Annotated in this window: 90 protein-coding genes, 6 tRNA genes, 1 rRNA gene and 1 pseudogene; 24 read left to right on the forward strand and 74 right to left on the reverse strand. The window is 53.0% G+C overall.

All coding sequences use genetic code 11. From position 1 onward, the window contains the following. Positions 1-295 precede the first annotated feature (295 nt). Genes hemG through pepQ form a run of 4 tightly spaced genes read right to left on the reverse strand, consistent with a single transcriptional unit; the run spans position 296 to position 4288 of the window. Complete coding sequence (gene hemG, locus ABVN44_RS21500; RefSeq protein ID WP_000853982.1) at positions 296-841, reverse strand: menaquinone-dependent protoporphyrinogen IX dehydrogenase; 546 nt, start codon at positions 839-841, stop codon at positions 296-298. Positions 842-852: 11 nt separating this feature from the next. After that, positions 853-2304, reverse strand: a complete 1452-nt coding sequence (gene trkH / locus ABVN44_RS21505; RefSeq protein ID WP_000545688.1) for a Trk system potassium transporter TrkH — start codon at positions 2302-2304, stop codon at positions 853-855. A gap of 38 nt (positions 2305-2342) precedes the next feature. Further along, positions 2343-2957, reverse strand: a complete 615-nt coding sequence (locus ABVN44_RS21510) for an IMPACT family protein (RefSeq protein WP_000378894.1) — start codon at positions 2955-2957, stop codon at positions 2343-2345. After that, positions 2957-4288, reverse strand: a complete 1332-nt coding sequence (gene pepQ, locus ABVN44_RS21515) for a Xaa-Pro dipeptidase (RefSeq protein ID WP_000444529.1) — start codon at positions 4286-4288, stop codon at positions 2957-2959. The genes ABVN44_RS21510 and pepQ overlap by 1 nt, the downstream gene beginning before the upstream one ends. Before the next feature lie 189 nt (positions 4289-4477). Between pepQ and fadB the strand changes: the two genes are divergently transcribed. Continuing rightward, positions 4478-6667, forward strand: coding sequence for a fatty acid oxidation complex subunit alpha FadB (gene fadB, locus ABVN44_RS21520; RefSeq protein WP_000966001.1), 2190 nt, complete (start codon positions 4478-4480; stop codon positions 6665-6667). A 9-nt stretch (positions 6668-6676) separates the two neighbouring features. Beyond that, a complete protein-coding gene (gene fadA, locus ABVN44_RS21525; RefSeq protein ID WP_023232416.1) occupies positions 6677-7840 on the forward strand; it encodes an acetyl-CoA C-acyltransferase FadA in 1164 nt (387 codons plus the stop codon). A 196-nt stretch (positions 7841-8036) separates the two neighbouring features. Here fadA and ABVN44_RS21530 read toward each other — a convergent pair whose 3' ends face one another. From ABVN44_RS21530 to ubiD, 3 genes are all read right to left on the reverse strand, one after another. Continuing rightward, positions 8037-9860 carry an aryl-sulfate sulfotransferase gene (locus tag ABVN44_RS21530; protein ID WP_023232417.1) on the reverse strand — a complete coding sequence of 608 codons (1824 nt, stop codon included), beginning with the start codon at positions 9858-9860 and terminating at the stop codon, positions 8037-8039. A 253-nt stretch (positions 9861-10113) separates the two neighbouring features. Further along, the gene (fre, locus tag ABVN44_RS21535) at positions 10114-10815 is read right to left on the reverse strand and encodes an NAD(P)H-flavin reductase (protein WP_000209831.1); all 702 of its coding nucleotides are present in this window, start codon (positions 10813-10815) and stop codon (positions 10114-10116) included. A gap of 85 nt (positions 10816-10900) precedes the next feature. Then, entirely contained in the window at positions 10901-12379 is a 1479-nt protein-coding gene (gene ubiD, locus ABVN44_RS21540; RefSeq protein ID WP_000339760.1) for a 4-hydroxy-3-polyprenylbenzoate decarboxylase, read from the reverse strand. A 185-nt stretch (positions 12380-12564) separates the two neighbouring features. Between ubiD and rfaH the strand changes: the two genes are divergently transcribed. Beyond that, positions 12565-13053 (forward strand): transcription/translation regulatory transformer protein RfaH, encoded by a 489-nt coding sequence (rfaH, locus tag ABVN44_RS21545; RefSeq protein WP_023232418.1) that lies wholly within the window; start codon positions 12565-12567, stop codon positions 13051-13053. 7 nt (positions 13054-13060) lie between these two features. Here rfaH and tatD read toward each other — a convergent pair whose 3' ends face one another. The 9 genes from tatD to udp all read right to left on the reverse strand — a co-directional run bounded on the left by tatD (position 13061) and on the right by udp (position 21113). Then, positions 13061-13843 carry a 3'-5' ssDNA/RNA exonuclease TatD gene (tatD, locus tag ABVN44_RS21550; RefSeq protein WP_000459642.1) on the reverse strand — a complete coding sequence of 261 codons (783 nt, stop codon included), beginning with the start codon at positions 13841-13843 and terminating at the stop codon, positions 13061-13063. A 41-nt stretch (positions 13844-13884) separates the two neighbouring features. Beyond that, the gene (gene tatC, locus ABVN44_RS21555) at positions 13885-14664 is read right to left on the reverse strand and encodes a Sec-independent protein translocase subunit TatC (RefSeq protein WP_000257554.1); all 780 of its coding nucleotides are present in this window, start codon (positions 14662-14664) and stop codon (positions 13885-13887) included. Positions 14665-14666: 2 nt separating this feature from the next. After that, the gene (gene tatB, locus ABVN44_RS21560; RefSeq protein ID WP_017442067.1) at positions 14667-15215 is read right to left on the reverse strand and encodes a Sec-independent protein translocase protein TatB; all 549 of its coding nucleotides are present in this window, start codon (positions 15213-15215) and stop codon (positions 14667-14669) included. A 3-nt stretch (positions 15216-15218) separates the two neighbouring features. Beyond that, a complete protein-coding gene (gene tatA / locus ABVN44_RS21565; RefSeq protein WP_000508972.1) occupies positions 15219-15473 on the reverse strand; it encodes a Sec-independent protein translocase subunit TatA in 255 nt (84 codons plus the stop codon). A 205-nt stretch (positions 15474-15678) separates the two neighbouring features. Further along, positions 15679-17319: a ubiquinone biosynthesis regulatory protein kinase UbiB gene (ubiB, locus tag ABVN44_RS21570; RefSeq protein WP_000187559.1), complete on the reverse strand. Its 1641-nt coding sequence runs from the start codon at positions 17317-17319 to the stop codon at positions 15679-15681. Further along, complete coding sequence (gene ubiJ / locus ABVN44_RS21575) at positions 17316-17921, reverse strand: ubiquinone biosynthesis protein UbiJ (protein ID WP_001116092.1); 606 nt, start codon at positions 17919-17921, stop codon at positions 17316-17318. Before ubiJ ends, ubiB begins: the two co-directional genes overlap by 4 nt. A gap of 9 nt (positions 17922-17930) precedes the next feature. After that, entirely contained in the window at positions 17931-18686 is a 756-nt protein-coding gene (gene ubiE, locus ABVN44_RS21580; protein ID WP_000229009.1) for a bifunctional demethylmenaquinone methyltransferase/2-methoxy-6-polyprenyl-1,4-benzoquinol methylase UbiE, read from the reverse strand. Positions 18687-18781: 95 nt separating this feature from the next. Beyond that, complete coding sequence (gene rmuC, locus ABVN44_RS21585; RefSeq protein ID WP_000355562.1) at positions 18782-20212, reverse strand: DNA recombination protein RmuC; 1431 nt, start codon at positions 20210-20212, stop codon at positions 18782-18784. Positions 20213-20351: 139 nt separating this feature from the next. Continuing rightward, on the reverse strand, positions 20352-21113 hold the full coding sequence (udp, locus tag ABVN44_RS21590) for a uridine phosphorylase (RefSeq protein WP_000045169.1): 762 nt from the start codon (positions 21111-21113) through the stop codon (positions 20352-20354). A 258-nt stretch (positions 21114-21371) separates the two neighbouring features. Here udp and ABVN44_RS21595 point away from each other — a divergent pair, with 258 nt between their 5' ends. After that, a complete protein-coding gene (locus tag ABVN44_RS21595) occupies positions 21372-22184 on the forward strand; it encodes a dienelactone hydrolase family protein (RefSeq protein WP_000213959.1) in 813 nt (270 codons plus the stop codon). A 79-nt stretch (positions 22185-22263) separates the two neighbouring features. Here ABVN44_RS21595 and ABVN44_RS21600 read toward each other — a convergent pair whose 3' ends face one another. Then, positions 22264-23607, reverse strand: a complete 1344-nt coding sequence (locus ABVN44_RS21600; protein ID WP_021294455.1) for an anaerobic sulfatase maturase — start codon at positions 23605-23607, stop codon at positions 22264-22266. Positions 23608-23941: 334 nt separating this feature from the next. Next, entirely contained in the window at positions 23942-26206 is a 2265-nt protein-coding gene (metE, locus tag ABVN44_RS21605; RefSeq protein WP_000154178.1) for a 5-methyltetrahydropteroyltriglutamate--homocysteine S-methyltransferase, read from the reverse strand. A gap of 248 nt (positions 26207-26454) precedes the next feature. Between metE and metR the strand changes: the two genes are divergently transcribed. Further along, positions 26455-27408 (forward strand): HTH-type transcriptional regulator MetR, encoded by a 954-nt coding sequence (metR, locus tag ABVN44_RS21610; RefSeq protein WP_000569786.1) that lies wholly within the window; start codon positions 26455-26457, stop codon positions 27406-27408. Here metR and ABVN44_RS21615 read toward each other — a convergent pair. The 3 genes from ABVN44_RS21615 to pldB form a co-directional block, all read right to left on the reverse strand. Beyond that, positions 27296-28195, reverse strand: a complete 900-nt coding sequence (locus ABVN44_RS21615) for a carboxylate/amino acid/amine transporter (RefSeq protein WP_023232419.1) — start codon at positions 28193-28195, stop codon at positions 27296-27298. The genes metR and ABVN44_RS21615 overlap by 113 nt on opposite strands. 80 nt (positions 28196-28275) lie before the next feature. Next, positions 28276-29076: a sugar/pyridoxal phosphate phosphatase YigL gene (yigL, locus tag ABVN44_RS21620; RefSeq protein WP_023232420.1), complete on the reverse strand. Its 801-nt coding sequence runs from the start codon at positions 29074-29076 to the stop codon at positions 28276-28278. A gap of 15 nt (positions 29077-29091) precedes the next feature. After that, a complete protein-coding gene (gene pldB, locus ABVN44_RS21625; protein ID WP_000487685.1) occupies positions 29092-30108 on the reverse strand; it encodes a lysophospholipase L2 in 1017 nt (338 codons plus the stop codon). Between the two features lie 110 nt (positions 30109-30218). Here pldB and rhtB point away from each other — a divergent pair, with 110 nt between their 5' ends. Then, positions 30219-30839: a homoserine/homoserine lactone efflux protein gene (rhtB, locus tag ABVN44_RS21630; protein ID WP_000142524.1), complete on the forward strand. Its 621-nt coding sequence runs from the start codon at positions 30219-30221 to the stop codon at positions 30837-30839. A 39-nt stretch (positions 30840-30878) separates the two neighbouring features. On the opposite strand, the gene rhtC is transcribed toward rhtB, so the two are convergent. The 3 genes from rhtC to pldA all read right to left on the reverse strand — a co-directional run bounded on the left by rhtC (position 30879) and on the right by pldA (position 34345). Then, a complete protein-coding gene (rhtC, locus tag ABVN44_RS21635) occupies positions 30879-31499 on the reverse strand; it encodes a threonine export protein RhtC (protein ID WP_000980080.1) in 621 nt (206 codons plus the stop codon). Positions 31500-31562: 63 nt separating this feature from the next. Next, positions 31563-33392, reverse strand: a complete 1830-nt coding sequence (recQ, locus tag ABVN44_RS21640; RefSeq protein WP_001533487.1) for an ATP-dependent DNA helicase RecQ — start codon at positions 33390-33392, stop codon at positions 31563-31565. A gap of 83 nt (positions 33393-33475) precedes the next feature. After that, the gene (gene pldA / locus ABVN44_RS21645; protein WP_001201692.1) at positions 33476-34345 is read right to left on the reverse strand and encodes a phospholipase A; all 870 of its coding nucleotides are present in this window, start codon (positions 34343-34345) and stop codon (positions 33476-33478) included. A 164-nt stretch (positions 34346-34509) separates the two neighbouring features. On the opposite strand from pldA, the gene yigI reads away from it, so the two are divergent. The 4 genes from yigI to ABVN44_RS21665 are packed head-to-tail and all read left to right on the forward strand — an operon-like array spanning position 34510 to position 36794. Beyond that, positions 34510-34977, forward strand: coding sequence for an acyl-CoA thioesterase YigI (yigI, locus tag ABVN44_RS21650; protein ID WP_023232421.1), 468 nt, complete (start codon positions 34510-34512; stop codon positions 34975-34977). Positions 34978-35020: 43 nt separating this feature from the next. Next, positions 35021-35905 (forward strand): EamA family transporter RarD, encoded by an 885-nt coding sequence (rarD, locus tag ABVN44_RS21655; RefSeq protein ID WP_000339080.1) that lies wholly within the window; start codon positions 35021-35023, stop codon positions 35903-35905. 34 nt (positions 35906-35939) lie between these two features. Beyond that, complete coding sequence (locus tag ABVN44_RS21660) at positions 35940-36398, forward strand: hypothetical protein (RefSeq protein WP_023138668.1); 459 nt, start codon at positions 35940-35942, stop codon at positions 36396-36398. A 15-nt stretch (positions 36399-36413) separates the two neighbouring features. Further along, entirely contained in the window at positions 36414-36794 is a 381-nt protein-coding gene (locus ABVN44_RS21665; RefSeq protein WP_000356594.1) for a DUF2628 domain-containing protein, read from the forward strand. Positions 36795-36842: 48 nt separating this feature from the next. Here ABVN44_RS21665 and corA read toward each other — a convergent pair whose 3' ends face one another. The 8 genes from corA to ABVN44_RS21705 form a co-directional block, all read right to left on the reverse strand. Further along, positions 36843-37793 carry a magnesium/cobalt transporter CorA gene (gene corA, locus ABVN44_RS21670; RefSeq protein WP_000947139.1) on the reverse strand — a complete coding sequence of 317 codons (951 nt, stop codon included), beginning with the start codon at positions 37791-37793 and terminating at the stop codon, positions 36843-36845. Positions 37794-37948: 155 nt separating this feature from the next. Further along, positions 37949-38005 carry a YsgD/CorL family protein gene (gene ysgD / locus ABVN44_RS21675; protein WP_212723238.1) on the reverse strand — a complete coding sequence of 19 codons (57 nt, stop codon included), beginning with the start codon at positions 38003-38005 and terminating at the stop codon, positions 37949-37951. A gap of 259 nt (positions 38006-38264) precedes the next feature. After that, positions 38265-40427 carry a DNA helicase II gene (gene uvrD, locus ABVN44_RS21680; protein ID WP_000383436.1) on the reverse strand — a complete coding sequence of 721 codons (2163 nt, stop codon included), beginning with the start codon at positions 40425-40427 and terminating at the stop codon, positions 38265-38267. A 135-nt stretch (positions 40428-40562) separates the two neighbouring features. Continuing rightward, positions 40563-41279: a 5-amino-6-(5-phospho-D-ribitylamino)uracil phosphatase YigB gene (gene yigB, locus ABVN44_RS21685; RefSeq protein ID WP_001213560.1), complete on the reverse strand. Its 717-nt coding sequence runs from the start codon at positions 41277-41279 to the stop codon at positions 40563-40565. Then, positions 41279-42181, reverse strand: a complete 903-nt coding sequence (gene xerC, locus ABVN44_RS21690; RefSeq protein ID WP_023232422.1) for a tyrosine recombinase XerC — start codon at positions 42179-42181, stop codon at positions 41279-41281. Before xerC ends, yigB begins: the two co-directional genes overlap by 1 nt. After that, a complete protein-coding gene (locus tag ABVN44_RS21695; protein WP_000812768.1) occupies positions 42178-42885 on the reverse strand; it encodes a DUF484 domain-containing protein in 708 nt (235 codons plus the stop codon). The genes xerC and ABVN44_RS21695 overlap by 4 nt, the downstream gene beginning before the upstream one ends. Beyond that, positions 42882-43706, reverse strand: coding sequence for a diaminopimelate epimerase (gene dapF / locus ABVN44_RS21700; protein WP_198870413.1), 825 nt, complete (start codon positions 43704-43706; stop codon positions 42882-42884). The genes ABVN44_RS21695 and dapF overlap by 4 nt, the downstream gene beginning before the upstream one ends. Positions 43707-43742: 36 nt before the next feature. Continuing rightward, positions 43743-43946, reverse strand: a complete 204-nt coding sequence (locus tag ABVN44_RS21705) for a lipoprotein (RefSeq protein WP_000799903.1) — start codon at positions 43944-43946, stop codon at positions 43743-43745. A gap of 185 nt (positions 43947-44131) precedes the next feature. Between ABVN44_RS21705 and ABVN44_RS21710 the strand changes: the two genes are divergently transcribed. The 4 genes and pseudogenes from ABVN44_RS21710 (at position 44132) to cyaY (ending at position 45419) form a co-directional block, all read left to right on the forward strand. Then, complete coding sequence (locus ABVN44_RS21710; protein WP_023888879.1) at positions 44132-44383, forward strand: hypothetical protein; 252 nt, start codon at positions 44132-44134, stop codon at positions 44381-44383. Continuing rightward, a pseudogene (locus ABVN44_RS21715) lies at positions 44353-44652 on the forward strand (hypothetical protein); the annotation flags it as partial. The gene ABVN44_RS21710 and the pseudogene ABVN44_RS21715, both read left to right, overlap by 31 nt. Then, entirely contained in the window at positions 44640-45029 is a 390-nt protein-coding gene (locus ABVN44_RS21720; protein ID WP_001125561.1) for a DUF3021 family protein, read from the forward strand. The pseudogene ABVN44_RS21715 and the gene ABVN44_RS21720, both read left to right, overlap by 13 nt. A 69-nt stretch (positions 45030-45098) precedes the next feature. After that, positions 45099-45419 (forward strand): iron donor protein CyaY, encoded by a 321-nt coding sequence (cyaY, locus tag ABVN44_RS21725; RefSeq protein ID WP_000999925.1) that lies wholly within the window; start codon positions 45099-45101, stop codon positions 45417-45419. 70 nt (positions 45420-45489) lie between these two features. On the opposite strand, the gene ABVN44_RS21730 is transcribed toward cyaY, so the two are convergent. The 4 genes from ABVN44_RS21730 to cyaA all read right to left on the reverse strand — a co-directional run bounded on the left by ABVN44_RS21730 (position 45490) and on the right by cyaA (position 49602). Continuing rightward, the gene (locus ABVN44_RS21730; RefSeq protein ID WP_010989084.1) at positions 45490-45852 is read right to left on the reverse strand and encodes a hypothetical protein; all 363 of its coding nucleotides are present in this window, start codon (positions 45850-45852) and stop codon (positions 45490-45492) included. Positions 45853-45863: 11 nt separating this feature from the next. Beyond that, a complete protein-coding gene (locus tag ABVN44_RS21735) occupies positions 45864-46406 on the reverse strand; it encodes an STM3941 family protein (RefSeq protein ID WP_001747560.1) in 543 nt (180 codons plus the stop codon). Between the two features lie 185 nt (positions 46407-46591). Then, on the reverse strand, positions 46592-46948 hold the full coding sequence (locus ABVN44_RS21740; protein ID WP_000752580.1) for a hypothetical protein: 357 nt from the start codon (positions 46946-46948) through the stop codon (positions 46592-46594). A gap of 107 nt (positions 46949-47055) precedes the next feature. Further along, entirely contained in the window at positions 47056-49602 is a 2547-nt protein-coding gene (gene cyaA / locus ABVN44_RS21745) for a class I adenylate cyclase (RefSeq protein ID WP_000281718.1), read from the reverse strand. 376 nt (positions 49603-49978) lie between these two features. Between cyaA and hemC the strand changes: the two genes are divergently transcribed. The 4 genes from hemC to hemY are packed head-to-tail and all read left to right on the forward strand — an operon-like array spanning position 49979 to position 54047. Beyond that, a complete protein-coding gene (gene hemC / locus ABVN44_RS21750; RefSeq protein ID WP_023232424.1) occupies positions 49979-50920 on the forward strand; it encodes a hydroxymethylbilane synthase in 942 nt (313 codons plus the stop codon). Continuing rightward, positions 50917-51657 (forward strand): uroporphyrinogen-III synthase, encoded by a 741-nt coding sequence (gene hemD / locus ABVN44_RS21755; protein WP_000025494.1) that lies wholly within the window; start codon positions 50917-50919, stop codon positions 51655-51657. The genes hemC and hemD overlap by 4 nt, the downstream gene beginning before the upstream one ends. 21 nt (positions 51658-51678) lie before the next feature. Continuing rightward, a complete protein-coding gene (hemX, locus tag ABVN44_RS21760; RefSeq protein WP_000138967.1) occupies positions 51679-52848 on the forward strand; it encodes a uroporphyrinogen-III C-methyltransferase in 1170 nt (389 codons plus the stop codon). A gap of 2 nt (positions 52849-52850) precedes the next feature. Then, entirely contained in the window at positions 52851-54047 is a 1197-nt protein-coding gene (hemY, locus tag ABVN44_RS21765; RefSeq protein WP_023602562.1) for a protoheme IX biogenesis protein HemY, read from the forward strand. A 580-nt stretch (positions 54048-54627) separates the two neighbouring features. On the opposite strand, the gene ABVN44_RS21770 is transcribed toward hemY, so the two are convergent. From ABVN44_RS21770 to trxA, 20 genes are all read right to left on the reverse strand, one after another. Then, positions 54628-54704, reverse strand: a tRNA-Pro gene (locus ABVN44_RS21770). Positions 54705-54746: 42 nt separating this feature from the next. After that, positions 54747-54833 (reverse strand) — tRNA-Leu (locus ABVN44_RS21775). A gap of 20 nt (positions 54834-54853) precedes the next feature. Beyond that, positions 54854-54929: transfer RNA gene (locus ABVN44_RS21780), tRNA-His, on the reverse strand. Positions 54930-54983: 54 nt separating this feature from the next. Beyond that, positions 54984-55060: transfer RNA gene (locus ABVN44_RS21785), tRNA-Arg, on the reverse strand. 102 nt (positions 55061-55162) lie between these two features. Then, positions 55163-56548: an amino acid permease gene (locus tag ABVN44_RS21790; protein ID WP_023232425.1), complete on the reverse strand. Its 1386-nt coding sequence runs from the start codon at positions 56546-56548 to the stop codon at positions 55163-55165. 206 nt (positions 56549-56754) lie between these two features. Further along, positions 56755-57495: a lipopolysaccharide N-acetylmannosaminouronosyltransferase gene (gene wecG, locus ABVN44_RS21795; RefSeq protein WP_000183621.1), complete on the reverse strand. Its 741-nt coding sequence runs from the start codon at positions 57493-57495 to the stop codon at positions 56755-56757. Then, entirely contained in the window at positions 57492-58850 is a 1359-nt protein-coding gene (gene wzyE / locus ABVN44_RS21800) for an ECA oligosaccharide polymerase (protein WP_000055611.1), read from the reverse strand. The genes wecG and wzyE overlap by 4 nt, the downstream gene beginning before the upstream one ends. Further along, on the reverse strand, positions 58847-59926 hold the full coding sequence (locus ABVN44_RS21805) for a TDP-N-acetylfucosamine:lipid II N-acetylfucosaminyltransferase (RefSeq protein ID WP_023232426.1): 1080 nt from the start codon (positions 59924-59926) through the stop codon (positions 58847-58849). Before ABVN44_RS21805 ends, wzyE begins: the two co-directional genes overlap by 4 nt. Beyond that, positions 59923-61173, reverse strand: a complete 1251-nt coding sequence (wzxE, locus tag ABVN44_RS21810; protein WP_023232427.1) for a lipid III flippase WzxE — start codon at positions 61171-61173, stop codon at positions 59923-59925. Before wzxE ends, ABVN44_RS21805 begins: the two co-directional genes overlap by 4 nt. Position 61174: 1 nt before the next feature. Beyond that, positions 61175-62305 (reverse strand): dTDP-4-amino-4,6-dideoxygalactose transaminase, encoded by a 1131-nt coding sequence (rffA, locus tag ABVN44_RS21815; protein ID WP_000612080.1) that lies wholly within the window; start codon positions 62303-62305, stop codon positions 61175-61177. Between the two features lie 4 nt (positions 62306-62309). Beyond that, on the reverse strand, positions 62310-62987 hold the full coding sequence (gene rffC / locus ABVN44_RS21820; protein ID WP_001145154.1) for a dTDP-4-amino-4,6-dideoxy-D-galactose acyltransferase: 678 nt from the start codon (positions 62985-62987) through the stop codon (positions 62310-62312). Further along, complete coding sequence (locus ABVN44_RS21825) at positions 62965-63279, reverse strand: sugar phosphate nucleotidyltransferase (protein WP_223156439.1); 315 nt, start codon at positions 63277-63279, stop codon at positions 62965-62967. The genes rffC and ABVN44_RS21825 overlap by 23 nt, the downstream gene beginning before the upstream one ends. Continuing rightward, positions 63222-64289 carry a dTDP-glucose 4,6-dehydratase gene (gene rffG, locus ABVN44_RS21830; protein WP_023232428.1) on the reverse strand — a complete coding sequence of 356 codons (1068 nt, stop codon included), beginning with the start codon at positions 64287-64289 and terminating at the stop codon, positions 63222-63224. Before rffG ends, ABVN44_RS21825 begins: the two co-directional genes overlap by 58 nt. Continuing rightward, positions 64289-65551: a UDP-N-acetyl-D-mannosamine dehydrogenase gene (gene wecC, locus ABVN44_RS21835; protein WP_000011236.1), complete on the reverse strand. Its 1263-nt coding sequence runs from the start codon at positions 65549-65551 to the stop codon at positions 64289-64291. Before wecC ends, rffG begins: the two co-directional genes overlap by 1 nt. Continuing rightward, the gene (wecB, locus tag ABVN44_RS21840) at positions 65548-66678 is read right to left on the reverse strand and encodes a non-hydrolyzing UDP-N-acetylglucosamine 2-epimerase (RefSeq protein ID WP_000866676.1); all 1131 of its coding nucleotides are present in this window, start codon (positions 66676-66678) and stop codon (positions 65548-65550) included. The genes wecC and wecB overlap by 4 nt, the downstream gene beginning before the upstream one ends. A 55-nt stretch (positions 66679-66733) precedes the next feature. Continuing rightward, complete coding sequence (gene wzzE / locus ABVN44_RS21845) at positions 66734-67780, reverse strand: ECA polysaccharide chain length modulation protein (RefSeq protein ID WP_000193413.1); 1047 nt, start codon at positions 67778-67780, stop codon at positions 66734-66736. Positions 67781-67791: 11 nt separating this feature from the next. Further along, positions 67792-68895 (reverse strand): UDP-N-acetylglucosamine--undecaprenyl-phosphate N-acetylglucosaminephosphotransferase, encoded by a 1104-nt coding sequence (gene wecA / locus ABVN44_RS21850; protein ID WP_000771937.1) that lies wholly within the window; start codon positions 68893-68895, stop codon positions 67792-67794. A 229-nt stretch (positions 68896-69124) separates the two neighbouring features. Then, a complete protein-coding gene (gene rho, locus ABVN44_RS21855) occupies positions 69125-70384 on the reverse strand; it encodes a transcription termination factor Rho (RefSeq protein WP_001054532.1) in 1260 nt (419 codons plus the stop codon). Between the two features lie 87 nt (positions 70385-70471). Next, a complete protein-coding gene (locus ABVN44_RS21860; protein WP_134820045.1) occupies positions 70472-70555 on the reverse strand; it encodes a rho operon leader peptide in 84 nt (27 codons plus the stop codon). A gap of 247 nt (positions 70556-70802) precedes the next feature. Beyond that, positions 70803-71132, reverse strand: coding sequence for a thioredoxin TrxA (gene trxA, locus ABVN44_RS21865; RefSeq protein ID WP_001280776.1), 330 nt, complete (start codon positions 71130-71132; stop codon positions 70803-70805). Between the two features lie 143 nt (positions 71133-71275). On the opposite strand from trxA, the gene rhlB reads away from it, so the two are divergent. After that, the gene (rhlB, locus tag ABVN44_RS21870; protein ID WP_000047525.1) at positions 71276-72541 is read left to right on the forward strand and encodes an ATP-dependent RNA helicase RhlB; all 1266 of its coding nucleotides are present in this window, start codon (positions 71276-71278) and stop codon (positions 72539-72541) included. Between the two features lie 118 nt (positions 72542-72659). After that, the gene (gene gppA / locus ABVN44_RS21875) at positions 72660-74141 is read left to right on the forward strand and encodes a guanosine-5'-triphosphate,3'-diphosphate diphosphatase (protein WP_001089447.1); all 1482 of its coding nucleotides are present in this window, start codon (positions 72660-72662) and stop codon (positions 74139-74141) included. A 39-nt stretch (positions 74142-74180) separates the two neighbouring features. Here the strand turns inward: gppA and rep are convergent, their stop codons facing one another. From rep to ABVN44_RS21895, 4 genes are all read right to left on the reverse strand, one after another. Further along, entirely contained in the window at positions 74181-76205 is a 2025-nt protein-coding gene (gene rep / locus ABVN44_RS21880) for a DNA helicase Rep (protein WP_023232429.1), read from the reverse strand. A 99-nt stretch (positions 76206-76304) separates the two neighbouring features. Then, positions 76305-77033, reverse strand: coding sequence for a nicotinamide riboside transporter PnuC (gene pnuC / locus ABVN44_RS21885; RefSeq protein WP_023232430.1), 729 nt, complete (start codon positions 77031-77033; stop codon positions 76305-76307). Further along, entirely contained in the window at positions 77033-77776 is a 744-nt protein-coding gene (locus tag ABVN44_RS21890) for a nucleoside phosphorylase (RefSeq protein WP_001182428.1), read from the reverse strand. The genes pnuC and ABVN44_RS21890 overlap by 1 nt, the downstream gene beginning before the upstream one ends. A gap of 28 nt (positions 77777-77804) precedes the next feature. After that, positions 77805-78506 carry a Crp/Fnr family transcriptional regulator gene (locus ABVN44_RS21895; protein ID WP_001024340.1) on the reverse strand — a complete coding sequence of 234 codons (702 nt, stop codon included), beginning with the start codon at positions 78504-78506 and terminating at the stop codon, positions 77805-77807. Positions 78507-78699: 193 nt separating this feature from the next. Here ABVN44_RS21895 and ppiC point away from each other — a divergent pair, with 193 nt between their 5' ends. After that, the gene (gene ppiC / locus ABVN44_RS21900; RefSeq protein ID WP_001096806.1) at positions 78700-78981 is read left to right on the forward strand and encodes a peptidylprolyl isomerase PpiC; all 282 of its coding nucleotides are present in this window, start codon (positions 78700-78702) and stop codon (positions 78979-78981) included. A gap of 91 nt (positions 78982-79072) precedes the next feature. Here ppiC and ilvC read toward each other — a convergent pair whose 3' ends face one another. Continuing rightward, positions 79073-80548, reverse strand: a complete 1476-nt coding sequence (ilvC, locus tag ABVN44_RS21905) for a ketol-acid reductoisomerase (RefSeq protein ID WP_000024943.1) — start codon at positions 80546-80548, stop codon at positions 79073-79075. A 164-nt stretch (positions 80549-80712) separates the two neighbouring features. Between ilvC and ilvY the strand changes: the two genes are divergently transcribed. Continuing rightward, on the forward strand, positions 80713-81600 hold the full coding sequence (gene ilvY / locus ABVN44_RS21910; protein WP_000365798.1) for an HTH-type transcriptional activator IlvY: 888 nt from the start codon (positions 80713-80715) through the stop codon (positions 81598-81600). A gap of 2 nt (positions 81601-81602) precedes the next feature. On the opposite strand, the gene ABVN44_RS21915 is transcribed toward ilvY, so the two are convergent. The 9 genes from ABVN44_RS21915 to ilvL all read right to left on the reverse strand — a co-directional run bounded on the left by ABVN44_RS21915 (position 81603) and on the right by ilvL (position 89190). Next, the gene (locus tag ABVN44_RS21915) at positions 81603-81944 is read right to left on the reverse strand and encodes a helix-turn-helix domain-containing protein (protein WP_023232431.1); all 342 of its coding nucleotides are present in this window, start codon (positions 81942-81944) and stop codon (positions 81603-81605) included. Beyond that, positions 81941-82258 (reverse strand): type II toxin-antitoxin system RelE/ParE family toxin, encoded by a 318-nt coding sequence (locus tag ABVN44_RS21920; RefSeq protein ID WP_000535852.1) that lies wholly within the window; start codon positions 82256-82258, stop codon positions 81941-81943. Before ABVN44_RS21920 ends, ABVN44_RS21915 begins: the two co-directional genes overlap by 4 nt. A 282-nt stretch (positions 82259-82540) precedes the next feature. After that, entirely contained in the window at positions 82541-84085 is a 1545-nt protein-coding gene (gene ilvA / locus ABVN44_RS21925) for a threonine ammonia-lyase, biosynthetic (protein ID WP_023232432.1), read from the reverse strand. Positions 84086-84087: 2 nt separating this feature from the next. Beyond that, positions 84088-85938 carry a dihydroxy-acid dehydratase gene (ilvD, locus tag ABVN44_RS21930; RefSeq protein ID WP_001127428.1) on the reverse strand — a complete coding sequence of 617 codons (1851 nt, stop codon included), beginning with the start codon at positions 85936-85938 and terminating at the stop codon, positions 84088-84090. Positions 85939-86098: 160 nt separating this feature from the next. Next, positions 86099-87028: a branched-chain-amino-acid transaminase gene (ilvE, locus tag ABVN44_RS21935; RefSeq protein ID WP_000208532.1), complete on the reverse strand. Its 930-nt coding sequence runs from the start codon at positions 87026-87028 to the stop codon at positions 86099-86101. A gap of 17 nt (positions 87029-87045) precedes the next feature. Further along, positions 87046-87309, reverse strand: coding sequence for an acetolactate synthase 2 small subunit (ilvM, locus tag ABVN44_RS21940; RefSeq protein ID WP_000983260.1), 264 nt, complete (start codon positions 87307-87309; stop codon positions 87046-87048). Next, positions 87306-88952 carry an acetolactate synthase 2 catalytic subunit gene (gene ilvG, locus ABVN44_RS21945; RefSeq protein ID WP_063054197.1) on the reverse strand — a complete coding sequence of 549 codons (1647 nt, stop codon included), beginning with the start codon at positions 88950-88952 and terminating at the stop codon, positions 87306-87308. Before ilvG ends, ilvM begins: the two co-directional genes overlap by 4 nt. Positions 88953-88954: 2 nt before the next feature. After that, positions 88955-89005, reverse strand: coding sequence for a peptide IlvX (gene ilvX / locus ABVN44_RS21950; RefSeq protein WP_192930503.1), 51 nt, complete (start codon positions 89003-89005; stop codon positions 88955-88957). A gap of 86 nt (positions 89006-89091) precedes the next feature. Next, complete coding sequence (gene ilvL, locus ABVN44_RS21955) at positions 89092-89190, reverse strand: ilv operon leader peptide (protein WP_001311244.1); 99 nt, start codon at positions 89188-89190, stop codon at positions 89092-89094. Positions 89191-89541: 351 nt separating this feature from the next. Between ilvL and ABVN44_RS21960 the strand changes: the two genes are divergently transcribed. Then, positions 89542-91062, forward strand: a complete 1521-nt coding sequence (locus ABVN44_RS21960; protein ID WP_023232435.1) for a YifB family Mg chelatase-like AAA ATPase — start codon at positions 89542-89544, stop codon at positions 91060-91062. Positions 91063-91086: 24 nt separating this feature from the next. Here ABVN44_RS21960 and maoP read toward each other — a convergent pair whose 3' ends face one another. Continuing rightward, positions 91087-91425 (reverse strand): macrodomain Ori organization protein MaoP, encoded by a 339-nt coding sequence (gene maoP / locus ABVN44_RS21965; protein WP_000840996.1) that lies wholly within the window; start codon positions 91423-91425, stop codon positions 91087-91089. Positions 91426-91531: 106 nt separating this feature from the next. Between maoP and hdfR the strand changes: the two genes are divergently transcribed. Next, positions 91532-92380, forward strand: a complete 849-nt coding sequence (hdfR, locus tag ABVN44_RS21970; protein ID WP_086010515.1) for an HTH-type transcriptional regulator HdfR — start codon at positions 91532-91534, stop codon at positions 92378-92380. A 100-nt stretch (positions 92381-92480) separates the two neighbouring features. On the opposite strand, the gene ABVN44_RS21975 is transcribed toward hdfR, so the two are convergent. The 3 genes from ABVN44_RS21975 to rrf form a co-directional block, all read right to left on the reverse strand. Next, positions 92481-92556, reverse strand: a tRNA-Trp gene (locus ABVN44_RS21975). A gap of 8 nt (positions 92557-92564) precedes the next feature. Next, positions 92565-92641 (reverse strand) — tRNA-Asp (locus ABVN44_RS21980). A gap of 54 nt (positions 92642-92695) precedes the next feature. Next, positions 92696-92811, reverse strand: a 5S ribosomal RNA gene (rrf, locus tag ABVN44_RS21985). Positions 92812-92818 lie beyond the last annotated feature (7 nt).

Raw genomic sequence — 92818 nt, forward strand, 5'->3', positions numbered from 1 at the left:
GACGTTAAGAATCCGTATCTTCGAGTGCCCACACAGATTGTCTGATAAATTGTTAAAGAGCAGTGCCGCTTCGCTTTTTCTCAGCGGCGCGGGGTGTGCATATTACGCTTTCCCGCTTCAGAGTCAAGCGTTTATTTTCGCTTTTCTCCGTGAGGTTCTGGTCTGAACCCCGCTGACCCGGCGGCCTGTGTGCCGTTGTTCCGTGTCAGTGGTGGCGCATTATAGGGAGTTATTTCTGCCTGACAAGAGGAAATTTAAAATAATTTTCTGAGTGCGCACTTTTTATTCTTTGCGTTTATTTTGCCGACGATTTGTTGGTTAAATGGGCTATTTCACGGGCAAAGTGCGCAACCTGCTCCCAGTCGGTGTACACCACTTCTTTACTGGTATCCGTTTCGCCGCCCGACATCTTCATAATAAGCTTGATCATCAGACGGTCATACCAGCGATAGCGGGGATAGCGAAGCGCGCCTGCAATGACGGCACAGTAGTCAGGTCGCCACGGAGAGCTCATTAAAAACTTACGCGCATAGCTGTTAGTCTGCGGCGTCCGTTTTTCAGCTTTACGCGCCACCAGGTTAACGGAATAAAAGGCGCTCGGCATTCCGTTCAACCGCGTGGCGTATTTCTTAACGAACTCCTGAAAGGCGCTGTGGTAATGGCCATAACGAATAGACGCGCCAATCACTACGCGATCATAGCTATCCCAGTCCGGTTCTTCTGCGCGATGCAGATTAACGACATCGGCCCAGATCCCCATCTCTTTGAGTTCAGAAGCCAGATAAGAGGCAATTTCGCGCGTTTGTCCGTCCCGGGTAGAGAAAAGAATCAATGTTTTCACGTGTTACTCCATTATTCACGCCAGAAAGTCGGGGTAAAAAGTACCAGCAAAGTGAATACTTCCAGACGACCAAATAGCATGTTGGCGATGAGTATCCATTTCGCAACCGGATTCATACTGGCGAAGTTATCAGCAACCACCCCCAGCCCCGGTCCCAGGTTATTAAGCGTAGCCACTACCGAGGCGAAAGCCGAGAAATCATCTACGCCTGTAGCGATAATGGCCAGCATACTGACGATAAATACCAGCGCGTAGGCAGAAAAGAATCCCCAGACGGCTTCCAGAATACGTTCTGGCAGCGCCCGGTTCCCCAGCTTAATACTGTAAACGGCATTCGGATGCACCAGACGTTTGAGTTCGCGGTTCCCCTGTTTAAACAACAACAGAATACGGATGACCTTTAACCCCCCGCCCGTTGACCCGGCGCAACCGCCAATAAACGCGGAACATAGCAGCAAGACGGGCAAAAACAGCGGCCAGCGCGCAATGCTGTCCGTGGTAAACCCTGCCGTTGTCGCCATCGACACAACCTGGAAGAATGCCTGATTTAGCGTTGTCAGCGCCGAGTCGTAGATATTATGGAACCACAGTACCAGCGTGCAGATTACCACCAGCGTCAACTGTACGCCGATGAACATGCGGAATTCCGGATCGCGCCAGTATACTTTCAGGCTACGCCCGCTTAATAAAGAGAAATGCAGGCCATAGTTACAACCGGAGATCAGCAGGAAAATAGCGATGATGGTATTAATAGTGGGACTATCAAAATAGCCTACGCTGGCGTCATGCGTTGAGAAGCCGCCGATAGCGATAGTGGAGAAGCTGTGTCCGATAGCGTCAAACGCGGGCATCCCTGCAAACCATAGCGCCAGCGCGCAGGCTACCGTTAGCAAGACATAGATAAGCCACAGCGTTTTCGCCGTCTCGGCAATACGCGGGCGCATTTTGTTATCTTTGAGCGGCCCCGGCATTTCCGCCCGATAGAGCTGCATCCCCCCGACGCCGAGGATAGGGAGAATCGCCACCGCCAGCACAATGATCCCCATACCGCCAAACCATTGCAGCATCTGACGATAAAAGAGAATGGCGTGCGGTAATGAATCCAGCCCCACCAGAGTAGTGGCGCCCGTGGTGGTTAACCCGGAAAACGATTCAAAAAAAGCATCGGTAATGGTGAGGTTTGGGCTTTCCGAGAAAATAAACGGCAGCGCACCCACGCTGCCCAGCACGGTCCAGAACAGCACCACGATAAGAAATCCTTCGCGGGATTTCAGCTCGCCCTTTTCCCTACGGTTCGGCCACCACAGTATGGAACCGATCGCCAGCGCGACAAAAAAGGTCTGCGTGAACGCTCTTCCTGCGCCATCACGATATATTAGCGCTACCAGTCCCGGGAGAATCATTGTCCCCGAAAATAAGATAACCAGTAGTCCAACGATTCGGGTAATGGCGCGAAAATGCATCTCTGCCGCTTCCTTTATTCTTAAAAATGAGGTGGGGATTATTCTTCAATCGCTAACAATTGCAATGAACCACGGCTAAAATCCGCCAGTTTTGTGGAAAATACATTCACATGAGCAAAAGGAAGCGCCACCCTGAGCCGAACAGACGCCTGATAATCGCTGGAAACGATCTTCCCGGCAAACTGTCCTAATAATGCTTCGATTCCGGCCAACTGACCGTACTCACACTGCAAAGTATATTCGGTTAATGGCGTCTTGCGTTGTGTGGCAAGCTGACGTAATGCCTGATTCACACCGCCGCCATAGGCTTTTACCAGCCCGCCCGTACCCAGCAGAATACCACCATAGTAGCGCACGACGACGGCAGTAATCTCTCCGACGCCGCTGCCCATCAATTGCGCAAGCATCGGCTTGCCTGCCGTTCCCGCCGGTTCGCCGTCGTCTGAAAAGCCCAGTTGCTGTGAGTCGTCCGGCGCACCCGCCACCCACGCCACACAATGGTGGCGCGCATCAGGGTGCTCAGCTCTGACTAACTCAACAAACGCTTTCGCCGCGTCTACGCCATCGGTATGCGCCAATAGCGTAATAAAGCGGCTTTTTTTGATCTCTTCAACAACGGTGACCGGCGCTGCAGGGATTAACCAACTGTCCATTACGCCAGTTTTAAATCCCGCGTCATGTTTTCCACGCCGTTTTCGTGGATGACCACGTTATCTTCAATGCGAATACCGCCGAAAGGCTTGAGCGCTTCAATTTTCTGCCAGTTGAAGTGCTTGCTGAACGGGCCTTCGCGCCACGGCGCTAACAGCGATTCGATGAAGTAAATCCCCGGTTCGATGGTCAACACCATTCGCGGCTGTAACACACGCGTGCAGCGCAGATACGGGTATTTGGACGGCGCGGCGAGATGCGTACCGGAATCATCCTGCATAAACCCGGCCACATCGTGTACCTGCAGACCCAACGGATGACCAATACCGTGCGGCATAAACGGCCCGGTGAGATCATTTTCCACCATCGCCTCTTCACTCATGTCGGTAATGATTTGATGCTTACGCAGCAGCTTCGCGATGCGCTGATGGAACTGAATATGATAATCCACATAGCTGACGCCCGCCTTCATGGTAGCGATCAGCGCCAACTGTTCGTCGTTAACATCTTTCACCAGGTGGGCGTAGTCGTTATCGCTTTTCGCCGACCAGGTTCGCGTCAGATCCGCCGCGTAGCCGTTGTATTCCGCGCCCGCATCCAGCAGGAAACTGCGCATTTCAGACGGTGCCTGATGATCCAGTTTCGTGTAATGCAGCACGGCGGCATGTTCGTTCAGCGCCACAATGTTGCTGTATGGAACATCAGTATCGCGATGTCCCGTGGCGGTCAGGTATGCCAGGTTGATGTCGAACTCACTCATGCCGGAACGGAAGGCCTCTTCCGCCGCACGATGACCGCTCACCGCCATTTTCTGCGCTTCGCGCATACAGGCCAGTTCATAATCCGTTTTATAGGCGCGGTAGTAATGCAGATAGTCGATAACACCTTTCGGGTTGATGTTGCTGGCGGCGATATCCAATTGTAGCGCGCGCTCAGGAACCGGGCCGATATAGCCGATATTGCCACGCGCGGCAGGCAGCTGGCTGCCGATGCCATCCGCTTTCGGTAAGGCGACGACCTCGACTTCTTCCGTCCAGAAGGATGTTGGCAGCGGTTCAACGTTATGCCAGTAATCGACCGGCAGATAAAACCACAATTTGGGTTTGTTGACGCCATCGACCAGCAGCCAGCAATTTGGAACCTGAGTTACCGGCACCCACGCTTTAAACTGCGGATTGACCTTAAACGGATAAGGGTGATCGTCGAGAAAGACGTTGAAAAGCTCGCCGGAATGAATAAGTAACGCATCCAGCTTAAAGCGCGCCAGAACATCGCGCGTCCGTTCTTGTAAGGTAACAATATGATTTTTATAGAGCGCGGCCAGTGATTCCATTTTTTACCCTTCTGTTTTTTTGACCTCAAGTTCCCGCATCTTAGCACATCGCCCCACGAGAGCGTGATCTCTGCCGAGCGTGATCACATCGGCATTTCTTTAATCATTTATTTGCATTTTATTAACACAAAATACACACTTCGCTTCATCTGGTACGACCAGATCACCTTGTGGATTCAGGAGACTGACATGCTTTATAAAGGCGACACCCTGTACCTCGACTGGCTGGAAGATGGCATCGCCGAACTGGTGTTCGATGCTCCAGGCTCGGTCAATAAACTCGACACCGCAACCGTCGCCAGCCTCGGCCAGGCGCTTGAGGTGCTGGAAAAGCAACACGATTTAAAAGGGCTGCTGCTGCGCTCGAATAAAGCGGCCTTTATTGTCGGCGCGGACATCACCGAATTTCTTTCACTGTTCCTCGTCCCCGAAGAGCAGTTAAGCCAATGGCTGCATTTCGCTAATAGCGTCTTTAACCGTCTGGAAGATTTACCCGTACCGACCCTTGCCGCCGTAAACGGCTATGCGCTGGGCGGCGGGTGCGAATGCGTGCTGGCCACCGATTACCGTCTGGCGACGCCAGACCTCCGTATCGGTCTGCCGGAAACTAAACTGGGCATCATGCCGGGTTTCGGCGGCTCCGTTCGTCTGCCGCGTATGCTGGGCGCAGACAGCGCGCTAGAGATTATCGCGGCAGGTAAAGATGTCGGTGCTGAGCACGCGCTGAAAATCGGCCTTGTGGACGGCGTGGTCAAACAAGAGAAGCTAATTGAAGGCGCGATAGCGGTGTTACGCCAGGCCATTACCGGCGATCTCGACTGGAGAGCTAAACGCCAGCCGAAACTGGAACCGTTGAAACTCAGCAAAATTGAAGCAGCGATGAGCTTTACCATCGCTAAAGGCATGGTCGCACAAACGGCGGGTAAACATTATCCGGCGCCGATGACCGCAGTGAAAACCATTGAAGCCGCCGCGCGTTTTGGTCGTGAAGAAGCGCTGAATCTGGAAAATAAAAGCTTTGTTCCGCTGGCGCATACCAATGAGGCTCGTGCGCTGGTCGGTATCTTCCTCAACGATCAATATGTAAAAGGTAAAGCCAAAAAGCTGACCAAAGATATTGAGACGCCGAAACAGGCAGCCGTACTGGGCGCGGGCATTATGGGCGGCGGTATCGCTTACCAGTCGGCCTGGAAAGGCGTACCGGTCATCATGAAAGATATCAACGATAAATCGTTGAACCTCGGCATGACCGAAGCGGCCAAGCTGCTGAACAAACAGCTGGAGCGCGGCAAGATCGACGGTCTGAAGCTGGCGGGCGTCATTTCGACCATCCACCCGACTCTCGATTATGCCGGTTTCGATCGCGTAGATGTTGTTGTCGAAGCGGTAGTCGAAAATCCGAAAGTCAAAAAAGCGGTACTGGCGGAAACCGAGCAGAAAGTGCGCCCGGAAACCGTGCTGGCCTCAAATACCTCCACCATCCCAATTGGCGAACTGGCAAGCGCCCTGGAACGTCCGGAAAACTTTTGCGGAATGCACTTCTTCAACCCGGTACACCGGATGCCGCTGGTTGAAATCATTCGCGGCGAGAAGAGTTCAGACGAAACCATTGCCAAAGTCGTCGCCTGGGCCAGCAAAATGGGCAAGACACCGATTGTAGTCAACGACTGCCCCGGCTTCTTTGTTAACCGCGTGCTGTTCCCCTATTTCGCCGGTTTCAGTCAACTGCTGCGCGACGGCGCGGATTTCCGCAAAGTCGATAAAGTGATGGAAAAACAGTTCGGCTGGCCGATGGGCCCGGCCTATCTGCTCGACGTGGTGGGTATTGATACCGCGCATCACGCGCAGGCGGTAATGGCGGCAGGCTTCCCACAGCGTATGCAGAAAGAGTATCGCGACGCGATCGACGCATTGTTTGACGCCAGCCGTTTTGGGCAAAAAAACGGTCTGGGCTTCTGGCGCTATAAAGAAGACAGCAAGGGTAAGCCGAAGAAAGAAGAAGATGCCGCGGTGGATGACCTGCTGGCAAGCGTCAGCCAGCCGAAACGCGACTTCAGCGACGACGAGATAATCGCCCGTATGATGATCCCGATGATTAACGAAGTGGTTCGCTGTCTGGAAGAAGGCATTATCGCAAGCCCGGCGGAAGCCGATATGGCGCTGGTCTACGGCCTGGGCTTCCCTCCGTTCCACGGCGGCGCATTCCGCTGGCTGGATACACAGGGCAGCGCGAAATATCTTGATATGGCGCAGCAGTATCAACACCTCGGCCCGCTGTATGAAGTGCCGGAAGGGCTGCGTAATAAAGCGCGCCATAACGAACCGTATTATCCCCCGGTTGAACCAGCCCGTCCGGTTGGTTCTCTGAAAACGGCTTAAGGAGTCACAATGGAACAGGTTGTCATTGTCGATGCTATTCGCACCCCGATGGGCCGTTCGAAGGGCGGCGCGTTTCGCAACGTGCGGGCAGAAGATCTCTCCGCCCACTTAATGCGTAGCCTGCTGGCGCGTAATCCGTCGCTTACAGCGGCGACCCTCGATGATATTTACTGGGGCTGCGTACAACAAACGCTGGAGCAAGGCTTCAACATTGCCCGTAACGCCGCGCTGCTGGCAGAAATTCCCCATTCGGTACCGGCGGTCACCGTCAACCGTCTGTGTGGTTCCTCGATGCAGGCGTTACACGATGCAGCGCGAATGATCATGACCGGCGATGCGCAGGTTTGTCTGGTTGGCGGCGTGGAGCATATGGGGCACGTGCCGATGAGCCACGGCGTGGATTTTCACCCGGGTCTGAGTCGCAACGTCGCCAAAGCGGCAGGGATGATGGGGCTAACGGCGGAAATGCTCTCCCGCCTGCACGGCATTAGCCGGGAAATGCAGGACCAGTTCGCCGCCCGCTCTCACGCTCGCGCCTGGGCCGCTACCCAGTCTGGCGCATTCAAAACGGAGATTATCCCGACTGGCGGTCATGATGCAGACGGCGTGTTGAAGCAGTTTAACTACGATGAAGTGATCCGCCCGGAAACCACGGTCGAAGCGCTATCAACGCTGCGTCCGGCATTTGATCCGGTTAGTGGCACGGTCACGGCGGGCACCTCATCCGCGCTTTCCGATGGCGCAGCCGCCATGCTGGTAATGAGCGAAAGTCGTGCCCGTGAGCTGGGCCTGAAACCTCGCGCCCGTATTCGCGCAATGGCAGTGGTGGGTTGTGATCCGTCAACTATGGGTTACGGGCCGGTTCCGGCATCAAAACTGGCGTTGAAAAAAGCGGGACTGTCGGCCAGCGATATCGATGTGTTTGAGATGAACGAAGCGTTTGCCGCACAGATCCTGCCATGCATTAAGGATCTGGGATTGATGGAGCAGATAGACGAGAAGATCAACCTCAACGGCGGCGCGATCGCGCTTGGTCATCCGCTCGGCTGCTCCGGAGCACGTATCAGCACCACGCTTATCAACCTGATGGAGCGCAAAGACGCTCAGTTTGGTCTGGCGACGATGTGTATTGGTCTGGGTCAGGGCATCGCCACGGTGTTTGAGCGGGTTTAATCAAAGATAATATCCCCTAAATAACTCGCATTGCAGCGCAGCGGCAACTGAGCGAATCCCCGGGCACATAGATAACTATGTGCCCGGGGTGAGCAAAGGCAGCCAACAAAGAGGCTGCGCGAATTATGACGGGAAACAGTTTAGTTGCCGTTTTTCCCGCCCGTCAGGGGCGGGTTTTTTCACCGTATGGCCCGTTCTACTCAGTAAGCGCTTTGGTCAGGCTAAATGGCATAGCCTGATATCCACGCGCACCATGTATTTGCATTTCGACCGCAGGCTCTTTTTCTCCCCATTTGAACTCTTCCAGATACGGATTAGGTAAGCTGGTAAATGCGCCTACCGACAAATCAAACGCACCACCTGCTGTTGCGGAATACACGAACACAGAATTCTTGTCAGTCTGGTACTCGGTGATAGAGGTTACCGGGCTAAACCACTCGTTCCCGCGCTCTTTACCGTATTGCCAGATCTGTTGGACTGTCTTGTTTTTCTGGTCGATTTTGTAAATCACGGAGCGGCTGTATTTCATACTCTGCATAGCAGGCTGTTCTAAGCCGCGGCCATCGCCATTGTCGAAAGCGGAAAGGTATAAGATATCGCCTTTACTCTTACTATCAATTTTAAAGGCCGTATGTTGCGTCCATGTCCAGTCGAAGTCACCCTCGCAGCCACTGTCCTGGCAGGCGATTTTTTGGCCTTTGCTATCCACTGGCGTCAGAATTGCGGCATTAAATGGCGCTTTCCAGCCAGCAGGCGTACCCAGTATCCACTTCACTTTCTTATCGCGGCCGATTTTGATAATCGCACTCTGGTGGCGGGAGCTGATGATGATGGAATCATCTTCACTGTCATAGTCGACGCTGTTGACATGCGCCCAGTTGCGGCCAGCCCCACTACCCACGATATCCCCGAATTTGTCGGAGGAGTCCAGCGCCGCCAGATCTTCTTCGCTCAACGTATGGCCGGACTGGCTGGCGTCGATATTCAGGCACACAGCGCCCTGATCGAGGGTTTTCATTATCACATCACGATAAGGATCGAGGATATCAAACAGACGCCATTCATCCACTACCACGCCGTTCTGATCAACTTCGGCAATCACATCACGCACGGTACGAACATTTTTCCCATCAGGACGTTTATAGTTAGAGCTGGCTACACGCAGGAAGTAGTGACCGTTGGCCGCGTTATCCATTGAGTGTGAAAAATCGTTATAATTATCCGGCAGGCGGCGGTTAAAGATTTCACGCCCCATGATATCGTATTTCACATAACGCTGACCGTAGCCCCACGATAGTGCGCCATCCTGGTTTTGTTTAAAGCCCATCATAACGCCAGCACGATAAATTGACTTTAAATCATAAATTGAACTTGGATTCATAAACCAACGAATATCACCGGAGGTGTCGATAATAGCGTTAGCTGTAGTGAAGTTCCATTCTAATGCACCCCCAGTAGGGTTGTTCCAGACAGTACGCGTTCCATTCCCAGACTTATCTTTCGTATTATTCAAAAGATACAAGCGATCTTTAAATTCTGGGGAAACCTTTTTAACATCGATAGTAAAGAGTGCTGATTGTTCTTCTTTTGTACCCGCTGATTCAATATAGGTAGGCGGTGCATACATTTTATAGCTTTCTTTTATATTTTCGGTTTTACTACCCTGGATTCTTGTATATTCAACTTCAACGGTATTGACATAATCTGGGTAAAGACCAAAGACGGGAATACCGCCATACGTTAAAAGGTATTTATTATTAACTTTATACGCGATCTCCTGGCCATTTTCTTTGGGGACAATCCGTACATGCACGTCACGTAACTGGTAACCGCCATTACGAATAACGGCGGTTAGCGGCGCGATATCATAGGGGTTCATAACAACTTCGCCAATTTTTCCCTGGACCTGATAGTCCACTTTAGCGCCGCTGGCGCCGCCGATGGCGAAAGCAGTAGAAGGTACTGATGACAAAATTGCAACAGATAATGCGAGAGAAGTTAAAGCATATTTAAATTTCATAACACTCTCCATCTTATAAATAAATAACTAACTTTCCATTTTATGTTTCTTTTATAAAAATAAATGAAGCATATATAATTAACTATTTTTATTGATAGCCTCAGGACATAATATTACTTAATTTATTACACGCAATACAAAGCCTGTAGATATTCAATATCATAAGGTTTTATAGTTGACGATTAATTAATATTTAAGAGGACTTTTAGGTAGGCTAACGTAAAAAGGGACGCTACTGCGTCCCATAAAATAGTTAAATAAATGCGAACGCATCGCCAAACAGACGATCTTCCCGCGCGTTACGCTCATGACAGAACAGATCGCGGGCGATTTTCGCCATCTCAAAACGTCCGGCAATATAAATATCGTGCCCCGCCAGCGTACCATAATCCTGCAATACCGCCGTAAGTACCGTTCCTGTACGTCCACGCCAGCCTTCTTCCGGCTGCTCGACAACAGGTTCAATACGCAAATTCGGATGGTTAACAGAGAGTGCTTCCAGCTCAGAGAGATCATAGAGGTGCTTTTCTTCGCGACCGCCCCAGTAAATGGTAACATCGCGGGCCGGGTTGCGCGCTAACGCCGTCAACAGGATGGAGCGCACATAAGAAAAGCCCGTACCGCCCGCGATCAGAATCAACGGACGCTCTTCATCGTCACGTAGCCAGGCGTCGCCATGCGGAATATCGACGACGATTTCCCGGTCTTTCAGAATTCGATCCATGACCGCCATCGCATACAGATTGAGCTCGGAAGCGCCAATGTGTAATTCAATAAACCCTTTCTCGTCCGGCGTTGAGGCCATCGAAAACGGGCGTTTGTCACGCTCGTCCATTACGACCATCAAATACTGACCAGCGCGGAATGAAAACGCCGCGTCCGGCACTAAACGAACCCGATATACGGTATCGGTGATAGCTTCTACCGAGGTCACTTTACAGCTTAAGGTTGTCATGCGCTCCCTCTGTCGGGTGTCGGGTCAATACCGACATTTTTCAAGCCGAGTCGCCGCAGCCTGAAATGTCGATGTCCGCTTTCAGTTATTTAAAGATAGCCAGCTCATCCCAAATCGCATCAATACGCGCGGTAACTTCAGGATCTTTAACAATAGGACGACCCCACTCGCGTTGGGTTTCGCCCGGCCATTTGTTTGTGGCATCCAGCCCCATTTTTGAACCCAGCCCGGAGACCGGCGAGGCAAAATCCAGGTAATCAATCGGCGTATTTTCAACCAGCACCGTATCCCGCGCAGGGTCCATACGGGTGGTAATCGCCCAGATCACATCATTCCAGTCGCGTGCGTTAACGTCATCATCGCAAACGATAACAAATTTCGTATACATAAACTGGCGCAAAAACGACCAGACGCCCATCATGACGCGTTTCGCATGACCAGCGTACTGCTTTTTCATCGTCACTACCGCCAGGCGGTAAGAACACCCTTCCGGCGGCAGATAAAAGTCGACGATTTCCGGAAACTGTTTTTGCAGAATAGGCACGAAGACTTCATTGAGCGCCACCCCTAATACCGCAGGCTCATCGGGCGGACGCCCGGTATAGGTGGAGTGATAGATGGCATCCTCACGCTGCGTAATATGCGTGACGGTAAAGACCGGAAAGTTATCCACTTCATTATAATAGCCCGTATGATCGCCATACGGTCCTTCCGGCGCCATCTCTCCCGGCTCAATGTAACCTTCAAGGATAATCTCGGCGCTGGCAGGCACTTCCAGATCGTTAGAAAGGCATTTAACCACTTCAGTTTTCGTGCCGCGCAGCAGGCCCGCAAAGGCATACTCCGACAGAGTATCGGGAACAGGAGTCACGGCGCCAAGAATCGTCGCCGGATCGGCGCCCAATGCGACGGAGACCGGGAAACGTTCACCCGGACGCGCGGCTAACCACTCCTGAAAATCCAGCGCGCCGCCGCGGTGAGACAGCCAGCGCATAATCAGCTTATTTTTACCTATCAACTGCTGACGATAAATGCCCAGGTTTTGCCGTTCTTTGTGCGGGCCACGCGTTACCGTCAGTCCCCAGGTAATCAGCGGCGCGGCGTCGTCCGGCCAACAGGTCATGACTGGAAGACGCGTTAAATCGACATCATCGCCAGACGCGATTTTCTGCTGGCAAGGCGCGCCGCGTAACCGTTTCGTCGGCATATTCAGCACTTGCTTAAACTGCGGCAGCTTGTCAAACAGATCGCGAAAGCCTTTCGGCGGCTCAGGTTCTTTCAGAAACGCTAATAATTTACCCACTTCCCGTAAGGCGGAAACATCATCCTGCCCCATGCCCATCGCCACGCGTTTTGGCGTGCCAAAAAGGTTGCACAGCACCGGCATGGCGTAACCTTTAGGATTTTCAAACAGCAACGCCGGTCCACCCGCACGCAGCGTGCGGTCAGCGATTTCCGTGATTTCCAGATGAGGATCCACAGGTAGCGTGATGCGTTTTAGTTCCCCCTGCTGCTCAAGTAGCGTCAGGAAGTCGCGTAAATCGTGATATTTCATGGCGTCCATTGTAGCCTCTTGGTAAGCGCATCATTATACGGCGTTCATCATCGGGATGCTGTATTTTTGTTAAATTAGCGTGAACTCTGGCAACCAACGCTAATCCAGATACGGCTTAAAGGATGAAGTGTATAATTAACTTCGCGCATGGCTTTTGCTATGCTTGCGCCCCGAACAAGCGGATAAGAGTCATTATGCAATCCTGGTATTTACTGTACTGCAAACGCGGGCAACTTCAGCGTGCTCAGGAACACCTCGAAAGACAAGCGGTAAGTTGCCTGACACCGATGATCACCCTGGAAAAAATGGTACGCGGAAAACGTACCTCCGTCAGCGAACCGCTCTTTCCTAATTATCTGTTCGTTGAATTTGATCCGGAAGTGATACATACCACTACAATCAACGCCACGCGCGGCGTCAGCCATTTTGTGCGCTTTGGCGCGCATCCTGCGATCGTGCCTTCCAGCGTTATTCATCAGCTTTCTATCTACAAGCCCGAAGGCATTGTCGATCCTGAAACCCCCTATCCCGGCGATAGCGTCATCATCACGGAAGGCGCATTTGAAGGGCTGAAAGCGATTTTTACCGAACCGGATGGCGAAACGCGTTCGATGTTACTGCTTAATTTACTCAATAAAGAAGTGAAGCAGAGCGTAAAAAACACCGGTTTTCGCAAGATTTAGCGATCGTTCAGAATACAACCTCAAATAAGGTTCTGGCGTTGGCATCTGTCATCGCCGCTAACCATTGCGGATCTTCACCACGCCATAGCGCAATGCGCTCCAGGATGTGAGGCAGATACGCGGGCTCGTTGCGTCGTGACGTTGGTTTCGGCGTAAGATCGCGAGGCAACAGATACGGCGCGTCGGTTTCTATCAGTAGCTTTTCCGCTGGAATAAACGGTAAGAGTTCACGTAGCTCAAGCCCGCGTCGTTCGTCGCAAACCCACCCGGTAATACCGATATAGAGCCCTCTGTCCACACAGGCCTGCATTTGCTGGCGTGAACCGGTAAAGCAGTGCAGTATTGCACCAGGAAGACTATCCAGCCAGGGATCAAGCAATGCCAGAAATCGCTCATGCGCGTCCCGGCAGTGCATAAAGATTGGCATCTGCAATTCGGCGGCAATTTGTAGCTGCGCCTGAAAGGCACGCTCCTGCTCCTGCGGCGTGGAAAAATTGCGATTGAAATCCAGCCCGCACTCACCGATAGCGACGACTTCCGGCTGGTTCGCCAGCGCAATAATGGCGTCTTCAGACGCGGATGACCACTGACTGCTGTCATGGGGATGGACGCCAGCCGTCGACCAACAATGGGGGTAGCGCCGCGCCAATTTTAACGCCTGCTGACTTTCATGGATGTTCGTTCCGGTCAGTAGCATACCTTTTACTCCCGCCGCAAACGCACGGGCGACCACATCATCACGATCTTTTGCAAACTGGCTACTGGTTAAATTAACGCCAATATCAAACATGCTTGCCCCCATATGACAACCGCCCTGGCGGGCGGTTGTGTTTAGTCTTCAGTGTGCTCGGCCTTTTCGGTTTCGGCCTCGTTATCTTCGTCGCGCGTCCGTCGCTTACCGACATAAAAGCGTGAGCAGAAAACGCCAATTTCAAACAGGCAGTACATCGGTATCGCCAGCAACGTTTGCGAGAAAACATCTGGCGGCGTAAGCAGCATTCCCACAATGAATGCCCCGACCAGGATATAAGGCCGTTTTTTACGCAAATCTTCTGGCGTGGTGATGCCCATCCAGCACAGCAACACAATCGCCACCGGCACTTCAAAGGCTACGCCAAAGGCCATAAAAAGCGCCATGACAAAGCTAAGATAGCTGGCGATATCTGTCGAAACCTGTACCCCTTCCGGCGCCGTATGCGTCAGGAAACCAAAGGCCAAAGGGAATACGACAAAATAGGCGAAGGCCATACCAATGTAGAAAAGCAGCGAGCTGGATACCAGCAGCGGTACGACCAGACGACGCTCATGCTTATACAGCGCCGGGGCGATAAAGGCCCAAACCTGGTACAAAATGACAGGCGCGGATAAGATCAAAGACACCATGAAGGTGAGTTTGATAGGCGTAAAAAACGGCGACGCCACATCCGTCGCAATCATTGTCGCCCCTTGCGGCATCTGTTTAATCAGCGGTGCGGCGACTAAATGATAAATATCATTGGCGAAATAAATTAACGCCAGAAAAATCAGAAGTACTGCGACGATGCAGTTTAGCAGGCGCTTACGCAACTCGATCAGATGCGTGATAAGCGGTTGAGTATCTTCTACAGCCATGTTTACGGTTTATCACTCGACGAGGGGGAAGATTCGACAACAGGCGCAGCGGATTTCTTCTCGGCGTCTATCGTGGCTACGGAAGCGGTTTCCGTTAACTCAGGCACGTTAGCTTTAACGGGCTCCGGCTTTTGTTCCGGCGCGCTCGCCTGTGTTTCAGCGGCGGCAGGGGTGACGCCCTCATGCTGCGTTTCGTTCCCTTTTACCACCGGATTATGGATGGTATGCGCTTCATCGCTCGCTTGTTCGGGATCGTTAGCGCTGTAGGTGCGTTTCATCGACTCCGCCGCCTGACGCAGTTCATCCATAGATGCTTTCAGTTCGGGAGTCAGATTTTCCAGGCTCGCCTTTTCGACTTTTTTCAGACTGTCCTGGAACTCCTGAAGTTTCAGTTCCTGAGTCAGTTCATTCTGAACCGTTGTCGCAAGGGACCGCAACGCGCGAATCCAGCCCGCTACCGTTTTTACCGCTACTGGCAATCGTTGCGGCCCCAACACAATGAGGCCGATAACGAACACTAACAGCAGTTCGCTAAAACCGATATCAAACACGGATTATACCTGCTCTTTATCTTGGCTTTTAGCGTCTTCCTTTTTCGCTTCGCCTTGCTTATCCGCGATAGATTTAGCGGTAAAATCAGCGTCCTGACTGGTTTTATCCTGTTTGGCATCATCATCGCTCATGGCCTTTTTAAAGCCTTTGATAGACGCGCCAAGATCGGAACCGATGGAACCGAGTTTTTTGGTGCCGAACAGCAGTACGACGATAACGGCAACAATCAACAACTGCCAAATACTGATACCACCCATACATGTTCCTCTGTGATAGATGATGAATTAATAGGGCCGCATTATACACATTATCCTTCGCGCTGCCTCTTTGTTAGCCGCTTTCGCCCGCCCTATTCACATACTTTTACATACGACCGGGACGACATTGACTTGCGGCCTGAGTACTGCCTCGAGTGATAATATGTACCTGCGTGACACAACCGGCGTTGAGCGATAAAAAATCTCAACGAGTTTTACGCCAGCCAACCAGCCAGACAACTACGCCGCCGACCATGAGCCAGCCAGGCATCAATCCCCATTCAGGGCGGTTGACGAGTAAGAATGACCCGCTCAGTAACAGCGTTGCGCCAATTCCCAATAAATAACGAGACTGACTTTGGCGCACATGGTTTACCTGTAACTCGCGCGCAATCTTATCAACACTGTGCTGTAAATATTTGCCCTGGCGCAAACTGTCGTACACCAGTTCAGGTATTTCTGGCATTTTTTCGACCCAGAACGGCGCTTTTTCTTTAAGAGCCCGCGTGAGAGCCGGAATACCCACCTGATCTTTGATCCAGGACTCAAGAAACGGCTTCGCCGTTTTCCACAAATCAAGCTGAGGATAAAGTTGCCGCCCAACCCCTTCAACATACAATAATGTTTTCTGCAACAACACCAGTTGCGGCTGGACTTCCATGTTAAATCGACGCGCTGTATTGAAAAGGTTTAACAACACATGACCAAACGAGATTTCCGCGAGCGGCTTTTCAAAGATAGGTTCACAGACGGTGCGGATGGCAAACTCAAAATCTTCAACGTTGGTATCTGGCGGAACCCAGCCTGAATCGACATGCAGTTCTGCCACCTTTCGGTAATCGCGGTTAAAAAACGCGATAAAGTTTTCTGCCAGATAGCGCTTATCTTCTTTGTTTAGCGACCCGACGATACCGCAGTCAATGCCGATATATTGCGGATTTTCAGGGTGTTCATGGCTGACAAAAATATTTCCCGGATGCATGTCCGCATGGAAAAAGCTGTCGCGGAAAACCTGGGTGAAGAAAACTTTAACCCCGCGTTCCGCCAGCAGTTTCATGTTGGTGCCGTTCTTTTCCAGCGCCGCCACATCCGAAACCGGAATGCCGTATATCCGCTCCATCACCATCATGTTCTGGCTACAGTAATCGGAGTACACCTCCGGGATATACAGCATGGGACTATTTTCAAAATTGCGGCGTAACTGAATCGCGTTGGCCGATTCCCGCAGCAGATTCAGCTCATCGATCAGCGTTTTCTCATACTCACGCACCACTTCCGTCGGGCGCAGACGACGCCCATCCGGCAACAGGCGTGGTACCCAGCGAGCAAGGCGATAAATCAGTTTCAGGTCTGCCTGAATTACCGGCAAAATATCCGGGCGAATGACCTTAATAACCACTTCTTTACCGTTTGATTTCAATCGCGCGGTATGTACCTGGGCGATTGACGCCGACGCTAAAGGCTGGATATCAAAGTCGTCAAACCAGGCTTCGACAGGTAGCCCCCCCATCGCCTCTTCAATCTGGGCTTTCGCCAGCCGACCATCGAATGGCGCGACTTTATCCTGGAGCAAAGCGAGCTGATCGGCGATTTGCGGCGGGAACAGGTCACGGCGCGTGGAGAGCATCTGACCAAATTTGATCCAGACCGGTCCCAGCTCTTGCAACGCCAGTCTTAATCGTTCACCCAGCAATTTATCTTTATGCCGGTTTGGCATCCAGAACAGCGAATAGCGCCATAATCGGAGTGGCAGTGTAAGACGCATTCGGGGGATGAGTTCATCAAGGCCGTAGCTTAAAAACGTGCGGATGATGAAATATAGGCGCCGTACTTCACCTGGCGTCATTTGGCCTCCAGTTTTTCCAGCCGTGTGGTCAGAGCATCTACGGCGCGCTCAACAGCCGCGGTTTCTTCGGCAAACCATGCGACTTCCAGCGGGCCAGGCGCCATACGCCACTCTTCAGTGATCGCTTCAGCGGCATAACGCTGCTGGCGTTGAAACCCGTGGCGCAGGAATTTAGCCCCGCCACGCACGACCTTACCGATACTTTCCGCCGCAATATCACCCGTGTATGGCGCCAACAGCTCCGCAGGATCGAATTCGGCGAGATCGGCGAGCGCCACAAAATTTTGCACGACCTGAATATCGCCCTGCACTTCCAGTTCGCCGCTGCGAATAAGCGCGGCCAACTGCTGACGATCGCGTAGTTTTGGCAAAACGCTAGCTTGAGTGATTACCGTACAGTCCGCTTCGCCTTCCCATGCCCCCAGCACATCAACCTGGCGTTCACTGAATACCAGGACTAATGGCGTCGAAAATCCCTTTAGTTTCACACACAGTACTTTTCCCTGTAAGCGCGTTCTGGCTGATTTCAGCGCTGGCGAACGATACAGAAACGTATTGAGGAGACCTTCAATTCCTGCGGTCACTAAGGGTTTAAAAGGCATTCCACCCTCCTAGAATTTATAACCACGGTGCAATGCCACAACGCCCGCCGTCAGATTGTAATAATCCACGCTCTCAAATCCGGCGTCCTGCATCATGGCTTTTAAGGTATCCTGATCGGGATGCATACGGATGGATTCCGCGAGATACCGATAGCTATCCGCATCGTTTGCGACCATCGAGCCAATACGCGGTAAAATATGGAAAGAATAGGCGTCATACGCTTTACTCAGCGGCTCAATGATAGGCTTGGAAAATTCAAGCACCAGTAAACGTCCGCCGGGTTTCAACACACGGAACATTGACCGCAGCGCTTTTTCTTTTTCCGTTACATTGCGCAAACCAAACGAAATGGTAATGCAATCAAACGTATTATCAGGGAAAGGCAGAGCTTCGGCATTCGCCTGCACATACTCTACGTTGCCGATCACGCCGATATTACGCAGCTTCTCACGCCCCATTTTGAGCATAGAATCATTAATATCCGCCAGGATAACTTTGCCAGTTTCCCCGACCATACGTGAAAATTTCGCGGTAAGATCGCCCGTACCACCCGCTAAATCGAGAACGGTTTGTCCACGACGCACGCCACTGCAATCAATGGTGAAGCGCTTCCACAAACGATGAATGCCAAATGACATTAAGTCATTCATCACATCGTACTTTGACGCCACAGAATGAAAAACGTGGGCCACCATGTCAGCTTTCTGCTCTTTAGCGACGGTCTGAAAGCCAAAGTGCGTCGTTTCTTGTGAATCTTCCACCATCTCAGTGCCTGCTTATCGATAAAAATGTTCAAGAAGTGTAACAGATTGGGCCAATTTGCCCTACTCTGCGCCAGGACTAAACTACTCCGTATGGGTTAACTTAACTGCTGCTTCACCCGTTCATCATTGGGATAATGTTCATCCTGCCGCCCTTCAGGGATCGATCGTAAACGATATTCTTCATCTTGCGTAACGGCCTGTTCCGCTAAATCCGGATTAATCTCGCGTTTGATTTCCACGCCTAGCCCCCGGAAGGCCTCCGCCTGCGCCAAAACGTTGCCACGCCCCGACGCAAGTTTTTTCATCGCCTGGCGGTAGTTATCCTGCGCTTTATCCAGACTCTGACCGATCGCTGACATATCATCAACGAACAACCGCATTTTATCGTAGAGCTTACTGGCTCTGTCTGCGATGTGCTGCGCATTGCGGCTCTGGTGTTCATAGCGCCACAGGTTGGCGATTGTCCGTAACGCCACCAGCAGCGTCGTGGGGCTTACCAGCATAATGTTATTTTTCAGCGCCTCGGTTATCAGTTCGGGCTGTTTATCTAACGCCAGCAGGAAAGCGGGTTCTACGGGGATAAACATCAGAACATAGTCCAGCGAGCGGAGGCCGGGAAGCTGCTGGTAGTCTTTACGCCCCAGTAAGCGAATATGATTGCGCACCGAGGCGATGTGCTCTTGTAAAGCGGCCTCGCGCGTATAGTCATCTTCAGCGTTAAAGTAACGCTCGTAGGCGACCAACGTCATTTTAGCGTCGATGACCACATCTTTGCCCTGCGGCAAGCGGACGATGACATCCGGCTGCATCCGCGAGCGCGCATCGTTCTCAATACTAACCTGGGTTTCGTATTCGTAGCCTTCACGCAGTCCGGATGCCTCCAGCACCCGCGCCAGCACAACTTCGCCCCAGTTTCCTTGCGCCTTATTGTCCCCTTTCAGGGCGCGCGTCAGGTTGATCGCTTCCTGCGCCATTTGCGCGTTAAGCTGCTGCAAATTACGAATTTCGTGCGCCAGCGTATGCCGCTCCTGCGCTTCTTTGCCAAAACTCTCCTGAACCTGGCGGCGAAAACCGTCCAGTTGCTCACGCAGCGGCGTCAGCAGGCTATTCAGGCTTTGTCGGTTTTGTTCGTCTACGCGACGATTACTGTGTTCAAAAATACGGTTCGCCAGATTTTCAAACTGCTCGCTTAAACGCTGTTCGCTGTTGATCATCTGACGGATTTTGTCTTCCGCGTGTTGCTGAGTCGCTTCCAGACGGGTCGTGACTTCACGCAGATCGGCTTCCAGAGAGGTATTGATACTGTGCAGGCTACGCAGTTCGTTATTAAGTAACTCGCATTCACTGCGCCAGTGCGCTTCTTGCGCTAATTGCTGCCGGGCCGCGCTAAGTTCGATATCCAGCTCACGCCGTTCTTCGATAAGATCGGCGCGGATTTGATCGGCGTGCGCTTTCGTCGCCAGCCAGCCAATCACCGCCCCAGCCGCCAGCGCCACGACGGCGCTTATCATAAGAGTAATATCCACAACACCTCTCCTGGAACCACACTGTCCTGCACAAAATAGAATTGTGCTGTATAAACGTCCAGTTTAAAAGGGATTTCCTGCGAGGCGCCACGCAAAAAGAAAAGGCCGAACGCGTCGGCCTTTGCAAAAGAGAGGAGAATTACAGCAGACGACGGGCCGCTTCCACGACGATTTTCACCGCGTGGCTTTCAGTTTGTTTCATCGTTTCCGCATTCGGAATCTCTTGTTGGGTACGGTTGACGATAACGCCCGCCACCATACCTGCGCGTAACCCCTGGCTTGCGCACATGGTTAACAGCGTAGCGGATTCCATTTCGTAGTTCATTACGCCCATCGCCTGCCACTCTTCCATAGAGCCTTTGAAGCGACGCACAACGCGGCCAGAATAGGTGTCGTAACGTTCCTGACCCGGATAGAAAGTGTCGGAAGAGGCGGTTACGCCAACGTGAGTCGTGGCGCCAATCGATTTCGCGGCTTCAACCAGCGCAGTGGTGCAGGCAAAGTCGGCAACCGCCGGGAATTCCATCGGCGCAAAATGCAGGCTCGCCCCATCCAGACGAACGGATGCGGTCGTTACCAGAACGTCGCCGACGTTAATGTGCGGCTGAATAGCCCCCGTGGTGCCGATACGCAAGAAGGTACGAATACCCAGTTGCGCCAGTTCTTCCACGGCAATAGAGGTAGACGGGCCGCCGATACCGGTAGAGCAAACGATAACTGCTTTGCCATCCAGCTCAGCGCGCCAGGAGGTGAATTCGCGGTGAGATGCCAGCTTAACCGGCTTATCCATCAGCGCGGCGATCTTTTCCACACGCTCAGGATCGCCAGGGACGATGGCGAGCTGGGCCCCTTGTAAATCGTTTTTGGTGAGGCCGAGATGAAAAACATCAGACTTGGACATATAAAACTCCTCTGTGAATCGGGTTTGTCAGAAGAAGCAAAAAGACACTTTACCTAAGGCATAAAGATATTTTCGTGACAGCCATCACTATGGCGTAAAACAATTGCACTCGATTACCATTAAAAAGTGATGCACATCACAATAAATAATCAATATCGCCAGGCATTGCACAAAAGATAGCCGCTTTAAGGCAATGTGGTTTGTTACACACTGTCTATAGTTAAGATTGCGCTATTTTTTAAGGGTACGGAGAATACCATGACAACGACACATCCATCCGGCTTTGCACCTGCAGCCTCCCCACTTGCCCCTACGATGATTCATACGCCTGATGGGGCCATTAGCGCGGGGATAACGTCGATCCCCTCTCAGGGCGACGATATGCCCGCCTATTACGCCAGACCAAAAGCGAGCGACGGCGCATTGCCTGTGGTCATTGTGGTACAGGAAATTTTTGGCGTACATGAACACATTCGCGATATTTGCCGACGACTGGCGCTGGAAGGCTATCTCGCTATCGCGCCGGAGCTCTATTTCCGCGAAGGCGACCCCAATGATTTCGCCGATATACCCACATTATTGAGCGGGCTGGTGGCTAAAGTACCGGATTCGCAAGTCCTTGCCGACCTGGATCACGTCGCCAGTTGGGCTTCGCGCAACGGCGGGGACGCGCATCGGCTGATGATCACCGGTTTTTGTTGGGGAGGCCGAATTACCTGGCTGTACGCCGCGCACAACCCACAGTTAAAAGCGGCGGTAGCATGGTACGGCAAGCTGGTGGGCGACACGTCACTCAATTCGCCGAAGCATCCCGTTGATATCGCCACCGATCTTAACGCGCCGGTACTGGGTTTATACGGCGGGCAGGATACCAGTATTCCACAGGAGAGCGTGGAAACCATGCGTCAGGCGCTACGCGCCGCTAATGCGAAGGCGGAAATCGTGGTCTATCCCGATGCAGGGCACGCGTTTAATGCCGATTATCGTCCGGGCTACCACGAAGCCTCGGCGAAAGACGGCTGGCAAAGAATGCTGGAATGGTTCGCGCAGTACGGCGGGAAAAAAGGCTAACCACAGCGCATTACGATGTTTGTTGGGCCTACGAGACCGGAGTCGGTATAGGCTCAACAAAGCGTCATCGCCACGTTAGCTATGCTTTACCACAGCATTTTTTATATTTTTTACCGCTGCCGCAGGGACAGAGATGGTTACGACTGACGGCTCCTGTGTCTTTACGCGCGTCCTGCGCCAGCCAGCGCATGATCGATGCCATCGGATAGCCTTGCGCCAGCAGCTCCCGCCAGACATTCATATACGGCGTAACGTGCTGGAAAAAATGCTTATAGCCCGCACACAAGTAATTATGCGCAGGATGACCGGACGGCGAGACGGCAAAGCGATGCTTCGGACAGCCGCCATGACACGCAAAGCGGTAGTCACAGCGACGACAATCGGCGGTCAGGGTCTCCCGCTTGGCCTCACCAAAGGCAATAGCCCGCTCGCTATTATTTAAGGTTTTGATGCTGTGCTGGTGGATATTCCCCAGCAGATGCTCCGGGTAGACAAAGTGGTCGCAGTTGTAGAGATCGCCGTTCGACTCCAACGCGAAGGCATGTCCACAAGTCTCGGAATGTACACACAGTACCGGCTGCTGCGCCGTCCAGGCGGCTAACGCCACGTCAAACATCTGCACATAGACGCGGTCTACGTCGCGACGAACCCAGATATCAAAGATCTGGTTGAGAAATTCGCCATATTGCCACGACGGTACCGTCCATGGCGCCAGCGTCGCCGCGCTTTCGCCGGGCATCACCAGATTAAGTACCGATGAGTTATCGGTGCTCATTCGCTCTACCAGCGGGATAAACTGAATAAAACGCGATCCCGCCGCCAGAAGAAATTCGTAGACGTCTGCTGCATGACCGACGTTATGTTTTCCCACGACGGTTAAGGTATTAAAGTCGACATGGTGCGCTTTAAGCCGCGCCATTGCTGCGACGACCTGTTCATGAGTTCCTTTTCCAGCGCGATTAAGCCGATAGTGGTTGTGTAACGACGCCGGGCCGTCGATAGAGAGACCGATGAGAAAATGCTGTTCAGCGAAAAAGCGCGCCCACTCGTCATTCACCAGGATGCCGTTCGTCTGCAACGCATGAGTGATTTTTCGCCCATCGCCGTACTTTTCACATAATGCGACAACCCGGCGGAAAAACGGTAGCCCCATCATGGTCGGTTCGCCGCCCTGCCAGGCAAAGTCAATGCGGTCGCCACTCTGCGCGGCAATATGCTGGCGTATAAACTGTTCCAGCGTCTCGTCCGACATTCGCCAGTTTTTATTGCGTTCCGGGTACAGCGCCTCTTTTTCAAGATAGAAGCAATATGTGCAATCAATATTGCAGATCGCGCCGCCGGGTTTGGCCATTACGTGACAACCTGCTACCGCCATGTCAGACATCTCCGTTAAAAAATAAGGTTCACCAGCGCCATGAGACAATGCGACGTTTATCGTCGCCAGGGAACATAACAGAATGGAAAACCTCGTTTTGTGCTATGAGAGCGCTGGGCGATCATGACAGGAAAAACGATCTGCGAGGCAATAAAATCCGCCGCGCTGCTTCCAGGGACGCTATCCGCCTGGTTGTCATTCATACGGAGAACCTTTTTATTATCAAGATCGCCAAATAGCCAGATCCTGAAAAAGACAGCGCGGAAAATAAGAAAAAGGGAAATGAGGAGAAAGAGGCGCTGTTAATCAGGTCAGACACGGGCGCTACCCGTCAAAGGGTAGCGCCGCATTGCTGCCGGATAAACGCAGCGGCCAGGATGGGTTATTTCGCCTGACGCAGATTGTGCGCCGCTTTGACCATGTTCGCTAACGCCGCGCGGGTTTCCGGCCAACCGCGAGTTTTCAGACCGCAGTCCGGATTCACCCACAGGCGTTGTGCCGGAATACGCTGTGCCGCCTTCTTCAGCAGGGCTTCAATCCACTCGACGCTCGGCACGTTCGGCGAGTGAATATCGTACACGCCCGGCCCGATTTCGTTCGGGTAGTCGAATGCTTCGAACGACTCCAGCAACTCCATATCCGAGCGGGAGGTCTCAATGGTGATCACATCCGCATCCAGCGCGGCGATCGAATCCATAATGTCGTTGAACTCGCAGTAACACATGTGGGTGTGGATCTGGGTTTCATCCTTCGCCACCGCCGCGTTGATGCGGAAGGCTTCCACACCCCATTCCAGATAGGCGTCCCAGTCGCTGCGACGCAGCGGTAGACCTTCGCGCAGCGCCGGTTCGTCGATCTGAATAATCCCAATCCCCGCCGCCTCCAGATCCGCGACTTCATCACGCAGCGCCAGCGCAATCTGTTTCGCAATCGTTTCGCGGGTCACGTCTTCGCGGGGGAATGACCAGCAAAGAATAGTCACCGGGCCGGTCAACATCCCTTTTACCGGCTTGTCGGTCAGCGACTGGGCATATTTCGCCCACTCCACGGTAATCGGTGCCGGACGGCTGATATCGCCAATCACTACCGGCGGTTTCACACAGCGGGAGCCATAGCTTTGCACCCAACCATTCTGGGTAAAGACGAAGCCGTCCAGATGCTCGCCGAAGTATTCCACCATGTCGTTTCGCTCGGCTTCGCCGTGTACCAGCACATCCAGCCCTAAACGCTCCTGCTCGATGATAGCCTGTTTGATATGTTCGGCGATGCCGGTGCGGTAGTGGTTCGCGTCGAGGTTGCCCTTTTTGAAGTCCAGACGCAGGCCGCGAATTTCCGTGGTTTGCGGGAACGAACCGATAGTCGTCGTCGGCCAGGCGGGAAGTTTAAAGCGGGCGCGTTGCGCTTCAGCGCGCACCTCATACGGATTCTCACGCTGGCTGTCCTGCGCGGTGATCGCCGCCAGGCGTTTTTCTACCGCGGCATTATGTACGCGGCGGGAGTGACGACGAGCCTGAATCGGTGCGCTCCATTCCTCAAGCGCCGCCGTTTCGCCGCTGTTCAGCGCATCGCGCAGCAACGCCAGTTCACCGCATTTTTGCAGCGCAAAGGCAAACCAGCTTTTAACTTCCGTATCCAGACGCGTTTCGACGCTGAGATCGATCGGGCTGTGCAGCAAAGAGCAGGAGGATGCTACCCACAGCGCGCGTTTGCCCACAATGGCGTTAATCTGCGCGTATTTTTCGGTCAAATCGGCGCGCCAGACATTACGCCCGTTAATCAAGCCTGCGGAGAGCAGCCAGTCGACCGGCAGACGTTGATGCAGTTCCGCTACATCATCTTTGCCATGAATGAGGTCAACATGTAGCCCCTGTACCGGTAGCGCGATAATAGTGTCCAGGTTTGGCGTCACGCCTTCAAAATAGGTCGTCAGCAACAGCTTCACCTGGCCGGCGAGCGCGTCGTAAGCCGGTTTGAAGGCATCCAGCCACGCCTGCGGCAGTTCCAGCACCAGTGCTGGCTCATCAATTTGGACCCACTCAATACCACGTTTTGCCAGTTCAGCCAGTACGTGCTGATACACCGGCAAAATGTCTTTCAGCAACGTCAGGCGGTCAAACGGCTCGCCTTTCACTTTACCCAGCCACAGATACGTGACAGGCCCCAGCAGTACGGGTTTGATCTTATGCCCCAGCGCCAGCGCTTCGTCCACTTCCTCCAGCAACTGTGTCCAGGTGAGTCTGAACTGCTGGCCTTTGCTGAACTCCGGTACTATGTAGTGATAGTTAGTATTAAACCATTTGGTCATTTCCGCTGCCGCCGCCGGTTCGCCGGTTGGCGCGCGACCGCGGCCAATGCGGAACAGAGTGTCGATGTCCACGGAACCGTCGTTGTTCTGATGACGAGCCGGCACATTGCCTAACAGCAGGCTGGTGGTCAGAACATGGTCGTACCAGGCAAAGTCGCCTACCGGTAACAGGTCAATACCCGCTTGTTTCTGCTGCTCCCAGTGACGCGCGCGCAGTTCGCGGCCCACCGCCAGTAACGCTTCACGCGTTGAGTTCCCCGCCCAGTAGCTCTCTTGCGCTTTTTTCAACTCGCGACGCAGGCCAACGCGAGGAAAACCGAGGGTATGAGTCAATATTGTCATTTTACTTCCTCTCTTATTTTATTGAATCTGAAAGTAAAACTCTAAATAGTTCGGCTTGCAGGAAGGCGGCGACACAGCGCATCCCCAGGAGCTTACTGAAGTAAGTGACTGGGGTAAGCAAGGAAGCCAACGCATCTGCAAGTCGAAATATGACGAGTTTTAGACGTCTGGATGTTTACACATCCATAATGTAAAGGTACTGTATATTCCTCAAGCGCAATTTGTTCATGGCGAAGTGAAGGACTTTCATGATCGAAATTAAACATCTGAAAACACTCCAGGCATTGCGGAATAGTGGATCGCTGGCTGCTGCTGCTGCGGTGCTGCACCAGACCCAATCCGCTCTGTCTCATCAGTTCAGCGATCTGGAACAACGCCTTGGCTTCCGCCTGTTCGTGCGTAAAAGCCAGCCGCTGCGCTTTACGCCGCAGGGGGAAGTTCTGCTGCAACTGGCAAACCAGGTGCTGCCGCAAATCAGCCGTGCGCTGCAGGCGTGCAACGAACCGCAGCAAACTCGTCTGCGCATCGCTATTGAATGTCATAGCTGTATTCAGTGGCTGACCCCGGCGCTGGAAAACTTCCGTGCAAGCTGGCCGCAGGTAGAAATGGATTTCACATCCGGCGTCACTTTTGATCCGCAACCGGCCTTGCAACAAGGCGAGCTGGATTTGGTGATGACGTCGGATATTTTGCCGCGCAGCGGGCTGCATTATTCGCCGATGTTTGATTTTGAAGTCCGACTGGTGCTGGCGCCCGACCATCCGCTGGCCAGCAAAACGCAGATTACGCCGGAAGATTTAGCCAGCGAAACGCTGTTGATTTACCCGGTGCAGCGCAGCCGACTGGATGTCTGGCGACATTTCCTGCAACCGGCGGGTATCAGTCCGCTGCTGAAAAGCGTGGATAATACGCTACTGCTGATTCAGATGGTGGCGGCCAGAATGGGTATTGCCGCCCTGCCGCACTGGGTGGTGGAAAGCGTTGAGCGCCAGGGTCTGGTGGTGACCAAAACCCTGGGTGATGGTCTGTGGAGCCGCCTGTATGCCGCCGTGCGCGACGGCGACCAGCGTCAGGCGGTGACCGAGGCGTTTATTCGCTCGACGCGGGATCACGCCTGCGATCATCTGCCGTTTGTGCGGAGCGCGGAGCGACCCATTTTCGATGCACCCACAGCGAAGCCAGGATCACAGCCGCGCCTGTAATAAAGCTTGGCCAGTGGGGCTGCTGATGCCAGATGGCAAGATTAACCAGCAGTCCTGCGGGAACATGCATATTATTCATGATACCCAGCGTCCCGGCGTCTACCTGGGTAGCGCCATAGTTCCACATAAAGTAGCCAATGCCGGACGCCACCACGCCGAGAAACACCAGAATGCTCCATTGCAGCGTGGTTTCCGGCAGCTTTTGCGCGTTCCCCAACAGCGACCACGCCACCGCCGCCACCAAAAACGCTCCCAGATAGAACCACGCAAAGGCGTTGTGCTGCGGCATGGGACGGATCTCCATCAGACGTTTATACCCCACCATTCCGATAGCGAAACTGATATTAGAAAGCTGCACCAGGAGCAAACCGACCCAAAAATGGTCGGTCACGCGATCGTAGCGAATAATCCCGGCGCCAATCACCGCCAGCAACGCGCTAAATGCATAGCCCCAGCGCAAACGACGCTGACTCATCACATCGTAAATCAGCGTGATATAGAGCGGCGTCAGAACGGTAAACAGCAGCAGTTCGGATACGGTCAGGTAGAGGTAAGCATGGAAGCTCAACATATACATGATGCCAAGCTGCATCGCCCCCACCAGCATATACAGGCTGATGGTTTTTAGGTTGTGCCCGCGAGAACGCAAAAACGGCAGAAAAACGAGCGCCGCCAGCCCAACGCGTATCAGCACCGCGAAATAGCTATCGACATGCCCGGCAAGATACTCGCCAAATAGACTAAAGGAGAAAGCCCACAGGATAGTGGTAATGATGAGTAGCGCCACAATGGATGTCTCTTAAAACAGGGAACACCCATTGTAGCGGAGAGTGAAGTTGACAACTGGTCAACTAACAAACAATCACATCAGCGTAAGAAAAGATCGCGCAGGTAATGCGGCACGGCGTTATCCGCGTTGATGCCGATCACCTCAAGTTCGGGATACAGGTCTTTCAGACGCTGGTGCGCATTGCCCATGATGCAGCCTTTGCCCGCCATCGTGAGCATTTCAGCGTCGTTCATTCCGTCGCCAAAGGCGATACACTCTTTCAGGCTGTACCCCATCGCCTGAGCGACCGCTTCCAGCGCATGACCTTTCGACACTCCGCCCGCCATCACTTCCAGACAGGTTAGCGTAGAGAAGCTCACGTTTACCCGATCGCCCCAGCGCGCGTTAATCGCCTGCTCCAGCGGCAACAACTTTTCATGAGTGTCGCTGGTGAAAAACACTTTGCTGACGCCCTCCGGCTCCAGCAGCGCAGGCTCAAACAACGAGTAGTTAAATACCGCCTCTTTGAAAAAACGCATTTCATCGGGGCGATGACGATTCATAAACCATTCGTCGTCGCGATAAACGTTAGTCACGATGTCCTGGTTCGCATTCACCACGCCGAACAGGTCGCTGGCAATGTCGCTGTCCAGATTATGCGTAAAAACCAAATTCCCGTCGGTATCGTGCACTCGCGCGCCGTTGGAGGTGATCATGTAAGACTTGATTTCAAGATTATCGCGGATTTGCCCTACATCGACATGATGACGACCAGTGGCAAAGACAAAATGGATGCCGCGTGCGGTCAACAGCTTCAGAGTCTCTTTGGCATAAGGGGACAACGTATGGTCGGGGGAGAGCAGCGTGCCATCTAAATCAGACGCAACAACCTGATACATAATAAAATTTAACCTCTAAGCAAAGCGATTTCCGCTGGATAAATTAGGCTTGTTGAAAAATTCAACAATGGCGTTAAGCGCGACTGAGCGCATGGCGTCCTTTTCAAAAAGGATCTCATGGTACGCGCCTTTGATAACCAGCGGTTTTCCCCCTTCACAAGGGTATCCCGCCGCGGCGCGAATTTCACAAAAACGATCGTGGGTGCGGTTATCCACTACCCGCTCTTCTTCCGCCTGAATCAGTAGCGTAGGCGTCGTGTCATCGCTCGCCCCAGCCAGTACCTGCTCACCCGCCAGAATGCCTTCGCGTACCCAATGCCAGGTGGGGCCGCCAACGCGCAGCTGCGGCTCGTCGGCATAAAATCGTAAGTTGCGCTGATAACGCTGGCGGCTGTGGGTCAGCGCATTCATCCCAAACGGCAACGCCCGCCACTGACCGGTACCAATAGCGTAATCTTCACGGATACGCTGGTGCCCCTCGGCCCAGTCGAGAATATGGCGCACCATAAAGGAAGGCAAGCGTATCACAATACCAAACATCGGCGCGGTGAGCGCAATAGCGTCGCACCGCACACGATGGCGTTGCAGGAACAGGGTGGCTATCGCGCCCCCCATTGAGTGCGCCAGGATATAACGCTTACGCCACGGCCCCGGCTCAATTTCCTGCTGCCAGAACGCCGCTAAGTCCTCAACATAATCGTTAAAATGATCAACATGACCCCGATGCGGGTCCGATAACATCCGCCCGGAGCGCCCTTGACCACGGTGGTCGATGATGAAGATATCAAAACCGAGATGAAAAAGGTCATACGCCAGTTCAGCGTATTTTACATAACTCTCAATGCGGCCAGGACAAATGACGATCGTCCGATCGTTGGAATCATTTCGAAAACGGACAAAGCGCACCGGAATGTTACCCACGCCGATAAACTCCGCCTCTTCCCGCTGACGCCAGAAATCGGTCAGCGGCCCCATAGCAAAAGCGGCAAACGCATTTTCTCTTGTTTCCCAGTCATTTTGCTGCTGAAACATCGGGTTTTCGGCCTCGTTTACCAGGTAAAATCGTTTTTTGCGTCGTGCCTGACACAACACAGCGGCAGTAGCGTATTGTGGCACAAAAACAGACAACCAGGGAGTTTCGCATGACCTTTGAATGGTGGTTCGCCTATCTACTGACCTCAACTCTGCTGAGTCTTTCTCCGGGTTCAGGCGCCATCAATACCATGACGACGTCTATCAACCATGGATATCGTGGCGCAGCGGCTTCTATCGCCGGACTCCAGACCGGACTGGGGATACATATCGTACTGGTGGGCGTCGGACTGGGTACGCTCTTTTCGCGCTCGCTCCTCGCTTTTGAAATCCTGAAATGGGCTGGCGCGGCTTATCTTATCTGGCTGGGTATCCAGCAATGGCGCGCCGCAGGCGCTATCGATCTGCATACTCTTGCCCAGACGCAATCGCGGGGTCGGCTGTTCAAACGCGCGGTCTTTGTCAATCTAACCAATCCCAAAAGCATTGTCTTTCTTGCCGCACTGTTTCCGCAATTCATCATGCCGCAGCAACCGCAACTGGCGCAGTACCTCATTCTCGGCGTCACTACGATTGTGGTGGATATGATTGTGATGACCGGTTACGCCACGCTGGCGCAGCGCATTGCCGCCTGGATTAAAGGACCAAAGCAGATGAAGGCGCTGAATAAAGCGTTTGGTTCGTTGTTTATGCTGGTAGGCGCGCTCCTGGCGTCGGCAAGACACGCGTGATAGTCGTGCCGGATGATGTTTATCCGGCCCGGAGGTAAATTAGCGCGAAATAATCAGGTGAATACCAAAGCCCGCAAACAGAGCGCCGGCAAAACCATCAATCCATTTCGCCAGACGCTGATAGCCGCGGCGCATTTTCGGCAGCGCGAACAGGCTGGCGACTACGGTAAACCAGGCCAACGTTTCCAGGGTAATTAACGCGAAAATACCCCAGCGCGCCGCAGCGCCGACGTTATCGCCGACAAACAGTGAAAAAACGGAACCAAAATAGATAATCGCTTTCGGATTCGACAGATTGGTCAGCAGCCCTTTGAGAAAGCTGCGCCCGCTCTGCGCCAGTTCAATGTGCGGAGAAGACGCCGCCGCATCCTGTTTTTTCAGCGCGCCGCGCAGCATCTGATAGCCCATCCAGCACAGGTACAGGCCGCCGCCTACCATAATGATCGTATGCAGCCAGGCCATTTTTTCGATGATGAGATGCAGGCCAAGCAGCGCCACGCCCGCCCATACCATCACGCCGCAGGTGATGCCCAGTACGCCCATCATCGCTTCTTTACGCGAACGGCTGACAGCAGTTTGAGACACGAAGAAAAAGTCGGGGCCGGGGCTCATTAGCGCAACGATGTGCACCATTGCCACGGTGAAAAATAGCATCATCATAAAAATGGCTCGCGGGGAAATAGTTCAGTGAGTCACCATCCTGGCACTTTTTTGCCGGGCTGACTACTCTTCGTCATCACCATCGACATGCGCGCGGATGAGCGCCATGAATTCTTTCCCGAAGCGCTCCAGTTTGCGCATCCCAACCCCGTTAACGCTTAACATCTCGCTGGCGGAAACCGGCATCTGTTCCGCCATTTCTATCAGCGTGGCGTCGTTAAAGACCACATACGGCGGGATATTCTCTTCATCAGCGATAGCTTTACGCAGCTTGCGCAACTTAGCGAACAATTTGCGATCGTAATTACCGCCGAACGATTTCTGCATCACGCGGGGTTTGAGGGCGACGATGCGCGGCACCGCAAGCTTTAGCGGAACGTCTCCACGGAGTACCGGACGCGCGGCATCCGTCAGCTGTAATGCGGAGTGCTGCGCAATATTTTGCATTACCAGCCCCAGATGAATGAGCTGGCGAATCACGCTCACCCAGTGCTCATGGCTCTTTTCGCGTCCCATGCCATAAACCTTGAGTTTGTCATGACCGAAATCGCGGATGCGTTGGTTATTCGCGCCGCGGATCACCTCGACAACGTAGCCCATGCCAAAACGCTGGTTAACCCGACCAATGGTAGAAAGCGCAATCTGGGCATCGTTTAAGCCATCATATTGTTTGGGCGGATCGAGACAGATATCGCAGTTGCCGCACGGTTCTTGTCGGCCTTCGCCAAAGTAATTAAGCAATACCAGGCGGCGGCAGGTTTGCGCTTCGGCAAAAGCGCCCATCGCATTCAGTTTATGCCGTTCAATATCCTGAAGCTGTCCGGCTGGTTTCTCTTCCAGACAACGGCGTAGCCAGGCCATGTCAGCCGGATCGTAAAATAGCATGGCTTCCGCAGGCAGTCCGTCGCGCCCGGCGCGGCCCGTTTCCTGATAGTAGGATTCAATATTGCGCGGGATATCGAAATGCACGACGAAACGTACGTTAGGTTTGTTTATGCCCATTCCAAAAGCGACGGTCGCCACCACGATTTGCAGATCGTCGCGCTGAAATTTTTCCTGCACATCGGCGCGAATAGCGTTTTCCAGCCCCGCATGATAGGCCGCCGCGCTAATGCCGCGACTCTGCAAGCGCGCAGCGGTATCTTCCACTTTCGCCCGACTGTTGCAGTAGATAATACCCGATTTGCCGCGTTGCTCCTGAACATAGCGCATTAGCTGGTCGAGCGGCTTAAACTTCTCCATCAGCATGTAGCGGATATTCGGTCGGTCAAAGCTACTGATCTGGATTAACGGATCGTTAAGCCCAAGCAGACGAATAATATCCTGGCGCGTGGTGTCGTCGGCGGTGGCGGTCAATGCCATAAACGGCAAAGCGGGAAAACGCTGGCGAAGCTGACCGAGAGCCGCATATTCCGGACGGAAATCATGACCCCACTGCGAGATACAGTGCGCTTCATCCACCGCCAGCAATACCGGATTCCAGTGCGCCAGATGATCAAGAAAGTTGTCCAGCATCAGGCGTTCCGGCGCAATATACAGCAGACGAATCTGTCCGGTACGGCACCCCGCCATCACCTCAAGCTGCTGCTCGCGGCTTTGAGTGGAGTTCAGGCACGCCGCCGCCACACCGTTCGCCAGTAGCTGATCGACCTGGTCTTTCATCAACGAGATCAGGGGCGAAACGACGACGGTCAATCCGTCCAGCAACAACGCGGGGATTTGATAGCACAGAGATTTGCCGCCGCCGGTGGGCATGACGACCAGACAGTCGCGACCGGAGAGCGCAGTATCAATAATCGCTTCCTGACCCGGGCGAAACTGTTGGTAGCCAAAGGTTTCCTGCAAAACCTGTTTGGCCCCTGATTCCAGATTCAACACTTCCGCCTGCGCCACATTAACCCCGTTCACCATAAATCAAAACAGGCGCTATTTTCAGCGCCTGCGAGAGAAACTGCAATGTTTAAAACACAATCCAATCAGAAGATATCGTTAAGCATCACGCCGACGCCGACACGTGTCTGATTAAAATTATAGTCGATCAGCGATTCGCCATAGCCGCTGTACACCTGGGTATAAAGCCGGACATGTTTAGTGACCGGATAGCTTAATCCAACTTCCGCGCCGCCGTAGCCTGTATTCCAGTTGTACTGGCCTTTGGCGCTTAATACCGCCTCGCCCAGGTGATAACCGATTTTAAGCTGGTAATAACCCATATATTTGGTGATGTCCGGATTATCATCGGTACTGCCAATCACGTACCACGGTTTGACCTCTACCAGCCAGTTACCGTTTTCGGCCATCAGACGGGTATACAGACGGTTCCAGCTACGCGAGGTGGGGTCCGAACGTCCGTTAGAGTCATGGTTGTAGCCCATCTCTACGTCGCGCAGCGTCCAGCCGGCAAAGCGATAATCGGTAGCAAAACCAAGAAAAAGCTGCGGTTCGTAGTTGGTTTCGCGAAACGGCGAAGACTCTTTACTGTTGGAAAGCTGCCACCAGGATTTCTGCGTATAGGAAGCGCCCAGTACCGAGTTCGGCCCCAGTATTCCGCGCCACAGCGGAAACGCCAGGCTCAACTGAAATTTCACTTCATCTTTACGTGCGTTTTCAGACCAGTTGTAGGTACTTATGGCCTCTTTGTTCAGATCGCTGGTGTTCGTGTAGATCAAGTAGTTCGTGTCATAAGGGTAAAGCGTAAAAGGGTTATCATGCTCCTGTAGCATGTTAGCGATGATACTTCCCCGTACTGCAGGCGCATCATGAACCTCTTTTATCGTAGCTTCTTGTGCATATGCCGCTAATGGCAGTAGCGTGGCTGGCAACAACCCTCTCAAAATCGCCCGCATTCTTGACGTTCTCCTGACGAAGTATTTTCAGCTTGAATCATTCTCTGCCAACCATTTTTACATATTTACACACATAGCCGTTAGTTATCCCTTCTTAAAGTAGAAAACAACAATTAAGAAGCATAATATCAACATTTCATTAACCAATGGAGTGTCAGGAATCTATGTCCGCTGTACTTACCGCTGAACAAGCTCTGAAATTAGTGGGTGAAATGTTTGTCTACTACATGCCGTTTAATCGGGCGTTAGGGCTGGAGCTGGAACGCTATGAAAAAGCGTTCGCCCAACTGGCCTTCAACAACCAGCCGATGATGGTCGGCAACTGGGCGCAAAGCATTTTACACGGCGGCGTGATCGCCTCTGCGCTGGATGTCGCCGCCGGACTGGTATGCGTCGGCAGCACGCTAACTCGCCACGAAACCATCAGCGAAGATGAACTACGCCAGCGCCTGTCGCGGATGGGAACGATTGACCTGCGCGTCGATTACCTGCGTCCGGGCAGAGGCAACCGCTTTACGGCCACCAGTAGCCTGCTGCGCGCAGGGAATAAAGTGGCCGTCGCCCGCGTGGAATTACACAATGAAGATCAGCTGTACATCGCCAGCGCCACCGCTACTTATATGGTGGGATAAAAGCAGGTAAACTGTTGTTACACTTCAGATACGAGTTTTCCGGATGGACGCAAAACAAACACGGCAGGGCGTATTACTCGCTCTTGCCGCCTATTTTATTTGGGGGATCGCCCCCGCGTATTTCAAGCTGATCTATTACGTTCCCGCAGATGAGATCCTGACGCACCGCGTGATTTGGTCATTTTTCTTTATGGTGGCGCTGCTTAGCGTCAGCCGGCAGTGGCGACAGGTTAAGCGCTTACTGAAAACGCCAAAGAAGATTTTCCTGCTGGCCCTGTCCGCCGTACTGGTCGGCGGTAACTGGCTATTATTCATTTGGGCGGTAAATAATCACCATATGCTGGAGGCCAGCCTGGGTTATTTCATTAATCCACTGGTTAACATCTTGCTGGGGATGATTTTTCTTGGCGAACGCTTCCGTCGAATGCAGTGGCTGGCGGTGATTCTGGCGGTGTGCGGCGTGCTGGTGCAACTCTGGACCTTTGGTTCACTGCCGATTATCGCGCTGGGGCTGGCGTTTAGTTTTGCGTTTTACGGCCTGGTGCGTAAGAAGATCGCCGTTGAAGCGCAGACGGGTATGCTGGTCGAAACGCTATGGCTGTTGCCGGTCGCCGCGATTTATCTGTTTGGCATCGCCGATAGCCCTACCAGCCATATGGGGCAAAACGCACTATCGTTGAACTTGCTGTTAATGGCGGCGGGTGTGGTCACTACGATTCCGCTGCTGTGCTTCACCGGAGCGGCTACGCGTCTGCGTCTTTCTACACTGGGCTTTTTCCAGTATATCGGCCCAACGCTGATGTTTTTACTGGCGGTGACGTTTTATGGCGAAGTGCCGGGCGCGGATAAGATGGTGACATTTGCGTTTATCTGGGTCGCGCTGGCGATTTTCGTGATGGATGCGATTTATACGCAGCGTAAAAAATAACGCGACTATTATTCTAAATATAATCTGAAAAAATATGCCTCCCCTTGTAAGGGGGGTAGCATATTGTCATGCTAACGACGTAACCCAACATATGGATGTGAAATTAATGTTAAGTGTTTTTATTCCTTCATCTGAGAGATGTGTTTCCAGATGTCGTTATTTATTATCATTCGTACTAATAAATATAATATTTTCCATTTTGGTTGGGGTTTTATTATATTTAAGCTTTGTGATACTGGCAATTTTATTCACAATTTTACTACATTATCTCGTCATTAATTTAAACTGTCAGCGATTCAGAGACAGTGGCTTTGAATATATAAAATTCTATGTATGGGGTACGCTTGTAATCTATATTGCCTCCTTCGTGATAATGGTTGCTGAAGATTTCGCTTGCGATGGCTTTGGTATGCCTCTTTTTCTAATCTGGTATTTTGCAACATTTTCTCTGCTACTTCTGGCCCCCCCGGATTCGAATTCACTCAACAAGTAATTTAATGGAGTTTACATGGACAAGGATTATATTAATGATGGTTCGCTATCTGAAAAATGGAAATACCGTTTTTCATTTTACGATCAACATGGTTTCCCTGGATTTTGGAAAGTAAGCCCAGAATATAAACAGGCATTTAAAGCATTAAAGCCCCGACAACGGTTGACTATTCAAATAAACTTTATTGCCTTTTTCTTCTCATGGATTTATTTGTTTGTATTGGGTCTGTGGAAAAAAGCAATTATAGTTATTTTATTAGGGATCGTTGCAATATTTATTGGAGCATTAATCGGCGTTAACATACTTGGACTTGTTGTCGCAGCTTATGTCGGCGTCAATACAAATAAGTGGTTCTATGAGAAAGAGGTTAAAGGTATCAATACCTGGAGCCTGTAACTTTTCAGGGTGGTTCAGCCGCAGCTGAATCACCCTGGCCTTAATGTCTTACAGCCAGTTCTTGCGCTTAAAGTACAGATACGGCGCAAGCCCCGCCAGAATCATAAAGATAATCGCGCCTGGATAACCAAAGCTCCACTTCAGTTCCGGCATAAACTCGAAGTTCATCCCATAGCTGGAAGCGACCAGCGTCGGCGGCAGGAACACCACGGAAACCACCGAGAAGATTTTGATAATGCGGTTCTGCTCAATGTTGATGAAACCCATCGCCGCCTGCATCAGGAAGTTCACCTTCTGGAACAGCGATTCATTGTGCGGCAGCAGAGATTCGATATCGCGCAGGATCTCACGCGCCTGCTCCAGCTGTCCGCCCGGTAAGCGCGCCTTGCGCACCAGGAAGTTCAGCGCGCGTTGGGTATCCATCAGACACAGGCGTACCTTCCAGCCGATATCTTCCAGTTCCGCCAGCGTGGAGAGCGCTTCGTCGTATTCATCGCCCTGATGCCCTTCCATAATGACGCGGCTCAGTTTTTCCAGATCGCTGTAGATGTTTTCGATTTCATCCGCCAACTGTTCAATTTTGGTTTCGAACAGATCGAGCAGTAGTTCATAAGCATTACCGTCGACCATCGCCTGGCTGCGGGCGCGCATACGATACAAACGGAAGGCGGGCAGTTCGCGTTCACGCAGCGTAAACAGACGGCCATCGCGAATAGTGAATGCCACCGTAGAGTTACCGGCATGATCTTCCGCATCTTCGAAGAAGAAGAAGGAGTGGATATGCAGTCCGTCTTCGTCTTCAAAGAAGCGCGCGGATGCTTCGATATCTTCCAGTTCAGGACGCGTCGCCAGACTCTGGCCCAGCTCAGATTGTACGCGCAATCGCTCGTCGTCGTCCGGTTCGACCAAATCGACCCATACGGCATCAATCAGGCTTTGTGACTCCTCGACTTCCAGCCGGGTCAGTCGGTTTTTTTCCAGTTGAAATGCGCTCAGCATGACCGGGACTCCCAATGCGTAAAAATATCGGACAGTTCAGATGGGCACACAGAAACAAATTGGGTTTCAGACCATTAAACAGCCTGACTCAACGCGACGGGAAAAAATGAAAGGTCGCTGACAACCGCTAAGGCTATCAGCAAAAAGGGATAGCCTTAGGAGTTGATCCTGGATGACAGGATAATGAGCCAGTATCTACTGGGTGTGTCCAAGGCGAATGTCCTCTTAGCGTAATCGTGGGCGCATGTTACGCCAGCAAAAATTTGCCGTCAACACGCAACGAAACGCGAAAAAGCAATAATTTCCCCTTATGCAGAAAGGTTAGCAGAGTGAGAGTATTTATCTATGATTTCAGAATATTAACATCAATATATCGCCGGATGGCGGCTTCGCCTTATCCGGCCTACAAATCAAAATGTTAGCCAGCGCGTAGGCCGGATAAGAGGTGCCACCCGGCACTATGAGAGTCGGTCAAACCGTTTCCAGCTTCGCATACGCGGCAACCAGCCATTTGATCCCTTGCCCCTGAAAAGCCACCTGCAACCGGCTATGCTCGCCGCTGCCCTCCAGGTTGACAATAGTTCCCTCGCCGAACTTCGCATGGCGCACGCGTTGGCCGAGTTTGTAGCCTGTGTCGTTTTCCGCCAGCGGCGTTCCCATTCGTTGATGGCTCACCGGACGACTGACGGTGGCGCGCAGACGGACCTCTTCCACGCACTCCTCCGGCAGTTCGCCGATAAAACGCGACGGGCGATGGTAGACCTCTTTACCGTACAGACGACGCGTTTCGGCATAGGTTAGCGTCAGTTTCTGCATGGCACGGGTAACGCCGACGTAGGCCAGACGACGCTCCTCTTCCAAACGCCCGCCCTCATCCAGCGACATCTGGCTGGGGAACATGCCCTCTTCCATGCCGACAATAAACACCTGCGGAAACTCCAGGCCTTTGGCCGAGTGCAGCGTCATCAGCTGTACCGCATCCTGCCAGGTATCCGCCTGCCCCTCGCCCGCTTCCAGCGCCGCGTGAGAGAGGAAGGCCTGCAACGGCATCAAATCTTCATCTTCGTCGTTGTAGCTGAACTGCCGCGTCGCCGTCACCAGTTCCTCTAAGTTTTCGATGCGCGTCTGGCCTTTCTCGCCTTTTTCTTGCTCATACATGGTGCGCAGGCCGGAATCTTTGATCACCCGGTCAGTCTGCACATGCAGCGGCATGTCGGCGGTTTCCTGCGCCAGAGCGTCAATCAGTTCCATAAAGCGTTGTAGCGCGCTGGCCGCACGCCCGGCCAGGGCTTTTTCCTGTAACAATTCACGGCACGCCTGCCACAATGTTAGCTGGCGATCGCGCGAGGTCTGGCGCACCACGTCCAGCGTGCGGTCGCCGATACCGCGCGTTGGGGTATTCACCACGCGTTCAAAGGCGGCATCATCGTTGCGATTGGCAATCAAACGCAGATAAGAGAGCGCATCTTTGATCTCCTGGCGTTCGAAGAAGCGCATCCCGCCGTAAATGCGGTACGGCATACTGGCCTGTAATAACGCTTCTTCCAGCACGCGCGACTGGGCGTTGCTGCGATAAAGGATGGCGCATTGCGCAAGCGCGCCGCCGTTGTCCTGCCAGGTTTTGATACGATTAACCACAAAGCGCGCTTCATCCAGTTCGTTGAAAGCGCAGTACAGCGATATCGGTTCGCCATCAACGCCGTCAGTCCACAGCTTTTTACCCAAACGCCCGTTGTTGTTTTCAATCAGGGCGTTCGCCGCGCTAAGGATGTTGCTGGTCGAGCGGTAATTCTGCTCCAGACGAATGGTCTGCGCGCCGGGGAAATCATTGAGGAAGCGCTGGATGTTCTCTACCTGGGCCCCGCGCCAGCCGTAAATCGACTGGTCATCGTCGCCGACAATCATCACTTTACCGGTATCGCCCGCCAGCAGACGAACCCAGGCGTACTGAATGTTGTTGGTATCCTGGAATTCGTCCACCAGGATGTTAGTAAACCGCTCGCGATAGTGTTGCAGGATGTGCGGCTTGTTCAGCCATAGTTCATGAGCGCGCAGCAGTAGCTCGGCAAAATCCACCAGACCAGCGCGATCGCACGCTTCCTGATAGGCCTGATACACCTTCTGCCAGGTCTGCTCCACCGGATTGCCATAGCTTTGGATATGGTGCGGGCGTAGCCCTTCGTCTTTCTGGCTATTGATGTACCACATCGCCTGACGCGGCGGCCACTGCTTCTCATCAAGATTCATCGCCTTAATCAGGCGTTTAAGCAAACGCATCTGATCTTCGCTGTCGAGAATCTGGAAATCCTGCGGCAAATTAGCGTCCATATGATGCGCGCGCAGCAGGCGGTGCGCCAGACCGTGGAACGTCCCTACCCACATTCCGCCCTGGCTGGTCCCCATCAACTGGCCAATACGATGGCGCATTTCCGCCGCCGCTTTATTGGTAAAGGTCACCGCCATGATGGAGTATGGCGAATTGTTTTCTACGCTCAGTAACCAGGCGATACGGTGCACCAGCACGCGGGTTTTCCCGCTTCCCGCGCCCGCCAGCACCAGCATGTTGCTACGTGGCGCGGCCACCGCTTCGCGCTGTTTATCATTAAGGCTGTCGAGCAGGTAAGAAACGTCCATTGGCACCGCCGCGTAAAAACATGAAAACTAAAAACGCCCGGTGGCGCTTCGCTTACCGGGGCTACTTATCGTAGGGCGGATAAGCATAGCGCCATCCGCCAGAATAACTGGGAATTTATACAGAACTACTGGTGATTATATCAGCGAGGTGAGAGATGCCAACCGCGAAATTTCGATATGCGGCAGTAAACGGCTGTCCTGCGTCCGCATCAGGTCGGCATTTTCAGGTTTAATCCAGCAGGCCTGCATCCCACAGCGAATAGCGCCAGCCACATCGGTAGTCAGATCGTCGCCGACATGCAGGATCTCGCCGATCGGCACATGCAGTTTTTCCGCCGCCAGGAAATACATGTCGCTAAACGGCTTGGAACGTCCATCCGGGCCAGCGCGCAGTACAAACTTAAAGTAATCGCCGAGGCCAAACAGTTCTGGCTGGGCATTGCCGTTAGTGATCGCCACCAGCGGCCATTTTTTCGCAAGCTGCTGTAACGTCTCATGGGTAGCCTGCGGAACCTCAATCTGGCTGCGCCATTTGGCAAAATGCATCATCGCCGCATTCGCGCCGGCAATGGCCTCCTGCGCCGATAATCCCGCATCCCGCATGGCCTGCTCTATCGCGCGATGGCGCCAGCGGGTAACGTCATGATAGATTTCCGGCTCCGCTTCACGCACCGCCTGCCGTATCCGCTGTAAATCGACGTTTTGAAACGAACGTAGCGACGGGTGATAATTTTGCATAAAAGCGAGCGCTTCCTGCTCAGTACGCAAAATCACCGGACGGTTATCATAAAGGGTATCATCCAGGTCAAAGGTGAGCGCGGCAATACGCCCCAAAGGCCGGTAAAAACGCATTATTTCCCCCGTTTAGCGCGCGGATGCGCCGCGTCGTACACTGAAGCAAGGTGTTGAAAATCAAGATGAGTATAAATTTGGGTGGTGGAAAGGTTGGCATGACCCAGCAGCTCTTGCACGCCGCGCAGATCGCCGCTCGATTCCAGCATATGGGTCGCGAACGAATGGCGCAGCTTATGTGGATGCACGTGGCTGTTTAGCCCCTGCTTTATGCCCCATTCGGCGAACCGTTTTTGGACATTGCGCGCGGAGATACGCTTGCCGAGCTTCGACAGGAATAACGCATCTTCGTCGCTGGCGAACAGGCCGCGCAGATCCAGCCAGTGCTCAATCCACGTCACCGCGTTACGGCCAATCGGCAGGCGTCGCTCTTTGCTGCCTTTACCCATTACCCACACTTCGCCGGTATCAAGATCGAGGTGCTTTATATCCAGGCCAACCAGTTCGGATAAACGCAGTCCCGCGCCGTACATGACCTCCAGCATCGCCCGGTCACGTACGGCGAGCGGATCGTTAAGATCGATGTCCAGCAGGCGGTTAACGTCGTCGACATCAATATTTTTCGGCAGATGACGCGGCGCTTTCGGTGCGGAGACGCCCTTCGCCGGGTTAGCTTTCAATTCGCCCTGACTGACTAACCAGTCAAAAAAGCTTCGCAATGCCGAGAGACGTAGCGCCAGACTGGCAGGGCCAAGCCCTTTGCGCCGACTGCGCACCGCAAAACTGCGCACAATCGCAGCGTCACATTGTTGCCAGCTTTTCAGCCCGGTTTCTCCGGCTAAAGCGATAATGGCATCAAGCTGACGCTGGTAGTTCAGCAGGGTAATAGGGCTAAGCTGGCGCTCCACGCCTAAATAGCGCAGGAACCGCGAGACGTCCTGAGAAAGCGCGACATCCGTCATACGCGTTTAATCCAGCGTTCCAGCAGTTCCGGCAGCATCAGCGCGATCTCCTGTAAAAGCTGCGTCCCCTGTCCCGGCTGATAGTGGTGCGGGTCACGGCTGCTGAAGAGAATCACCCCGAGGTCGCCATCGCTGCCCATCATCGACATGGCTACCGAGCCTACAGCCTTCGCCTCCGGCAAGACCACCAGCAGTTCCGGGCCGTTTAGCGGGCCAAGATAATGCTGCGACTGTCCCAGTCGTTGAATACGCAGCGGCTCGAAGGCCTGACGGTTTAAAGCCAGATGCGTATAGCGCGATGGCGCGCCAAGACGCCACCGATCCGGGAACAAACGCAGCGTCGCGCCGGCAAGCCCCAAATCACGCGCCCAGCGGTGAAACCGCACCAGCATCTCATCCAGACTATCCGCGGCGACCAGACGGCTTTGCAGATTCAGCAAGCGATAAAACAGGCTTTCATTGGCATGAGCCTGTTCCATCAGCAGCGTCATATTTTCTTCAAGCACATTGATGTGATTACGCGCGCGGGCCATATGCCACTCAACGAGCGAAACCGTTCCCCGCACGGGATGTGGAACACGCATCGCTTCCACGGCATGGGCGTTACGGATAAAAAACTCAGGGTGATGGCGCAGGTAATCGACGACCGCTCGATCGTCCAGTTCCGTGAGCGTTTCCTGTAGTTCTTCCTCTGGTTGCTTCATAAATGGATAAATCCGTCGTAGATATGTGCCGCCGGACCAGTCATGTATAACGTATGACCCGGACCTTTCCAGGCGATATCCAGCCGACCGCCCGGTAATTCCACGCGTACTTCTTCAGCCAGCAGCCCCTGCTGAATCCCCACGGCAACGGCAGCGCACGCGCCGCTGCCGCACGCGCGGGTCTCCCCTGCGCCGCGTTCATAGACTCGCAGCCGGATATGCTCACGTCTTACAACCTGCATAAAACCAATGTTGGCGCGTTCCGGAAAACGCTCATGGCTTTCCAGAACCGGCCCCAGTGTTTCAACGGCCGCCGTGTCGACGTTATCAACCTGAATGACACAGTGCGGATTACCCATTGAAACCACGCCGCACAATATGGTCTGTTCCGCCGCTCGCATAATATACGTCTTTTCCGCTTTGTTGGCGCGAAAAGGCACCTGCGCGGGTTCAAAGTTTGGCTCGCCCATATTGACGCGTACCAGTTCATCTTCCGTGACGCTCAGTACCATCCGGCCATTCGCGGTACTGACCCGAATGTCGCGTTTATTGGTTAGCCCTTTCAGGCGAACAAATCGCGCGAAACAGCGCGCGCCATTGCCGCACTGCGAGACTTCACTGCCGTCGGCGTTGAAGATGCGGTAATGAAAGTCCAACTCAGGATCATAGGGCGGCTCAACCACCAGCAGCTGATCGAACCCTACGCCCAGGTGTCTGTCGGATAGCCGACGAATCAGTTCCGGCGAAAAAAAGACATTCTGCGTTACCGCGTCGACGACCATAAAATCGTTGCCAAGGCCATGCATTTTAGAGAATTGCATCATTCACTCCGTTCACGCGGGGACAGAAAACTATCCTCAGTAATTGACCTGGGACGGGCCATCTCCCGTTGCGCGATCGTTCTTATCGGGCATCGTGGACTGCGTTTGCGAATCGACTTTTTTCGTCGGCGGCGGCGCATTTTTATCGGCTGGCGGGAAATAAAGCGGCCCTTTCAAACCGCAGCCCGTCAGGCTGAACAGAGTCAGAAGTACAGCGAGTGTCTTAAACACGTTTTTCATTATGGATTGCCTGTAAGTTCATGCTTTCTATTTTCTATCATCGCAGGAGAAGGCGTAAAAGCAAGCGTTTAGGGGCTCTTTATAAAATCTGAAAAGCGGCGCGTTGCCATGATTATTGCGCATTTACATCAGGAAACATGCTTTGCTAATCACTTCAGGTTTACGTACCACGCCCGGATGACCTTATGCAATATCGTAATTTGTTTTGCCTTTTCTCGCTTTCACTTCTGCTACCTCCCGCCTGGGGATGCCGGCTGAGTGAACCTCCGCACAATGTTTATCAACGGCAAGGCAGCGGCGTGGTTTATCTCCAGCCAGAAGAGGAGAACAATCTTTTGTTGCCGGAGGTGAATTTCAAACGCCTGCGTCGGTTACCCAATTCATTGATTAACCCGGCAACTCAGGGCTGGAACTGGATAGCACAGCCCCCTTCCTGAACCGGGAAATTAACGCCGGAAAAGAGCACGGCTACTTTATGCATAATAGCCAGCAGGCTCAGGATATTCAGGTCCTTAGCATCAATGGGCCGCTAAAAGTCACCGAACGTTTTGCGTATGATAACCGCTACGTTTATACGTGGATTGGCAGCCAGCTTTACCGAACAGCATCCCCCTGTCCGGATAAGACGCTCAATTTGAATCAGAGTATGTACTCCGACAATAAAGACATCATCATCATAACGCAGGCTCAGGAATGCCAAAAATGACGCCGCTAAACCGTTTTGCGCGTTTGAATAAACATCTGAAAAACGCCCTTCGGGGCGTGGGGATCGGTTCATGCATTTACGTCATTATTGAAAGCATTATGCACGGCACGATAAACGGTGTTGAAGCTGCCGGAGTCCTGACGATAAGCGCGGTACTCGGTCTGCTTAGCGCTCTTTTGGATATCAAAGCAAAGCCGCGCGCCCCCTTAATCCTGTTGCATTTTCTCCTCTGCGGCGGCTGCGTCGCACTGATGGTGGCAATGCTGTCGGCTCTGAACCATTTCCCGGTTAACGCGTCCGTCATACTTATCACCGGTGCGCTATTTATCGTCATTTACCTACCGCTGAGTTTTATCCTTTACCGCTCACAACGGTAATTCGTATCGGTTCCAGAAGCTGACGCTTCCCCTTATACTGGCGATATCACTCAATAGCGGGATAAAACAATGAACGACAGTGAATTTCATCGCCTGGCTGACGCCCTGTGGCTCACCATTGAAGAACGCCTCGATAACTGGGACGGCGACAGCGATATCGACTGCGAAATCAACGGCGGCGTGCTGACACTCAGCTTTGAGAACGGCAGTAAGATCATTATTAACCGTCAGGAGCCGTTGCACCAGGTGTGGCTGGCGACCAAACAGGGCGGCTATCATTTCGATCTGAAAGGCGACGAGTGGGTTTGCGATCGCAGCGGCGAAACCTTCTGGGATCTGCTGGAGCAGGCGGCAACGCAGCAGGCGGGTGAAAAGGTGAGTTTTCGCTAAGTTTTAATTCCGCAGGAGAGCCAGAAGAATAGCGCTTTCCTGCGTATATTTAACGAGATATGCGGTCGTATTACCAACCCCGAAATGTGAAATACAGCCAGGTTGCCAGAAACAGCGCGGGCCATACACTCAACCAACCAACCCAAAAACCGTAGCGTTGCCAAAAGGTTAGGTTAAATAGTGGCTTCTGCTCGGTAAAAAGTTGACGTAACGCTGGTGACCAACGTTTTTCCTTGATTTCATTGCTGCAATGATTGCATATCGCTAAACCAAACTTATCTCTTTTTCTCGCTTGAGACAGACCACATGTACGGGTCCTTTTTTGGCGAATAATCAACCATACATCCTGATTATTACAATAAGGGCATGTTTCATGTGTGGGTAGGGTTGCCAGAGGCAGCACATCAATATGGTGAGTAATAACAAAAAACATATATCTCTACCCTATTGTTCCAGGTTTCTGGCAACAGCCATTTTAAAAATATCCTGTAACTCATCTGAATCATAATCGAGATCGTTTAGAGAGATATTCATCACGCGATTACTTCCATGCTTATTTAATAATGACAGAAAATTATTACGCATTTTCTCATTAGTAATTCGCTGACAATAAAGCTCAACATCTTTGACAAAAACGGCCAGCACAGGCGTATTATCGCTAACACGCTCACCAACATAGTCGATTTCATGCCAGTAAACTATTGGTAGCCTGGTTGTGTGTAATGTTACTCCCTCCTGGTTCAACGTTAGCTGTGGCTTTCCTGAAAAGGCGGAGTACCAGTAAGCACTTGCGCCTGCTATCATGAGGAGTATTAAAAAAACACACACCATCTTTAGCATAATACTATAATTTAGAAAGAGGCTCATCATAAGAGCTATAGCTACCACTGAATAAAACAGAGCTAATTTTATTTGTCGTTTCTTATTCACGTAAATAAGAATAGGGTTGTTTATTGACATATAATATCCTTTTATAAAAACATCCATAAGAAACCATTAAAGAGCTTTTGTTTCTAATATGGTTTTTCAAAACATATTTACGAAAACAATGAAAGACGCGATAGCGTTTTGAACGGTCTGGATATTACTACATAAATTGTATAAGAAAAAATATTGTCTAAACCTTGTTCCGCTCAATGAGCATTCTTCGAATGTGGGCTGGATAAGGCGTGTTAGCGCCGCCATCCGGCACAGTATCGTTCTAAAGCCATAATCATATTGATAAGAATAATGGCCGCACATGTGAGCATTAACGCGGTAAAGAACAAAAAGGCGATACCGTACAATTCCCATCCCAAGTCATAGAGAAAATGGTAATTGTCGCAGGAGATGATCACATCCTCCAGACCGGGACATACTTTTCCCCATCGCCCCCAGTAAGACGCATCCCAGAGTTGAAAACTGGCCATGCTGGCGCATAGCGAGAGCAGGCACCCAGCGGATATAAAACAGAATAACTTATTTATAAGAATGAAGCCGAGGCTGACCATCGCCATGACTATCCCTAACAAAATGAACGCATCTGCCACCTCAAACCTCCTCCTGTAAACCAAATGCGGAGGTCACGGTAACGAAGTTGGGTGAAGTTAATGTGAAGCGGTGAACGCCGGCCGGGCAGCTTTGCCCGGCGCAGCACTTACGAAAAATACTGCTGCAATAGCGGTGCGTCATGATCCTGGTTTGCTGGCGGCACGGTGTTGATAGGCTGCGTACGGAATGGGATCACCTGCGCGCGGCCATCGGTTTTCACTATCTGGTAGAACTGCGGCAGGTTAAAGTTGATAAAACTGGAGCCATACGTGAAGCGATCGTGCGATGACGAATAGAAGCGACTGACGTCGCGCACCAGTTCTTCCTTGCTACCCTCGCAGTGGTGATACACTTCCGCCCGGTTACTTTCATCCAGAATATAAATATTAAAGCCTTTCTCATCGCCCGTTTCTTCAAAGAAGAACTGAATGATCCCTTCGCTGGCGAAGCCATCCACCACTGACGGCAATTTCACCTGGTTGGTTTCCACCTGTACCGACAGCCCGTGCAGCTTGTTATGCGAAATCGCGCCGTAGAATTCGATAGCGTTCTCCAGCTTCTGCACCGAGACATTCAAGCGTTCGAAGAATAGTCCCCACGTCTGCCCGGAAACCCGCAGCGCCTTGAAGCGACCGGTCTCCTGACGGGTGCTGGAAAGACGTAGCTCGATACATTCGGAGACCAGTTGCTGCACGCGGGTGCGAATCAGACCGCGAAGATGCTGACTGTAGCAGAACACCTCCACGCTATCCGGCGGCGCGGCATCCTGGTGCATTTTCCCCAGAATCGTTTTCAGCGCTTCGATCATCGCCTGCTCGCCGTTAAAGTGCAGAGTACGCACTTCGTTCCACGAGTTGCGATATAACAAGTCGATACTGCCTATCAGACAGTTTTGCTCTTCGCCAAAGCTGAAAACGTCCAGCTTACGGAAGTCAAAATGGACCACTTTATTGCGAAACGCCGCCGTCGGGTCATATTCGAGGTTAACGATAATCGCCAGATGGCGAATTTCACAGGGGCTGTAGAGCGCTTTCGGCGTCGGAGCAGGCAAGCGCAGCGGGAAATGGTGCGAAACATCGGCGACCATCTCCTGCAACTTAGGCAGGTCGACAATACCGTTGCCCTTAATAAACAGATGCGTTCGCGACGTCAGCAGGCCGTTGAACCACGCCCACGCGACCAGCTTATTAAGATAACGGTTATATTCCAGCGGCTGATGGCTGATGATGGAATCCATGTTCGGCGCGCGGTTGTAGAGATACCAGCCTGAACGGTTGGCGCGTCCCGGCGGCACATGGATAAAGGTTAAATTCGGCTCGGACAGATCCGGCGATATCTGCGGGTTCACCAGCGTGACTTTACCCGGCAACGCTTCAAAAGCGGCGTACAGCTTACGCGTCAGTACGCCGATATCCTGCGGGCTGGCACTCACGCTGAGGTTGTTGCGCCGCGCAAAGCGAATCAGATTACGATAGCTCTGCATCATGGCGTCGAGCAATTCGTTGTGGGCTTCGCGCACCTGATCGATTTTCCAGTTTGCGCGATTATCGAGCATGGTCAGACGCGCGTCGTCCCATCCCCACTCGCTGACTAACTGGCTTAATACTTCCCGACGCCAGCCTACGCAGGCACGCTCGCGACTTAATTTCTCGCACACTTTCAGGTAAAAGCAGCGGCGGACTAAATCCAGCCGCGTCGGATCTTCAATCGCCGTCAGGTATTCAGTGACCCGTTCCAGCATCATGCAATAGGGATCGAGTCCAAACGATACGATTTCACCGTCATGCAGACGTTGTTTAATATCTTTCGCCAGCAGACGTGGGTTGGGATATTCCCATGAGTAGGCTTCCAGCAGCAGCGTTTTCAGCACCGCTTTGTACGGCGAGTCAATGCTCTTGTATAGCTGCCACAGGCTGGCGCCAAAGTACTCTTCGGCGGAGAGCGAGCTTAAGCCCCCCAGATCCAGCCATTCGTTTGGCGTTAATACGCCCTGCGCGTAGAGCGTCATGACATAGTCGTCGTAATGCTCTTCTTCGTCGCACGGCACCATACTCCACAGGATACGCTTCCCGGCCAGGCGCACAGCGGTACGATAAAACTCATCAAGCAACAGGATATGCTGCGTAGAACCACAGTCTTCCCCGCCCAGACTGCCGCTTTCGTTATGGCGGAAACGGTTCTCGTCGATCAGGAAGAAGCTCACCTCAACGCCAAGCGAGGCGGCCCAGCTTTCCAGCAGGCTACACTTACGTTGCAGCAACTGACGCTCTTCGCCGTCGAGCCAGGACTGATGGCACACCCAGATATCCAGGTCGGACGAGCAGCTCTGCCCGACCGAAGAGGTGCTGCCCATGGTGTAAACGCCAGTAATCGGCAGCTCGCCCTTCGGCGGGTCCTGCGGCGTCATACCGCGGTACAGCTCAAGTTCGTTCAGATAGTGGCGTTGGGTTTCATCAGGCGTGTAGAAGCAAATACCGCTGGGAACGTTACCATCAAGGTAACCCGGCATCAGTGGATGGTGATAGTGCAATAATGTCGGCAGAAGACTGTAAACCTGCTGAAAAGCGGGTCCCATGGCAGCAAGCGCGCGATCCACACGCAGTTGATTTATGGCATCCAGTCTCTGTTTCAGAGTCTCAATATAGAGGTACAAGACGTATCGCCTGATGTTGCTACCCGTCATGGTGCAGGTCAGTACTTGACCGTCGCCATTCGGGATAAACCGTATGTCAAAAATAACCGTTACCCTTTCTCGCCTGCATATTTTTATCTAATACCGACGAAAAAATGGTCTAAAACGTGATCAATTTAACACCTTGCTCATTGACCGTAAAGAAAGATGCGCTACATACAAGTGTAGCACCGTTCGCTGCGTGTAAATTCTTAAATACGGGCTGGCGGTTTCTCGTCATTATTCACTGTCATTGACGACACTGCGCCTTATCCTCTCACTCACGGTGACCGGAAAACTAACATACTCTCTATAAGGATGTTAGGATGGTCAATGATTGATAATGACGGTAACAAGCATGTTAGACAATGTTTTAAGAATTGCCACACGCCAAAGTCCCCTTGCGCTTTGGCAGGCACATTATGTCAAAGACGCATTGATGGCAACCCATCCGGGACTGACAGTAGAACTGGTGCCGATGGTCACACGCGGCGACGTGATTCTCGATACTCCCCTGGCGAAAGTGGGCGGTAAGGGACTGTTTGTTAAAGAGCTTGAAATCGCGCTGCTGGAAAAGCGCGCTGATATCGCCGTGCACTCTATGAAAGACGTTCCGGTGGCCTTCCCGGACGGTCTCGGTCTGGTGACCATTTGCGAGCGCGAAGATCCGCGCGACGCGTTTGTCTCGAATAAATATCACAGTCTGGACGATCTGCCCGCGGGTAGTATCGTCGGGACGTCCAGTTTGCGTCGTCAGTGTCAACTGGCGGAACGCCGTCCGGACCTCATTATCCGTTCGTTGCGCGGCAACGTCGGCACACGTCTCGGCAAGCTGGACAACGGCGACTATGACGCCATTATCCTGGCCGTGGCCGGTCTGAAACGCTTAGGTCTGGAGTCGCGCATTCGCACAGCCTTGCCGCCCGACGTTTCGCTTCCTGCCGTAGGCCAGGGCGCCGTCGGGATTGAGTGTCGTCTTGACGACGCGCGAACGCAGGCGCTGCTCGCACCGTTGAATCACTCGCAAACCGCGCTGCGCGTAACGGCGGAACGCGCTATGAACACCCGCCTGGAAGGCGGTTGTCAGGTGCCGATTGGCAGCTATGCAGAAATCATCAACGGTGAAATTTGGCTACGCGCGCTGGTTGGCGCGCCGGACGGTTCGGTGATGGTGCGCGGCGAACGTCGTGGTTCTCCCGGGCAGGCGGAGCAAATGGGCATCTCGCTTGCAGAGGAACTGCTGGAAAACGGCGCACGCGCGATTCTGACGGAAGTTTATAACGGCGAGACGCCCGCATGAGTATTCTGATCACCCGCCCCTCTCCCGCAGGGGAAGCGTTAGTGAGCCGTCTGCGCGCACTGGGGCAGGTGGCCTGGAGTTTTCCACTGATTGAATTTGTCGCCGGCCGGGAGCTACCCACCCTGGCCGACCGCCTGGCGACACTGACGGAAAACGATCTGGTTTTTGCCCTTTCACAGCACGCCGTCGCCTTTGCTCACGCCCAGCTCCAGCGGGATGGCCGAAACTGGCCTGCGTCGCCGCGCTATTTCGCGATTGGCCGCACCACGGCGCTCGCCCTTCATACCGTTAGCGGGTTCGATATTCGTTATCCATTGGATCGGGAAATCAGCGAAGCCTTGCTACAATTACCTGAATTACAAAATATTGCGGGCAAACGCGCGCTGATTTTGCGTGGCAATGGCGGCCGCGAACTGCTGGGCGAAACCCTGACAGCTCGCGGAGCCGAAGTCAGTTTTTGTGAATGTTATCAACGATGTGCGAAACATTACGATGGCGCGGAAGAAGCGATGCGCTGGCATACTCGCGGCGTAACAACGCTTGTTGTTACCAGCGGCGAGATGTTGCAACGGCTCTGGTCGCTGACTCCCGAGTGGTATCGTGAGCACTGGTTACTACGCTGTCGGCTATTGGTCGTCAGTGAACGTCTGGCGCACCTCGCCCGGGAGCTGGGCTGGCAAGATATTAAGGTCGCTGATAACGCCGACAACGATGCGCTGTTGCGCGCATTACAATAACTCTCATAATGGGATGCCATAATGACGGAACAAGAAAAATCCTCCGCCGTGGTTGATGAGACCAGGGAGAGCGTGGAAACCACGCCACAGCCAGTTAATACCGAGAAAAAAAGTAAGAACGGCGCCGCGCTGGTATTAAGCGCGGTGGCGATTGCGATTGCCCTGGCGGCAGGTATTGGGCTTTATGGCTGGGGGAAACAGCAAGCAACCGCGCAAACGGAAACCAGCGATGCGCTGGCGACGCAACTGACCGCCTTGCAAAAGGCGCAGGAGAGCCAAAAAGCGGAGCTGGAAGGGATTATCAAAAAACAAGCGGCGCAGTTAGAAGACGCGAATCGCCAACAGGCGGCGCTGGCGAAACAGCTTGATGAAGTACAACAAAAAGTCGCCACTATTTCCGGCAGCGATGCTAAAACCTGGCTGCTGGCGCAGGCTGATTTCCTGGTGAAACTCGCCGGACGCAAGCTATGGAGCGATCAGGACGTCACTACCGCCGCTGCGCTGCTCAAAAGCGCTGACGCCAGTCTGGCGGACATGAATGACCCCAGCCTGATTACCGCACGACGCGCGATTACTGACGATATCGCCAGCCTGTCATCCGTTGCGCAGATCGACTACGACGGCATTATTCTCAAACTCAATCAGCTCTCTAACCAAATCGATAACCTGCGTCTGGCGGATAACGATACCGATGGTTCGCCGATGGATTCAGACAGCAGCGAGCTGTCCAGCTCGCTAAGCGAATGGCGCGTTAACCTGCAAAAAAGCTGGCAGAACTTTATGGACAGCTTTATTACCATTCGTCGCCGCGATGATACCGCCGTACCGCTGTTGGCACCCAACCAGGACGTCTATTTACGCGAAAATATTCGCTCCCGCCTGTTAGTCGCCGCGCAGGCCGTGCCACGCCATCAGGAAGAAACATACCGTCAGGCGCTGGATAACGTTTCGACCTGGGTTCGCGCTTATTACGATACTGACGACGCCGCGACAAAAGCCTTCCTGGAGGAGGTCGATAAATTAAGCCAGCAAAATATCACGATGGATCTGCCGGAAACTCTGGGAAGCCAGGCGATTCTTGAAAAACTGATGCAAACCCGCGTGCGTAATCTGCTGGCGCAACCGACAGTCTCTACGGCAGCGCCTGCCACGCAGACAGACGCTCCGGCAGCCGCGCCGCAAGGAGAATAATGATGCTAAAAGTATTATTGCTCTTTGTGTTGTTGCTCGCGGGTATCGTGGTCGGCCCGATGATAGCCGGTCACCAGGGCTATGTGTTAATCCAGACCGATACCTACAACATTGAAACCAGCGTCACCGGACTGGCGATCATTCTCATCGTCGCTATGGTGGTGCTATTCGCCATTGAGTGGTTACTACGCCGTCTGTTTCGTACCGGCGCGCACACCCGCGGTTGGTTTGCCGGCCGTAAACGCCGTCGCGCCCGCAAGCAGACCGAACAGGCGCTGCTGAAGCTGGCGGAGGGCGACTATCAGCAGGTGGAAAAGCTGATGTCAAAAAACGCCGACCATGCTGAACAACCGGTGGTAAATTATCTGCTGGCGGCAGAAGCGGCGCAGCAGCGCGGCGATGAAGCACGCGCTAATCAGCACCTTGAACGTGCGGCAGAGCTGGCGGGGAACGACACCATCCCGGTCGAGATCACGCGCGTGCGCTTACAGCTGGCGCGCAATGAAAATCACGCAGCGCGTCACGGCGTGGACAAACTGCTGGAGGTCACGCCGCGTCACCCGGAAGTTCTGCGTCTGGCGGAGCAGGCCTATATTCGCACCAGCGCATGGAGTTCGTTACTGGATATCATCCCATCCATGGCGAAAGCGCACGTCGGCGATGAAGCGCATCGCGCCATGCTCGAACAACAGGCGTGGATAGGACTCATGGATCAGGCGCGTGCCGAGCAGGGCAGTGAAGGATTACGCACCTGGTGGAAAAACCAAAGCCGTAAAACCCGCCATCAGGTGGCGCTGCAGGTCGCAATGGCCGAGCATCTGATCGAGTGTGACGATCATGATATGGCGCAGCAGATTATCATCGACGGTCTGAAACGCCAGTATGACGATCGGCTGGTGCTGCCCATTCCTCGCCTCAGAACCAATAATCCGGAACAACTGGAGAAAGTGCTGCGCCAGCAAATCAAGACGGTAGGCGATCGCCCGCTGTTATGGAGCACGCTCGGCCAGTCGCTAATGAAACACGGTGAATGGCAGGAGGCGACTCTGGCTTTCCGCGCCGCGCTGAAACAACGCCCGGACGCGTATGATTATGCCTGGCTTGCCGATGCGCTTGATCGACTGCATCAACCGGAAGAGGCTGCCGCCATGCGGCGCGACGGCTTGATGCTGACATTACAGAACAATCCCCCGCAGTAATTCCCTCTTGCCCGGTGGCGCTTCGCTTACCGGGCTTACCGCCTACACAAAATCATTCGGGATGCATAAAAAAACGCCTGCCCGGTTAAGGGGCAGGCGTCAAAAAAGGTCTGTATGACAACATAAAGGGGTGCTTCACTCAACGTTGTGTCCAGGGTGTTTGATGAGGCGTAAGCGACATCTGTCAGTGGACGATAAGCACCGTAAACGGCTCTGCATCATTCCTGAGTTTATGAGGCCAGAAGGCGAACATAAGAGATGGAATGAGCATCTACCCGTACATTATTGCACATAACGTGCCATCTTTGCACCGCTAAAAAACAGGCGCAGGCATTAAAAAAACGTAGAGAATTCACGCGATTGTCATCCCCCCGCCGCTGGCGAGGTTTTAGCGTGTCGCCCGGCGGAGACAGAACAGGATGCTTTTATAAAGTGATTATAAATCAATAGATTATTCGTCACCGAATAGCGACAAATGAAGCCTGGGATATCGCCAATAAACCATAATGGCAACACGTGCGGGATAAGGGGTTGAAAATGAACAGAAAACAAAAAACCCCGCCGAAGCGGGGTTCAAAATTGGTCGGCGAGAGAGGATTCGAACCTCCGACCCACTGGTCCCAAACCAGTTGCGCTACCAAGCTGCGCTACTCGCCGATATACTGCTTTTTTGAATTTTTAGTTCAATTCATTGAGTCGTGGTGCGAGGGGGGGGACTTGAACCCCCACGTCCGTAAGGACACTAACACCTGAAGCTAGCGCGTCTACCAATTCCGCCACCTTCGCGTTTCACAACTCTATATTAATGGGGTGGCTAATGGGATTCGAACCCACGACAACTGGAATCACAATCCAGGGCTCTACCAACTGAGCTATAGCCACCACTGAAACTTTTTACGCGGTATTAAACCACCGCAGCTCAAGCACCTAAATAAATGGTACGCCCGACAGGATTCGAACCTGAGACCTCTGCCTCCGGAGGGCAGCGCTCTATCCAGCTGAGCTACGGGCGCTTAGCGCCGTTGCGGGGGTGGATAATACGGACTTCACACCCCGCTGTCCAGTGCCTTTTTAAATAAAATGCGCGTTTGGTTATGCTTTGCGCATTTTGGCGCTTATTCCCCCACCTTGTGGGCGGTTCCGTGACGATTCAGACCGAAAACTTTGTAGACCAGCGTGACGGCCAGCAGGAAGATGACGCCGACAAACAGCGACATGCGCGTATCTTCATTAAAGTACATGCCGATTAAAACGCAAACCAGAAACGCCATCGTCAAATAGTTCGCCCACGGAAACATAATGGAACGAAAAGGATGATCCGCAATCGCTTCTTTATGCGCCCGACGAAAGCGCAGTTGGCTAATCAGAATGACAAACCACGGCACCATCCCCGGCAGTACGCTGGCGCTATAAACGTAAACAAAGACGCGCTGCGGATTGGGGATGATGTAGTTCAGGCAAGAGCCTACCAGCAAAATCAAAATAGAGAGCGCCACGCCCGCGACCGGCACGCCGTGGCGAGAGACTTTCGCGACTGCCGCCGGCAGTTGACGGTTTTTCGCCAGCGCGTAAAGCATACGCCCACAGCTATACATTCCGCTGTTACAGCCGGAGAGCGCCGCCGTCAGCACGACAAAGTTGATAATGCCTGCCGCGGCGGTGATGCCGATTTTCGCGAAGGTGAGCACAAAGGGGCTGCCGGTGCTGCCAATCTCATTCCACGGGAAAATGGTGACGATCACGAAAATCGCGCCAACATAAAAAATCAGGATACGCCACAGCACTTTACCCACCGCGCTACGCAACGTCACCTGCGGATTCTTCGCTTCACCGGCGGTAATACCGATCAACTCAACCCCTTGATAAGAGGCCACCACGATACATAATGCGGTCAGAAAGCCTTTCCAGCCGCCGGCAAAAAAGCCGCCATGCTCGGTCAGATTACCAAAGCCAATCGCCTGGCCGCCGTTACCAAAGCCGAAGAAAATCACCCCCAGACCGATGATGATCATCACAATAATCGTGGTGACTTTGATCATCGCAAACCAGAATTCGATTTCACCATACAGGCGCACCGCAGCCAAATTCGCCAACGCAACCAGTCCGACGGCAATCAGCGCCGGTATCCACTGCGCCATCTCCGGAAACCAGAACTGGACGTAGACCCCAATGGCGGTAATTTCCGAGATCCCGACCGCCATCCACATAAACCAGTATGACCAGGCGGTAAGATAGCCAAAAAAAGGACTCATATACCGGTGGGCGTACACGGCAAAGGAGCCGGTAACAGGTTCCAGAAAGAGCATCTCCCCCATCGAACGCATGATGAAAAAGACGAACAATCCGGCGATGATATACGCCAGCAGCACTGACGGGCCCGCCCATTTAAGCGTACTGGCGGCGCCCATAAAGAGTCCGACGCCGATGGTGCCCCCGAGGGCAATCAATTCAATATGACGAGCTTCCAGCCCACGCTGTAGCTCCGGTTTTTTCTCTGCCATAAATCCTCATGTCGTGTTTGCAACGGTTCCGGTAGTACCGGTTATTGTTATGGGTACATCGATTGTTGCGAATATTTTCTTAAATTTGGACAAATGGCAAATGGAGCATTAAAAAAATGCACTTATTGTGTAAGAAATCATCGATTATGTTGTAAATGAGCAGCACCATAAGCACAATCCGCTGCTCAAGTCATCAGAAGGGAGAATTAGAGATCGCCAGTATAGTGCCAGCGAAGATAGCGCAGCAGGCGCATCTGGCGGGTAATACGCCTCGGTTGAGAAAGCAGACGATACAACCACTCCAGTCCCAGGTTCTGCCATATTTTTGGAGCGCGTTTGACGTGACCAGTAAACACATCATAGGTCCCGCCCACCCCCATATATAACGCATGGGGATGCACTTCCCGACAATCGCGCATTAGCAATTCCTGTTTTGGCGATCCCATCGCGACGGTGACAATTTTCGCGCCGCTGGCATGGATACGCGCAAATAGCGCCTGACGCTGCTCCGGCGTAAAGTAACCGTCCTGGCTACCCACAATATTGACGTTCCACTGCGTCCGCAGTTTTGCTTCCGTCTGCGCCAGCACCTCAGGCTTGCCGCCGACAAGAAATACCGGCGTGCCTTCTTTCCCCGCGCGCGCCATTAACGCTTCCCAAAGGTCGGCGCCAGCCACACGAGAAACCTGCGCCTGCGGAAATTTTTTACGTATTGAACGCACCACGCTGATGCCATCGGCATATTTAAATTCCGCCGCTGCTATCAACGCGCGGACTTCCGGATTATCTTCCGCCGTCAGCAGCTTTTCGGCGTTGATCGCCACCAACGTGCCTTGCTTCAGTTGACCATCGGCAAACAGATAATTCAGCGCATGTGACATGTCGCGCCAGCCAATCAGAGGTAACCCGCGCAGCGAGTAAAGGGGCGCAGCGGCATTATTGGTCATAGTTTTCCTTCCACCTGTGCCTGAGGGAGCGAAGTTGTACGTTTATGAATCAGTCCGGCGCTATCAAATAACCAGAACAGAAGCTTAGCGACCAGCAGGCTGGCGCCAAAAACCACCAGGAAGAAAACCACGCGCGAAACAAACGAATCCAGCCCTTCTCGCGCCAGCACAATCATATTAAAGATGGCACCAAAGCAGAAACTGTGCAGAATCGCCGCCTTATAGCGATTGGGCTCCCGGTTACCCAGTTCATACAGCCAGTCGAACCATTTGATAATCAGCCCGACGACGATCGCGCCGAGCGGAATAAACAGCGCCCCGCCCATGACCACCAGCGATCCGATAAGCGTTGGCGATATCGCCAGGCCAGAATGGTTGTTCAGGACTTCCCAGGTGAAGTAATTCGCAGAATTCAGCACGATACTGGGTCGTCCCGGCCATAACCAGGTGGGAATAAAGACGTAGAAATCACGCACGATAGGGGCCAGCCCCTGAAAATCGATATTGTGGTAATTTTGCAACAGCAGCGCCAGATTCTCCCACGGCGAAAAGGTATCGCGCGTCAGATAAAGAAACGTATAGAACGCCTCATCGCCGCTCACATTTAATCCGTAGCGTTTGAGCGCCAGCCAGAACATACCGACAATCCCCAGCACGCCCGCCGCCACCAGCATCCACAGGCTGATCCAGCCCCGAATAATGCCGATAAACAGGAAGATAGCAAACGCAATAATGATGTTGGCGCGCGTGCCGCCGACAATCATGTAGGTCAACAGGCCAAACGCGACGGTGCTCACCAGAAAGAACAGCCACGCTTTGCTGTCCTGGCGCAGGAAATAGACCACCAGCATCGCCGGAATGAAGAAATAGAAGAACCGTTTTAACGCCACGCCGGAGACTTCGCTGGAAAAGATCTGGCTGTAGGAGTGCAGCCGGAACAGCAAAAAGCCGTTATGCATAAAGAAAATCGCCACGCTCACCAGCGCGATGCCCATCAGGATCACCCAGGTAAGGTGGGTTTCCACCCGGTTCATGGTAAATAGCGGCTTGCGTGGTACATCCACAACGCGTTTGCGTAAACGCGTTTTATAGGTCACGTAATACACGCCGTAGAAACAGGCGGCGGATAATAGAGCCTGCAATAAGATTTCCGGCGGCGCGACGCCAACGTCGAAACGAAATACCAGCACGCTGGTTAGCGGAAAACCAAAAAAGAAGGTCAACAAAAACAGCAACGAAAAGAAAACGTTGAAGTTAAAACGCACGCGGCGGAATTCAAACCAGGTCAGCGTGGCGATAAACAGCGTAGAGAGCAGCCAGACCACCAGCAGCCCGCTGAATTGCATTAAACTCATTCGGCTTCTCCTGCGGCGATTCTCAACGCATTATGCCACGGTTGCAGGTAGTTGGGGCTAAAGAAGGTGATGCCGCTTTTATCTACCGATGCGAGCTGACGCTGCGCCTCGCGCACGACCTGCTCATTAAGATCGTCCGTGGTAAACAGGACGGGCAGATGCTGTTCCGCCATATCCTGCCAGAAAGGATTGTCGCGATTCAGTACGCACGGGATATCGGCCTGAATTAGCAGACATAACGTCCCGATCCCCTGTTGGCGGGCAAAAATAAAATAACCGAGGTCGCACTGGCGCAACAGCGCAAGATAGGCATCAAATTCCATTTTTTCGCTAAGAATTTGTAAATTTTCGGCGCTAAATAGCGCCAGACCGGCCTGACGAACCTCATCAATATAGTCCTGGTTATTGGCCGGATAGCCCATCGGCACCACCACGTTTACCGTGTCGCCAAACTGCTGATACACCGCCCGTAACGCCGCAATATGTTGGTTACTGCGATCGCCGGAGTTCCCTACCAAAATGGTCAATTTCCCCGCACGTTGGCGCTCTTTTGCCATAGCATTCAGGGAAGGATCCATGCGCGTCGGGAAATAGAGCAACTCGCCGCGTACGTTCGGATGCTGACGCGCAAAATAGCTGAGATCGCCTCGCGTCGCGAATACGCATCCTACTCGCCCCTGCGCGATACGACGAAGCGGGTAGAAAAGGCGGAATTTCAGCCCGTGGGACACTTCGTAGAGATCCGCGCCCCAGATATGCCAGTAAAACTGAGCTGGCTTAATACCGCCGCTTAACAGCGCCAGCCACAGGCTGGTGTTGAACTGACCGTGAAAGAAGAATCTCTGTCGACGATTTGCTTTCGCTTTGGCGATGACCGCCTGCGCCAACGCTTTCTTACTGCCATAAAAACGAAGCGAGAGCGCCGGACAGCTTTCCGTGAAACCGTTATCTTCGCCGGCAACCATAAATTCGCGCGCGTGCTCGCTTGTGGCGGCCAGCGTATCATTGAAAAACCGCAGCACGGTGTGGTTATGGTGAGGGATATCCGATCCCAGGACGTGAATCAGTACAGTCATGCTCGCCTACGCCAGAGTAAAAATACGCCGCAACAAAGTGAAAAATAGACAATATAGGTGGCCATATAAGCCTGTGCCGCACCCAGCGCGCCGTGAGCGGGAATCAGCCAGTGAGCGAACGCCGTTAACAGAATGAACTGGCTAATTTCAGCCAGAATGTAAAATCGCAACGACGCTTTGGCAATCACCAGATAACCGAAAACATAGGCGCCGACTTTCAGCACGTCGCCCACTAACTGCCAGGCGAACAGATCGCGCATCGCGGTGAATTTGGCGGAAAAAAGCAGCCAGATAGCAAAATCGCGCAGTAGCCAGACGGTAAAACTCGCCGCCGCAACCGCCGGTAAAACAAATTTCAGCGCTTTTACCACTTCACGCGTAATGTCCTGTTTTTCCGTCAGGCGTGAGAGCGTGGGTAACAGGTAAACGCTGAAGGAGGCGGTGATAAATTGCAGATAGGCGTCAGAAATACTGCTTACGCCCTGCCAGATCCCGACATCGCTCCAGCTATAGTGCGCGGCCAGTTGGTTTCGCATCATCACATAGGCGACCGGCATCGTAACGGAGGTAATCAGCGCCATCAGGGTAAATTTACTGAGCTGCCCTGCCAGACCGTTGTCCCAAGAGGGCTTGAGATAGCGTAGCGGGACGGTGCCGCGCTTAATCAGTATTATACCGGCTGGCACTACCACCAGCGCCGGCACCAGCGCCAGGCCAAGCAGAGCGCCTTCATAGCCGCCGACACGGTAACAGAGATACCAGGCGGCGACGCCCAAAAAGCTGCCGACAATTAACGATAAGGCATTACCCGACGCGTCACGAAAGCCCTTCATTAGCGCCAGCAGCAGGTTCGCCCAGGCGATCCCCATTTGTACCAGCGCAACCAGACGCACCAGCCCTTGATAGTTCGTGTGACCGAACAATCCCTGGCTAATCGGCGCCGCCGCCAGCAGGAAGACCAGCGCCAGCAGCGTAGAGAACCCCAATACCATCGCGGAGGAGGTTCCCACCACGGTACGTAACTGCGCCGGGTCATCATGATGTTGTGCGACGAGTTTGGTAACGCCGTTAAATATCCCGGCGCCAGCCAATACGCCCAGCACGGTGATCATCTGGCGGAAGTTACCCGCTTGTCCGACGCCCGACGGACCAAAAGAGACGGCCAGTAGTTTCACCACCAGCAGTCCGGCGCCAATTTTTACCAGCGTACTGACCGCCGTCCACAGGGAGGCTTTAGCAAGCGACATATCAGGAGAAATAATTTAGCAAGGTAGTAATCACCGTTCGTTGATCGACGGGCGCAAGGTTATAAAACAGCGGCAGACGCAGCAAACGTTCGCTCTCTTTTGTGGTGTAGACATCGTCCCCGATAAACTCGCCGAATTTATCGCCCGCCGGACAATCATGCAGCGGAATGTAATGGAATACCGCCATGATTTCCGCCTCTTTCAGGAAATTAATCAGCGCGCTGCGATCGGCGATATCCCGCAGTTTGATGTAAAACATATGGGCATTATGCCCGCAGTTTTCCGGAATAGAAGGCAGCTCGATACGCCCGGCGCGCGCCAGCGGCGTTAACGCATCGTAGTAAGTCTGCCACAGCGACAGACGCTGTTGATTGATACGATCGGCGGCCTCCAGTTGCGCCCACAGATAGGCAGCCTGCAGATCGGACATCAAATAACTGGAGCCGATATCCCGCCAGGTGTATTTGTCCACCTGACCACGGAAGAACTGGCTACGGTTGGTGCCTTTTTCGCGGATGATCTCCGCGCGTTCAATTAGCGTACGATCGTTGATCAGCGTCGCGCCGCCTTCGCCGCCAGCGGTGTAATTTTTGGTTTCATGGAAGCTAAAACAGCCGATGTGACCGATCGTCCCTAACGCGCGCCCTTTGTACGTGGACATCACACCCTGGGCGGCATCCTCGACAACGAACAGATTATACTTATCCGCCAGCGCCATGATGACGTCCATTTCACAAGCGACGCCAGCGTAGTGTACCGGCACGATAGCACGGGTTTTATCAGTAATCGCCGCCTCAATCAGCGTTTCGTCAATATTCATCGTATCCGGACGAATATCGACAAACACAATTTTCGCGCCGCGCAGGACAAAAGCGTTAGCAGTGGAGACAAACGTAAAGCTCGGCATGATCACTTCATCGCCGGGCTGAATATCCAACAACAGGGCCGCCATCTCCAGCGATGCGGTACAGGAAGGCGTTAGCAACACCTTCGCGCTGCCGAAATGTTGCTCCAGCCACTGCTGGCAACGACGCGTAAAGCCGCCGTCGCCGCACAGTTTGCCGCTGCTCATTGCAGACTGCATGTATTCGAGTTCGGTTCCCACCACCGGCGGCGCATTAAAAGGAATCATGTTGTCACCTGTATAACCAGTACGCAGTGCTTTCGATGTTGGCACCGCTTTGTATGTAACGTTTAAGCGCGGCGGTGTTGCCCAACTGGGTCGCCACCCGCAATGTTGCTTTGCCGCGACTCTGCGCCCAACAGATCGCCGCCTGCATAAGTTCCGCTCCCGCGCCGCGTCCGGCCAACAGACCGATGCGCGCGTCGGTATCATTCAATTCCCGCAGCGAGACGTAACCGCGGATAGCGCCTGTCTCCGTGCGAAGCACCAGGCATTGGTGATCAAATGTGCCGCGTACCGCATTCTCAATCCACTGGGCGTAAAAACGGGCGCTGGCGTCGGGCGCATACCACGGCGCGCGAAAACGACTCTGCGTAAACGCCTCTCCGGCCAACTGACGCAAAGCAGGAATGTCTTTAAGGTGTGCAATTTCCGCGCCATGCTGGTCGCGATGCCCTTTTACCGGCAACGCAAAATCCACCTCGCCTTCAACCAAAGAGAATCCCAGCGATTGCAACGCCGACAGCCAGGCGATGTTTTCAGCCGGCACTTTTACCTGCACGCGTTGCCACGCCTGCAGCGCTTCTGGCGTTAATTCGGGCGCTGAGGCATCGATACGCACAATGCCGCTATTCACGCCAAAAAACGTATTTTCCCAGAGTAACGGTTCAATACTGGCGCGGACGGGCACGGAGCAACTCCAGTAAATATTGGCCATAGCCGGTTTTTTCAAGCTGACTGGCGGCGCGTTTCAAACCATCATCATCCAGCCAGCCGTTGCGCCAGGCAATCTCCTCCAGACAGGCAATTTTGAAACCCTGGCGCTTTGATACGCCGTGCGTAATGGGATGCAACCGGGTACCGGAACCTCCCGCCAGAATGATGCCTTTCATTCGTTTCTCCTCCAGGAGTAAGAACCTGCCGTTTAGCGTTTCAGACCTAAGCGTTCGCCCTGATAACTGCCATCCTGCACGGGTTTCCACCAGGCCTCATTGGCGAGATACCACTGAACGGTTTTTCGCATCCCACTTTCGAAGGTTTCCTGCGGCGTCCAGCCCAGCTCGCGGGCGATTTTCGACGCGTCGATGGCATAGCGTAAGTCATGGCCGGGTCGATCGTCGACGAAGGTAATCAGATCGTGATAATTCGCCACACCCTGCGGTTTTTGCGGGGCCAGTTCCTCCAACAGAGCGCAGATCGTCCTGACCACATCCAGATTTTTACGTTCGTTATGACCGCCGATATTATACGTTTCGCCCACCGCACCGTTCGTCACCACGTGATACAACGCACGGGCATGATCCTCTACATACAGCCAGTCGCGAATTTGCTGACCGTTGCCATAGACCGGCAATGGTTTACCCGCCAGCGCGTTCAGAATCATCAGAGGGATCAGTTTTTCCGGGAAATGGTAGGGCCCGTAGTTATTAGAGCAGTTGGTGACAAGCGTAGGCAGACCGTAGGTACGTAACCAGGCGCGTACCAGATGGTCGCTGCTGGCTTTGGAGGCGGAATAAGGACTGCTTGGCGCATATGGCGTGGTTTCGGTGAAGAAATCGTCTGCAGTATGCAGATCGCCATACACTTCATCGGTGGAGATATGGTGGAAGCGGAACGCCGCTTTAGCATCCGCGCCAAGCGCGGACCAGTAAGCGCGAGCGGCTTCCAGCAAGGTGTAAGTACCAACGATATTCGTTTCAATAAACGCCGCCGGGCCGTCGATGGAACGGTCTACATGGCTTTCCGCCGCCAGGTGCATCACGCTAACGGGCTGATATTGCTGGAAAACTCGCTCCAGTGATGCCCGATCGCAGATATCCACCTTCTCAAAGGCGAAACGGTCGCTTTGCGCCACCGACGCCAGAGACATCAGGTTGCCCGCATAGGTGAGTTTATCCACCACCACCACCGCGTCTGCCGTTTCATGGATGATATGCCGCACCACCGCAGATCCGATAAAGCCTGCGCCGCCGGTCACCAGAATGCGTTTCATCAGCGCCAGACTCCTTTGGTATCAACCACATAACGTTGATGAACCGCATCGCCGGGAATCGCTTTAAATTCGTCGTGATCGACCAGCATCACCAGCACATCGGCGGCGGCCAGCGCCGCGTCCAGTTTCGCCAGCGTGCAAAGTCCGTCCAATTTTTTCGGCAACTGACGGATATTCGGTTCGACGACCAGGGTTTCGCCGCTGTGCCAGCGGGCGATACTTTGCGCGATCCCCATCGCCGGGCTTTCGCGCAGATCGTCGATATTCGGCTTAAAGGCCAGCCCAAAACAGGCGATTTTCACTTCGCTGGCGCGTTTATCGGTGGCCGCCAGGCAATCTGCGACCGCGGCTTTTACCTGATCGACCACCCAGTGCGGTTTGCCGTCGTTCACTTCACGCGCGGTGCGAATCAGTCTCGCCTGCTGCGGATTTTGCGCCACAATAAACCACGGATCGACCGCAATGCAGTGCCCGCCAACGCCTGGGCCCGGCTGCAAAATATTGACGCGCGGATGGCGGTTCGCCAGGCGGATCAATTCCCAGACGTTAATCCCCTGTTCGGCGCAAATCAGCGACAATTCATTCGCAAAGGCGATATTCACATCACGGAAGCTATTTTCCGTCAGCTTGCACATCTCTGCGGTGCGCGAGTTGGTGACAACGCATTCGCCCTCAAGGAAAATTTTGTACAGCGCGCTGGCGCGAGCCGAACATACTGGCGTCATACCGCCAATCACGCGGTCATTTTTAATAAGTTCCACCATCACCTGACCCGGCAGCACACGCTCCGGACAATAGGCGATATTCACGTCGGCCTGCTCGCCCGCCTGCTGGGGAAAGGTCAGATCCGGGCGCATCCCGGCCAGCCAGCCGGCCATTTGCTCCGTTGCGCCGACCGGCGATGTTGATTCCAGAATCACCAGTGCCCCTTTTTTTAATACCGGCGCAATGGATTTCGCCGCGGCTTCCACATAGGCCATGTCAGGGTCGTGATCGCCTTTGAATGGCGTCGGCACGGCAATCAGGTACGCATCGGCCTCGACAGGTGTCGTCGTCGCACGCAGAAAGCCGCCCTCCACCGCCATCTTCACCACATTGCCCAACGCCGGCTCCACGATGTGAATTTCACCGCGATTTATGGTGTCTACCGCATGTTGGTTGATATCCACGCCGATAACCTGCTTCTGGCGGGAAGCAAAAGCGGCCGCAGTCGGTAATCCGATATACCCCAGCCCAATAACAGAAATGGTCGTAAAACTCATAACGATACCCGATAACTTTTTAACGCCTGTAAAATGCGCGCGCATGATTGCCCGTCACCATAAGGATTATGGGCGCGGCTCATGGTTTGATATTCATTTTCGTCGTGCAGCAGACGCATAACTTCCGCCACAATGCGCCGGGAGTCCGTGCCGATCAGTCTTACCGTACCAGCGGTAATGGCTTCCGGACGCTCTGTGGTTTCACGCATGACCAATACCGGCTTACCTAATGACGGCGCTTCTTCCTGAATACCGCCGGAATCGGTCAGAATGAGCCAGGCGTGATTCATCAGCCAGACAAAAGGTAAGTAGTCCTGCGGCTCAATCAGTACCACGTTTTCAACATGGCCAAGGATACGGTTGACAGGTTCGCTGACGTTGGGATTGAGATGCACCGGATAGACAATTTGCACATTTTGGTTCGCGGCGGCGATTTCCGCCAGCGCCTGGCAGATATGCTCAAAGCCCTGACCAAAGCTTTCACGCCGATGACCGGTCACCAAAATCATCTTCTTATTCGCGTTGAGGAAAGGATACTGCTCGGCCAGTTCAGCCTGTAATGTATCGCTCGTCAGAACGCGATCGCGTACCCAGATCAGCGCGTCGATAACGGTATTGCCAGTGACAAAAATGCGCTCATCCGGAATGTTCTCCCGCAACAGATTCTGCCGCGAGTTTTCCGTCGGCGCAAAGTGGTACATCGCCAGATGTCCGGTCAGCGTGCGGTTTGCCTCTTCCGGCCAGGGGGAATAGAGATCGCCGGTTCGCAACCCGGCTTCTACGTGCCCTACCGGAATTCGTTGATAGAAAGCCGCCAGGCTGGTAGCAATCGTAGTGGTGGTATCTCCATGAACCAGCACCACATCAGGTTTAAAATCTGCCAGGATCGGCTTTAATCCCTCCAGAATTCGGCAGGTAATTTCCGTTAACCCCTGTCCCGGCTGCATAATGTTGAGATCGAAATCAGGCACAATAGAAAAAAGAGTTAATACCTGATCAAGCATCTCCCGATGCTGCGCAGTAACGCATACTTTGGCCTCGAAATGAGGATCTTTTTCCAGCGCATGGACCAGAGGCGCCATCTTAATGGCCTCCGGTCGTGTACCAAATACAGTCAGTACTTTCACATCGATTCTCTTCGAATAGACAGTAGGGGCCCAGCCCCCTACTGCAGAGGTGTTGCTAAATCGTGCGGCGACGGGTTAAGGCAACGCCCGCACCGATTAGCGCCCCAACGATACCCCACATAATCATCAGGAAGGCTCGGCGTGGGCTATCACGTTTTACCGGTTCTTCCGGCGTACGCAAATAACGATAGGTCTGAAAACGAGGGTCCAGGGTCGGCCCCACATTAAGCGTATTCAACATTGCCCGATTTTGAAAGTAGTCCAAATCGAACGCAGGGCCAACCGCTTGCAGATTTTCAAGACGCGCCTGCAACATAGGGCGACCGAGTAAAAAAAGCTCTGAGTCCGGTAATTCATCTGCCGGGACATCCGTCGCGCTACGAGAAATATTATGTTGTTCCGCAATTTTGAGCGCCTGCTCAATACTGTTTACACGACGCGAATAGATCGCTTTCGCAACCTCTTCCTGCCGTTTGACCTGGGCTTTCATCTGCACGGTACGCGCAGCCCAGGCACCTTTTAATTCATCATTCAGATGGCTCGCCGCCCGCTGGCTGGCGAATGCGACATACTGACGCAGCAGATTATTGGCGTCCGGCGCAGTTTCAGCAATCAGCTTCACATTGTCGTTGATGGCGCGTGTAAAATCGCCGGGCGTAAACTGTATGTTATTGATCAGTTCATCAAGCATCGCCGCATCAGCTTTGCTATTCCCGACCATTCGCTGCTTGTAATAGTCCGTCTGTAACCAGAAATCGCGACGCGTATCCCAGGAGGCAAGTTGCATGATGAACTCTTTATACGCTTCATCCATCACCGAGGGCTTATCGGAAGAAGCAGGATCGGTCTTAATATCCAGGTTGCGCAGAAACTGCTGCTGGGAGTAATAACCGCCCAACATATTTACGGTTGGGCGATCGGTGATCGCCGTCGCACTCCACTCCTGACGAGCAAAAAAGGTATAGGCTAACGCGATAAGGGCAAATAGCAGGCCAATGCCGATAATCCAGAATTTGCCAGCCCATAAAGTACGAAACAACCCGCGAATATCCAGTTCATTTTCAGCGCTCACCGCGCGTGCCCCCGGTAATGGTTGTGTCATCGTATCCTCATTTACTTGGTTAAGTTTGGCCGGTTCTCACGTTGCCTGCGCAGGCGACGCTTCACACGCTTAATAAATCTCGCCACCTTCCAGGCCCGCTTAATGCAGTAGCCATAGAGGAAGAATGCTAGCAAAAAGAGCACCAACATAACCCATTCAGGAACAAAATGAGAGTATTCTGCCGTTACGCCTACTCCCGCCAGAATCGCCGCTGCGAGCGTAATAAGAACAAATGCCTGGCGGGAAGTAAACCCTGCTCGCATAACCAAATGATGAATATGTTGGCGATCAGGGGAAAAGGGGCTCATCCCTTTACGCAGACGGCGATACATAATCGCCACCATATCCATCAATGGAATAGCGATAATCCATAGCGCGGTAACCGGGCTGATAGAGTGAGTTTTCCCCTGCGTCGTTTCCAGTAAGAGCCAGATGACGGTAAAGCCAATCAGTGTACTACCGGCATCGCCCATAAAGACTTTATAACGCCGCCCCAAAATACCGAGATTAAGCATAATGTAAGGCAGAATCGCGGCGATCATGGCAAAGCACCACATTGCCAGACTAGTCTGACCATCAAACCATAAAATCAGCCCCATCGCCGCAAATGAGACGCTGGATAACCCACCCAGCAGGCCGTCAATACCGTCAACCATATTGAAAGCGTTGATCGCCGCCCATACCGCAAACAGCGTAAGGAAATAGCCAAAGGGGCCAAGCACTAACTCCCAAGGCCCAAAGATGTAACCAAGGCTACCTAAGTGAAGTTTTGCGATAACCATCATTACAACCGCAATAACAGCCTGAACCACAGCACGGATTTTTACACTGATATCAAAACGGTCATCCATCGCACCAACAAAAACCAATACACCAGCGCAAATAAGATATAGCGATAAGTGCGGTATGTAGTAATCCGAGAGGCCAAACATAAAGCAGATTCCTGCAAACACAGAAATCCCGCCGACTAATGGGATAACACCCTGATGTCGTTTACGAAAGTTTGGTTTATCCACTAAACCAATTTTTATGGCTACTTTTCGCGCAAGAAAAATAAAAATGGTCGTGAATAAAAAAATACTGATTAGCTCAGATAAAGCGGTGAGTAACTTCACAGTGTATGTGCTCTCAGCATATATCATTTCCTTAAAGTATAATGCGTTACGCCAGCTCCTAGAAGAGACCTGTTAGAACATTACACTTTTTACCGCAAACAATGTGTATTGTGCATGGTGTTACTCTGTAGCGCATATCCCGATGACCAGTTTATATGACATGACGCTAAGATGAATCGCAAAACAAAAACGCCACGTAAAAACGTGGCGTTTTCAGGTAAAGACCAGGTTATGAGCGCTTCATCATCTCGAAAAAGTCGTCATTAGTTTTGGTCATCGCCAGTTTGTTAATGAGGAATTCCATCGCGTCAATTTCACCCATCGGATGGATGATTTTACGCAGGATCCACATTTTCTGCAGCTCTTCCTGAGTGGTGAGCAGCTCTTCTTTACGGGTACCGGAACGGTTGTAGTCGATAGCCGGGAAGACACGTTTTTCAGCGATCTTACGCGAGAGGTGCAGCTCCATGTTACCGGTGCCTTTAAACTCTTCGTAGATAACTTCGTCCATCTTGGAACCGGTATCGATTAGCGCCGTCGCGATGATAGTCAGGCTACCGCCCTCTTCCACGTTACGCGCCGCGCCGAAGAAACGCTTCGGACGATGCAGGGCGTTAGCGTCCACACCACCGGTCAATACTTTACCGGAAGCCGGCACCACGGTGTTGTAGGCACGCGCCAGACGGGTGATGGAGTCGAGCAGGATGATAACGTCTTTCTTGTGTTCAACCAGACGTTTCGCCTTCTCGATAACCATTTCGGCAACCTGAACGTGGCGGGATGCAGGTTCGTCAAAGGTAGACGCAACCACTTCGCCTTTCACCAGACGCTGCATCTCGGTTACTTCTTCCGGACGTTCGTCAATCAGCAGCACCATCAGCACGCAGTCCGGGTGGTTATACGCGATGCTCTGCGCGATGTTCTGCAGCAGCATGGTTTTACCCGCTTTCGGCGGCGCGACAATCAGACCGCGCTGGCCGCGACCGATCGGCGAAGCCAGATCCAGAACGCGCGCCGTTAAGTCTTCGGTAGAACCGTTACCACGCTCCATACGCAGACGAGAGTTTGCGTGCAGCGGGGTTAAGTTCTCAAAGAGGATTTTGTTACGGGCGTTTTCCGGTTTGTCGTAGTTAACTTCGTTAACTTTCAACAGCGCAAAATAGCGTTCACCTTCTTTCGGCGGGCGAATCTTACCAGAAATGGTATCACCAGTGCGGAGGTTGAAACGGCGGATTTGGCTGGGGGAAACGTAGATATCATCAGGACCGGCGAGGTAGGAGCTGTCTGCAGAACGAAGGAAACCAAATCCATCCTGCAATATCTCCAGCACACCGTCGCCAAAGATATCTTCGCCACTCTTTGCGTGCTGCTTCAGGATGGCAAAAATAATGTCCTGCTTGCGCATACGGGCCAGGTTTTCCAGCCCCATACTTTCGCCGAGAGTGATCAGCTCAGAAACCGGCGTATTCTTTAATTCGGTAAGATTCATAATGGTGTGAGTTCTTAAACTTGGGGTAAATCTCGAACTTAATGTTGTGAATGGTATGGCAGGGTCATCCATGCCTGTTTACGGCTATCAACTCATGTCTGTTCGCTGTCTGGTCACAGGAAAGTACGCAGAACTGAAACGACAAGACGGAATGAGCGAAGAGCCAGGAATCTTTCCACTTCTCGTGCGAGAAAAAACGGGAAGTGACGGATAAAACCAGATTCAAACTTAATAAGGTATGTTTAATTCGAAGTCAATACTAACTTAGCACGACTCAGACCGGGCGTCCAGAGATCCTGACAATTTAAGAATAACGTAAGGACAACAGACGCCACGAAACTGCCTGATACCTTAATCATTCGTCGAATGACAGACGCCTGACTATACAGCGCCTTTGTCATTCGACGTATAAAAGGTATTACGCCAGATTGGCGTCGAGAAACTCTTTCAACTGACCTTTAGACAGTGCGCCTACTTTGGTTGCCGCCACTTCGCCGTTTTTAAACAGCAGCAGAGTCGGAATACCGCGGATGCCATATTTAGGCGCAGTACCTGGGTTCTGGTCAATGTTCAGTTTGGCAACGGTCAATTTGCCCTGATATTCGTCAGCGATTTCATCCAGAATCGGAGCGATCATTTTACACGGCCCGCACCACTCTGCCCAGAAATCAACGAGGATAGCCCCGTCCGCTTTGAGTACATCCGTGTCAAAACTGTCGTCAGTCAGGTGAATAATTTTATCGCTCATATATAACTCCACAGGAATAAGCCTGGCGTGTTGGTGTAGCATTAACCAACGAGGTGCTGATGTTAACTTCGCCAACAAAGGTTGACTTTATTTCACCGGATACGCTTTCGTAAAGCAATAGTAAGCTGATATTCTACCACACTATGAGCAAAACACATTTAACAGAACAGAAGTTTTCCGACTTCGCCCTGCACCCACAGGTGGTTGAAGCCCTTGAAAAAAAAGGGTTTTATAATTGTACGCCCATTCAGGCACTGGCCCTTCCGCTAACGCTGGCGGGTCGTGACGTTGCAGGGCAGGCGCAAACCGGTACCGGGAAAACGATGGCGTTTCTGACGTCAACGTTTCATTATTTACTTTCTCATCCCGCGATCGACGATCGCAAGGTGAACCAGCCGCGCGCGCTGATCATGGCGCCGACGCGTGAATTAGCCGTACAAATTCACGCAGACGCGGAGCCGTTGGCGCAAGCGACAGGCTTAAAATTAGGCCTGGCTTACGGCGGCGATGGTTACGACAAGCAGCTTAAAGTGCTGGAAAGCGGCGTTGATATTCTTATTGGTACGACGGGCCGACTGATCGACTACGCCAAACAAAACCACATTAACCTCGGCGCCATTCAGGTCGTCGTACTCGATGAAGCCGATCGCATGTACGATTTGGGCTTTATTAAAGATATCCGCTGGCTGTTCCGTCGTATGCCGCCGGCTGCGCAGCGTCTGAACATGTTGTTCTCCGCCACCCTGTCTTATCGGGTTCGCGAGCTGGCGTTTGAACAGATGAACAACGCCGAATATGTTGAAGTGGAACCGGAGCAAAAGACCGGCCACCGCATTAAAGAAGAGCTTTTCTACCCCTCTAATGAAGAGAAAATGCGTTTACTGCAAACGCTGATCGAAGAAGAGTGGCCGGATCGCGCCATTATTTTCGCCAACACCAAGCATCGTTGCGAAGATATCTGGGGACATCTGGCGGCAGATGGCCATCGTGTTGGTCTGCTGACCGGCGACGTCGCGCAGAAAAAGCGCCTGCGGATTCTGGATGAGTTCACCCGCGGCGATCTGGATATTCTTGTGGCGACCGATGTCGCGGCGCGCGGGTTGCATATCCCCGCCGTAACGCACGTCTTTAACTACGATCTGCCAGACGATTGTGAAGACTATGTTCACCGTATCGGTCGTACCGGTCGCGCTGGCGCCAGCGGACATTCCATCAGCCTGGCTTGCGAAGAGTATGCGCTGAATCTGCCCGCCATTGAGAGCTATATCGGCCACTCGATTCCGGTCAGCAAATACAATCCGGAAGCGCTCATGAACGATCTGCCCAAGCCGTTGCGTCTGACGCGTTCGCGTCCTGGCAATGGTCCGCGCCGCGCTGGCGCTCCGCGTAATCGTCGTCGTTCAGGTTAAGAAAAGTTATGCCATACACAAAATCATTTAGCCTGTATCAAGGCGGCAAGAAAACAAATCCCGATGAGCTTAGGAAGAGTACGCAGCCAACATGGATACAGGTTGAAGGATGAAGTGTATGAATTCCACCTCGTTGTATGCCGCCATTGATCTCGGTTCCAATAGTTTTCATATGCTGGTCGTGCGCGAGGCGGCGGGAAGCATCCAGACGCTGACCCGAATAAAACGCAAGGTGCGTCTGGCCGCGGGTCTGAACAACGACAACCACCTTTCAGCCGAAGCGATGGAACGCGGCTGGCAATGCCTGCGTCTGTTTGCTGAACGTTTGCAGGATATTCCGCAGCCGCAAATCCGCGTGGTTGCCACCGCAACATTGCGTCTCGCCGTCAATGCGGGTGAATTTATCGCGAAAGCGCAGACTATCCTTGGTTGTCCGGTGCAGGTTATCAGCGGCGAAGAAGAGGCGCGGCTGATTTATCAGGGGGTTGCTCATACCACCGGCGGCGCAGATCAGCGACTGGTGGTGGATATCGGCGGCGCCAGCACTGAACTGGTTACCGGCACTGGCGCGCAAACCACGTCGCTGTTTAGCCTGTCGATGGGCTGCGTAACGTGGCTTGAACGCTATTTTAGCGATCGTAATCTGGCGCAAGAAAACTTTGATGATGCGGAGAAGGCCGCGCGCGATGTACTGCGTCCGGTCGCCGATGAACTGCGTTTTCATGGCTGGAAGGTCTGCGTGGGTGCCTCCGGCACCGTACAGGCATTGCAGGAAATCATGATGGCGCAGGGGATGGACGAGCGCATTACGCTCGCCAAACTGCAGCAGCTAAAACAACGCGCGATACAGTGCGGGCGTCTGGAAGAGCTGGAAATCGAAGGCCTGACGCTGGAGCGCGCGCTGGTTTTCCCAAGCGGGCTGGCTATTCTGATCGCGATATTTACCGAGCTGAACATCCAGAGCATGACGCTGGCAGGCGGCGCGTTACGCGAAGGGCTGGTGTATGGGATGTTGCATCTGGCGGTAGATCAGGATATCCGCAGCCGCACGCTGCGAAACATTCAGCGTCGGTTTATCGTCGATACCGATCAGGCGAATCGCGTGGCGAAGCTGGCAGACAACTTCCTCAAACAGGTAGAAAATGCCTGGCATATTGAGCCTATCAGTCGTGAACTGTTGCTTAGCGCTTGCCAGTTGCATGAGATCGGTCTGAGCGTTGATTTTAAACAGGCGCCCTATCATGCCGCCTATTTAGTACGCCATTTGGATCTGCCTGGCTATACGCCCGCGCAGAAAAAATTGCTCGCCACCCTCTTACTGAATCAGACCAATCCGGTCGATCTCTCTTCGCTTCATCAGCAAAACGCGGTACCGCCCCGTGTTGCGGAACAGCTATGCCGTTTGCTGCGACTGGCGATTCTCTTTGCCGGTCGCCGTCGTGACGATCTGGTACCAGAAATTACGCTACAGGCGCTAAATGAAAATCTGACGTTAACCTTGCCTGGCGACTGGCTGGCACATCACCCGCTGGGTAAAGAGTTGATTGATCAGGAAAGCCAGTGGCAAAGCTATGTACACTGGCCGCTGGACGTTCGCTAACCGTAGTCTGATTGCCGGATGACGCTTCGCTTATCCGGCCTACGATTTCGCTCGCTTTGCCGCCATCATGGCTTTCAGATTAGCCAGGTGACTTTGCCCTTTTTGCATCCGCTCCTCAGCGCTTACCACTTTGCGCTCCTGCTCCCAGATTAAATCATCCTGCGGCAGTTCTAACAGGAAGCGACTGGGTTCCGGGCGCACCAGTTCCCCATACTGACGGCGCTCTTTACATAATGTAAAGGTGAGCTCTTTCTGCGCGCGAGTGATCCCGACATAGGCCAGCCGACGCTCTTCCTCAATATTATCTTCGTCAATGCTGCTTTGATGCGGCAAAAATCCTTCTTCCATTCCCACCATATAGACATACGGGAATTCCAGTCCTTTCGACGCATGAAGCGTCATCAACTGTACCTGATCCAGCTCTTCTTCGCTCTCGCCACGCTCCATCATATCGCGCAGCGTAAAGCGTGTAACCACCTGGGTGAGCGTCATCGGCTCATCGAGTTCGTTGCCTTCCAGCATCTCGGTCATCCAGCTAAAGAGCTGGTTAACGTTTTTCATACGCATTTCCGCCGCTTTGGGGCTCGGCGAGGTTTCGTACAACCAGGATTCATAGTCAATACCGTGGATGAGATCGCGCACGGCGGCGACAGGCTCGCGTTCGGCCAGACGCTGGATTTCCCCCAGCCAGTGGGTAAAACGCGTCAATGAATCGTAACCACGTCCGGTCAGCTTTTGGCTAAGTCCCATATCAAAGCTGGCGGTAAACAGGCTCTTATTACGCGTCATTGCCCATTCACCCAGCTTTTGCAGCGTGGCCGGACCGATTTCGCGTTTTGGCGTATTCACGATGCGCAGGAAAGCGCTGTCATCATCCGGGTTGGTCAACACCCGCAGGTAGGCCAGCAGGTCTTTAATCTCCAGACGGGAGAAAAATGAGGTGCCGCCGGAAATTTTGTACGGAATGCGGTTCTGCATGAGGAATTTTTCAAATACCCGCGACTGATGATTCCCGCGATACAGAATGGCGTAATCCTTGTACTGGGTCTTGTTTACAAAGTGATGGGCAATCAGTTCGCCGGTAACGCGCTCAGCTTCATGCTCTTCATTGTTTGCGCTTAACACTTTGAGTTCCGCGCCGTAACCGAGTTCGGAAAAGAGGCGCTTTTCAAAGACGTGCGGATTGTTGGCGATGAGAATATTTGCCGCTTTCAGGATGCGGCCCGAAGAACGATAGTTTTGCTCCAGCTTAATCACCTGCAGCGCCGGAAAATCCTGGCTCAGTAACACCAGGTTTTGCGGACGCGCCCCGCGCCAGGAGTAGATAGACTGATCGTCATCGCCTACGACCGTAAAGCGCGCGCGTTGCCCAACCAGCAGCTTAACCAACTCATACTGGCTGGTGTTAGTATCCTGATATTCATCCACCAGCAGATAACGAATTTTATTCTGCCAGCGCTCGCGCACCTCGTCATTGCGTTGCAGCAGCAGCGTCGGCAGCAAAATCAAATCATCAAAATCGAGAACGTTACATGCCTTCATATGGGCGTCGTAAAGCCCGTAGCAGTGGGCAAAAATACGATCGCGTTCGCCTTTCGCCCCCGCCGCTGCCTGTGCAGGCGTTTTGAGATCGTTTTTCCAGTTGGAGATCGTGGAGATCAGCTGTTGCAACAGAACCTTGTCGTCTTCGATCAGGCCTTCGGTCAGCTCTTTGAGCAAGGCGACCTGGTCGGTATCGTCAAACAATGAAAAGTTCGATTTCATCCCCAGCGCAGCGTACTCGCGCTTAATAATATCCAGCCCTAGCGTATGAAAGGTGGAGATCATCAAACCGCGCGCTTCCTTACGGCCGAGCGTCTGCCCGACGCGTTCTTTCATCTCACGCGCTGCCTTGTTGGTAAACGTCACCGCCGCAATATGCCGGGCCTGATAGCCGCATCCGCGGATCAGGTGGGCGATTTTATTGGTAATTACGCGAGTTTTACCAGAACCCGCTCCTGCCAGCACCAGGCAGGGTCCGGTGACGAATTCGACAGCGTGTTGTTGGCCGGGATTTAAACGCATGGGAATAGTGCTCAATCTTCGAACGGGGGAGGGATTGTAGCAGAAAGCGAGGCCCAGAGAAGACCAGGCTGCTTTTTCAGGCAGCCTGGAAAAGGTCAATCAGCAGGCTCTGGCGGCAAGCGGCGTATAGCCATTACGCTGTGCGCTCTTGATCCAACTGTAAGAACCCATTAGCGCGATCGCCGTCAGCAGAACATACTCAAGCGACATCGCATAAACGCCCTGTACTGCATAGATCACGACGCTAATTACATCAATAATCACCCACAGCAGCCAGTTTTCCACGTACTTGCGGGTCATCAGCACCATCGCCGCAATCGACAACACCAGCATGGTGGAATCCCAGAACGGGAACGCGTCCGGCTGGAGTTCAGGCATCGCCACCTGCATACCTACCGTTTGCAGCAGAGCGAGCATAACGCTGGTCAACATAGCGAAGACCGGATCGATAAACCACGTCATCAGCAGAATGGCGATAATACATATGCCCCCCAACCTCCATGTTTGTTGACGAGAAAGCCAGCGTACTTTCAGAGCGGCTTCCCGAGCGTCATTCTGCCGGCTCCATGCGTACCAGCCGTAAATATTCGCCGCAAAGAAAAACACCTGAAGTAGCAAGCTGGCATACAGTTGAATCTGAAAAAAGATGGCGGCAAACAGAGTGACGTTAATCAAACCAAACAAGTAATTAACGATTTTTTCCCGGCTGGCGCACCAGATGCACAATAAACCAAAGACGGTGCCGATAGCCTCAATCCATGACAGCGCATACCCACCCTCGCCGAGAGGAATGTTGACCATTACATTGTTAATGCTGAAAAAGTCCATCATTGCTCTCCTTGCAAACTATCGAAATAAATGGCCTGAAGCGCCAGAGAAATTTGGCGCTCTTCACCTTGCTGGCACAAGGTTTCCTGCTGAACATAATGGTTAATGCTGCTCTCCAGACAGCCACTATGCGCGACGACCACGTTTAGCAACGACGCGGTACGCAGCCCTCGTAACGCCCCCACCACCATCAGCGCGGCGGTTTCCATATCCGCGCCGAGAACTCCCCTGGCCGACCATTCGGCATCCAGTTCAGCTTCGCGATCGGTATAAAAACTGTCATGGCTGCGCACCAGCCCGCAAACGGCAGAGATGTTCATCTGTTTCGCCTGCTGTATCAGCGTGGCGGTAAGATACGGGTCCGCACAGGCCGGATAACTGGCGGGCGCATAGGTTTTGCTGGCGCCGTCGTCAGCCACCGCGCCGTGGGCGATGATCACATCGCCCAACGCCAGCGAGTCCTGCAACGCACCGCAACTACCGATACGGATTAGCGTGTTAACGCCAACCTGGCGTAACTCCTCAATGGCGATAGCGGTTGACGGTCCGCCGATTCCCGTGGAAAGCACGACTATTTCAACCCCCTGGTACCAGCCGCGCGCCGCGCGAAACTCCCGGTTTTGCCCCAGAATCTCAGCCTTATCAAGAAAACGGGCGATTCTATCCACCCGCCCGGGATCGCCGGGCAAAAGCGCATATTTCGCGCGGGTCATGCTTGTGTTAAGCCGAATATGGGGTTGCATCTCCCGTCTCCTTATTGTTCTGAGAGGTTCAGATTTCCGCCTCCTGTTTGAGTTTTTCAGGAGCCAGTAAAATGATCCGCTCACCGTCGGTATCGATAATGTTCAGCGATTTCAGATCGTGCAGTATCCGGTTGATGCTGCGCGTCGTCGCCGCAAATTCCTGACCAAGATTCTGCTTATCAAGCAAAATAGTGGTTGATTCATATTGTTGATAACGCAGCCATAATGCCTGGCATACGCGCTGATGCAGCGAGTACAAATTGTCGCTACTGGCCTTTTTCGACAACTGGTAATACTGTTGGCTGAAAAACCGCAGCATTCGCTGGTTAAAGTGGTTATCCAGCGTCAGCCAGCGGCAAAAATGCGCTTGCGGCAGGCTGAGTAGCTGTACATTGCCGACGGCTACGACAGAACAGATGTAATGCCGCGACTCAAATATCTCTAGCTCGCCCAGCATGTCTCCTTTGCCATAACGCGCCTGCCGGTAACGGCGTCCATCTTCAGCTTCGTAAAAAACATCCACTTCGCCGGCCACAATGAGTGAAAATTGCTGGCATATTTCCCCCTGGCGGCAGATAAGCGCGCCGCGGGAAATATCGTCAAATCGCCAGCACTGCATGATTTCCAACGGGCAGTATTTGAGTAATTCATAGAGCACTGGGTCGCGTACAACCTGGCGTAGCCCTAAAAGCCAGTCGTCTGGAAATTCTGCGTTTTTCATTATGTTCATGGTATCTCGCCCCTTGTCAGAAAGGACAGGACCGCCGTCCCGCGCATCCGAAATACGCCTGCTAAAAATGCCGCTTATCTCCCGGTTCATTAAATCAGGCGGGACATCTGTCCTGTAATGGCGAAGAGTATATGTCTGACGGCCTAAGGAGTGATAAAGTGACGGCCAATCTTTGCGACGTGAGAACACAATAATGGCAAAAATGGCAGCAGCACTGCATATCCTTGTAAAAGAAGAGAAACTGGCTTTGGATCTTCTGGAGCAAATTAAAAACGGCGGCGATTTTGAGAAGCTGGCGAAGAAGCATTCTATCTGCCCATCCGGTAAAAAAGGCGGTCATTTAGGCGAATTTCGTCAGGGCCAGATGGTTCCGGCATTCGATAAAGTAGTCTTTTCCTGCCCGGTACTGGAGCCAACCGGCCCGCTGCATACCCAGTTCGGTTATCACATCATTAAAGTATTGTATCGCAAATAAAAAGCCGGGTGGCGGCTACGCCTTACCCGGCCTACATCGTCTGCTTGATTTTGTCGGTCGGGTAAGCGCTAGCGCCACCCGACAAGGTATATCAACCCGCTACCGCAATACGCTTCATATCCGTCATATAGCCGCGCAGTTTCTTACCTACCTGCTCAATCGCATGACTACGAATCGCGTCGTTCACGTCGCGAAGCTGTGCGTTGTCTACCGCGCCTTCCGGGATAGCACTACCCAGATCGCCCGGTTGCAATTCCGCCATAAACGGTTTCAGCAGCGGTACGCAAGCGTAAGAGAACAGGTAGTTACCGTATTCTGCGGTATCGGAGATAACCACGTTCATTTCATACAGACGCTTACGGGCGATGGTGTTGGCGATCAGCGGCAGTTCGTGCAGTGATTCGTAGTAAGCGGATTCTTCGATGATGCCGGAATCGACCATGGTTTCGAACGCCAGCTCAACGCCCGCTTTCACCATCGCGATCATCAGCACGCCTTTATCGAAGTACTCCTGCTCGCCGATTTTACCTTCAAACTGCGGCGCGGTTTCGAACGCGGTTTTACCGGTCTCTTCACGCCAGGTCAGCAGTTTCTTATCGTCGTTGGCCCAGTCAGCCATCATGCCGGAGGAGAATTCGCCGGAGATGATGTCATCCATGTGTTTCTGGAACAGCGGCGCCATGATCTCTTTCAATTGTTCGGACAGCGCGTAAGCACGCAGTTTCGCCGGGTTAGACAGACGGTCCATCATCAGGGTGATGCCGCCCTGCTTCAGCGCTTCGGTGATGGTTTCCCAGCCGAACTGAATCAGTTTTTCGGCGTATGCCGGGTCGGTGCCTTCTGCCACCAGCTTGTCGAAACACAGCAGAGAACCGGCCTGCAGCATACCGCACAGAATAGTCTGCTCGCCCATCAGGTCAGATTTCACTTCTGCCACGAAAGAAGATTCCAGTACGCCCGCACGGTGACCACCGGTGGCCGCCGCCCAGGCTTTAGCAATCGCCATACCTTCGCCTTTCGGGTCGTTTTCCGGGTGAACGGCGATCAGCGTTGGCACACCGAAGCCACGCTTGTATTCTTCACGTACTTCGGTGCCCGGACACTTCGGCGCTACCATCACTACGGTGATGTCTTTACGGATCTGCTCGCCCACTTCCACGATGTTGAAGCCGTGTGAATAGCCCAGCGCCGCGCCGTCTTTCATCAGCGGCTGTACGGAGCGCACCACGTCGGAGTGCTGTTTGTCTGGCGTCAGGTTAACCACCAGATCCGCCTGCGGGATCAGCTCTTCGTAGGTACCCACTTTGAAGCCGTTTTCGGTCGCTTTACGCCAGGAGGCACGCTTTTCAGCAATGGCTTCTTTACGCAGGGCGTAGGAAATATCCAGACCGGAGTCACGCATGTTCAGGCCCTGGTTCAGCCCCTGAGCGCCACAGCCGACGATGACCACTTTTTTACCCTGCAGGTAGCTCGCGCCGTCGGCGAATTCGTCGCGGCCCATAAAGCGGCATTTACCCAGCTGTGCCAGCTGCTGGCGCAGATTCAGTGTATTAAAGTAGTTAGCCATGATGGTGTACTCCGTGATGTTGTGTTGTCGCGCTTATTGTTCGGTTTACAGATTGCTATCTGTGCGAATGAACCCACATTACAACAGGAAATTTATTGCGGAAATTGATATATTCACAACGTTATGTTGCGGTTTATGCAACGTCAAAAACCGGAGGTCTGTCTGTGGATTTACGCGATCTAAAAACCTTCCTGCATCTGGCGGAAAGCCGCCACTTTGGCCGCAGCGCGCGAGCGATGCACGTCAGCCCCTCCACGCTTTCCCGGCAGATTCAGCGGCTGGAAGAAGATCTCGGCCAGCCGCTGTTTGTGCGCGATAACCGCACGGTCACGCTGACCGAAGCGGGTGAAGAGCTGCGAGTGTTTGCCCAACAGACGCTTTTGCAATATCAGCAGTTGCGCCATACCCTCGATCAGCAGGGGCCGTCCCTTTCCGGCGAACTCCATATCTTCTGTTCAGTGACTGCGGCATACAGTCATCTGCCGCCGATCCTAGACCGTTTTCGCGCCGAACACCCTTCTGTTGAAATCAAATTGACGACCGGAGACGCCGCCGATGCGATGGAAAAGGTGGTAACGGGAGAAGCGGACCTGGCAATCGCCGGCAAACCAGAAACGCTACCGGGCGCGGTGGCGTTTTCGATGCTGGAAAATCTGGCGGTGGTGCTGATCGCCCCGGCGCTGCCCTGCCCGGTGCGCAATCAGGTTTCGGTTGATAAGCCCGACTGGTCGACGGTGCCGTTTATCATGGCCGATCAGGGGCCGGTACGCCGCCGTATTGAGCTGTGGTTTCGCCGCCATAAAATCAGCAATCCGCAGATTTACGCCACCGTCGGCGGTCACGAAGCGATGGTCTCAATGGTGGCGCTGGGCTGCGGCGTGGCGCTGCTGCCGGAAGTGGTGCTGGAAAACAGCCCGGAACCGGTGCGCAACCGGGTAATGATTTTAGAACGTAGTGATGAAAAAACGCCGTTTGAGCTTGGCGTCTGCGCGCAAAAAAAGCGGCTGCATGAGCCGCTAATTGATGCGTTCTGGAAGATTTTACCGAATTAGTTTTACGGCCCTACCATTACCCGAACAGGCTTCCCAATACGGCTAAGCATATTCACCAGAGCATCAATGGTGAATTTGCTGCATTTCTTGTTGACGATATCCGAAACGCGCGGTCGGGATATATGCAAAACTGTAGCAACCTCGGCTTGCTTCATCTGGTTTTGCGTAATCCAGAGGGTAATTTCTTCCATTAGCTGTTGTTTAATGGCTAACGTGTTTTCGATTTCATTCAGGGAATCAGCGTAAAACTTTTCTGCGTCCTGCTTATGAAACCCCAAATCAGCAAAAACATTACCGCCAGATGGCGTCACATGGCGAATATCACTATCAGTTTTGGCAATCACAAGCTGTTTCTCCGTTGTTGCACCACCCGGTTATAACGCGTTCTGGCGATGTTTTTATCATGCTGACTGGTTTGTTGCGTCTGTTTTTGGAAACTATGCAAAACGTAGAGTGCTTCTTCAAACTTAGCGACATACATAACGCGATAGATACCATTGTTGTCACGAATACGAATTTCATTTACCCCAGCCCCAATTTCTGAAAACGGTTTCCAGTCATCGGGTTCAATTCCATACTGAATTTTGTGAAGCTGATAACCGACTGCTTTGCGTACCGTTATGGGAAAAGCCAGGAGATCCTCCAGAGAAGATCCCACCCATCGAATTTCTTTTTCATTGGAGAGAGCTCGGGTGAGTAACATAACATCCTTGTGTATAAAATTTTATACATCATTTTTAGCAGATGCAAGTGATAGCGGTGCTAACGATATGGTGAGCCGAGTTTCACCACAAGCAGATTGGGCGCCTTCTGGAAAACGTCTCGCAAAATTAAATGAGTGGATGCTCCGGGCTGGCAGAAAAGCCCAATAACTGAGGGAAGATCATATCTGGATATCAGGCCCACTTTACTTTGTGGGCCTGAAAAACTAGACGCTGAATTAACCCGCCAGAAAGAACCGAAACGCCGGGTTATTGCTCTCATCATGGCATTCATAGCCCAGCTCATGCAGCCGGGTTTCGAAATCCGGCTCATGATCGCCTAACTCGAACGCCGCCAGCACGCGGCCATAATCGGTACCGTGGCTGCGGTAATGGAATAGCGAAATATTCCAGTGCGTGCCAAGCGTATGCAGGAATTTGAGCAACGCGCCGGGCGACTCTGGAAATTCAAAGCTGTAGAGGCGTTCCTGTAGCGGATGGGATGGACGCCCACCGACCATATAGCGCACATGCAGCTTCGCCATTTCATCGTCGGAGAGATCCACTACGCTATAACCGCCGTCGCACAGTTGGGTGATAATCTCTTTTCGCTCCTCTAGCCCCTGACTGACGCGTACGCCGACAAAAATACAGGCATTTTTCGCGTCGGCAAAACGGTAGTTAAATTCGGTGACCATACGCCCGCCAAGCAACTGACAGAATTTGAGGAAGCTCCCCTTTTCTTCCGGAATGGTCACCGCCAGTAACGCTTCGCGCTGTTCCCCCAGCTCGCAGCGTTCAGACACATAGCGCAAGCCGTGGAAGTTGACGTTGGCGCCGGAAAGGACGTGCGCCAGGCGTTCGCCGCGAATATTGTGCTGGGCGATATATTTTTTCATCCCCGCCAGCGCCAGCGCGCCGGACGGTTCCGCCACCGCACGCACATCTTCAAACAGATCTTTCATCGCCGCGCAGATAGCGTCGCTATCCACGGTGACAATATCATCAAGGTATTCCTGACACAGCCGGAACGTTTCGTCGCCGATGCGTTTTACCGCTACGCCTTCAGCAAATAACCCAACGCGCGGGAGATCTACTGGATGACCGGCTTCCAACGCCGCTTTCAGGCAGGCGGAATCCTCCGCTTCGACGGCAATCACTTTGATTTGCGGCATCAATTGTTTGATCAGTACCGCTACGCCCGCCGCCAGGCCGCCGCCGCCAACCGGCACAAAGACACGATCGAGATGCGAATCCTGCTGAAGCAGTTCCAGCGCCAGTGTGCCCTGCCCGGCGATCACCATTGGGTGATCAAACGGCGGCACCCAGGTAAAACCCTGCTGCTGCGCCAGCTCAATAGCTTTCGCTTTCGCTTCATCAAAATTAGCGCCGTGCAACAGCACTTCGCCGCCAAAACCGCGTACCGCATCGACTTTAATATCCGCCGTTGCTTTTGGCATGACAATCAGCGACTTCACGCCAAGCCGCGCGGAGGAAAACGCCACGCCCTGTGCATGGTTCCCCGCCGACGCGGTAATCACGCCGTGGGCTTTTTGTTCTTCGGTCAATCCGGCCATCATCGCGTAAGCGCCGCGCAGCTTAAAGCTATGTACCGGCTGCCGGTCTTCGCGTTTGACGAGAATAACGTTATCCAGACGTGACGAGAGCTTTTCCATTTTTTGCAGCGGCGTCACCTGCGCCGCCTCGTATACTGGCGCGCGTAGCACCGCGCGCAGATACTCCGCCCCTTCCGGCGCGACTGACAGAGGTTGAGATTCCGCCATCATCAACCTCCCAGTTTCGATTTATCGCGCACCGCGCCTTTATCGGCGCTGGTCGCCAGGCTGGCGTAGGCACGCAGGGCAAACGAAACCTGACGCTGACGATTTTTCGGCGTCCAGGCTTTGTCGCCGCGAGCCTCCTGCGCCTCGCGGCGTGCGGCGATTTCAGCCTCGTTCAACTGCAACTGAATGCTGCGGTTCGGGATATCAATCGCAATGGTGTCGCCATCTTCAATCAGCGCAATAGTGCCGCCGCTGGCCGCTTCCGGCGAGACGTGGCCGATGGAAAGACCCGAAGTACCGCCGGAGAAACGCCCATCGGTGATGAGCGCGCAGGCTTTGCCCAGCCCCATAGACTTCAGGAAACTGGTCGGATAGAGCATTTCCTGCATTCCCGGCCCGCCTTTCGGCCCTTCGTAGCGGATCACGACTACATCGCCTTCCACTACTTTGCCGCCGAGAATCGCCTCTACCGCGTCGTCCTGGCTTTCATACACTTTAGCCGGGCCGGTAAACTTAAGGATGCTGTCATCCACGCCTGCGGTTTTCACAATGCAGCCGTTTTCGGCGAAGTTGCCATACAGCACCGCCAGACCGCCGTCTTTGCTATAGGCATATTCCAGCGAGCGGATGCAACCCGCTGCGCGGTCGTCATCCAGCGAATCCCAGCGACAATCCTGCGAGAACGCCTGGGTAGTACGGATACCGGCAGGGCCAGCACGGAACATTTTTTTAACCGCTTCGTCCTGCGTAACCGTGATGTCGTACTGTTCCAGCGTTTGCGGCAGCGTCAGGCCTAATACGTTTTTCACGTTGCGGTTCAGCAGCCCGGCGCGATCCAGCTCGCCTAAAATACCCAGCACACCGCCGGCACGGTGAACGTCTTCCATATGGTATTTCTGGGTACTTGGCGCCACTTTACACAACTGCGGCACCTTGCGGGACAGCTTGTCGATATCACTCATGGTGAAGTCGATTTCCGCTTCCTGCGCCGCCGCCAGTAGATGCAGAACGGTATTGGTCGAACCGCCCATCGCAATATCCAGCGTCATGGCGTTTTCAAACGCGGCTTTGCTGGCGATGTTACGCGGCAGTGCACTTTCGTCATCCTGCTCGTAATAGCGTTTAGTCAGTTCAACAATCCGCTTACCGGCATTGAGGAACAACTGCTTCCGGTCAGCGTGGGTTGCCAGCAGTGAGCCGTTGCCCGGCTGCGACAGGCCCAGCGCTTCGGTCAGGCAGTTCATGGAATTAGCGGTAAACATGCCGGAGCAGGAGCCGCAGGTTGGACAGGCGGAGCGTTCAACCTGGTTACTTTGATCGTCAGAGACTTTCGGGTCCGCTCCCTGAATCATGGCATCAACCAGATCCAGCTTGATAATTTTGTCTGAAAGCTTGGTTTTCCCGGCTTCCATCGGGCCGCCGGAGACAAAGATCACCGGAATATTCAGGCGCAGCGAGGCCATGAGCATCCCTGGGGTGATTTTGTCGCAGTTGGAGATACACACCATCGCGTCAGCGCAGTGAGCGTTCACCATGTACTCCACGGAGTCGGCGATCAGCTCGCGCGACGGCAGTGAATAGAGCATACCCCCGTGCCCCATGGCAATCCCGTCATCCACGGCAATAGTGTTGAACTCTTTCGCCACCCCGCCGGAAGCTTCAATCTGTTCGGCGACCAGCTTACCGAGATCGCGCAGATGAACGTGACCCGGCACAAACTGAGTGAATGAGTTCACCACGGCGATAATCGGTTTGCCAAAATCACTGTCGGTCATTCCGGTGGCGCGCCACAGCGCGCGGGCACCCGCCATATTACGACCATGGGTGGTGGTGGCGGAACGGTACTTAGGCATGCTTTATTTACTCCCCATCTTTTCCCTTCATACTTCACGCCACAGGTGCGTTGGCTGCCTCACTCACCCCAGTCACTTACTACAGTAAGCTTCTGGGGATTCGCTGCGTTGCCGCCTTCCTGTGACGCAAATTATTTTGGGAAAATATTAATTTTATTTATTATGAATTTACCGGATCCAACCAGCCCCATTTATCCTCGGTTTCTCCAGTGAAGAGACCAAAGAAGGCTTGTTGAATACGCTTGGTAACAGGGCCGCAACGGCCTTCACCTACCTGGATACCATCAACGCTGCGTACCGGAGTAATTTCTGCCGCGGTTCCGGACATAAACACTTCGTCGGCCAGATACAGCGATTCACGGGACAGCACCTGCTCACGCACTTCAATACCCAGCTCTTTCGCCAGTTTGATAATCGCGTCGCGAGTAATGCCTGGCAGCGCGGAAGAGGTAAACGGCGGAGTAAACAGCACGCCATCTTTTACCTCAAACAGGTTTTCACCTGCGCCTTCGGAGATATAGCCGTTTACATCCAGGGCGATGCCTTCCTGATAGCCGTGGCGGCGCGCTTCGCTACCCACCAGCAGTGAGGAGAGGTAGTTACCGCCCGCTTTCGCAGCGGTTGGAATGGTGTTCGGCGCAGCGCGATTCCAGGAAGAAACCATCGCATCGATCCCCTGATCCAGCGCTTCGGCGCCCAGGTATGCCCCCCACGGGAACGCGGCGATGATGACGTCAGTGGTGTATCCCGGGGGCGGGTTAACGCCCATACCGACATCGCCGACAAATACCAACGGACGGATATAGGCGCTGGTCAGGTTGTTTTTGCGGATCACTTCGCGGCAGGCTTCCATCAGCTCATCAATACTCTGGGAAACCGGAAAACGATAAATTTTTGCTGAGTCGCGCAGGCGCTGCATATGTTCACGATGACGAAACACTACCGGGCCTTTGTGAGAGTCGTAGCACCGAATCCCTTCAAATACCGACGTACCGTAGTGCAGCGCGTGAGACATTACGTGAACCTTCGCGTCTTCCCAGCGCACCATCTCGCCATTGAACCAAATGTAATCAGCTTTTTTCGTCGTCATTTTTCTTCCTTTTGCGCTCAGGCGCGGATTTGTTGTGATGTGGCAGCGCTCTGGCAGATTGCGACATGCGCAACATCTACCAGTTTACTTAACTGACTAAACAGTAAGTCGACCGACCGGGGACTGGCAACGGTCAATTCAATATTTATATTCTGCGCATCGGTCGCGGCTTCCATATTCATGGAGCACACCTGAAAACCACGATGGCGCACCACGCGTAAAACACGTTCTAAGGTTTCTGGATTAAAGCGTGCCGATACATTGACCTGATGTTGCATCATGATAATTTCTCCAGCATTTCAGAGTTACTGGCGCCAGGCGGCACCAACGGCCAGACATTTTCAAGTTCGTCGATTGAGACGTGAAGCAGGTACGGCCCTTCGCTTGCCAACATCGTGTCGAGTGCCGCTTCAACCTGGTCTTTACGAGTAATGTGCTGGCCTGGAATGCCGAAGGCGCTGGCCAGCATGAGAAAATCGGGGTTATCGGTCAGGGTGGTTTCGCTATATCGCTCCTGGAAAAACAGTTGCTGCCATTGTCGAACCATCCCTAACCGCTGGTTGTCGAGTAAGACTATCTTCAACGGTAACTGCTTGCGTTTTACGGTGCCCAACTCCTGAACATTCATCATGAAGGAGCCGTCACCGGAGATACAGATAACGGTATCATTCGGTCGCGCTACCTGCGCGCCAACGGCCGCCGGTAAGCCGAATCCCATCGTCCCCAGACCGCTGGAAGTGATGAAGTTCTCCGGGCGGGTGTAAGTCATATGCTGGGCTGACCACATCTGATGCTGCCCAACATCCGTCGTCACCACGCTGTCTGCGGGTTTGCGTTCCGACAATTGCTTCAACAACAACGGCGCATAGATAGTCTCGCCAGGATGGTCATAGCGCCAGGCGTGTTCTGCGCGCAGCTCTGCACAGGACTGACGCCATGCGTCGATCTTCAGCGGTTGCTGTAATGCCGGCAACAGCGAATTTAAATCGCCCTGCAACGCGACGTGTGCCTGACGCAGTTTGTTCATTTCCGCCGGGTCGATATCCATATGGATTACGCTGGCGTTCGGCGCAAACGTATTCAGCTTACCGGTCACCCGGTCATCAAAACGTGCACCCACTGCGATCAGTAAATCACACCCTTGCACCGCGAAATTAGCCGCTTTAGTACCGTGCATTCCCAGCATGCCCAGATAGTACGGATAATCAGCTTCAACAGCCCCCAGCCCTTTCAGCGTGCAGGTAACTGGCATTTGCGTTACCGCGATAAATTTACGCAGCGCCGGAACTGCCTGCGCCATACCAACACCACCGCCGACGTACAGCATGGGTTTTTTCGCCTGTTCCAGCATCTGGCGCGCCTGTTCAACATCAGCCTGCGGGAAGGTCGCTTCGTTATCAACGGTAGTAAACCAGGGTTCCAGCTCACCGCTGGCCAACTGGATATCTTTCAGGATATCCACCAGAACCGGGCCAGGACGGCCAGCGTTGGCAACTTCAAAAGCCTCTGCCATGATACGAGGCAACTCTGCCAGCGACTGCACCAGAAAGCTGTGTTTGGTACAGGCCAGCGACAGCCCTAACACATCCACCTCCTGGAACGCATCAGTGCCGATGAACGGGGCGGAAACCTGACCCGTGATCGCGACGACGGGGACCGAATCTAACAACGCATCCGCCAGGCCAGTGATCAGGTTAGTGGCGCCAGGGCCGGAAGTGGCGATACAAACACCGGTTTTGCCGGTAGAACGGGCATAACCGATTGCCGCCATTGCGGCACCCTGTTCGTGTCGGCACAACAAATGCTCCACACCACCGTCATACAACGCGTCGTAAACCGGCATAATTGCGCCGCCAGGATAACCAAATACGGTTTTCACCCCCTGCGCTCGCAAAGCATGTACCACCCACTGTGCCCCGTTCATAGTTACATCCCCGTCGTAAATCTTGAGAAACAGAATTTTATGCTGTTATTCACGCTCTGCTCCTCGCTTAAGTTTTTCAGGCCAAAAAAAACCCCCGGACCTTTCGGTGCGGGGGTCTTAGTTCGTTAAGGCTTGATTTCTAAGCCTTTCCTCGTCCAAGTGCAGCCCCGCACGGTGGGATAATAATCACCACCACGCTAATCACGACCAGGCTAATCACTCGTAGAAGGGCTGTCATTTTTGTCTATTCTTGCATCTTGTTCGAAGGAATACCTAAAGAGTTACCATAGGTTTTGCCAATAGCACAAGATATTTTTTTAACCATGTTTCAGATAATGCAGGTGAATGCCTAAAAGTGCTTTGTTTTTTATAAGAAAAATTAGCAACTGAAAAATTTTCACGTTTTCCTCCCCCTTTTGGCGCACTCTACACCCTGTTTTCCTTCTTTTCGCTTCTGCGAGCGTTCTTCCAGTTTGATGCTTCTTACCTGAAAATGACGCCAAAATTCAGGAAGCAGCCGCTAAAAAACAAAAAGTCAGTAATCCGATTTTCTCTTTTATTCCGCATAATCCACGTAACAGGAGGGATTATGTCACTGGCGATTGTTCATACCCGCGCCGCACTTGGCGTCAATGCGCCGCCTATCACTATAGAGGTGCATATCAGTAATGGTTTACCGGGACTAACCATGGTTGGCCTACCGGAAACCACGGTAAAAGAGGCGCGTGATCGGGTACGTAGTGCGATTATTAATAGCGGATATGAATTTCCGGCTAAAAAAATAACCATTAACCTTGCTCCAGCCGATCTACCGAAAGAGGGTGGAAGGTATGACCTGCCTATTGCTGTTGCGCTTCTGGCCGCGTCTGAGCAGCTTACAGCGTCGAATCTTGAGGCATATGAGCTGGTGGGTGAGTTAGCGCTTACAGGCGCATTACGCGGCGTTCCTGGCGCAATATCAAGTGCAACGGAAGCTATCAAGGCCGGCAGAAATATTATCGTCGCAACAGAGAACGCGGCGGAGGTTGGGCTTATCAGCAAAGAAGGATGTTTTATCGCCGATCATCTACAAACCGTCTGCGCCTTTCTGGAAGGGAAACACGCCCTGGAAAGACCTTTAGCTCAGGATATGGCATCGCCTACCGCAACTGCCGATCTTCGCGATGTGATCGGTCAGGGGCAGGGTAAACGCGGCCTGGAGATTACAGCGGCAGGGGGGCATAATCTGCTATTGATCGGCCCGCCGGGTACGGGTAAAACCATGCTGGCCAGTCGACTGAGCGGGATTCTTCCACCATTAAGCAATGAAGAGGCGTTGGAAAGCGCCGCGATCCTCAGTCTGGTTAATGCCGATACGGTACAAAAACGATGGCAGCAACGCCCCTTTCGCTCACCTCATCATAGCGCCTCACTTACTGCTATGGTCGGCGGCGGCGCAATACCCGCCCCGGGAGAGATATCGCTGGCGCACAACGGAATTTTGTTCCTTGATGAATTGCCTGAATTTGAGCGACGCACACTGGATGCGCTACGTGAACCTATAGAATCCGGTCAAATTCATTTATCCCGTACCAGAGCGAAAATAACGTACCCTGCCAGGTTCCAGTTAATCGCCGCAATGAATCCCAGCCCGACCGGACATTATCAGGGAAACCATAATCGCTGCACGCCAGAACAGACACTACGTTACCTTAATCGGTTGTCAGGCCCGTTTCTTGATCGTTTTGACCTTTCGCTTGAGATACCGCTTCCACCGCCCGGGATTCTTAGCCAACACGCCTCAAAGGGTGAGAGCAGCGCTACGGTAAAAAAGCGGGTCATCGCCGCCCATGAACGGCAGTACCGACGCCAGAAGAAGTTAAACGCGCGTCTGGAGGGTCGCGAAATCCAAAAATATTGTGTTTTGCATCACGATGACGCTCGCTGGCTTGAAGACACGCTGGTGCATCTTGGATTATCCATTCGCGCCTGGCAGCGTTTACTAAAAGTGGCCAGAACCATTGCCGACATAGAACTGGCTGACCAGATCTCACGTCAGCATTTGCAGGAAGCGGTAAGCTATCGGGCGATAGACAGGTTGTTAATTCATTTGCAAAAGCTGCTGGCGTAAAAAAAGGGCATTACGCCCTTTTTATTAATCATCAGCTTCGGTGTAGTCTTCTGCGCCTTCAACTTGCGGCTTGCCGCCAGACAAGGTGTGGAAGCGTTTTGGACGCTTGATACGCGTCATATACTTGGACCAGACGCGTTCTGCATCCGTTACCGGCTCGCGTTCACCGCGACATACCGCTACAAACAGCTTCTCTTCTTCAGTCACAGGCTCACGCTTGCCAAGATCCAGATCATTAAAGGCATGACCATGACGCTCAAGCAGTTGTGCCTCTTTAATCGTGAAATCACCGTGACGAGAGAATCCACGTGGATAATGTTTATTGTCAAAATATCGATTAGTCGTCGTAAAGCTTTCCGCCATCCTGCACGCTCCTAATTCTTTGTCTGAGCTATTTATGGCGCGGAGTATTAGTTACGCTTGACAGAGTGTAAAACAAAACATTTAAATCATAACGACAAATAATTTTGTGGAGAGCACAGTGGATACGGAATTGTTAAAAACTTTCCTGGAAGTTAGCCGGACACGCCATTTCGGGCGGGCCGCAGAAGCACTTTACCTGACGCAATCCGCGGTGAGCTTTCGTATCAGGCAACTGGAGAATCAACTGGGCGTAAACCTTTTTACGCGGCACAGAAACAATATCCGTTTAACCACGGCTGGCGAAAAACTTTTACCGTATGCGGAAACGCTGATGAATACGTGGCAGGCGGCACGTAAAGAGGTGGCGCATACCTCACGCCATAACGAGTTTTCCATCGGCGCCAGCGCGTCTTTATGGGAGTGTATGCTTAACGCCTGGCTGGGGCGACTGTACCAACTACAGGAGCCGCAAAGCGGCCTGCAGTTCGAAGCCAGAATCGCTCAACGGCAATCGCTTGTGAAGCAACTTCATGAACGCCAGCTTGATCTCCTCATTACTACCGAAGCGCCCAAAATGGATGAGTTCAGCAGTCAGCTGTTAGGGCACTTCACTTTGGCGTTATATTGCAGCAGCCCTGCCCGTAAGAAATCAGAACTCAATTATCTGCGGCTGGAGTGGGGACCAGACTTCCAACAGCATGAAACAGGGCTGATCGCAGCAGATGAAGTGCCGGTATTAACAACCAGCTCAGCCGAACTCGCCCGACAGCAGCTTAGCGCATTAAATGGCTGTAGCTGGCTTCCTGTAAACTGGGCAAATGAAAAGGGCGGATTACATACCGTTGCCGACAGCGCAACGCTTTCACGGCCGCTATACGCTATTTGGCTGCAAAACAGCGATAAATACTCGCTGATCTGCGATCTGTTAAAAACGGATGTGCTGGATGACCAATGAAAATGATGAAAAGAAAAAGAAGGGAACTTACGATTACCTGATCAGATAGTCAGGTAATTTCAGGCAAAAAAAATCCTTAGCAGATGCTAAGGATTATTTCTGGCAGGGGCGGAGAGACTCGAACTCCCAACACCCGGTTTTGGAGACCGGTGCTCTACCAATTGAACTACGCCCCTAATTAGGGTGGCGGAACGGACGGGACTCGAACCCGCGACCCCCTGCGTGACAGGCAGGTATTCTAACCAACTGAACTACCGCTCCACCGAATTCTTTTACAACCACTGATTTTTACATCAGTTTACTGCTTAATTTGATGCCTGGCAGTTCCCTACTCTCGCATGGGGAGACCCCACACTACCATCGGCGCTACGGCGTTTCACTTCTGAGTTCGGCATGGGGTCAGGTGGGACCACCGCGCTAGTGCCGCCAGGCAAATTC

It is taken from the genome of Salmonella sp. SJTUF15570 (assembly GCF_043357055.1).
GTDB lineage: Bacteria > Pseudomonadota > Gammaproteobacteria > Enterobacterales > Enterobacteriaceae > Salmonella > Salmonella enterica.

Coding starts and splice junctions, on each gene's coding strand:
- metR (WP_000569786.1), top strand. CDS start 26,455: ATGATCGAAATTAAACATCTGAAAACACTCCAGGCATTGCGGAATAGT.
- ABVN44_RS21720 (WP_001125561.1), top strand. CDS start 44,640: ATGCCAAAAATGACGCCGCTAAACCGTTTTGCGCGTTTGAATAAACAT.
- ilvE (WP_000208532.1), bottom strand. CDS start 87,028: ATGACGACGAAAAAAGCTGATTACATTTGGTTCAATGGCGAGATGGTG.
- uvrD (WP_000383436.1), bottom strand. CDS start 40,427: ATGGACGTTTCTTACCTGCTCGACAGCCTTAATGATAAACAGCGCGAA.
- trxA (WP_001280776.1), bottom strand. CDS start 71,132: ATGAGCGATAAAATTATTCACCTGACTGACGACAGTTTTGACACGGAT.
- tatD (WP_000459642.1), bottom strand. CDS start 13,843: ATGTTTGATATTGGCGTTAATTTAACCAGTAGCCAGTTTGCAAAAGAT.
- dapF (WP_198870413.1), bottom strand. CDS start 43,706: ATGCAATTCTCTAAAATGCATGGCCTTGGCAACGATTTTATGGTCGTC.
- rho (WP_001054532.1), bottom strand. CDS start 70,384: ATGAATCTTACCGAATTAAAGAATACGCCGGTTTCTGAGCTGATCACT.
- ABVN44_RS21695 (WP_000812768.1), bottom strand. CDS start 42,885: ATGAAGCAACCAGAGGAAGAACTACAGGAAACGCTCACGGAACTGGAC.
- ilvD (WP_001127428.1), bottom strand. CDS start 85,938: ATGCCTAAGTACCGTTCCGCCACCACCACCCATGGTCGTAATATGGCG.
- ilvG (WP_063054197.1), bottom strand. CDS start 88,952: ATGAACGGGGCACAGTGGGTGGTACATGCTTTGCGAGCGCAGGGGGTG.
- udp (WP_000045169.1), bottom strand. CDS start 21,113: ATGTCCAAGTCTGATGTTTTTCATCTCGGCCTCACCAAAAACGATTTA.
- wecC (WP_000011236.1), bottom strand. CDS start 65,551: ATGAGTTTTACGACCATTTCTGTTATTGGGCTGGGGTATATCGGATTA.
- ABVN44_RS21790 (WP_023232425.1), bottom strand. CDS start 56,548: ATGGCAGAGAAAAAACCGGAGCTACAGCGTGGGCTGGAAGCTCGTCAT.
- rffG (WP_023232428.1), bottom strand. CDS start 64,289: ATGAAACGCATTCTGGTGACCGGCGGCGCAGGCTTTATCGGATCTGCG.
- maoP (WP_000840996.1), bottom strand. CDS start 91,425: ATGGCGGAAAGCTTTACGACGACTAATCGATATTTTGACAATAAACAT.
- ilvM (WP_000983260.1), bottom strand. CDS start 87,309: ATGATGCAACATCAGGTCAATGTATCGGCACGCTTTAATCCAGAAACC.
- ubiD (WP_000339760.1), bottom strand. CDS start 12,379: ATGGACGCCATGAAATATCACGATTTACGCGACTTCCTGACGCTACTT.
- ubiE (WP_000229009.1), bottom strand. CDS start 18,686: ATGGTGGAAGATTCACAAGAAACGACGCACTTTGGCTTTCAGACCGTC.
- metE (WP_000154178.1), bottom strand. CDS start 26,206: ATGACAATATTGACTCATACCCTCGGTTTTCCTCGCGTTGGCCTGCGT.
- pldA (WP_001201692.1), bottom strand. CDS start 34,345: ATGCGGGCGATTTTGAGAGGGTTGTTGCCAGCCACGCTACTGCCATTA.
- wzzE (WP_000193413.1), bottom strand. CDS start 67,780: ATGACACAACCATTACCGGGGGCACGCGCGGTGAGCGCTGAAAATGAA.
- yigL (WP_023232420.1), bottom strand. CDS start 29,076: ATGTATCAGGTTGTTGCGTCTGATTTAGATGGCACGCTGCTCTCCCCC.
- fre (WP_000209831.1), bottom strand. CDS start 10,815: ATGACAACCTTAAGCTGTAAAGTGACCTCGGTAGAAGCTATCACCGAT.
- ABVN44_RS21710 (WP_023888879.1), top strand. CDS start 44,132: ATGCAATATCGTAATTTGTTTTGCCTTTTCTCGCTTTCACTTCTGCTA.
- ABVN44_RS21595 (WP_000213959.1), top strand. CDS start 21,372: ATGACAACGACACATCCATCCGGCTTTGCACCTGCAGCCTCCCCACTT.
- fadB (WP_000966001.1), top strand. CDS start 4,478: ATGCTTTATAAAGGCGACACCCTGTACCTCGACTGGCTGGAAGATGGC.
- ABVN44_RS21510 (WP_000378894.1), bottom strand. CDS start 2,957: ATGGACAGTTGGTTAATCCCTGCAGCGCCGGTCACCGTTGTTGAAGAG.
- trkH (WP_000545688.1), bottom strand. CDS start 2,304: ATGCATTTTCGCGCCATTACCCGAATCGTTGGACTACTGGTTATCTTA.
- rhtB (WP_000142524.1), top strand. CDS start 30,219: ATGACCTTTGAATGGTGGTTCGCCTATCTACTGACCTCAACTCTGCTG.
- rarD (WP_000339080.1), top strand. CDS start 35,021: ATGGACGCAAAACAAACACGGCAGGGCGTATTACTCGCTCTTGCCGCC.
- ABVN44_RS21960 (WP_023232435.1), top strand. CDS start 89,542: ATGTCACTGGCGATTGTTCATACCCGCGCCGCACTTGGCGTCAATGCG.
- xerC (WP_023232422.1), bottom strand. CDS start 42,181: ATGACGGATGTCGCGCTTTCTCAGGACGTCTCGCGGTTCCTGCGCTAT.
- rhtC (WP_000980080.1), bottom strand. CDS start 31,499: ATGATGATGCTATTTTTCACCGTGGCAATGGTGCACATCGTTGCGCTA.
- gppA (WP_001089447.1), top strand. CDS start 72,660: ATGAATTCCACCTCGTTGTATGCCGCCATTGATCTCGGTTCCAATAGT.
- ilvC (WP_000024943.1), bottom strand. CDS start 80,548: ATGGCTAACTACTTTAATACACTGAATCTGCGCCAGCAGCTGGCACAG.
- ABVN44_RS21735 (WP_001747560.1), bottom strand. CDS start 46,406: ATGGATGTTTTTATAAAAGGATATTATATGTCAATAAACAACCCTATT.
- ubiJ (WP_001116092.1), bottom strand. CDS start 17,921: ATGCCTTTTAAACCCTTAGTGACCGCAGGAATTGAAGGTCTCCTCAAT.
- ubiB (WP_000187559.1), bottom strand. CDS start 17,319: ATGACGCCAGGTGAAGTACGGCGCCTATATTTCATCATCCGCACGTTT.
- ABVN44_RS21890 (WP_001182428.1), bottom strand. CDS start 77,776: ATGCAACCCCATATTCGGCTTAACACAAGCATGACCCGCGCGAAATAT.
- yigI (WP_023232421.1), top strand. CDS start 34,510: ATGTCCGCTGTACTTACCGCTGAACAAGCTCTGAAATTAGTGGGTGAA.
- wecG (WP_000183621.1), bottom strand. CDS start 57,495: ATGACCAATAATGCCGCTGCGCCCCTTTACTCGCTGCGCGGGTTACCT.
- ABVN44_RS21805 (WP_023232426.1), bottom strand. CDS start 59,926: ATGACTGTACTGATTCACGTCCTGGGATCGGATATCCCTCACCATAAC.
- hemY (WP_023602562.1), top strand. CDS start 52,851: ATGCTAAAAGTATTATTGCTCTTTGTGTTGTTGCTCGCGGGTATCGTG.
- rep (WP_023232429.1), bottom strand. CDS start 76,205: ATGCGTTTAAATCCCGGCCAACAACACGCTGTCGAATTCGTCACCGGA.
- wzyE (WP_000055611.1), bottom strand. CDS start 58,850: ATGAGTTTAATGCAATTCAGCGGGCTGCTGGTGGTCTGGCTGCTCTCT.
- rfaH (WP_023232418.1), top strand. CDS start 12,565: ATGCAATCCTGGTATTTACTGTACTGCAAACGCGGGCAACTTCAGCGT.
- ABVN44_RS21730 (WP_010989084.1), bottom strand. CDS start 45,852: ATGTTTTTTGTTATTACTCACCATATTGATGTGCTGCCTCTGGCAACC.
- ABVN44_RS21705 (WP_000799903.1), bottom strand. CDS start 43,946: ATGAAAAACGTGTTTAAGACACTCGCTGTACTTCTGACTCTGTTCAGC.
- tatA (WP_000508972.1), bottom strand. CDS start 15,473: ATGGGTGGTATCAGTATTTGGCAGTTGTTGATTGTTGCCGTTATCGTC.
- yigB (WP_001213560.1), bottom strand. CDS start 41,279: ATGCGTTTTTACCGGCCTTTGGGGCGTATTGCCGCGCTCACCTTTGAC.
- pepQ (WP_000444529.1), bottom strand. CDS start 4,288: ATGGAATCACTGGCCGCGCTCTATAAAAATCATATTGTTACCTTACAA.
- tatC (WP_000257554.1), bottom strand. CDS start 14,664: ATGGCTGTAGAAGATACTCAACCGCTTATCACGCATCTGATCGAGTTG.
- corA (WP_000947139.1), bottom strand. CDS start 37,793: ATGCTGAGCGCATTTCAACTGGAAAAAAACCGACTGACCCGGCTGGAA.
- ABVN44_RS21530 (WP_023232417.1), bottom strand. CDS start 9,860: ATGAAATTTAAATATGCTTTAACTTCTCTCGCATTATCTGTTGCAATT.
- hemX (WP_000138967.1), top strand. CDS start 51,679: ATGACGGAACAAGAAAAATCCTCCGCCGTGGTTGATGAGACCAGGGAG.
- cyaY (WP_000999925.1), top strand. CDS start 45,099: ATGAACGACAGTGAATTTCATCGCCTGGCTGACGCCCTGTGGCTCACC.
- hemD (WP_000025494.1), top strand. CDS start 50,917: ATGAGTATTCTGATCACCCGCCCCTCTCCCGCAGGGGAAGCGTTAGTG.
- fadA (WP_023232416.1), top strand. CDS start 6,677: ATGGAACAGGTTGTCATTGTCGATGCTATTCGCACCCCGATGGGCCGT.
- ABVN44_RS21665 (WP_000356594.1), top strand. CDS start 36,414: ATGGACAAGGATTATATTAATGATGGTTCGCTATCTGAAAAATGGAAA.
- ilvL (WP_001311244.1), bottom strand. CDS start 89,190: ATGACAGCCCTTCTACGAGTGATTAGCCTGGTCGTGATTAGCGTGGTG.
- ilvA (WP_023232432.1), bottom strand. CDS start 84,085: ATGGCGGAATCTCAACCTCTGTCAGTCGCGCCGGAAGGGGCGGAGTAT.
- ppiC (WP_001096806.1), top strand. CDS start 78,700: ATGGCAAAAATGGCAGCAGCACTGCATATCCTTGTAAAAGAAGAGAAA.
- ABVN44_RS21895 (WP_001024340.1), bottom strand. CDS start 78,506: ATGAACATAATGAAAAACGCAGAATTTCCAGACGACTGGCTTTTAGGG.
- pnuC (WP_023232430.1), bottom strand. CDS start 77,033: ATGGACTTTTTCAGCATTAACAATGTAATGGTCAACATTCCTCTCGGC.
- ABVN44_RS21660 (WP_023138668.1), top strand. CDS start 35,940: ATGCCTCCCCTTGTAAGGGGGGTAGCATATTGTCATGCTAACGACGTA.
- rffA (WP_000612080.1), bottom strand. CDS start 62,305: ATGATTCCTTTTAATGCGCCGCCGGTGGTGGGAACCGAACTCGAATAC.
- hemC (WP_023232424.1), top strand. CDS start 49,979: ATGTTAGACAATGTTTTAAGAATTGCCACACGCCAAAGTCCCCTTGCG.
- pldB (WP_000487685.1), bottom strand. CDS start 30,108: ATGTTTCAGCAGCAAAATGACTGGGAAACAAGAGAAAATGCGTTTGCC.
- rhlB (WP_000047525.1), top strand. CDS start 71,276: ATGAGCAAAACACATTTAACAGAACAGAAGTTTTCCGACTTCGCCCTG.
- wzxE (WP_023232427.1), bottom strand. CDS start 61,173: ATGTCGCTTGCTAAAGCCTCCCTGTGGACGGCGGTCAGTACGCTGGTA.